Raw genomic sequence first — 115,343 nt, 5'->3', positions numbered from 1 at the left:
GTTAAAACGCGCAGAGAAACTTTCTTCTCCTTTTCCACTGAGGATATAGATATCCGTTTGAAAAGGATCCTTGTCATCCGTAGGACGATAGTGCATGTCGATGTTGGACATATCACCCGTGCCATCCGGTTTCAATAGTTCTGTATGTTTCAGCCGGAGTACGGTACCAGCTTCTCCCCGTACTTTTATTTTACTTACGCCGGCAATGTTCCTGCCCAAGTCAAATACATAAGTAGTATCGTTGATCTTATTCAGTTTAGCAGCGGGGATCTCTTCTACCTGTTCAATGGGACGCATTACCTGTGCTACGATGTTCTTAGAAGGTGCAGAACGGAGCGTTACATCCTTCCATTTCTTATCATCAAATCCTGTCTTATTCCAGCCCTCCAGTTCCAGCCTTGCATCATAATGCTCCGCGGTATAAATACTATTGAAAATAACCGGTCCCAGCGCCGTTTTCCAGTCTTTTTTAGAGCTGATGGTTTCTATGGAACCATCTTCATAGGTAATGCGGAGGTCCAGGCAAAAAGCCGGTCTTCCCCTCCAGGGTGCTTTATCAAAAAACCATACGGCGGTGGATTGGTGATTATACCATCCATTACCCAGCATCACACCGATGGCGTTCTCACCTGCCTGCAACTGAGCTGTTACATCATGCGTCACATACAATGTTCTGCGGTCAAAGCGGGTATACATGGGATCCAGCCTTTGTTTGCCGATCCGTTCCCCATTGATGTAGAGTTCATATAATCCGGCCACGGCAATATAGGCCCTGGCGGACCTTATCTTCTTCTTTGCTTCAAACTCTTTGCGGAACTGTGCAGCAGGCTTCACCTTTACGTCTGTACCATCGCTGATCCAGGCGCCCTGCCAGTTCTGCATATTCATCATACCGGTTTCAAATGTGGCGGTAGCAGAAACAGTAGCTTTATTGCCCAGCTGGTCATATACCTGCACTTTCCAGTAATACTTTGTAAAAGGCTGCAAGGCTTTTCCTGCATATACGGCAAGGTTAGCAGATGAATTCACTTTGGCAGAGGTCCATACATTTCCGTTACCTGATGGGTCTGTAGATACAAATACCTGGTAGCTTTTCTGGGCAGCACCTTTCCGGCTGTCTTCCAGCCGCCAGGTGAAACGGGGTTGTTTTGTATCAATACCTATAGGATCTTCCATGTATTCACATTGCAGATACTTCGCTGTAAACGGTTCATTGGCCTGCGCAGATGAAAGCAGGAAAAAAGCTAAAAGGATACTGATCAATTTCATGGTAACTCCAGTCTTTGTTTATCTTTTAATAATTGTGATTTAAGTGTTTCATATTTCACATCCTGCACCGCTATTTTACCATTAATCGCCAGTACGGCAGCAGTGGCAGCACTTTGCCCCAGGATCATAAATACAGGTTCCATGCGGATAGAACCATAAGCGATGTGTGAGCTGGACATGCAAACAGGTACCAGCAGGTTTTCACATTCTTTCTTCTTTGGAACGATGGAACCATAACCAATGCGGTAAGGTTTGGGGGCTTCCACACCAATATCTCCTTCATTCTGTACAAAACCATCCGGCTTCACGTACCGCTGCGCATTATGTGCATCCAGTGTGTAAGAACCCATGCCAATAGAGTTAGGCACGTTCTTTTTACTCAGGGTTTCATGTTCCGTCATCACTTCCACCCCTATCATGCGGCGGGCTTCACGGATATAGAGCTGGTGCGGCCAGCCGCCATTGTCTTTAAATTCGTCTTTTGCCAGTCCCCATTTGCTCACTGCCGTGCGCACATCTTCCGGCATGCGCGGGTCATTGGCCATAAAATACATGAGCCCTTTCTGGTATTGTTCATGTTCTTTGATGATCTCCTTCCGGCGCTCGTAGCTGGCATCCGGATAATCGTAGTTCATGCCAATGTTATCTGTGCTGAAAGGCCCATGATTATTGGTATCCGTTTTACGGTTGGGAATTGGATCATACTTAGAAAAAGTTTCTCTCCAGCCTGATTTGAACACCCGCAGCAACAGTTCATACTGCATGGGATCATACCCTTCCGGTTTAGGGAAAGGGATTCGGTTTTCCGGCAGATTGGTCAGGCACATCCGGAAACAATATGCCTGGATCTTATTATCGCCTTCTCCCCTTTTGCCGGGATCTTTATCGGAAACGCGGGGAAGCAAACCGCTGCTCTTATCTCCTTCTATCTTATACGGACTGATATTCGTCAGAAAATGATGCCGGTGATGCAGGATGCCTGTTTGCGCGCCATTCCACTCTTCTCCGTATACACTGTTAGCTTCCCTGCCTACATGATATTTTACACCGGCAGCAGCCATCAGGTCACCTTCGTAAGTAGCGTCTATGAACATTTTACCAGTGAAGGTTTTCTTTTGCAGGGTGGTGATGGACACAATGCGGCCGCCTTTCTTCACCACGCCTTTATTCCTGTCCAGCCACTCATCCCGGTACACCTTAATCCGGTGTTCTTTGATGAAGTCCTCCATGATCTGTTCTGCCACATGTGGTTCAAAGATCCACATGGTACGTTCCGCTCCGTCCATGGCAGGTGTGCCCTGCCCTTTGTTGCCGTAGGCTTCTTTAGTCTGCCATATCCATGCACCGGGTTGCTGGTAGTGCATGTATACACGATGATAGAATTCACGGGCCAGGCCGCCGATCACGGATTTGTTACCTGTATCAGTGAAGCCCAGTCCACCGGCGGACAATCCGCCGAGGTGTATGTCCGGTGAAACGATGATCACGGATCTGCCCATTTGTTGTACCTGTACTGCCGCTGTAACTGCTGCTGCGGTTCCGCCATACACGATCACATCTGCCTGCAGTTTTTCCTGTGCCATTAACCGGCCTGAAAAAAGTAAAATAAGTAAGGATATCCTCATCGTTAATCTGGATAAAGGCCAATGGATAAATATACCGAATTTAGCATCTTGGGACCATCCTGCTCTGTCATGCTGAGCATGTACAGCCCTTTGAGGGCTAAGGGGTGCAAGCAGCGCCTGTAATAGTTTTCTGTTTATTATCATATTGTACAAAATAGTTTTCTATAAGACACTTATAAGGGTAAATTATACGTAGCCGGTTTGCTAAATTTTTCCGGTTGGCACCTTATTTGGATACAGTATAAGGAACTTAAACTCTTTTTTATGAAAAAGATCGCTTTGGGAATTTGTTTTATCCTTGCAGGTTTTGCGTATAACGCATCCGCACAGGTTAGAATAAATGTGAATATTGGCAGCCAGCCTACCTGGGGGCCTGTAGGATATGATTATGCCGAGTATTATTACTTGCCGGATGTAGATGCCTACTACCATATTCCGGACCGCCGGTTCATCTATTTAAGCGGCAATAAATGGGTATTTGCACCTGCCCTGCCCCCTTCTTATCATTATGACCTCTACAGGGGCTATAAAGTGATTGTTAATGAACCAAGGCCTTATTTAAAAGCCGACATCTATCGTGAAAAATATGGAAAATACAAGGGATGGTACGGCAAACAGCCTATCATAAGGGATAGCCGTGATGAGAAGTATTATGTAGTGAAAGGACATCCGATGAACGGTAAGGGAAATGTTAATAAGAATAAAGGGAATAAAGGAGGCAAACAGGGTAAAGGCCATAAAAAAAATTAGGCAGCGTTAAACTTTTCTATAAACAGTTCGTCTAAACGGCAATCATATCTTTAAATCCGTTAGAATGAAAAAACAAATCCTTAGCGCTGCACTGATTGCACTGTCGCTTATTACTGGTGTTACCGCATGTCAGAAAGATGCATCTGAAAACAATGAAGGGAAGGCCCGCCTGCAGGTAAGACTTACAGATGCTCCTGCGGCTTATGATGCTGTGAATATTGACATTCAGAAAGTGATGATCAATACATCTGAAGATACCTCAACAACACAGGGCTGGGTAGAATTACCTTTACTGCATCCGGGTGTTTACAATCTGCTCGATTTTAGAAATGGGATCGATACTGTATTAGCAGATATGGAAGTACCTGCAGGCCGTATCAACCAGATCAGGCTGGTACTTGGCCCCAACAATTCAGTGGTGATCGCTGGTGTGCAACATGAGCTGAAAACACCTTCGGCCCAGCAGTCCGGCTTAAAACTCAAATTAAAGGCAGACCTCACACCGGGGATCCTTTACCGTTTGTACATCGACTTTGATGCCAACCGTTCTGTAGTAACTGCTGGTAACAGCGGGCAATACATCCTGAAGCCGGTGATCCGTACTTATGCAGAAGCTACAGGTGGCAGCCTGAAAGGTTTTGTGCTGCCTAAGGAAGCATTGGCAAAGGTATGGGCAATTCAAAATACCGATACTTTACTGGCGTTGCCAGATGCTGTTACAGGTTATTATTTCTTCGGCGGCCTTAATGCAGGCAGCTGGAAAGTAAACTTTGACGCGCAGGATTCTACTTTCAGGGATTCAACGATCAATGTAAACATCACTTCCGGTGTAGTAACCGATGCAAGTACCATCACATTGAAAAAATAATATCATTCATGGCTGTGAACGGGTTTGTTCACAGCCATTTTTTATCTGCAAATACCTGTTTGTTTTTAGCCCGGTTTCCCTTATTTTCAGTAAATGTTAACGCTAAACTTTGATCCTTACCCCGTTCTGACCACAGAACGCCTTGTGCTCCGAAAGCTAAGGGAAAGCGATGCAGATGAAGTACTTTACCTCCGCTCCAACAGGGAACTGATGCAATACATCCCACGCCCCTTGCAAAAAAACAGGGAAGATGCCCAAACATTGATACAAAGCAACCTGGAACTCATCCAGCGGAACGAAGCTATTAACTGGGCCATTACCATTAAGGGAGAAGACAAACTGATAGGGATGATAGGGCTTTTTAATGTTGAAAAAGAAAATTTCCGTTGTGAAGTAGGTTATCTGCTGCACCACAACTGGCATGGAAAAGGTATTATGGCAGAGGCTTTGGCTGCCGTACTGGACTATGGCTTCCGTGTACTGAAGTTTCACTCCGTTTCCGCATTGGTCGATCCGGCCAATATTGCTTCAGCCAAACTGCTGGAAAAGAATAATTTTACAAAAGACGCTTATTTTAAAGAGAATTTGTTTTATGAAGGCAGGTTTCTGGATACCATTATCTATTCCCTGCTCACACCATTCCGGTAAATGTATATATGGCAAGAACGTTTGTGATCGGTGATATTCATGGCGCGTTAAAAGCGCTGGACCAACTCATACAAAAGATCAAACCAAAGGCAGAGGACAAACTGATCTTTCTCGGAGATTACGTAGATGGCTGGTCTCAATCCGCCCAGGTGATCTCCCGCCTCATGGAACTGGATGCACAGTACAGCTGCATCTTTATGAAAGGCAATCATGATGAATGGTGTGAATCCTGGCTCATGGGCAACCCGGCAGACCCGGTGTGGTTATTCCATGGCGGAAGGTCTACCGTGGCAAGTTATGAAGGTATCAGCGCTGAAGAGAAAAATGCGCATATCAGATTCTACAATCGGTTGCGGCCTTTCTATATTGATGAAAAGAACCGTTTGTTCATTCATGCAGGATTTGCTTCCATGCATGGGCCCGAGCATGAACGTTATGAAACCAGCTTCCTTTGGGACAGAACTTTATGGGAAACAGCCCGCAGTATGAATAAACGTTTATCCAGGAACTCATTGCTCTATCCCCGGCGCCTACAGCTGTTCCACGAGATCTACATTGGTCATACGCCTACCATCAATTATAATAAGTTCACGCCCATGAAAGCAGCTAACCTCTGGAATGTAGATACCGGCGCTGCTTTTTACGGAAAGTTATCTGCCCTGGATATTGATTCCAAAAAAGTGATACAAAGTGATCCGCCGCAAGAACTTTATCCAGGCGAGAAAGGCAGGAATCCTTAAGTGTTATAACAGCTAACCCGTTAACCGATCAAACCAACCAGCTATCGGTTAAATCATACCATATACGAAGTCCCGTTTTTTCCCCGCTCCTATTCTGGGTAGCTTGCCAACCGATTTTAATGTTAACACCAAATTACTGATTATGAAATGCGTATTCCTCGCCATGGCGACCCTTCTTGTTTGTTTGCATGCTGATGCACAGCAAATTCCCCAGGAAGAAGAGAATGCTTCCGAAATTCTTTACCAGAAAGTGAAAAGGCCTGCTGTAGCTCTTCCCGAAGGTCCGGATGGAGATGAAAGTCCGGCAAGGATGAAAGTAGGGCCACTTAAACCGTTCACGGCTACACGTAGTATCAAGCCCATCACACAACTGATCTTTATTGAAGCAGATGCACCGGGCATTGCTAAAATGGAACGCGCCGGCGTTTGTGCACAACCGGTAGTAGAAGCTGCACTGGAACCTGTTTACAGTTCCGTGAAAGCACACATGCCGTTGTACCTGCCTTTCAAGAACAGCTCTACCGGCCTCTGGCAAGGCTTTTACTACAGCTGGGATAATGATGGTGATGGCAAGAAAGATGCCCATCGTGCCATCGATTATGGCAAAACATCTGTAGCTGAAAATGAAGATCCCACCTTTGGCGTATACGCCATTGCACCGGGGAAAGTGATTGATGTGAAATGGTCTAACGGTGGTGGTAACTATATCACCATTGAGCATACTGCACCGGACGGTTACAAATACCGCAGCACACACCTGCATTTGCGCAATGGCCATGATAACGACAGGGCTAAAGCCCAGGGCACATCCGGCAAATACAAAACATTTGCCACCAACGGTACCAACAGCAATCTGTGCTGGGGCACCAATGCCCAGAAGATCGCCGTTAAGGAAGGTGATAATGTAGGCGCCGGCCAATTCCTGGCGTATGCAGGTAATACCGGTTCCGGTGGTATTGGCGTGATCCTGAAAGATGATGGTACACTTAAAGATGCCAATACCCGTTCCTACAATGTACACCTGCATTTTGAAGTACGTGTGCAGGATACGCGCGCAGGGCACAGCGGAGAATGGGTACTGGTAGATCCTTACGGCTCTTATAATCACGGCGGCGTGGATTGTTATGACCTGGATGCCACTACGCCATATGCACGTTTATTTGCACCTTTTTATCCCAGCTTCCACAATGTTCCGCTGGACCTCGTGAATAAATACTGGGGCTATTATACCGGCATGGGTATGGGCCTCCAAACCGTGAGTGTGGACAAGAGCGGCAGCACCCTCTATGCTGCAGGTTCTTTCCAGTGGGGCATTCCCGGCTCATGGTATGCACGTTTCTATATGACCGGTGCTACTTACCAAAACTACTTTAACACTTACGATGGACAGGGTTACCGTCCGCGCCAGATCTCTGTTACAAAAGACGGTAGCGGTAATCCCCGCTTCTCTGCCATCTGGGAAAAGAAACCGGCCGGCCAGTCCGCTGCATCTGTCCATAATCAGGATGATGCATTGTTTGGTGCTACCTGGAAGAACTATGTAGAAACCAAGAAATGGCATGTGCAGGAACATGTGGATTATACTGTTGGCGGTAAACGTTATCATGCGGCTGTTTTTGTGAACAAGCCAAACGACAATGGTTTCTACCTGTACTATGGCATGTCCGGCACTGACTTCGACAAAAAATTCGATGAACTGTACAAAAACTGGGAGCTGAAAAGCATCAATGTAAATGGTAATACTGTTGGTGGTGTATGGCGTCCTAAAAAGAACAATTATGCTGCCTATTACGGTATGACTTCTGCTTCTTACCAGACCAAGTTCAACCAGGCCAGCTCAGAAGGCCTGCGCCTGATCAAAGTACAGAACTACAATGATAATGGACGCTTCAGTGCCATCTGGGGCAAGTAAAGTTCTCCTGATATCACCTACTCATTGCCGCAGGGCCGTATCAAAAGCATACGGCCCTGTTTTTTTTCGTACTTTTGTGCCCGCAAATGGTAAAGATCGATCATATCACCCTTCCGGATTTCCCCTTATTGCTGGCGCCTATGGAGGATGTCAGCGATCCTCCATTCCGTGTGGTCTGCAAGCATAACGGGGCAGATCTCATGTTCACGGAATTCATTTCCAGTGAAGGGCTGATACGCGATGCCATCAAATGCCGCCGCAAACTGGAGATCTTTGACGAAGAAAGGCCGGTAGGCATACAGCTGTTTGGCGGGGATGAAGAAAGGCTGGCCATGGCGGCGAAGATTGTGGATGTAACCAATCCTGAACTGCTGGACATCAATTTTGGCTGCCCGGTGAAAGGTATCGTGGCCCAGGGCGCAGGTTCCGGGGTATTAAAGGATATCGGTCTGATGGTACGGCTTACGGAAAGATGCGTGCGCTCCACTACCCTGCCGGTAACGGTTAAAACAAGGCTGGGATGGGACGATAACACCAAAAACATTGAAGAAGTAGCGGAAAGGCTGCAGGATGCCGGGATCAAAGCCCTTACCATCCATGGCCGCACCCGCTGCCAGATGTATAAAGGCGAGGCTGACTGGAGCCTGATTGCCAAAGTGAAGAATAACCCCCGCATTCACATCCCCATTTTCGGGAACGGGGATATAGACAGCCCGCAGAAAGCGCTGGAATATAAGAACCGTTACGGTGTGGATGGTATTATGATAGGGCGTGCCGCCATCGGTTACCCCTGGATCTTCCGCGAGATCAGGCATTACCTGAACACCGGGGAAGAAATGGCGCCGCCTACCGTGGCAGAACGCGTGGAGGTCTGCAAACAGCATTTACGCAAATCCCTGCAGTGGAAAGGTGATGGAGCCGGCGTATATGCCATGCGCCGTCATTACCTCAACTATCTGAAAGGTTTACCCAATATCAAAGAATTCCGTACCCGCCTGGTAACGCTGAACACCGTGCCGGAGATAGAAGCAGTGCTGGATGAAGTGCTCCGCACCTACGATGGTTTTGAGATGGAGAGAACACCCATCCAGCTGGTGAATTACCATGAGAACTGCCCGGTTTAAATGCAGCAAAACCTCCGTTAATAAATGCACGCAAGGCTGAATAGCTTTGAAACGCAGTCCACTCCTTTAATAAACATATTCCGGTGGCTGGATCCCCTTTGTACGCAGGTACACGATCAATTGCCCGCGATGATGCGTAATATGGTCCAGCGTAGCATTAAAGCCGCCTTCTTTGCCATTGCTTTCCTCATACGTTTTCTTTAACGTTTCATACGCCTTTTCCAGCGCAGTTATGATCTTTTTCTTTCCGGTTACAGGTTTCGGAGGTGCCCATTCTGTTTCCACGCCACGGATGAACATTTCAGACCACCAGTGAATACCATAAGCAATATGGTTCAGTTGCTCGCCAAAGCTCCATATGCCCGCTACCGGTTTCAGATCATAGGCCTCTTCAGGCATTAGCTCCGCTACGCCTAAAGTGTAGGCCCGGGAGCTTTCCAGGTGTTTTAATAGTTGTGCTTTCATGTTCCAAAACTAACATGCGGGCAAAAGAAAGGATTAAGATATCCTGCTCATTTTCTCATGGCGGTATTTGGCCGGCGGCAGTTCAAATTTCTTACGGAAAGCTGCATTGAAATATTCCATGCTCATAAATCCGGAAGTATAGGCTACATCAGACAAAGGCGTGGGGGTGTTTTCCAGTAAAAGTGCGGCATGCTGCAGACGGATGTCCTGCAGGAACTGGTAGGGAGAATAGCTGGTGAAGGTTTTGAAGATCCGGGAGAAGTGGAAAGGGCTTACATAACTGTATTCCGCTATTTCCTTCAGCGAAATATCTTCCATAAAATGTTGGGTAAGGTATTCCTTTGCACGTTCTATGGTAGTGAGATGGTTCTTTTTCAGTTTAGCATGAATACGTTCATCCGGCTCATAGTCCGTAATGCTGTTCAGTACTTTCCGGATCATATCAAAGATCAGCTGGTCTATATGCAGCTTACTGCCCGTGCGGGTGAGTACCAGCTGGGTGATATAGAAATGCAGGAACTCCGTTTCAGGATTGGTGCGGATCAGCGTGGAATGAAGGTCCGGATCACGGAAGAATTTGGTATGGGCATACTGTTCTTTCAGCTGCCTTAACAGTTCCGGAGATATTTCGAAGATGGTGCATTCATCCGGCACAGCATGCGTATGGGTGACCGTACGTTCATATTCTGGTTTGGTGATCAGGATGCAACCGCTGTAAGAATCCAGCGAGTTCCGGAAAACGTTGAAAAGGAAATTCCCCTTCCTTACAAAACTGATACAGAAGCGATCGCTCTGTTCCGGCTTGGAAGTGCGGCAATCTGTACACCGGCACCGGAAGTCCATGATCCGGTAGTAGTCAGAAGTATAAAGCGTATGAATATCTGCATCCATTGCTTACTCACAAGGGATTTTCTTAAAGGGTGATGGTTCAAACTTCAACAGGGCGGCATCCCCGTTGAAAACGGGCAGGCCATCTGAAGTAAGACTGTCTGCCTGCGCCTCATATGCCTGATCTCCCATGATCTTGAACACTACATTCCGGGTGCTCTTCACTCCTTCACTCTGGAATTCATAAGTAGCCCTGAGGATGTTATCCTGCAGGGTACCCGCTATTACACCGGTATTCTTATCCTTTTCATAAATGTTGTATTCCAGGGTGCCGTTCACCTTGTCTTCATCCACCACCAGGGATAATTTAATGGTATCCCGGCCGGTGATCTTATTATAACAGGAAGCAACCGCACCCTGCGGCGTGGTGTTTTCTGTGGCAGTGGAATCATTTTTATTACCGGTACCAGCCTGGTTGCAGGCGGAGAGCAGGATTACAAAGGCTATAGCAGTTCTCATATACGCATGTTTCAGTTATTTTATAAAAGTACGGAATACTGCTGACATAGGGTTGTCACACCCCCATGGTTCCTTTGTATCACAAACAAAAACGCAATTATATGTCAATCATTTCAAGCTTCCTCAAAGAAATGGAGAAGGAATCCATTACTACCCGTAAAATGCTGTCTATAGTACCGGAAGATAAATTCGACTGGCAGCCACATCCCAAAAGCATGACCGTTCGCCAGCTCACAACGCATATTGCAGAAATGCCCACCTTTGCCACACTGGCGGTAACCACGGATGAGCTGGATTTTAACACGCAGCCCTACCAACCGGTACAGATCAATAACAAAGAGGAACTGTTGCAGTACTTTGAAACAACCCTGGCAGACAGTAAAGCACACTTGGCCGCCGCGAATGAGAACATTTTACCTGAAACATGGACCATGCGTGCAGGAGATGCTATTTATGCACAACTCAGCAAAGAAGAAGCTGTACGTATGAGCTTCAGCCAGATTGTACATCACCGTGCACAGCTGGGGGTATTCCTGCGTTTGCTGGATGTGCCTATTCCGGGCAGTTACGGACCGAGTGCGGATGGGATGTAGGGAGAGCTTAAGATTTTACATAGCCAGCTGTTCAATGTTGTTGAGCGGCTGGTTATATCATGTTCATGCAAAGCCGATCCTATATATTTTTTTAACCCAAATGATTATTCTAATTTTACTCATCTCCAATTTCAGGGTTAACCCAATACTTCAGCTATAGCTATACATCCCATGATTTTATTCACGCCGTAAGGTGCACGAATTGTATTTATAATTATTAATTACAGATCATGGCTAAAAAAAGAGAAATTAACGTACAAAACATTCCTATTGCTGTTGTTGACCATAATAATAGCGATTACATATCTATTACAGATATGCTCAAAGCTAAGGAGGGAGATTATTTTGTAGAACACTGGTTAAGAAACAGGAATACGGTAGAATTCCTTGGAATATGGGAAAGTATTAACAATGCAGGATTTAATTACGTCGAATTCGACGTAATTAAATCCCATACCGGCCTTAACTCATTTAAAATCAGCGTGAAAGAATGGGCAGCGAGAACCAATGCAATTGGATTAATAGCAAAAGCAGGCAGGTATGGCGGTACGTATGCTCATAAAGATATCGCTTTTGAATTTGGCTCATGGATAAGCCCGGCATTCAAGTTATACCTGATTAAAGAGTTCCAGAGACTGAAGGAAATTGAGAGTAATACACATCACCTTGAATGGAACTTCAGAAGGAGTCTGGCGGCTACTAACTACAGAATTCAAACGGATGCAATTAAGGAAAAACTGATCCCCTGGAGCGACACACTGCAAAAAAGTGATGTATATATTTACGCGGAAGAAGCTGACCTGGTAAATCTGGCTTTATTCGGCCTTACTGCGAAACAATGGAAAGAGCAATATCCGGAAGCTGCAACCGGAACAATAAGAGATTGCGCAGATACCCATAGTCTCATTGTTCTTTCAAATCTTGAAAATCTCAATGCCGTTTGGATCAGACAGGGGATCGGTAAGAAAGAACGGTATGAGATGATGAGAGAAGCTGCTATTAACCAGTTGACCTCTCTTCAAAAATATTTAGCCGACCCTTCAACTATTGAAAGTCCCAATAAGACGAAAATATTACCAGATAATAAAACACTAACATTAAGGCCGCCTTACTGAGGCGGCCTTAATGTTTTAACAAGCTGCATAAATAATTTAATTCATCAGCGCAGACAAAGAAACCGGTTCCTGTGGTTTGTTGATATCAAAGAAACGCACACCATTCTTCACATATGCGATCAGTACGCCATGGTATGGGATCACGTCATAATAAGTATCTCCGTCCTCTATATACTTCAGTAATTTGGGTTGTTCCGGGTTTTTAATATTGAACACAGCCAGTCCTTTTTCAGCATCGCAAACATACAGTGCACTATCCTGTATACCCAGCCCATAAGGGCGTGTCAGCGGCAATTGTGTTTTAAGTACGGGATTTTTTGTATCCTTTACATCATAGACCATTAATGCATTCGCAGCACCTCCGCAGGTGCTCCCTCCTCTCAATGTTACAAAAGCAATAGTACCCTGTGTAACCACGGGATCACAACTTCTAAAGTGTTGTACACGACTTTCCTGTTTAGGGCTGGCGGGATCTGTTATATCAAAAATAAACATAGCAGAAGATGAGCCAATGAACAGTTTCTGATCGTAGGCAAAGATGGTTTCAATATCCCAGCCCAAAGATTTTGTTGCTTTATTAATGGGCTTGTCTGCATCCGTTATATCATACACCTGCAGGTTGCTATGATTCACTACATAAAGATAATTGCCTGCAATTGCAAATCTTGCAAGGGAGCCCCCTTTGCCGCCACCGGAACTATAGTCAGAAGAAGTTTTGGCGCCGTCTTTCGTACAAGAGATGGTGATCAGCAGCACCAATAATAAGTAGTAATATTTTTTCATCAGAAGCGGCATTTAGGGTTATTAACTTTTTTCACTTCCCATCTCACAATTCTTCCTTTACTGTAATCCGGGCATTCCAGATAGAAAACATTTGATGGCCTGTTATGGCTATAATATACAGAGGAATACCTCAGTTCCGGAAATACATTGGCGACACGGCTTTTTACTTTTACTTCGGGAGAAGCACTGAGGTCCAGAATGATCATATCTTCGAAGTTATTGGTGTATATATTGTCCCCTTTCAGTGCAACCTCTTTGCAACCGGGTACATTTAAAAAGCCAATTTTAACCGGCTTAGCCTTATCTGAATAATCAATGATGTGAATGCCTGAATCTTCTTCTACCTGGTACAGCCTGGTGCCCAATACGAAGATCTTACCTGCCTTTGCCGTAGGCCGGGCAGCCAGCGTGGTAATCTTCAGTTCTTCGGCATCCTCCGAAGCATATATGGGTACATAGGTATCTACAATACCAACGGGTGGAGGTTCGGGAGGCATCCGGTCCCTTTCACGTAATTCAAAAAGCCGGAAATCGCAACCGCAGAATGCAATTGCTACCAGGAGGAGTGTAACAGTTCTTAGCATAAGGATCGTTTTTGGGTTGATACATATGCTAAACGGCCCGGATATTGGGAAAGTTACTTCCGGGCTATAAATTTATCATTGATATAAAAAGTGCCGAAGGGGATCACGGAAGCACCCAATGCTATCAGCATCTTTTTGATGGACCAGTCCATGGCCAGTTTTACTTCTATGACGAGGATCACATAAAGCACAAATAACACCCCATGCGCCATCCCCACCTGCCTGGTTAACCAGGGTTCGTCTGCAAAGTATTTCAGGGGCATAGCTATGAAAAGCAATACCAGGAAGGAAATACCTTCCAGCAGGCCTATTACCCGGAGCCTTTTTACCGATTTCAGCGGCTTATTTTCCATGTGGCAAAAGTACTATGTAAAGAGCTGATGGAAAATGATCCTCGTCAGCCTCCTGAATATTCGTATTTTTGCCCCATGGAAGCGGTTAAATTACCTAAGCAGATATTGGCCCGCCAGCACGAGATAGTGGCTGAATTTATCCGGGAAGTGAATAAACATGTAGAGGATATTGCAGCCGGGCGCGCAACAGAAATGATTGAGATCAGGGATTTTGCGCAACTGATGCACATCCACCCTACCCATTTAAGCAACACCATCAAATTAACCACCGGGCAGGCCCCTTGTTTCTTTTTTGAGGAAAAGATCATGGAAGTGTCCCGCCGCCTGCTGAGTGAAACAAATGACCCCATTGCAAACATCGCTATGCAACTCACCTACGACCCTTCTAATTTCACTAAATTCTTCAAACGCTTCCAGGGGCTTACACCCAAACAATACCGGGAACAGGTTTACCGGGAGAAAATGGAAGCCATAGCCGTGTAAATCCTCAAAAAACGGAAATAGTCACCATTTAAACTGTAGCTGTCACCATAATGTAAGGAGCCGGATAGCTCAACTTTGTGTTATGAAAACACAACAAAACATTGCATTAGTAACAGGCGGTAGCCGGGGCCTTGGCAGAAATATGGTGCTTCACCTTGCCCAAAATGGCGCAGACGTTGTATTGACGTATCACTCCCGTAAAAATGAAGCGGCGGAAGTAGTAGCAGCCGTGGCGCAAATGGGACGTAAAGCAATAGCGCTTCAACTGGACACCGGCAAAACAGCTACTTTTGATGCATTCACCGCTATCCTTACCGCAGAACTCAAAGCAGTATGGAATACCACACAGGTGAATTTCCTGATCAATAACGCGGGTATTGACGCGTTTTCCTACTTCCCTGACACTACTGAAGAGGTATTCGATAACCTTTTCAACGTACATTTTAAGGGTGTTTATTTCCTGACGCAAAAGATGTTGCCGCTGTTAGCAGATAACGGGCGGGTGGTTAACCTATCCACCGGGCTGGCACGTTTTGTAACACCGGGATACGCCGCTTATTCCTCCATGAAAGGGGCCATTGAGAACTTTACCCGGTACCTGGCAAAAGAACTGGGCGGCAGGGGAATTACAGCTAACACAGTAGCCCCGGGGCCTATTGAAACAGACTTTACAAAGGGTGCCTTTGATGCACATCCCGGAACAAGGGAATACCTGGCTTCACAGACCGCTTTGGGCCGTCTGGGCCAACCGGAGGATATCGGGGGCATTGTGGCCTTCCTTTGCAGCGATGCCGCCCGTTGGGTGACTGCGCAACGGATAGAGGCTTCAGGAGGGACTTTCCTGTAAGCGTAGATAGCTCGCCTCAGGCGGGCCATCTTTTTTATAGAACCAGTGGGTTCAGTTCCGAAGCAGCCGGCCCGCCGATGGGTAAACCTAACAGCCAGGTGGCATGATCGTTCTCCTGAAACTTGTGCTTCGGCGCTGTGATCTTTGCATCATCAGCGATGTAGATAATCGTCATTACTTCCCGCATATTGGGCGAGTTATTACCAGGTGCACTGTGAATGGTATAGCCATAATGCCAGGTAGCATCACCGGCATTCATAGTGGATGCGCGGGTAACGGGAAATTGATGCTCATCCACATACTGATTAAATGCATCTTCGGATTCATCAGATATTTCATAATCGAACACAACGCCGTTTTTGTGGGAGCCGGAAGCAAAGGTGAGCATGCCCATCTCCACATCAATATCTACCAGCGGCATCCACATTGTAATGGTATTGGGTGTATCAATGGGCCAGTAATACTGGTCCTGATGCCAGGGTGTGGGGCCGCCGCCGGGTTCCTTGAACAGCGCCTGGTCGTGATAGATCCGTACATTCGCTACGCCCATCAGGTCCGCGGCCATTTTAGCGAATCGTTTGGCCAGTACAAATTTTTTCACCCGCTCATCCACACGCCATAAATTCATGATCTGTAAAAATGCTTTTCCATAAGTATCCCTTTCTTCCATCTTCCGCTTCTCCGTATTATACTTATTAGCAGCATCTACAATTACTTCGCGGTAAGCAGCTGCTTCATCGGTATTAAGCACATTGCTGATGAGTATATGCCCGTTTTTACGGAAGGCTTCCGCCTGAGCAGGGGAAATTTCCCGCACATCGTTTAATCCGGGCAGGGAGTGTGTGGTGGTATTCATAACTGGCAAGTTTTACTATTACGAAGTAAGGCATCTGCAGGCGTGGAAACAATGGTGGAATTGGTTATTTATTGGGGGATTTTATCCCATTACGCCAGAAATGTTAGCTTTATAATAAAAAAGGCCATGTTAAAAGCCTCCTACGAAGTACTGCAGCCGCCGGGTAATCATTCTTTCCTGGTAAGAACATTCGGGAAAACAGGTTTCGCGGCTCCCTATCATTTTCACCCGGAATATGAACTGACGTGGATCGTTAAAGGCAGCGGCAAACGGTATGCAGGGAGCAATATGGCCGATTTTTCGGATGGGGACCTGGTGTTATTGGGCCCTCATGTACCACATTGCTGGAAACTACAGGCAGACGAAAAGAAATCCGTTGCACGTTCTGTGGTGATCCAGTTCACCCCTGATTTTCTCGGAAATGATTTCTTCTCCAAAGCTGAACTGGCCAATATTCATCAATTGTTCCGGAGAAGCAGCAGCGGCATACAGTTTATAAAAAGAACACCCGCACTGGTGCAGGCACAAATTAAAGAACTCACGGAAGAGAAGAATAATTTTAAACAACTGATAAAGTTACTGGAGATTTTACAGCAACTGGCTGTTTCCAAAGAGTATGTATTGCTTGATCAGCATCCGCTGATAGCAGAGCTTTCACCCGCTAACCAAGCCAGGATCCATCCCATCTTTGCTTACCTGGTGGAGAATTTCAGGCGGGAGGTTTCATTGAACAAAGCCGCAGCCATTGCCAATATGACGCCCAATGCATTCTGTAAATACTTCAAACGGATCACCCGCAAAACATTTATGGAAACGGTGATTGAATACCGGATCAATTACGCCACACAGCAACTCATTCAATCAGATAAAACCATTTCGGACATCTGTTTCGATAGCGGATTCGGGGATATATCCCATTTCTATAAAATGTTCAAAGCCAAAATGCAGGTAAGCCCCCTGCATTACCGGCAACAATTCGGGGCTTTCTGATCAGTAAAAGGCAGAGACAAAAAAGAATTACACGAAAGATAACAAATTGTTAATCCTGGGATAACATGCGATTTTTTTCTTTGCGGCCGGAAACGCATAGAACAGTTATCTATGATAAAGATGATCTATTAATGATTGCCTGTGCCTAAACTTCAGACATTATGCAGCAGACAAATGAGCCGGTTTCTTTGTGGCAGAAAATAAGAAAAGGAGATAAAGAAGCATTGTTTGTACTGTATGACGATATGTATTTTCACCTCGTACGTTATGGCCTATCCGTATATGCTGATAGCGATCTGGTAAAGGATTGCATCGGGCACCTGTTTTTAAAACTATGGGATAGCCACACAACGCTGAACAATGTGGAGAACGTACGGTCTTACCTTTTCACCTCCCTGAGAAGAACGATCGTTGATTACCTGAACGCAGCGGGCCGTACGGCTTCTGCAATGCTTGAGATACACGAAGAAGAAGGCACGGAGGCCTCTTATGAGGAAATTATTATTGCAAGGGAAAGAGATGAAGAAATAAACAGGGACCTGAGAAATGCACTGAATACTTTATCCCCTAAACAAATAGAGCTGATACGCATGAGATTTTTCGAGAACCTTTCCTATAAAGAGATCGCCCATCTCAATTCACAAAGCGTTAAAACATCCTACAATACTATCTACGATGCTATTAAGATGCTTCGCCTGAAGCTCAAAATGTAGATTTTAAAAAAAACTTCTTTTTTCTCTAGGAAAACGATCCGATTTTACCGTCAATAGGAAACAAGCCGAAAAGTAAAACATGGATCTGCAACGTCCCGAGCCTGAAGACTTTCTTTGCGATGAATCTTTCCTGCGTTTCTGCGGGGGCGAATATCCTGACACGTTATTCTGGAACAACTGGGTAAAAGAGAACCCGGAGTATACCGCTGTGGTAGACAAAGCCCTGCGTTTATACGACATGCTGAATGCAGGCCAGGGTAACAGTAAAGAACAGCTGGCGGCGATGAAGGATGCCATTGCACGGAGAGAAGACTTTCAAAACATGGTCTCCCGTAGCAGACAGGCAAAGATGGTGCAGGTAAAAAGACCCTGGATACGTTACGCTGCGGCCGCAGCTGCCATATTACTGATTACCGGCGGATCACTGGCTTACCTCTGGAAAAAGGGGGCTGCAACCGGTTTACAGACCTATGAACACTATACGGCTGCTCAAAGCCGAAAAACCGTTGTGCTGCCGGACAGTAGCGTGATCATGCTGAATGCGAACAGCCATCTTTCCATCAGTAAGCATTTCGATAACGAACATCGCGAGGTAACCATCACCGGGGAGGCTTTTTTTGATATCAAACACGATCAGGAACATCCTTTTATTGTACATACCAGTGAATACAGGATCCGCGTGCTGGGTACATCCTTCAACGTAAAGTCGTATCCCGGCAGCCATGGTACGGAAACAGACCTCATCTCCGGTAAAGTAGAGATTGTGACAAATGGCAGTAATGTAAAAGAGAGGATAATATTAAGACCTAACGAAAAATTTGTGCTGGAACGCGAACACCAGCCAGCCATCAATAAAACGCACAGCGCAACGGTGGCGGTATCAAAGGGAACAGTAGAAAAAATAAATCTGGATACACTTACGCGGCAAGCCCCTGAAACGTCCTGGGCACGGCAGAAAATGGAGATCAAAGATGAAACTTTTGAACAGATAGCCTTAAAACTGCAGGCCTGGTACGGTATCAGGGTGATCTTTGCCAGCGAAGATGTTAAACAATACAGGTATACCGCTACTTTCAACGATGAAACAATATTCAAGGCACTACAGTATTTGAAACAATCCTATCCATTTAATTACCGGATAGAGCAGGATGCAATTGTAATCTCTCGGAGCTAATCATTTATTAAAGTATAAAATCTATGAAGGGGTATTTGCCGCTTCCTGGGCGTAGCATGCGCGCAGGTATGAGTATCTTTTTGTCCTTACTTGTCTCCCTGTTGCTGAGCCTCCACGGCTCTGCACAGAACAAGCCGGCACAAACCACCATTACGCTGGATGCGGATAATGAATCTGTATCTTCTGTACTGCACAGGGTGCAGCAGCAAGGTTACTATCGTTTTGTATACAACAATGGCCTGCTGGACGATAAACGTCTTATTTCCCTGCACTTAAAAAAAGGCACGCTCAAACAATTGATGGATGTAGTGCTGCGGAACAGTGAACTGATCTATGAATTGAAAGAGAACGGCATTGTGGTATTGAAGCGGCCGGATGTTTCGCCAACCATCATTGAAAGCAAACGCAAGATCAGTGGTCTTGTGCAGGACAGTAGCGGCATGCCGCTGCCGGGTGTAACCGTTGCGCTGAAAAGCAAATCCGGGGTGGGCACTACTACAGATCTCAATGGTGGCTTTTTCCTGGAATTGCCGGCCACAACAGAGGCAGTATTGGTATTTACCATGCTGGGGTTTAATACCCGCGAGATCACACTCACCGATCAGACCTCTCTGAACGTCAGGCTCTCCATAGCGCCGCGTGCACTGGGCGAGGCTGTGGTAGTGGCTTTCGGAAAACAAAAGAAAACGGACGTAGTTGGTTCCGTTACTTCCATCGATCCAAAAGAACTGAAAGTTCCATCCAGCAATCTTACCACAGCACTGGCCGGCCGCGTGGCCGGGCTTATAGCTTATCAGCGTTCCGGTGAGCCGGGTGCAGATAATGCAAGTTTCTTCATCCGTGGTGTGACCACTTTCGGTTATAAGAGAGATCCACTCATCCTCATCGATGGTGTGGAAGTGACTACTACCGACCTGGCTAACCTGCGTGTAGACGATATCGCCAACTTCTCTATCCTGAAAGACGCTACCGCTACTGCATTGTACGGTGCACGCGGTGCGAACGGCGTTATCCTCATTGCTACCAAACAAGGTAAAGAAGGCCGCCCTGAGTATTTTGTAAGGCTGGAGAATACAATGTCCTCCCCTACTAAGAACATAGAGCTGGCAGACCCGGTAACCTATATGAAACTTGCCAACGAAGCTGTGCTCACACGCGATCCGCTGGGACGCCCGCTATACAACCAGGAAAAAATAGACAGTACGGGCGTTAGTGCAAACCACTACCTGTATCCGGCTACAGACTGGCGTAAAATGCTGTTCAAGGATCATACCATGAACCAGCGTGCAGACGTGAACGTGAGCGGAGGTGCCTCTGTTGCACGCTACTATGTATCAGGTGGCTTCTCCCAGGATAATGGTGTATTGAACGTTCCGGTTGTCAGCAATTTCAATAACAACATCAAACTGAAAACATATTCCATCCGCTCTAACGTGGATATTAATCTGACAAAGAGCACCCTGCTCATTACCAGGTTATCCGGTACATTCCAGGATTATAATGGGCCGATCAATGGGGGCGCCGCTGTATATAATGATGTAATGCATGCTAATCCTGTATTATTCCCGGCTTATTACGAACCGGATGCGGCTTTTGCTATGACAAAACACATCCTGTTCGGCAACTCCGCCAACGGACTTGTTACTAACCCTTATGCGAACATGGTAAGAGGTTATAAGGATTATAACACTTCCAGGATCAATGCACAGGCGGAAATACGCCAGCAGCTGGATTTTATTACCCAGGGCCTGTCCGTTAACATAATGGCTAATACCAGCCGCTATGCTTATTACGCCATCAGCAGAGCTTATAAGCCATTCTACTACAACATTTCCGGGTATAACCGCCGCACAGGTGAATATGTGCTGAATGAAATAAATCCCAACGATGGAACCGAGTACCTGGATTTTCCCACCAATGGCGGAGACAGAACCGTAACCACTTCTGTCTATTTCCAGGCGATCATGAACTATTCGAAAACTTTTGGCAGGCATGGTGTAAGCGGCAGCCTGGTGTACCAGGCCCAAAATGCCGTATCCGGTGATCTGTCTTCACTACAGGCTTCACTGCCGGCCAGGAACCTGGGCATTTCCGGCAGAGGTACCTATAGCTACGATCAACGCTATTTCGCAGAGATCAACTTCGGCTATAATGGTTCCGAGCGCTTCGACAAAAATCACCGTTTCGGTTTCTTCCCCTCAGCAGGTGTTGCCTGGAACGTGTCCAACGAAGATTTCTGGCGCAAAAAACTGATCAGCACAATCAGCAACCTGAAGCTGAGAGCTACTTATGGCCTGGTGGGTAATGATGCGATCGGTGACGCAGATACCAGGTATTTCTACTTGTCCCAGGTGCTGATGAATGATCCGTCAAAAGCTGCACAGTTTGGTAATATACCGGGAGGCATCATCAGGAAGAACGGCATCAGCGTTCAACGTTATGCCAACCCTAACATTCAATGGGAAGTGGCGTACCAGACCAACCTTGGCATTGACATGAGCTTCTGGAACAAGATGAATGTGACGATGGACTTTTACAAGACCTATCGCTCCAACATCCTGCAGGAAAGGTCCTATATCCCTTCTACCGCAGGTTTTGCCTCAACACCCTACGCCAACATCGGCGCAGCTACTTCCAAAGGTATGGACGGTTCTATCGATTACAACCAGAAACTCAGCAGGAACTGGTGGATCCAGGGCCGTGCCAACTTTACACTGGCCATGAGCAAATACAGAAAGATAGAAGAGCCCGCCTATGAAAATGCACCCTGGCTGTCTAAAGTTGGCTATTCATTGTCCCAACGCTGGGGATATATAGCTGAAAGGTTATTCATCGATGATAAAGATGTGATGAACGCTCCTTCACAGATCGCCTTCGGGGAATATGGCGCCGGCGATATCAAATACAGAGATATGAACGGCGATGGCAACATCACTACGCTGGATAAAGTGCCCATAGGTTATCCTACAGATCCGGAGATCGTATATGGCTTCGGTTTGTCCGCCGGTTACAGATCTTTCGACATTTCCTGTTTCTTCCAGGGTGCGGGCAATTCTTCTTTCATCCTGAACTCTACCTCTACAGCACCCTTTGCTAACAACAACGCATTGCTGAAAGCGTATGCGGATGATCACTGGTCTGAAGACAACAGGAACATCTATGCACTCTGGCCGCGCCTCAGCCCTGATGTGAGCCAGAACAATGCACAGCCCAGCACCTGGTGGATCCGTAACGGTAAATTCCTGCGCCTGAAGCAGCTGGAGGTCGGTTACTCTCTGCCCAAGTCTACCCTCAACCGGCTCAAATTAAAGAGCTTCCGCATCTATGCAAACGGCAGCAATCTTTTCTCCCTCACAACTTTCAAACTATGGGATATTGAAATGGCCGGTAATGGATTGGGCTATCCGGTACAAAGGGTGATCAACATGGGCCTGCAGACAAGCTTCTAAAATCAGACTTATTTAAAACTTTTATATGCGCTTAAAAAGATCAGTGGTATTCGGATTATTATGCTGCCTGGCTGTCAGTTCCTGCAAGAAATATCTTGATGTTGTGCCAGACGGCGTAGCCACTTTCGATTATGTGTTCAGGCAAAGATCAACAGCGGAACAGTATTTATACACCTGCTATTCTTACATGCCCAAACACGGAGACATCTCCACCAACCCGGCTTTTATGGCAGCCGGCGAGCTGTGGTTCCAGTATCCTTATAACCTGCCAGGCTTTACCGTGAACCTCAATTCCTGGGAGATTGCAAGAGGTACACAGAGCGTAGCCACCCCGCTTGTGAGTTACTGGAACGGCACCAATGGCGCCAGCAATCTGTTCAGAGCTATCAGGGATTGCAACATCCTTATAGAGAATGTGAACAAGGTACCTAATATGGATCAGTATGAGAAAGATCAATGGGCTGCCGAAGCTACTTTTCTCAAAGCCTATTATCACTGGTGGCTGCTCCGCATGTACGGGCCTATACCTGTTGTGGACAAGAACCTCCCTGTTAATGTTTCTCCTGAAGATGTACAGGTGCCCCGCCAGCCGGTGGACTCCTGCTTCAATTATGTAGTAGCAACACTGGACAGCTCCATCACCAATCTGCCTGAACGCATCAACAACATGGCGAGTGAGGCTGGCAGAATTACCAAAGCCATTGCAATGGCGGTAAAGGCTGAAGTACTGATAACCGCTGCCAGTCCGCTATTCAACGGTAATACTACTTACGCCAACTTCAAAAGTAAAACAGGGCAGATCTATTTTTCCCAAACGTACGATCCGCAGAAATGGATAAGAGCGAAAGATGCGATAAAAGAAGCCATTGATATCTGTATTGCGCAAGGCTACCGTCTCAACCGCTTTTCTCCTTCTGTATCCGCCAACCTGCCCGCAGATCTGCAAAAAGTGATGGACATCAGAACGAGCCTTACCGATAACTTCAATTCCGAAGCAGTATGGTCCAACACCAACAGCCAGGCTGCTATGATCCAGGAAATGGCGCAGCCAAGAGCAACCGCTGCCCAGGCTAACAACATTTCTTTCTGGTGCCTCTCTTCCGTTCCCATGAGCATCGTAAACCAATTTTATACAAAGAACGGTGTGCCTGTTATGGAAGACAGAACGCTGGATTTTGTAACGCGTGGTAACCAAACACGCAAAGCCGTTGCTGCGGAGAAGAACCTCATCTTCCAGGATTATATTACTGCCGCCATCAATTTTGACAGGGAGCCGCGTTTTTATGCTAACCTGGGTTTTGATGGTGCTATACTCTATGGAAACGGTAATACCACTGTAGGCTCGCTGAACCACCTGGAAGCCAGGCAAGGCCAGTATTCCGGCTTCTCAGGCCAGGTGACCCGCTTCAATGTTACCGGCTATTTTCCCGTGAAAGTGGTGAACTACCTGAACGTATTTGGGCCTAACAATACAACCTACATCATTTCCCAATATGCCTGGCCGGTCATGCGCATGGCTAACCTCTACCTGATGTATGCAGAAGCGTTGAATGAAGTGAGTGGCCCGGGATCTGAAACAGAACGCTGGATCGATTCCGTGCGCCTGAGAGCAGGTATCCCCACGGTAAGAGAGGCATGGACCAACTTCTCTACCAATCCAGCACAGATAGATTCTAAGGAAGGCATGCGCCAGGTCATTCACCGCGAACGCCTCATTGAACTGGCATTTGAAGGCCAGCGCTTCTGGGACCAGAGAAGATGGAAAGAAGCAGAGAAAGCATGGCAAGGCCCCGTTCAGGGCTGGACCATTGGCCAGCAGGACGTTGTAGGCTACTACCAGTTCGCCACCCTCTTTAACCAAACGTTCCGCCAGCGGGATTACTTCTGGCCCATTGCAGAGGACGATCTGATCGAAAACAAAAATCTTGTACAAAATCCCGGATGGTAATCACTCTTAAATTTCTATACTATGTTGCATCATAAATTAACACTGCTCCTGACGCTGGGCCTGGTCATTGCCGGATGTAAGGAAGAATGTGTAGGCCCTTTACCGGCAAACGATGCCGCTCCCGCAAAGATCACCGATCTGAAAGTAGTGAATACGCCCGGTGGCGCAAAGATCGCCTATGTAGTACCTGCAGATCCAAACCTGCTGTATGTACAGGCAGAATGGGAATATAAGGGTTTCAAACGTAACACCAAATCATCTTACTACGGCGATACACTGGTGTTGCAAGGTTTTGGCGATACCGATGAATACAAGGTAAGTGTGTTTTCCGTAAGTAAAGCGGAGAAACGTTCCGAATCTGTGAACGTAACGGTAAAACCCCTGAATCCCCCTGTGTATGAGGTATACACCAGCCTGAAGGTGAAACCGGACTTTGGTGGTGTGAATATTGATTTTGTGAACGAAACACGCGGAGATGTGGTGATCACCGTGCTCACGAAAAACGCAGAGGGTAAAATGACTCCCGTAGACGCTTTTTATACCGGCCTGCCCAAAGGCAACTTCACCACCCGCGGCCTTGAACCTAAACCCACTTTATTCGGTGTGTTTGTAAAAGACAGATGGGGTAACATATCCGATACCCTGCTCACAGAAGAAACACCTTTCTTCGAAAAGGAACTGAATAAAAAGCTCTTCAGGGAACTGAATCCATACCCCGGCGATGTGAACGGCAATATCTACTCTGCTGCTTATCCCATGAAGAACCTGTGGGATGGCGGTAGCACCATCTTTGTAACTGCACAGGCATACGGTGTGCCGGTAAGTTTCTCCATCGACCTTGGTGTAAAAGCCAACCTGAGCCGCATGAAATACTTCCAGCGCCAGAGCACCGCATTCTACTTCAACTCCGCCACTCCCCTGGAATGGGATGTATACGGTTCCAACAGCCCTGCTCCGGATGGTAACTATAACAGCTGGACGCTGCTGATGCACTGCACTTCCCGCAAACCTTCCGGGCTGCCGCTTGGCCAGGCTTCCAACGATGATATTAACTATGCGCTCGCCGGGGAAGATTTCAACTTCCCGCTGAGCTCAGAAGGATATCGTTACCTGCGCTTCAATGTAACCAAAACATATGGTAGCGCCACTAACATTACGTTCGCCGAGCTTACCTTCTGGGGAGCTTTCTAATTCAATTATTCATGAAACGATTGATATACCTGGGAACCATCATTGGCATGATTGCACTGGTTTCCTGCAGTAAACAGGACAGATCTTATTACGATCACATCAAAAATGGTGCGATCGTATACACCGGCAAAGCTGAATCCTTAAAAGCTTTCAGCGGTAATGAAAGAGTGGTGCTCAATTGGGTGCTGACAAGCGACCAGAATATTACCGGTTGCAAAATATACTGGAATTTCGGAGCAGATTCCCTGGTGATGGCGGTGAAGAAAAGCCTCAAACCGGATACCATCAAAGTATCTGTCAATAACCTGCCCGAGGGTTCTTATAACTTTGAAGTGTTCACTTTTGATAAAGAAGGGCATACCTCCATAGCTACCGAAGTCATTGGCAACAGCTATGGCCTCAACTTCCAGTCAACACTGTCTAACAGGCCCATCCGCACTTCCACAAAGGTAACAGCTACCAATAGCATCAACATCACCTGGGTAGGCAGGGATGATAAATGCCTGGGCACCGAATGGAGCTACACCGGTAAAGACCAGCAACAGAAACGTTATTTCTCCGCGCAGGGAGATACAACGCTGATCTCTTCCTGCGACCTGGCCAAACCGGTTACATACCGCACGCTGTTCATCCCTGAAATGCAGGCTGCAGATACTTTTTATACGGCTTTTAAGGCGCTGTAAATATTATAACACATCATATCATGAAACGAATTTTTTACGCACTGAGCCTGCTGGCCATGAGCCCCGCAGCTGTGCTGGCACAGAAAGCCGCTACCGGTTACGTTTATAACGATGACAATGGTAACGGCAAAAGAGAAGCAAAAGAAAAAGGTGTTGCCAACGTAACGGTGAGCAACGGAAAAGAAGTGGTACTAACCGATGCGAAGGGCAAATACACATTGCCTGTAGGAGATGACAATATTATTTTTGTGATCAAACCTGCAGGCTATAAAGTGCCTTTAAACGCCAAAAACCAGCCGCAATATTACTATATCCATAAACCGGCCGGATCACCTGCTGAATATGAATACAAAGGCGTGGCGCCTACGGGCGCCCTGCCTGCTTCGGTTGACTTTGCAGTGATGAAGTACAACGAGCCTGATAATTACCGCGCACTTGTACTCGGCGACCCGCAGGTGCTGGAGCCACAGGATGTAGGGTTCTTCGACAAAGGCATTATGTCTGAACTCATAGATGTAAAGAACGTAGCGTTTGGCCTCACACTGGGCGACCTTGTGGGCAAGGTGCTCACCATGCACAAAGATTACATCAACGTAGTAGCTAAAGCCAATGTGCCCTGGTACAATGTGATCGGCAACCACGATACCAACCATGAAGCAAAATCCATTGAAAAAAACGATGAAAGTTTTGAAGCCAGCTTCGGTCCTTCTACCTATTCCTACAACTACGGCCAGGCACACTACATTGTACTGAACGACAACCTGTACCCTGACCCGCGCGATGGGAAAGGTCTCTGGGGAGGCTTTCTGCCGGATCAGCTCTCTTTCATAGAGAACGATCTGAAATATGTAGATACAGGCAAACTGGTAGTGCTGGCCTTTCATATTCCATTGTACCAGGCGGAAGGTGCTTTCCGCACGGAAGACCGCGTACGTTTATTCTCCCTTTTAGCTAAATATCCGCATGTGCTCGCACTGTCTGCCCACACCCATAATCAGTGGCAGCGATTTTATGACAAAGAATGGGGGTGGACAGGTGCGAAGCCTTTTCATGAATTTAACGTAGGCGCAACTTGCGGTAACTGGTATTCAGGCAGAATGAATGAGCAGGGTGTTTTAGAATCTGTAATGAGTGATGGCACGCCACGCGGATATGCTTACCTGAACATCACGGGCAACACTTATACGGCAGATTACAAAGTGGCCAATAAACCTGCGGATTACCAGATCGGCCTGTGGCATCGTAAAGTGATGTCTACCATCTGGTGGGATGGCCGTGGTTTTGTATATGCTAACTTTTACATGGGGTATAAGGACAGTAAAGTGCGATATCGCATAGACGATGGTAAATGGAAACCCATGAAATATACACTGGAACCGGATCCTGCATTTGTAGACGAATTGTATAAATGGGATGGTACGGAAGAGATGTTCCGTGGCCGCCGCCCCACAGAACCTGCTAACTGTACCCACTTATGGAAAGCCCCGTTGCCGGAAAGCATTGGCATTGGTACCCACCGGATAGAAGTAGAGGCTACAGATCCGTTCGGGAGAACGTTCACACAGAAAAGCACATACAGGATAGAAGAAGCGAAATTTTAAAAGCCGTTAGCATAACAAATGAAGGCGTTCTCCATTTCTGAGACGCCTTCATTTTGCAAGGCCTACAACACCTCAAACCGGTAGATCCCGGGTTGAAACGCCAGCTGATATTTACCATTTACCCCGGCTCCTAAAATCTCCTTACCTGAATCATTCCTGATCCGCTGCTTACCTGGTGGTAATATATAAGTTGCAGATGTATTTTCCGGTACTTCAATTAATATCCGGAGTTTACCATCAGTTGTTCTTTCCCATTCTGAACGTACTTTCCCAAAAGAACTGTTATAAGATGATTTGCAAAAACTTAAATCTCCTATGGTTTTCGGTTCAACTATGAAATGCTTCATACCAGCACTTTCCGGATCAGCTTTTATCCCGCCGATACTGGAATAAAACCATTCCACCACACTTCCAAACATAGGATGGCATCTGGAACCTTTGCCGTTCCATGTTTCCCATAACGTGCTGTTTTTGTCATCGAGCAGGTAACCAAAACCCGGAAAATCCTTTTGGTTCATGATCCGGTAGGCAATATCATCCTTGTCATTTTGAGAAAGCACCTTTAATAACAGGGGTGTACCTAATATACCTGTATCAAAATGATAATTAAGGCCCTTCAACTGGTCTAATAAAGAATTAAAAACAAGGTTATAATCTTCCTCTGACACTAAACCAAATGCCAGCGCGAAGACATTAGCACCCTGCCTGCCTTCCCAGTAGCGCTTTTCAGCGGCATTATAATAAGCCTTATTAAAATTTACTTTTATTCCTTCCGCAAGGTTTGCAAACCTTACATGATCTTCATTTTTACCCAGCACCCTGGCTACCTTACTCATGATACTAGTTACATAATAGAAGTATGCTGTATTTACAAATGGTTCCGGAATATCCACCTTTGCAGGCGTACACCAGTCTCCCAAACACCAACCGTTTGGTTCTTCCCTGGTTACCAGCCCAGCCTTGTCCGTTCTTGTTTCCAGGTAGTCTACCCAATGTTTCATCCCCGCATAATGCCGGGCCAGTATTGTACTATCACCATAATAAGAAAAATACGCCCATGGCATGATCACGTATGCCGATCCCCATGCGGGACCGCCCCCACCACCTCCAAAAGGTGCTGTGTGCGTAACAAAGCCGGTCCGCCTATTCCGGGCATCTTCCATATCATCCAGCCACTTACGGTAAAACTGCCGCATATCATAGGTATAGATCGAACTTTCCACAATCACCTGCCCGTCCCCGGTATAGCCAAGTCTTTCTCTATGCGGACAATCGCTGCTCACACTCCCGTGAAAGTTTGCATTCTGCGTTTTTATATACGCTTCATTTATCTTATTCAGGAAGGGGTTAGAGCATTCAAAATTTCCATTTGATGGTACAACCGTATGTACCACCTTTATTTTTAAACTATTCTTATCCAGATCCACATCGTCAGAGATCACTTCAACCCGCCTGAATGCATGCCAGGTAAATTTTGGCTCCCAGGTCTCCAGCCCTCCCCCTTTAAGAATATAGCTATCAAACTGGTCATAGTCTTCCCCTTCCTCACTGACATACCTTATCTTCAGGCGGCTCCCTGCATTGCCCTTAACGCTTACAGATGCCCAGCCTGCCACCGTTTCATCCAGATGATAAGAATGTACGGTGTCCTTTGTTTTACCATCAAAAGACGGTATAAGTGTACGTGCAATTTTATCAAATGGGGCAGTTTGGGGATGCAAAGCACCTGTAGGCGGCCTTACCAACACAGCTTGTTTCCACTTAGCGTCAGCATAACCTACTTTATTCCATTCTCCCAATTCCAATCGGGCATCATATATTTCACCTGTAAAAATGCCATCCTTTAACAGGGGCCCGCTTGTTGTTTTCCAGGAATTATCAGAACCGATTATTTTACTGCTTCCATCAGTATATGTTATTTCAAGCTGGAAGATCAGCCTCGGAACATCATACCACATATCCCCTTCTACCCTCCTGTCCCGTTGATTATACCATCCGTTACCAAGTTGTATACCAATGGCATTTTTTTGGGAGGCGATATCTCCTGTGACATCAAAAGTATTGTACAGCACACGTTGAGCAGACTGATCATCATATGGGTAAAGCAAATTCTTAAGCGGTCTTTTATCATAATTGGTGACCGCCGGAGCCAACACCTGATCGCCAATCTTCTTTCCATTCAGGAACAGTTCATAAAACCCCAGTCCACTAACGTAAACTATTGCCTGCTTTATCTTTTTACCGACAGTAAACTCCTTGCGAAAAAAAGGGGCCGGATAGGTTATTGCGGAATCAGGATATGGATCCTCCGTAGCCCCGATCCACTTGCCCTGCCAGTCGGAAGGATGTAATAAGCCCATTGACCAAGAGGCCACCCCGCTCCATGCAGAGGGAGAATTTTTCTCGTCCCATACCATCACTTTCCAATACAGCTTCTTTCGCGATGTTAGTGGTTTGCCGAGGTACTTAACCTGATCAGAGGTATTCGAAATTACTTTATCACTATCCCAATAATCCGCTTTGCTTTGTTGCAGTAAAAAAATACTGCTTGCTACCATAATCCGGTAAGCAGTTTGCTTTTTTGCTTTATACTCAGACACCAGTTGCCAGCTAAGTTTTGGTTGCATATTCTCAATCGCTATAGGATTCGAAAGATATTCGCATGTAAGTCTTTCGACCTTCACTTCAATCTGCTTAGCCCAAATAGCAACTGGGAAAAAGAAACATAGAATGATACAGGGGGAAATTATTTTCACTTTATATTTTTTATTACCTATATCCTTTCGCCTGCAAATGGAACAGCTCCGCATACCTCCCATTCTGAGCCAGTAATTCCTCGTGGCTCCCTATTTCTATCAGCTGCCCTTTTTCCAGCACAAGTATCCGGTCTGCCATCCTTACAGTAGAGAAACGGTGAGAGATTAGCACCGCAGATTTTCCGCGCGTAAGATCAGCAAAGCGCAGGAACACTTCATACTCCGCGCGTGCATCTAATGCTGCAGTAGGTTCATCGAGGATCAGTAATTGTGCATCCTTCATATAAGCTCTGGCCAATGCTATCTTCTGCCATTCCCCGCCTGAGAGCTCCACGCCCTTATTGAACCGGCGTCCCAGCATCTGATCATATTTATCAGGCAGGCGTTCCATCAGTTCATCCGCCATGCTTTTATGTGCGGCGTTTTCAATCATATCCTGGTTATGCAGTTCACTGATATTGCCGATTGCGATATTCTGCGAAACCGTCATCTGGTAACGCTGGAAATCCTGGAAGATCACGCCTACCTGCCTGCGCAATTCCTGCAGGTCATATTCTTTGAGATCATGGCCATCCAGCAATATGCGGCCTTCCACAGGATCGTAGAGGCGAGCCAGTAGTTTTACCAGTGTGGTTTTCCCGGCCCCGTTCTCTCCTACCAGCGCCAGCTTTTCTCCGGCATGCAGTGTGAAGTTCAGGTGGCGGTTGGCCCATCTCTCTGAATTCAGATATTTGAAACCTACATTCTCAAACGTAAAACCTTCCAGGATGGGTTTAGGAAAAGGCCTGGCATTTTTTCGCTGGGTGATGCGCGGTTCTATTTCAAAAAACTCAAACAGGTCTCTCAGGTAAATAGCCCCCTGGGTAATGCTGGTGAAACGGATCAGCACTCCTTCCAGCAAACCTCTCAACTGCCGGAACGAACCGCCGAGGAAAGCCAGGTCTCCTATGCTCAGATGGCCTTTTACGGTTTGCAGGATAATGAACACATAGGCACCATAGTAACCAGCGCTGCCTACAATGGCAAATACCACCGCCCAGCTTTGGTAACGTAAGGTGAGTTGTTTTTTATCGTTATAGAATTTATCAGATAATATTTTGAAGCGATTCACCAGGTAGTCGCTCAGGTTGAAGATCTTCACCTCTTTCACCGATTCATCGCTGGCGCCGAGGTAACGGATATAATCCAGCTCCCGGCGGTCTGAGGTTTGCCCCCACGCCAGCGCATAGAACTTATCATTGAAATACGTTTCGGAAAAGAATGCAGGTAATACGGCAACAAACAGTAATAAAATGAGCCAGGGGCTGAAGGTCATTAAACCTGCTGCGAGGAAGATCATGGTAATGATGTCCTGCACCTGGCTGAGTACCTGTGAGAGCAGTATGGTGCGGCCGGCGGTTTGCTGGCGGGCGCGTTCCAGTTTATCGTAAAATGTGGAATCTTCAAACTGATCCAGGTCCAGCGTAGCAGCATGCTGCATGATCTTCACGGAAGTATGGTTGCCCACCTTCTCTCCCAGCAATCCATCCAACAGGCCAATTAAACGGCCCAGCACACCGGTGATGATCACCAGTACAAACTCCACCGCTACAAGCTCCCAGAGGTATTGATAAGAAGGCTCACCGGGTGTATTCGTCATCTTCACCACTTCATCAATGATCAGTTTGCCCACATACAACAATGCAAGCGGTGTGGCAGATTGGGCGGTACGCAGAATTGCATTGCCCAGCGCCATCCAGGGGCTGGTTTGCCATACGAGCCTGAAAAATGAAGGCAGGTTACGCAAAGCGGCCATCCTTTCCTTAAAACTAACATCGGGTTCTCCTGGTTTTCTGTTGGGCCTTTTCATATTGTGGTTGAAGATAAGCAATATAGGAAAAAAAGGCTGCCTCCAGTATTAGAGGCAGCCCGGGTTTCTTAGGAAGCATTCACTTGTTTATACTTATACTACTTTTTCCTGCAGGTGACTCATATACCGCGGCGTGTCCTCAAGGCTCCACCAGAAGAATCCTGAAACCATTGTTTCAAGTCCATCCAGGTAGGCTTTCACATCCTTGTTCAGCTGAGGGCCGAAGTCCGGCAGTTTACGCCTTAACTGTTCGATCTGGTGCATTTCGTAATCATGAATGCGGGCAGCTTCATTCAGTGCCTTTTCCATCGTCAGGTCTTCGTTGTACTTCAACACCATTACGAGGTTGTGATTGTCGCCATGCGCAATCTCCTTGGCCAGTGAAAAGATATCATTGGCCCAGCAAACCACGCGGCGGCAGAGGTCTACGATCCTTACAAAATCCTGGTCCTGCAATACGTATACCGGCAGGCTGGTAGCTGTTGCCAGTTCATTAATATCCGTACCCAGGTTGGCACCTGAAAAATAAGGGCGCATCCGCATGTACTGCTTCACAGTGGGTGGCGTTTCACTGTTGGCATTGGCGGCTTCCCAGATCGCCGCTTCAAAAGTGGCTTTCAAAGAGATGGTAAATTGGCATTGCCAGCTTGCCCTGCTGGCCGGGATCAGGTTTTGCCAGATATCGCTGAATGCGGCGAGTACGTTGCCACCTTCAGCAATGCTCACAAAATGATCATTACGCAGGATCTTCACAAAACCGCTGATAAAGTTCTGCAGGAAATTCTTGTCCCGGATCGCGGCAGTTTCCGGGCTGATGTGATCCAATTGTTCATCCAGCACAAAAAGCCAGGAGTAAAAATTGTTGATCGTGATAAGTAGCGGAAGATCTCCATCGGGAATGGTCCTGCATGTCATCCAGGCCATTTTGTAATTGGAGAATTCGTTGAATGCCTGTTCATTCGGGAACAGCGCAAATCGTTTCATCCAGGTATCCGTAGCTGCTGCCACCTCTTCCACATATGGACTCATACGGGAGGGGTACGGGCAATACAGATCCGGGATGGAAGTGATTGTTTCCATCTGCGGGTACTTTTAATGGTTAAGAAAAATTGTGTCTTACGCTAACTAATTTACACTATTATATTTGTGCATAAGATAAATTAACATAATATAAAGCGGTGAGGAACGGGTATTAACAAAAAACTATAAAGCCCTGACAGGCCTCATTCACATGGGATCTTTTCTTATTATTTTACGCTTACAAGTTCGGCTAACAGCAGTTCCTGTATGGCTCTGTGCAGTACGGAGAAACTAAATGGTTTGGGCACACATTTGCTCAGCGGATCCAGTTCAAGATTAAGATCTAACCCGCTTTCTCCCGTACAAAAAATGATGGGGGTATCTTTAATTACAGCATCTGCTCTTACATGCTGCAGCAGTTCTTTTCCGTTCATAATAGGCATGCGCACATCCGTAACAATAATATCAGGATGATATTGTTTTGCCAGGGCCAATCCTTTTTCTCCATCCACAGCTTCGTGAATGGCAAAGCCAAGGTCTTCAAGATAACGTTTCTGTAAGGCCCTGTTCATCCTGTCGTCTTCCACCAGCAATGCCGTGAGGCCGTTGAATTTCACGGTGGCTATCGGGTAATTCTTAATAGTGGATGGCTGGGCCCCATCATTGAATTTGATCACAGGCAGCGATACGGTGAACGCCGTTTCGCCTGAAGTTTCGCCGGGCGCATTTACGGTACTTCTCACTTCTATATCTCCGCCCAGTAAAAGCGCATAGCTCTTTGAATTAGCCAGTCCCACACCGGTACCTTCCACTGCATTCTGGCCCACGCGGGCATATTCTTCAAATATCACGTGCTGCTTTTCAGGAGGAATGCCAGGACCGTTATCGATCACTTCTACCATCCATTTATCCCCGGCCGGAGCCAGACTAAAATGCAATTTTACAGTTGTTCCCGGTGTGGTGTACTTGATAGCATTCCCTAAAAGGTTACTGATGATCTGCCGGATATAGGGTTCAATTTCATAGACCGTGCGGGGCATGTTCTCTGCAACATACAATTCAAGTTCTACTTCCGCAGAAACAGCAATGTAATGGAATGCCTGCAGCATTTCCTTACCAAATTCGTTGATATTGATCCATTGGCGGGCAATGGCAGGTTTCTTGTTATTGTCGAGCAGAAAACGGTCCAGCGTGTTGTTGACGATCTGCAGGGTATTGTAACAGGCGGCATACAGGTTAACAGAATCCGTCCGGTCTTCTACATAATCCGGCTTGATCTTAAACTGGGCAATGGAGAGGATGGTATTGAGAGGCGTTCTGAGTTCATGGGTTAATTCCCTGATGAAAATGCTTTTGGCATCCACTACTTTCCGCAGGTCTTCCGTTTTGATATCCACTTCATCTTCCAGGTGTTCTTTTTGTTCATTCAGCTCCTTCAGTAATTTATTGTTATTATTCACATAGTACCCGATAGCGAAGAGCGTGAGTATGATCACAACAGTTACGGAAGAATATTTTATAAAACTGAACTCCTGTTCAGTGAAGGTGAAGGATTCGATCAATGCATAGTATTTGTTGAGCTCTATAGCAGTGATCACCATTGCGCCCACACCGAGGAAAATATAACGGGCAGGCGAAGCCTTCATAAATGCAAGTGTTCCGCCACACAGGAAAACAGCTAATACATATACCTCAATGGCCTTGCCGAATACAACACCAAAATAGATCACGGCACCGGTGACAATACCCTGCAGCACAACACCTGCCCAAAGTGGGTGACCACGATGGTTCAGATAGATAATAAAAGCAAAGAAAACCGCTTCAATGTTAGTGGCGATGATAAACTCGATACGACCAGCGACCAGGTAATATATGACACCGAAAGCCAGTGATATAATTGCCAGGATCAGGGAAATGTTGTTGGTCAGTTTGATGCGCGCTTTTTCAGCCAGGTCTTCGGTTTTGTCTATGCCTCCTTGTACCAGCCATGTATATTTTTTACCTATATCCACTTGTGTAAGGTTATAAGGGTCCCTCAAAAATTATAGGTTTTTGACCCTATAATTTGTTATTCACTGGTTAATTGCAAAGATAAGAGTATTTATGTGGGTTGATAGGGTGAACGGAATAAAAAAAGGGCCTTCCGGATGGAATGCCCTCTTAGGTATTTATAATCAGTTATTTCTTATTCTGCGATGATCACTTTTACGCCTCTGTCCGTTAACATGCGAACGGTATCCGGGGCTACCAGGTTGTCTGTAATAATGTAATCCACCTGTTCCAGGCTGCAGATCCGGCCGATGCCCCGGCGGTCGAACTTAGAACTGTCCGCCATTACCACCACCGTCTGCGCCAGGTTGATCATTTTCATGTTCAGGCTGGCTTCCGCCAGGTTAGTGATGGAGAGGCCGAATTCCGGATCAATTCCATCCACCCCTACAAACAATACCCCGCAGGAAATATCGTCCAGCAGGCGCTCTGCAAATGAGCCGGCTGCAGAGGAAGAACTCTGGTGAATAAGGCCACCTATTTGCAGCACGTCCACAAATGGCTTGTTACAAAGCTCCATGGCCACCTTCAATGCAGGGGTGATCACAGTGAGATGTTTGGAGGGATGCAGTACCCGGGTCAATTCAAACACCGTAGTACCGGAACCGATAATGATGGAATCATTCATACCTATCAGGGCAACCGCTGCTTTCGCTATCTTCTTTTTCTCCTCGGTTTTAATGAATTCCTTTTCATTAATGGGCCTCTCTATCGTATAGGGGTTCTGGGTAGAACCGCCTCCTTTGGTGCGGAACAACAACTTCTTTTCTTCCAGCAATTTCAGGTCCTTGCGGATAGTGACACCTGAAACCTGGAGGGAATCACTTAATTCCTGTATATCAACCCTGCCATTCTCCTGCAATTTCTGGAGAATGAGCTGATGCCTGTCTGTAATGTTCATCTGGAAACCGTTAGGGTGGTAATCTTATTTATATTTAAATAGCTTTCGTCAAATGTAATGTTTTTCCGCAAAATCCTATCAAGAATTAACCTAAAGTTATTATCAGGCAAGGGATTGCGGATATTTGTCCTACATATGGCTGTTTCATAATCGAATAATTGCCATTTCATTAGGTTTAATATAGCTTTATTTGAAAGCCTCATTTGTTTAACTTTAATTTAATTTTGTTTAATTAAGTTTAATTTCTACTTTAGCACATACAGTAATTCCACCGTTTTACAATTAAGCCACTATTTATTATACGTTTATTCCATACTTCTACTTATTCCTGATCACATTTCAACTGGTACAAAATGTCCACTAACAACGTAACAATTTTTGACAAAGCAGGCATCCCCCGGCAATTACTCTGGGGTTACATCGGCATCATGATCTTTATGATGGGTGATGGTATTGAACAAGGATGGCTGAGCCCTTACCTCGTAGATCATGGTATGAGCGTTCAGCAATCAGCTTCCCTGTTCACCGTATATGGTATCACCATTGCCATTTCAGCCTGGTTCTCCGGCGTACTGGCGGAAGGATTTGGCGTGCGGCGCACCATGTTGCTGGGCCTGGTCCTTTACATGCTGGGCACTGTTGGTTTCGTGGGCTTTGGTATGCCGGAATTAAATTTCCCGGTGATGCTGCTGACGTATGCGTTACGTGGTTTCGGATATCCGCTTTTTGCCTATTCCTTCCTGGTATGGATCGCGTATAGCAGCCCGCAACAACAGCTGGGCCGCGCAGTGGGCTGGTTCTGGTTTGTGTTCACCGGCGGGTTAAATGTACTGGGTGCATATTATTCCAGCTGGGCTATCCTGAAATTCGGTCACCTCAATACTTTATGGACCTCTTTATTCTGGGCATTGCTGGGTGCTTTCTTTGCACTGGTGCTGAATAAGCCTGCTGCACAAAAACAAACGGCTAAGGGTTCTCAGATGCAGGAACTACTGAAAGGGCTCACCATCGTTAAAGAAGAACCAAAAGTACTCTTAGGCGGCATTGTACGGGTGATCAACACTACGGCACAATTTGCTTTCCCGGTTTTTCTGCCCATGTATATGGCCCGTCACGGTTTTGACACTACACAATGGCTGCAGATCTGGGGTACCATCTTCACCGCCAACATCATCTTCAACCTCATCTTCGGATTTGTGGGAGACCGTTTTGGCTGGCGGAACACCATTATGTGGTTCGGGGGCGTGGGCTGTGCAGTAACTACCCTCCTGTTTTACTATGCACCACAGATCTGGGAAGGCAGCTTCTTTATGGTATTAACCTGCGGCGTGCTCTGGGGCGCATTCCTGGCCGGCTATGTTCCCTTAACGGCTTTAGTACCCTCCCTTGTGAAAAAGGATAAAGGAGCTGCGATGGCCATCCTTAACCTCGGCGCAGGCCTGCCCGTGTTTGTAGGCCCTGCCATTGTTGGTCTGTTTATCGGCGGCGCAGGTGAAGAAGGTGTAATATGGATCCTGGCGGTACTGTATGTGATCAGTGCCATCCTTACCCGTTTCATCACTTTGCCGGATAATGCAAAGACCCTCCACCATCATACGTTACAAACTGAAATAGCATGAGAATTTTAATTACGGCGCCTTATCATGAGAAAGGCCTGAAAGAACTGGAAACACAGTTCGGCGAAGTTGTTTACAAATCATGGAAACCTAACGGACGTGCTTACAACGAAACAGAATTACTGGAACTGCTGGCTGACAGTAAAGCAGATGCACTGATCACAGAACATGATCATGTAACGGCTACGGTTATTGCCGCGAATCCGCAACTGCAATTCATTGGTGTATGCAGGGGAACACCCTCCAACGTAGCAGTAGCCACTGCTACAGAAATGGGCATCCCCGTATTTTTCACACCCGCCCGCAACGCACAGGCGGTAGTGGAAATGTTCATCTCCAATGTGATCATGCTGCTGCGCAACACCATTCCCGGCATCGATTGGCTGAAAGGCCGCAACTGGCAGGAAGGCGCACACGATTCCTACCTTGCCTTCAAAGGCAATGAACTCGCAGGAAGAACCATCGGACTGGTGGGCTTTGGCGCTATCGGCCAGCTCATCGCCAAACTGGTGAAGGATTACCCCTGCAAGATCCAGTTCTTTGACCCTTATGTAACGGAACACGACAAAGCTTTCCGCAAAACAAACATCGAAGAGGTATTTTCAACCAGCGACATCGTATCCATTCACCTGCCGGTAACCAATGAAACAAAAGGTATGATCAACGGCAGCCTGATAAAACTGATGAAAAAAGATGCCATTTTTGTGAATACAGCCAGGGCAGCAGTAGTAAAAAGAGAAGACCTCCTGGATGCATTGGAAAAGAATGCCATCAGGGGCGCTATCCTGGATGTGTTTGACAATGAACCGCCGGATGCACTGGATTACCGCATCATTGATATGCCACATGTGATCGCAACACCGCACATTGCGGGTGCAACACATGAAGTGGAAGACCATCATGTGGAGATCCTCAATAAAGCATTGATGCAGTGGTATGCAAAAGGAAACAAAAAGATAGCCGAACTGGCGAATAAAGAAATACTTACAATCCATATTTAATGAGCTATATCATTGTAGACATTGGCACAGGGAATGTTCGCGTAGCCGCAGCTGCTGAAGACGGAAAGGTATTAGGCGTTGCACGGGAGGATATACAATACATCAAAGATGCGCTGTACCCGGATAGTATTTACTTTGATCCCACCCAGCTGTGGGAACAGGTATTGCGTCTGGCTAAACAGGTACTGCAAAAAGTACCCGGCGCTGAAGTCAGGGCTATCACAGCTACCAGCCAGCGGGAAGGTATTGTACTCATTTCCAAAGATGGCAGATCGCTGATAGGTTTACCTAACATTGATCACCGCGGAAGGGAATGGGAAAATATAATAGAAGATAAAAGCAGGGTTTACCAGCTCACCGGCCGCTACCCTACTTCTCTCTTCTCAGCCATGAAACTGGTAGGCATCCGGGAAAGAAGACCGGAGATCTGGCAGGACACGGCTACTTTTTTAAGTATCAGCAACTGGATAGAATACAAACTAAGCGGAATTGCGCGTTACGAACACTCACAGGCTTCTGAAACGCTACTGTATGATGTAGCCCGCAAGGAATGGTCTGCCGAGCTTTGTGCGGTATTCGGGCTAAGCGGTGATCTGCTGAGCAGCATCGCTTCTTCTGCCACCGTACTGGGAAAGATCAGGCAGGATGTAGCTACTACCTTATCACTAAACGATACTGTGCAGATCATTGTGGGCGGCGGCGATACACAGCTGGCCATCAAGAGCACCCGCCCTGCCGTGAATGATATGGTGATCGTATCCGGTACCACCACCCCTATTGTAAAACTCACCGGCATGTACACGCTGGATGAACAGGAACGCACCTGGACAAGCAGGGATATTGAAGCAGACCGTTTTGTATTTGAAGCGAATGCCGGTGTAACAGGATTGAACTACCAGCGGCTGAAAGAGATCTTCTATCCCAATGAAGGATATGATGTGATTGAGCAAGAACTGGCAGAGAACAAACATACTTTCTGTATGGCTTCCCTTGGTTCTTTACTCGCCGATGAAGAAGTATCGCTTACACGCGGTGGCTTTATCTTCCCCGCACCTGTATCTCATCTGCTCACCCGCAGTTCTTTTGTATGGGCTACTATACTGGACATTGCCTGTTCTATTGCCAAGAACTACAGGATCCTGGCAGAAGTAGCAGGCCATACCCCTGATTACATCTGGGGTTGTGGCGGCGGCTTACAGAGTAAAGTATTACGCCAGCTGATCGCCAACCTCACCGGCAAAAAAGTACATGTGCGTAAAGAGTACCAGCAATCTTCTGCTGTAGGTGGCGCACTGATCTGCAATGAAGCACTACAGATCAGGGTGCAGATGGATGAAAGCATTGAAGTAGTGGCCCCACAGGAAGAAGCCTATTACGCCACGCTGTATGCTGAGTGGGAAAAAACAAGGGGTTATTTCAGGAACATGAATTAGATAGTATGGATAGTTTTATAGGGATAGATATCGGCACACAGGGTGCCAGGGTAGTGCTGATGGATGCGGCAGGTAATTTACTGGCCAGCGAGGAAGAGCAATTTCCCTTAAGCGCCGGATCAAGAGAAGAACAATCTCCCGCTGAATGGTGGGATGCGTGTTTGCGCTCGCTGCAACTCCTGCTGTCCGGCAAAGATAAAAGTAACATCAGGGCTATTGCCGTTACCTCCACTTCCGGTACGGTGATCCCTGTTGATAAGCAATACACACCTTTGCACAATGCCATCATGTACAGCGATGGCAGGCAAACTGCGGAAGGCACACTTTGCAAAGAGAAGGCCCTGCAATACCACCCACAAGGCTATACGGCATTTAATACCACCAGCGGACTTCCCAAAATGCTGTGGTTTATCAATCATTACCCGGAAAAAGCAGCGCAGTTACACAAATTCATTCACGCAGCAGATTTTATTACGGGAAAACTTTGCGGCAATTATGACGTGACCGACTTTACCAATGTGTTAAAATCCGGTTACGATGTAGCGGCGCAACGCTGGCCTGAATATATTTGGGAAACATTGCCCATCCGGGAAGAATGGTTACAGGATGTAGTGGCTTCCGGAACACCGGTTGGCCGGCTGGGTAAGGACCTGCAGCAAATGCTGGGGCTTTCTGACAATGTGGTGGTAGTAGCGGGCATGACGGACGGTTGTGCTTCGCAGATCGCCTCCGGTGCTGTGAACCCGGGAGACTGGAACACCACCATTGGTACTACGCTGGTGGTGAAAGGTGTAACCACCTCGGAGATCCGCGATCCGGAAGGCAGGCTGTACTGCCACCGTCACCCGGAAGGTTTCTGGATGCCCGGCGGTGCCAGCAATACAGGAGCAGACTGGGTAAGCAAAAACTTTCCCGGCAACCTGGATGCGCTGAATGAAGCCGCAGCCAAACTGATCCCTACCGGCCATCTCATTTACCCGCTGCTGCAACAGGGAGAACGTTTCCCTTTCGTAGCGCCGCAGGCAAAAGGATTTGAAACAGCAGGCCTGCCTGATGCAGCCCGCTTCGCCGCCAGCATGGAAGGCGTGGCTTACATTGAGCGGTATGCATACGAAGTGATTGAACAGTTATCCGGCGAAAAGGTGAAAGCCGTATTTACTGCAGGAGGTGCCAGTAATAGTGAAACCTGGCTCACTATCCGCAGTAATGTGCTGAACCTGCCCATTTATAAAATGAAATATGTTACCGGCGCTTCCGGCGCCGCTATACTGGCAGCATCTAAAACAAATTTCTCCTCTATCATGGAAGCGGCAGCCGCTATGACGCAAACGGAGAAACAGGTTAACCCGGATGCCGCGTTAGCCCGGGCTTACAACAGCAGCTACCAGGCATTTATTTCAACATTACAGGAAAAAGGATACATACCCGATCATACATATGCTTAACGTTTATTTACTGAGACACGGACAAACCGCCTGGAATGCGGATAACAACCGCTATTGCGGCAGAACGGACATCTCCCTGACAGCCACAGGCATCCGGCAGGCAGAAGCCGTAAAAGAGCAGTTAAAGGGCATTACGTTCGATGGCGTTTATTCCTCCCCCTTGGAAAGAGCTTTTATGACTGCCAACATTGCTACCGGCGGCACCCATGTAACAAAGGACGCCCGCCTTATTGAAGCGGACTTTGGCAGCTGGGAAAAAAAGACGAAGGAAGAATTCATTGCTGAGAATGCCTCGCTCTGGAACAATTGGATGGCAGACCCTGCAAAATATAAAGCAGGCGGTACCGGCGAATCAGGGATGGAGATAGTTACCCGGGTGGACGATTTCTTCCGGGAACTGCGTTTACGTTATACTTCCGGCAACATCCTCGTGGCTGCGCACAATGGTGTGAACCGTTTATACCTTGCCCACAAATTAGGCATGCCATTGAAGAACTACCGGATGCTGGTGCAGGAAAATGCCTCCATCACCATGTTCACGCTTTCTGCGGAAGGTGATTTCACTTTACAACATCTTAATTCAAAACTATGAAAAGAATATTCGTTATAGGGATGGCCCTCTCACTATCCATGCATGTACAGGCACAAAAGATGCATGTACTGAAGATCAAAAACGCACAGGAGCTGCGGGCCTTCTTTAAATACACCGGTAAAGATGTTCCTTTTATCAGCGGCCACCGTGGCGGCATCAACAAAGGTTACCCGGAAAACAGCATAGAAGCATTTGCCAATACGCTGCGCCATACACCTGCGATGTTTGAAATAGATCCGCGCCTTTCAAAAGACGGCGTACCCGTATTAATGCATGATGCCACACTGGAGCGCACTACTACCGGCAAAGGCAAAGTAGGTGATTACACGCTGGCAGAACTCAAACAACTTTACCTGAAAGATGTGGATGGCAATGTTACCAAAGCCCGCATTCCTACTTTGGAAGAAGCGATCAGGTGGGCAAAAGGGAAAACAGTATTGAGCCTGGATAAAAAAGATGTGCCTTTCGACACCACACTGGCCATTATCAGAAGGAATAACGCGGAAGGGTACGTGATGGTAACAGTACATTCTGCCAAAGAAGCCGTTTATTATCATGAACGCAACAAGGATATCTTTTTCGAAGCTTTTGTGAAAACACAGAAAGCATTGGAAGAATATGAAGCAGCCAGGGTACCCTTTACACATATGATGGCTTATGTAGGCCCGGATAACAAACCGGAGCTGAAACCATTATATGCTGAGCTGAATAAACGCGGGGTAATGTGCTTTATTTCCACTGCCTCCAGTTCAGACAAACTGCCTGATGCAGCACAGCGTAAAAAGATCTTCCAGGATATTATTAAGGATGGCGCCAGTTTTATAGAAGCAGACCTTTCCATTGAAGCGGCGGAGGCTATTAAACCTTTATTGCCGGCTAAGAGTGAGAAACAGAAGTTCTTCGGTAAAAAATAATACTCCAACCCGCAGGCGAAACCTGCGGGTTATTTTTTATTCTGCGCGCAAACTTTTTACAGGATTAGCAATAGCAGCATTCACAGCCTTATACCCTACTGTTATCCACGCAATGCCAATGGATAAAGCGATGGCGCATGCAAACACTCCCCAGCCCAAATCAATGTGGTAATGAAAATCTTCCAGCCATCCATGCATAAAATAATAACCCAATGGTGCGGAGATCAAAAAAGCGATACCTATTAGAACGGTGAACTCTTTTGAGAAGAGATAGACAATACTTTGTACAGAGGCCCCCAGTACTTTCCGCACCCCCACTTCTTTTGTTTTCTGTACTGCCATAAAGGAAACCAGGCCGTACAAGCCCAGGCAGGAGATAAATACAGCCAGAAAGGCAAAGACCTGGAACAACAGGCCTGTTATAGCTTCTGCTTTATAATAAGCCCCAACCCTTTCATCCATGTAAGTAAGATCATACATATAGGTGGGATATACTTCTGTAAATACCTTTTGAACTTCGGGCAATGTGGCCGGCATTTGTTCCGGGCGGATCTGCAGCGCCACAAATTCATAATAATTGCCTGAAAGCAGGATCATAGGTTTGATCTCATCCCGCAGCGATCTGTTATTGAAATCCCTGAACACGCCTACTACCGGCATTTTACCGGAATTATTGAACGAAACTGTTTTTCCCAATATAGCTTCCGGCGATGACAATCCTAATTTCCTCACCATGGTTTCATTCACCATCACTTCTTCCGTAGTATCACTTCGGAATGGTTTTCTGCCTGCCTGCATTGCAATCCCGAAAGTTTCAAGATAACTGCTGTCCCCAAACATCCGGGAGGCCAGGAAGGGTTGCTTTTCAGCTGAATTTTCGAAATAGAAGTCGGACTGCCAGCCCCACCTGTTAGAAGGCCCATCCATGCAAAGCGATACGTTTTCTACGCCACGGATAGATGCGAGGCGGGTTTTAAGGTAATTGTAACGGGTGGCTAAAGTACTGTCGCTCGGCAGATTAACCAGTACCGTAGATTCTTTATCAAAACCCATGGGCTTTTCACGGAAGTATTTCATTTGCTGCACTACTACCAGTGTTCCTATCACCAGTAGTTGTGCAATCACAAATTGCACTACTACTAATCCCCTGCGCAAAGAAATGCCTCCAATGGCGCGGGTGCTGATCCTGCTTTTGATAGCTGCAATGGGGTTAAAACCAGAGAGTACTACTGCCGGATAAAATCCGGCAAGCAATGTTACCACCACGCCAATGGTAAGCAGGAACAATATTACAGAAGGATGATTAAAGCTAAGCTCCCGGTCTATTAACCGGCCCAGAGGCTGTAAAGCAGCCATAGCGATCATTACACCCAGGATCAGGGAAAAGAAAGTGATCACCGCGGTTTCATTCAGGAACTGGTGCAACAATTGTGCACGGTTGCTTCCAAGTACTTTACGGACACCTATCTCTTTGGCCCTGCTGATAGATTGCGCAGTGGCCAGGTTGATGAAATTGATGCAGGCCACCAGGAGTAAAAATACACCGATCAATCCAATGGACCATAGTTCCCGGGTAGAAATAGCACTCCCTGTTGGTACCCTGAAATTTTTATCCAGGTGTATATTCTTTAAGGACTGCAGGCCCAGCGTACTATAGTTATGCGGATCACGCTGCTCTTCGTTGTAATACTTCTTTACAAAGGCGGGCAACTGCTTTACCATTGTTTCCGGCTTAACTCCTTCTTTCAGGAGCACGTATAAGGCATGATCATTTAAACCATTCCAATCGCGAAACATATCCGGCTGTTCTTTCCTTAGAGTTGCCACAGAAGGGCAGATCCTGAGCCGGAGATCTGTATTCCCCGGCAGGTCTTTAAATACCCCTGCTACTTTCAGGGGGATACGAAAAGAATATAACTGGATAATTTTGCCAATAGCTTGCTCATTCCCACCGAAAAATAATTTTGCAACGCTTTCTGTGATCACCGCTGTATTAGGGTCTTTCAGTTCCCGTGCATTACCTGCCAGCCAGGTAAAATCCAACATCTCAAACAAAGCGGGATCCGCCCAGGCAAGTCCCTCACCCTCTTTAAATCTTTTCTCTTCTTTACCCGGAATATAAAATTGGGCCTGCCCTATGAACCATAAGGAAGCCACCTGCTCAAATTGCGGAAAATCGTTCCGGAGGGCTTCGGGCAAAGCATTAGGCACATTGGGCTCCCAGGCTACTACTTCTCCGTTACTCCTGCTTTTAATGGTAGTGGTCACCCTGAAGACCCTGTCTTTTTTTGCGTGATAGTCATCATAGCTCATTTCATTCCGGATCACGGAAAAGATCAACAGGCTGGCGGCTACACCAATAGCCAGGCCAAGAATGTTCAGCAGGGAAAATGATTTCTTCCGCCAAAGGGAACGGAAAGCGATCTTCAGGTTATTGTACAGCATGAGGTTAAGGATTGTATTGCTTTGCACTACAAAAAGCGGGTCAAATTATAATCAATTAATTGCCAAACAATTAACATTCCCACCATGTCCGCTTATGATACATAAAGTGTCCGGTTCCGAACATTGATTATATTCGCTGGCAAAAGAACCATATGCACATCATTGTTATGATCCTCATTGGCCTGGTGGCTTTCATTCACCTGTACATCCTCTGGCTGGAAATGTTTGCCTGGACCACCAAAGGCCCTAAGTCCTTCTCCTCTATTCCCAAACATCTCTTTGAACCTACCAAAGTACTGGCTGCCAACCAGGGATTATATAACGGTTTCCTCGCCGCAGGTTTGATCTGGAGCCTCTGCATACAGGATCATCACTGGGCATTCAACGTAGCGGTATTCTTCCTTTCCTGTGTGATTGTTGCGGGGATCTATGGTGCAGCCACCGCCAGTAAAAAGATCTTCTATGTGCAGGCCTTACCGGCGCTGATCACTTTGATACTGATGCATTTTGCGCATAAAATATAACATGGAGGCAATGGTTCCCACCACACCTGTTATCCCTGTGACCATCACTAATTTCATATAGAAATGCAGCCAGTTAGTCTGTATGTGTAACACAGTTTTAGCGAGCATAACACCTACACTTCCCAGGTATCCGAAAGAGTCCGCGATATAGATCAGAAAACCTACATTCCCTGCAAACCGGAATGCAGCAATGAACCTGTCGAACAGGATGCTGTTAAAGGGGATGTAGACCATGTACAGGCCTAAACCAACAAAGAGCATCCAGTGATACATCGGCAGCTGCTGCTGTGCGTATAACCAGGTAGTAATAAGTGAGATGATAAAACCCGCAAGCATAATGCACTGGGCCAGCATGAATGCGGTAAAGCTGTTCCTTAACCAGATCATCACGGCAATCAATACCAGGATGATGATAGAGATAGAGGTTTCTGTTTTGGCAAACACACCCGCCTGGAACACTTCACCGGATTCCCGCCACATATCCGCCATGAAATTATCCCTTACTTCCCTTAAGATGGTTACAAGGATGTAGATGATCACGAGTACAACAATGCCAGGTAAAAAATCTTTCAGCAAAGCCTTCCTGTCCTCCTTCAACATCGGCTGCCGGTGCATCCTTTGCGCCACATCTTCTTCGTCCGGCGCAGGAATCTTTTCCAGCAGGAATACAAACAGGAACAGTGCCGGCATAAAGATGCAACCCACTACAAAAGGCATCCAGTATTCTGTTACATGAAAACTGTTCATCACCCATTGCGCCGTGCTTTTAGCAAGCCCTGATGCAAAGATGAAACTCACTGCCAGTGCTGCACTGATAAGGTCTGTTGTTCTGCGGCCTTCCACATAAGAGAACACCACACCCCATAATAAACCCAGTGGAAAACCATTCAGGAAGAGGCACCAGAAATTATAGGGAGCAGGTAACAGCGCGAATAAAAGCCAGGCCAGCCAGGAGATCCCCACTAATCCAATGATCAGCCAGTGGCGGCGGACCCGTTTGAGTTCGGATATAAAACGGATACCATAGAACTTACTGGCCATATAACCCAGTACCTGTGTTACCACCAGCACGGTTTTGAAATCCATGCCGAATAATGTATGCCCGCTGTAAGACGCCACATTGAAGGCTTTGCGGAAAGCAAAGATGGCAGTGTAGGCAGCAAAGCTGGTGATGGCGGCCATAATGGCTACCCAGATCTGGCGTTTTGAAAAGTGAACAGCTGGCATATGTTTGGAAGATACTGTTTTCCTTTTAAAAAAAAGGCTGCCCGGATGTACAGGCAGCCTTTACTGTAAGAAAGATCTGTTAGTTACCTAACTTGAGGAGTTTCAATATCTGACGTTTAGTACCCTGCGTGATCTCTGCATAGTAGATACCACCGTGATAATTGGCACCGATCCTAACAAGACTGTTCGGCGCAATATTACTGCGGGTTTCCACCAGCTGACCATTATTATTGTACACCCTGATAGTCAGCGGCTGCGGATCTTTGCTGGCCATCAGCAATACAAACTGGTGAAGGGTTGGATTAGGCATGGCAACCACTGCCAGGCCATCTCCATGCGTCCATGGTTTATTGGATGGTACCAGTACATCTGTTGATTGCGTACTTACATTACCCGCAGCATCTGTAGCAGTAACTTTGATGGTATAGATCCGTCCGTTACCCAGTATGTTACGTTCCGCACGCAGCCTGATGTGATGATCATCTATCACTTCCCAGTCAGGTGCACCATTCACCGCTTCGTTGCTGGTAATGGTGATTACATTTGTAACAGCACCACATTCAGCTACGGTATAATTCAGCGTTACCGCCTTCATCTGGTTGTTGGCATTGGCGATGATGAAAGGATCTGCAGCCAGGCCGGTGATCTGTGGCGGGATGGTATCTTTCACGATCACGGCAAAAGAACAGGTATCCGCTTTGCCACCTGCATTGGTAGCAATCAGGCGAATGATATCATGATGTTGTACAGCACTCCCCGGTGCGGGCAACTGCGTAAGCGTCACACCTCTGGGATCATTCACTACAGCCAGTGAGCGGTAATCCGGCAAAGCAGCGGTGCAGGATGCATCTGCCGTTAACTCCTGGTCACCAGGACAAAGAATATCCGGGGCCTGGTTAGCAGAGAGATTAGATAATCCGCTTTCATTGTGAAACCTGTCCACCGCCGTTACGGCATAATAATAAGTGGTATTAGGCACAATGCTCTTATCTGTAAAGGTAGTCTGGTCCCTTGTAGTGATAAAGAGGATGTTATCTGCAGAAGTAGTATCGATCACCGGATCTTGTGAACGGTAGATCACAAACTGACGGGCTTTATCCATTTCATCAGTAATACTGGCAGTATTGGTCCAGGTTAAGGCAACGGAATCCAGGCCGTAAGGTGTAGCATTCAAAGCTACAGGTGCTGATGGCGCAACATTATCGCGCCACAACATCACCGGCTGTAATGCCGGCTTTTTATAGAAATCCAGCCGCAGGGAATCCCTGAAACCTAAACGTGTAGTGGAACGCAGGCTGGAGGTATTGTAAATAGACTGCCCGAAGATATTCGTGTACTGGCTGTCCCGGTTCATTCTTACTTCGTTGGGGATCTGTTTAGGGTCCATCCATGGTGCTGCCTGTGCAGCATCGTTCACCTTATACCCTGCCATGCCGATATAGATATGGCGGCCGTAAGCATTGTTATTCCACCAGGGCACAATGGCGGCATAGTTTGCACCCGGCTGGCCGATGTACCAGTACACCTGCGGCATGATATAATCCACCCAGCCTTCCTGTAACCATTTGCGGGTATCTGCAAAAAGTGTGGTGTAATGCTCAAGGCCCGAAGTAGGCGTACCAATAGCAGGGTTGGTACTATTCCTGTAAATACCGGAAGGAGACACGCCGAACTTTACCCATGGTTTAATAGCGCGAATGCTGTCGTAGATCCTTTTGATCAGCAGGCTTACATTATCCCTGCGCCAGTCAGCCTTCACCGTGAAACCCCGCGGGTCTGCGGCAAAGGAAGCAGAATCGTTATAAGGTGTTGTACCGGCCGGTGCGGAAGGCGGATAGAAATAATCATCAAAGTGAATACCATCTACATCATAACGGGTAACAATATCATTTACCACGGTGGTGATATAATCCCTTACCTGTGGCAGACCGGGATCGAGTACCCTTAAAGTACCCTGGCTCAGCAGCCATTCCGGGTGTTGTTTAGCTACGTGGGTAGCAGCAAAAACCGGCAGGTTGGCGGAATTACCTACTGCGCGGTAAGGGTTCAGCCAGGCATGGAATTCCATGCCGCGTTTGTGGCATTCTTCAATGGCAAATTCCATGGGGTCCCAGGGAGTACTGGGTGCAACACCCTGTGTGCCGGTAAGGTCGGCAGACCAGGGTTCTATAGGACTGTTATACATAGCATCGCACTGGCTGCGTACCTGTACATATAACACATTGAGCCCGGTAGCTTTGTGGTGATCTGCGATAGTGATGAATGCGGCCCTTTGCTGCGCAGGTGTTTGCGTACGGTTAGGCCAGTCTATACCTAAGTAGGTAGCTATCCATGCGCCGCGTAGTTCCCTTTTGGGAGCCTGCTGGGCATGGCCCAGGAACGGCATTAAGCAACACAGGAGGATAACGTGTAGAATTCTAGGCATGTGTGGGGAGATTTTGGTTTATACTTATATAAGATCATCTCACCACCTTACACCGTTACTCCTTTTCAAAATAAAAACGCCCCGGTATCTGTGCGATCGTTCTGTGTTGCGCAGCAGTGAGCGCAAAACCTTTGGTAATATCCCAGAGAGCTTTCTGTGCCGTGGCCTGGTGATGTTCATCCTTCAGGTCCTTATCCTGTAACAGTTCCATTAGTTCTTTTATATCCACGTCTTCTGAAACAGGGCCCATCTTATACTTATCTTTTGCTTTGGTTACCGCTCTGTCTTCATTCAGGCAAAACAGCGCCAGGTTAAAAATGAAGGTCTCCCCTGCTGCCAGTACAAATGTTTCGTCCCTGATCAGCAGGCCGTTCTGGATCTTTTCATCCTGAGAAACGAAAATAAGGCCGGCAGGAAGGGCCACCGTAACAGACTCCTCCGTTTTGTTACGCAATGTAAGGCAGAGCTTTACAAGGCTGCCTGCACCCAGTTGACAACGTTTATTATCTGTTCCGGAGATATGCAGCACAATACCCTTTGGTAATTTATAGGCAGTGCCGGTGGGATACGCAATGGAGTTACCCATTCCTTTTTTAGTATCCAGGTTCAATTTCAATACGGGGGCTTTGGGGGTTGGCCGGGTCTTTACACTGTGCCTGGCGGCGGCTATAATAACCGTAAGCGAGCAGGCGAGCCAAACAAACAACTGAATTAACTTTTTCATTTTATTTTTATCCTTTTGACGCCGCAAAGATAGTACGGCGGCCAATGCCGGGTACTACGCCAAACGGATCAAAACCTACGCAGAACGGATCAATCCTTTGGGGTCTGCAATCTTACATCACTACTCTTTTTCTCCTGCAGACCGGTGAATTGTTCTAAGGCCTTTTCCCAATCCTGCCCATAAGGAATATTGAATACCGTGCCGGATGGACTGATCAGGAACTTGGCGGGATAACCCGGTACCTCATACTTTTTCTGCACCTGGTTATCTGACATGGAAGCAGGCATATCATAATTATGAGCGGTAAGATAGCTGATCACCTTATCCGGCTGATCACGACAGGCAATGGAAAGGAAAGCCAGGTCGGTACGGCCTTTAATCTTTTGCGCAAAAGCATTGATCTTTGGCATTTCTTCCCGGCAGGGCGGGCACCAGGTGCCCCAGAAATCCAGCAGCAGCCATTTCCCGCGATAGTCAGCTAACTTATATGTTATTTTATCATCCGGGCTTTTCAGGGTAAAATCGGGCGCCGTTTTCCAGGACTTTATAATATAATTATGAAAGAAGTTGTAAAAATCCAATTGGGGAAAGTTCTTTGAAAAGGAAGCTTTTAATTCTTCAAAGATAGAAGGGTCAGCATTCAGTTGTTCACTTAATACTTTCATGGCTTCTTTGTTGTTCCCCTGTGCAATCAGTGCTTCCGCAAAATCAGCACGGTAACTCTCTTTTGATTCCAGGAACACACGGTCGTAAAAACTGGAATATGCGCGTTCCTTTGCACTCTTAGGCGAATACTTTGCCGCTTTAGACAAATACGCCATCGCCGCCTTTTTATCAGTGGCTGCCAGTTCATCGCTTTTTAATTTATAGGCGTATGCCAGCATATTCTGTTCTGTATAACGATCCGCATCCAAACTGTCCAGCCTGTTCTTTTCCATAGCTGCGATCTCCCGGCTGAGTAACATACCGGCCTCCTTAGTATGCCCCGATGCCAGTAATTGCCGGTACACCAGCAAGGCATAGCGATGATGGTTATTATACCTTTTACTTCCATTCATGCTTTCCAGCTCATGGGCGATCTTTAGCAGGGAATCTTTACTGGATGTATGTTTCGTGGCCTGTACCCAGAGGTACATGGGGTATACTTCATTACGGATCAGCGTATCTTCATCATTGGCCAGCTTCTCCATCAGCGGGTAAGCAATGCGCCTGCCATTGGCTACATTCTTTGATAACTTACTTATCTCCTTTTCGGGAACGCCATGTTTCCTCCAGGCTTCCTGCAGTGCTTCAATGGATTCCTGGTGAAGGAAATCCTGCGCGAAGGTATGCTGGACCCAATCCCCGTAACCGCGCTTCATACGGCTGAGGTAACGAATGGTATTGTAAGCACTGTCTACACTGATATACTTAACTTCCTGGAGCTTATTATGCAAATGATGGGGATAGGCTACCAAAGCAGCATCGTCAATCTGCGTTAATACTTCATTATATCTTGAATACCTATCCTTCATATTGGAACTTTGCAGCATGCCCGCCTTTGCAATCCTGTAGAAAGTGATATTTCCCATAAGCGGCTCGTATTGTGCAAAGTATTGCTCCAGCTTCAGGGAATCATATCCATCTTCGTTCTTTAACGCTTCACTGAAGTCGGACATTTTAGCGATAGCTGCCTTTGCATCCTCACTGAGCGGAGAAGCCACTGCTTCAGAAGGAGCTACCCGGGTGAAGGACCTTTCAAAATGAATATCATCGCCGATATTATTCTCTATGGTAGCAGCGCTTATCATTCCGGTAGAAAGGTCTAAAGAAAGCTTGCCTGTAGCTTTCGTTTTATGCTCCTTCTCTTCCCGTGTCAAACCATATTGCAAAGAAGCGGCATCCCGGCTGAGAAGTGTAAATACGGACAGGCTATCGGAGGACAACCAGCTGCCCGGGAGTTTATCAGGTGTAGCTGGCAGGAATGGTACGATCCAATACAGTTCATTTACCAGGTACATTTTTTCATTCACCTTCATGTTCGCTGCCACATTCTTATCCAGTTGCCAGTCTTTCATGCGCCCTGAAAAGATGGCCCTGATACCCGGCTGCTCACTTATTTTTTCATGCTTATAGTGATACAGGAAGGGCTTGTTCAGTAAGGCCAGTACCTCCAGGTCCCTGGTATTCCCCACTCTGCTTTGATCGGTCTGTGCCGTATTAAATACCTGCCCATTCGCTTCCCCATCATAATTAAGCAGGGTACAATTGAGGAGCAGGCTGTCTTTGGTCACTTCCAGCACCTTAAAATACCAGGTAGCGGTATTTTTCTCATTCACCGTACGGTGCTTCACCCGGGTAGTGATCCTGTAATACCCTTCACTTCCTTTTTTAGGCGTGAATTGCTGTGCTTTGCCGGTATTGCAGATCAAAAGGAACAATACTGCGAATGTGAGAAGCTTTTTCATGCGGGTTAAATAGTTAGGGATTGTGGCGCTAAATATAAGAATTCTCTTTTATTTATCATGCTGACATATTATCATTATCTTTACCTAACACCTATATTAAAAATAAAGCATAATTAACTTGTATTTTCACGAATTTGATTTTGACGATGACTTACTGGACGGAATAGATGCAATGGGCTATACCACGGCTACACCAGTACAGGAAGAAGTAATTCCCATCATATTATCCGGTAGAGACCTCATCGCCTCTGCACAGACCGGCACCGGCAAAACTGCTGCTTTCCTGCTTCCCACCATACAAAATCTCCTCACTCATACCCACGATGCACAGCAGATCAATTCCATGATCATTGTGCCTACACGGGAACTGGCTGTTCAGATAGCACAAACACTGGAAGGAATGTCCTACTTCACCAATATCAGCTCTATTGCTGTTTATGGTGGCGGAGACGGGGCTTCTTTTGCATTGGAGAAGAAAGCGCTTTCATCCGGGGCAGACATTGTGATCTGCACGCCCGGGCGTATGATTGCCCACCTCAACATGGGATATGTGAAACTGGAAGGGCTGAAATACCTGATCCTGGATGAAGCAGACCGCATGCTGGACATGGGTTTCTACGATGATATTGAAAAGATCATCTCTTTCCTGCCCAAGAACCGCCAGACGCTTCTTTTCTCAGCTACCATGCCGGTGAAGATGCGGAACCTAGCCTTAAAGATCCTGCAGAACCCTGCGCAGATCAATATTGCTATTTCCAAACCACCTGAAAAGATCATCCAGGAGGCTTTTGTAGTGAATGAAGAGCAGAAGGTGCCCCTGATCAAAATGATCCTGGAAAAACGGAAAACGGAAACGGTGATCATTTTCTGTTCCCGCAAGCAAAGTGTAAAACAACTTACACAAGTGCTTAAACGGGCCAGATTTTCCGTGGAAGAGATCCACTCAGACCTTGAACAGGAAAAAAGGGAACAGGCGCTCCTTGACTTTAAAAACCGTAAACTGAAAATACTGGTGGCTACAGACATCCTGAGCCGCGGCATTGATGTGGAAGATATTGACCTGGTGATCAACTATGATGTACCAAACGACGGAGAGGATTATATCCACCGTATCGGCCGTACGGCCAGAGCAGCTACAGATGGTACCGCTTATACGTTCATTGGCCCTAAAGAGCAGAACCGCTTTGTAAGGATCGAAGAACTGCTGGGCCACCCCGTAGTAAAAGCACCCGTACCGGAAGAGCTGGGACCTGCTCCGCAGTATACGCCTAAGATGAGAAGACCCGGCGGCGGCGGTGGCAAACCCCGGCATGGTCATCACAGCGGCGGAGGCGGCGGAAAACGCAAATTCCATCATCAGCCAGGTGCAAAAAAGAACAGACCGTAATCACTTACGGTTTTTTTTATTCCCAGCCTATAAACAGGCTTACCATCACCCATACCAGCAGCAGATTGAAAGTATAATAGATCACGCTGATCAGGAATTCGTATAGTACCACCTTCCACCTGGGCATATCAGGAAAGAGGCCCCACATCACCCATACCGGATACAAAAAGGAGATTGCGAAATTAAAGTACCCCAGTACCCTTCCATCAACATGGAAGACCAGCGAAGCTATTATATAGAGGATAGCGAACAGGAAGGAGATCATGCCCGCATTAAAGATGTTCAGCACAAAATGCTCTGCATAGTTGTAACGCCGGTAAAACAACCAGGTAAGCAAAGATATCAGGGGCAGCAGGAAAACGAATAACAACTTCAGATTATGATGAATAAACTCCGTTATCCTTATTGCCTTTAATGCATCCGCATCCGGTTTTACCGGCTGTTTGGTAAGAAGGCTTAGTACCAGTAATTGAAAACCGATCATCAGTATGAATGCCGTGAAGGGATTGAAGTAACGCTTACGCTGCCCTTCCAGGTAGTTTTTAACAGTCTTTCCCGGATAGGTAAGCATGGCCTTTATAAAACCGAAGATGCTTTTATCTGCGTGCGTCACTGCATGGATCAATTCATGCACAAGATGATGTGTGGTAAATCGATGGGTATCTGCCTTCTGGCCGCAATGCGGACAGAAATTACCTGTGAAGGCTGTTTGGCAGTTCTTGCAGTTGGTCATAGCAGGAATAGGATAGTACTATATTAAATATAGGCTATTAAGTGAATAACTTAAAAGCATTCTTATAATTCTTTCCCACCAGTAATGTTTTCCCGTTCTTCAGCACTACCATATTCCCTTCCAGGTAATGTACGTGCAGTTTATTGACGATAAAGGATTTATGGATGCGGATAAAATCTGCCGCCGGTAATTGTTCTTCAAAACTGCTGAGTGTACGGGGTGTAAGCAGGAACTCATCCTTCAGCCAGAGTTTCACATAGTTCCCGGCGCTTTCCAGGTAGAGGACCTCTTTCATATCCAGCTGCACAAAACGTTTATCCGTTTTAATGAACAACTGGTCCGGCGCCGTACTTTTTTCCACGGCTGCTTCTGCGGGCTGCTGCAGGCGGTATTGTTCCATGGCTTTGGTCACCGCTTTAAGAAAACGTTCAAAGGCAAAGGGCTTTAAGAGGTAATCACATACATCCAGTTCAAAACTCTCCAGTGCAAATTCTCCGTATGCGGAGGTGATGATCACCAGGGGTTTCTTCTTCAGGATCTTTAAGAGATCAAGGCCTTTGATACGGGGCATTTGTATGTCCAGGAAGAGAAGGTCTACATGGTTCTTACTGAGGTATTCCAGGGCCTCTGTGGCCTGGTAGCAATGACCGGCTATCTGCAGAAAAGGGATGTCTTTAGCATACAGGCTGATCACCTCGTGGGCCAGTGGTTCGTCATCAATGATGAGGGCTTGCAGCGGCATGCAGTTGTAATTTTAAGGAAGCGAAAAATGTATGGCCATCTGTTTCAGTATGCAGCGTATGATTGCCGGGATATAATAATTGCAACCTGCGGCGCAGGTTTTCCAACCCTATCCCTTTTGCCGTTCCTTTCATTGCTGGTTCAACAGAATTCCTGCAACTGAAATATACTTCATCTTTTTCAGTTTGCAGTTTAATGTGCAGGAAGGAAGCACCTTCTGCAGGTTCCACACCATGTTTAAAAGCATTTTCAATTAAGATGATCAGCAAGAGCGGGGAGATCTGCAGGGAAGGATCATACCCTTCATGGTCCAGCTGCACATCCACAAATTTATGCATACGGATCTTTTGCAGGTGCAGGTAATCTTCCATATACTTTACTTCCGCGCTGAGTGTTACCTGCTCTTTCTGCCCTTCGTAGATCACATACCGCATCAATGCAGAGAGCTGCAGGATCACCTCAGGTGTTTTAGCGGAACGAGTAAGACTGAGGGCGTAGAGATTATTTAATGTATTGAAGAAGAAGTGGGGATTGATCTGTTGCTTCAGCACATCCAGCTCTGCCTGTACCTGTTGTTTTTCCAAGGCCGCTATCCTGCTGTGCTGGCGGAACCAGTGGATGGCTACGATCACAGGCAGGGTACCGATCAGCACCGCAAATACGCCCCATGCATTTTCCGCATCGAAGGGTTGGGAACTGATGATCTGAAAACGTTCATTAAAGGGCAGCCAGATAATGAGTTGTGCCAGTATGGGATATAATACTACAACCGTTCCCGCGACCCCTGCAGCATAATATACAATGCCCCGTTCTTTCAGCAAACGCGGCACCAGGAAGTAATGATTGATGTAGTAAATGATAAATCCGGCCAGCCAAAGCAGGAAGAACTGTAACCAGAAGCCCAGGAACAGGCCAAAGTTATCCATGATCTTCCCTGCATCAAACACACCACCTATCAGTAAGATGCCATCGTGATCAAAGCGGGGATCTCCTATGCCGGATACTGCCATCGCGGAACCCAGCCCTGTGAGTAATGCAATCCCCAGCAGAATGGCCAGATCCAGGCTGATCTTACGGAAGCTCTTGAAATGATGGATATAGCTGTTGGCTTCCAGCACAAGGTCCAGCCAGAAGCAGGTGATGAATACAGCGCCCAGTTCCGCATTGCCTCCTTTTATGGTGACGATCAACATAGCGTAACCCACAAATACGGTGAGCCATGCTGCGATGTATTGCCACCAAACCAGTTTTGTTTTCAGCCCCCGCCTGAACCATGCAAATACCATCAGCGGCAGCAGGAGCAGCGCATAATAGGCCAGTGAAGAAAAGTACTGCTGCCAGGAGGTTGCAAACCAGATGGCTGCCCAGATCGTCACTACAAGGTATATCCAGGTGTCCCGTTTCATAAACATTGAAAATAAACCCTGCGGATGGGTTGAGCAAAAATAAATGCCAAAGGTGACCCTGCCGGAGATGAAGGGAACATTTTTCCGGATGAACGTTTCATCGTCCCCATTACTACCTTGATCATTTTTACTTTCCGGTGGAGCAATACGCCTGTAGCTTGCTATTAAAAAAATGCTGGAGATACAACACCTGACCAAGATCTATTCCAACGGGGTGAAAGCGATGGACAACATCACCCTCAGCATCCCAAAGGGCATGTTTGGCCTGCTGGGGCCCAATGGTGCGGGAAAGAGCACGCTCATGCGTACAATTGCCACCCTCCAATTGCCGGACAGCGGCACCGTTACCTTTAACGGCAGCGCCGTTGATAAAAAACAACTGGGTTTTCTGCCGCAGGAATTCGGGGTTTACCCCGGCATATCTGCATATGACCTATTGCAGCATATTGCCATCCTGAAAGGTATGCACAACAAAGGGGAACGCAGGGCACAGATCCTATCTCTGCTGGAACTGACCAATTTATACGCCGTAAGGCGTAAAGCTGTGAGCACTTATTCAGGCGGTATGAAACAACGTTTTGGTATTGCGCAGGCCTTGCTGGGCAATCCGCAGCTGATCATTGCAGATGAACCTACCGCGGGATTAGATCCTGAAGAACGCAACCGCTTTCACAACCTGCTGGGTGATATCGGTGAACAGGTAGTGGTGATCCTTTCCACACATATTGTGGAAGATGTAAAAGAGCTTTGTCCGCGTATGGCCATACTGGGCCATGGTAAAGTGATACAGGAAGGTGTACCCGAAGAGCTGATCACGGCGCTGGCCGGCAAAGTATGGAAGAAAACCATCGCCAAAGCAGAACTGCCTGTTTATGAAAAGGCATACCCTGTTATTACAGCACGGATGGTATCCGGCAGAACGCTGCTGCACGTATATGCGGAGGAAGATCCGGGAGAAGGGTTCTTTCCTGCCGAAGCATCTCTTGAAGATGTATATTTCTCTGAACGTTATGGTTACGCCAAAACTCCTATCCCATGCTGATCTTATTTGAATGGACGTATCAATATAAAAAGAAGTTATTCCTGTTTGCGGTACTGTTCTTCGCCGCGCTGGGCTTTGCGGCAACACAGGGTAATATTGGCGGGCCGGACGTATGGAGCAACGGCCCTTATCCAATTCACTTCATCTTATGCCTGGTAAGCATCACCGCATTGTTCGCCATGACCATACTCTGTGCCAGTGCTGTACTGCGCGATAGTGAATGCTGCATGCAGGAGATCATATATGCTACCGGAATAACAAAGCAGGCATACCTGGCCGCGCGCTTTTCCGGGTTGATCATAGCCGGACTCTGTATCTTACTGGCCAGTATTATTGGTATGATCACAGGTGGCATGATGGAACCTGGCGGATCGGTACATCTGATCTATTACTTCCAGGCCCTGTGCCTGATAGGCATACCTAACCTGCTTTTCTGCGCAGCCTGCCTGTTCATGATCGCTATCCTGTTCCGCAGTACGGCAGCCGTGTATATCGGCGGCGTGTTACTGTACATTCTGTATTTTGTGGCTTCGCTGGCAGGTAATTCACCCCTGATGGCGGGCTCCTCTCCTACAGGCACTGAACATGCGCTACTATATGCCCTGGCGGACCCTTTTGGTTTTGTGCCCTTATTAGCGCAGACAAAAGGTTGGACGGAGCATGAAATGAATACACTGAGCATTGTGCCGGACTTTCATTTCACGGCGAACAGGATATGCTGGGTGCTGGTTTCCCTGCTGCTGCTCACCATCACTTATTTTCGGTTTTCCTTTGCTTCCTTTACTGCATCCGGCAAAGTGAAGAAACAGATAGCAGGCACTGCGCCGGGTATACCGTATGCGCCGGTGATTTTATCTGCCTATAACCAGAAGTCTGTGCTGCTGGAATCCTGGCGGCTGGGCACCAGAAGCGTACTAAAAAGCCTGCCGTTCCTGATCATGGTATTACTATGGTTATTTATGATGGGCATGGAGTTTTACCAGACCATCCTGAAGGGCATGTTTGGGATGCGGTTCATTCCTTTTTCAGGAGAAATTGCGGCACAATTGCGTGATACACATCTGCTGGAATTATTCCTGCTCTATTATGCCGCAGAGATCATCTGGCGGGAAAAGCAGGCTGGTATGCACGACCTGATTGATGCCACTGCCGCACCAAAGCGTGTATTATTCCTCTCCAAATGCCTGACCATGATCACCATTGTGGTAGTGCTGGTTACGGTGAATATTGCAGCGGCTGTTATTATGCAAACCACAGTGGGATATACAGATTATGAGCCGTTCACCTATCTCTCCCTTTATTATTACAGTGGTGTGCCTATGATCATATTCGGCATATTATTCCTCGTCATACAACGGCATGCTCCCAACAAATACATCGGCATGGTATTATCTGCCTTTGTGTTGTACCTCTTGCTGGAAGGAGATAACTTCGGTCTTAAACATCCGCTCTGGCGTTTTGCATCCCCATTTAAAATGAAGTATGATGCATTGAACGGATGGGGGCATTACAAAACTGCTTTCCATTGGTATATGCTGCTGGGTGTTTGCATCGCGTTGCTGGCTGCTGGTGTATGGCGTTATGTAACAGGTGCTGCAGCGCTGCTTGTTACCGGTTACATCTTTTATCAGACGCCATCTTCTGATGATAACCGGGGCAATGTGTACCGGGAAAAATACATGCACTATTCCACCCTGCAGCAGCCGGTGATCACTTCAGTTAAAACTTCTGTTGAGTTATATCCTGCAGAGAAAAAGTATACGGTAAAAGGTACCTACCACCTGCTCAACAACACTGCAGTACCTATCCCTGATATACTCGCAGGTATTACACCTGGTGTAAGCAGTATCAACATTTCCATCCCCGGCGCAACATTACTTGAAAACGATGATCGTTATAAATTCCAACGCTTCAGGTTACAACGCGCTTTGCAACCGGGAGACTCCATCCTGTTATCCTTTTCTCTCGCCGTTTCTACCTCTGCCTTTACGCCTTACAACCCGGAGAATTCCGTGCAGGAGAACAGTGCTTATATAGAACTGGAAAAGAACATTCCTTACATCGGTTACGCCCCTTCCCTGGGTTTAACCAAAGAGTATGATACAGAACCGGATGATAGTACGCTGCATTATAGCTGGGTACGTTACGAAACCACTATTGGTACCTCCATCGATCAAACAGCGCTTACCGTAGGTACACTGGAAAAACAATGGGAACAGAACGGGCGGAAGTATTTTCACTATAAGACGGAAGAGCCCATTGCTTTCATGTTCGCACTAGCTTCCGGGAAGTACCAGCAACAAAAAGTGAATGGTGTTGAGATCTATTATTACCATGAGAAAAATGTTCCGGTGATACTTACCTCCGCCCAACAATCCCTTGCTACCTATAGCCGTATCTTTAGTCCTTACCAGTATAAAACACTGCGGCTGGTGGAAATCCCGCATTACCCCGGAGCCGGTACAGCTTACCCGGGTATTGTATTCCTTAAAGAGAACTTCATTTTTGGCACCGATCTGAAAAAGATGGATTATGCCACTTCCGTTACAGCACATGAAATAGCGCATCAATGGTGGGCTTACCAGGTGGAACCGGTAGGTATAGCCGGTAGCAAGGTGCTTACCGAAACACTGGCCAATTATTCAGAGGCTATTATGACGGAACAGTTGCAGGGCAAGGACTGGCTCACAAAGTATCACCTGATCGAACATAACATTTACATCTCTTCCCGGGCAAATAAGGAAACTACATTGAAAGACAGCCGGACGGAAAGTTATGTGCACTATCAGAAAGGCAGCATCGTGATGCAGGCTATGATGGCTGAAATGGGAACGGATACGATCAATACCGCCTTACGCAGCCTGCTGAGGGTACATAGCTGGCCGGGAACAAGACCTACCACTGCAGATCTGCTCAATAACTTCTATGCAGTTGCCACACCTGCACAACAACGATTGATACATCGCTGGTGGGAAACAAAGTTCCTGTACGACTTTAGCTTAGCCGAAGCGAATATGAAAAAACTGCCTTCCGGGGAATATGAGGTGAAGCTGCGGGTAAAGAGTAACGCGCCGGAGGAAAAGTTAGGTATTGCTTTGTATGATGATGCAGGTAAAGTGATGTATGAAGGTTATCAAACACGCATTTTGCTAAAAGAGAAGCCGGCACTTGCAGTGGTTGACCCGGAGATATTGCGGCTGGAAAAGAATAGGGAGGATAATGCAAAAAAGATAGAATGAATGCCAAAAAGATCCCAACAATTATAAAACAGATGATCCAAATGATCATTTCATCCACAAAAATATAAAACACTCAAACAGATAACCCGCATGATCATTACATCCAGGCCATTCTAAAACAACAGAAGAGCGCTAACTGCGCTCTTCTGTTTTATCCTTAATCGTATCCATTACAAGATCCCATTGTTTCTCATTGTTCTGATAAACCGTTTCAGTAGGGAAATTGCTATGTTTTACTTTCAGTCTTGTACCTTCTTCTATTGGTTCCAGTTCCATGCGCACCAAAGAATAATTCTCCGCCTGATCCGGTACACCGCTGGAGCTGCTGTAGTAAGTATATTCAAATACCTTCTCTTTATCGAACACTTCAATAGTACCTTTATCCTCATATGGCTTGCCTTCATACTCTCCCGTAAAACGGATCAGGCTGCCCACTTTCCATTCACTGGTAGCATTCGTGCCAAAAAGATATTCTTTAATACCCTCCGGAGTGGTGAGAAATTTCCACACTTTGGAAACAGGCGCTTTAATGTCCAGTGCCTTTGTGACTACGAAATCCTGCAACATGGTATTGAATTTTAGTGAGGTATTACGTAGTGCAAAAATCACACCTAAGACATAAATTCCGGAGCATACTCCACCATGCCCGAAACACCATCCAATGCGCCCGGGAACAACTCCATTCCCATAAAAAAATTATCCGGTACATCAAAAGGCGATGTGATCCCCCATTTGGATGCAGGCACAAATCCGAACTTCGGATAATAATGCTCATGCCCCAGAACGATCACGGAGCCATAACCGGCTTCCGTTGCTTTAGACAATCCTTCCCTGATCAACATCCCGCCGATGCCCTGTTGCTGAAACTCCGGCAATACGGAAACGGGCGCCAATGCCAGGGCTTTCACATTCCTTCCACCGATCTTAATCTCGGTAAAAAGTATATGACCTGCGATGCGCTGACCGGTAATGGCGATGAGTGAAAGTGATGGAACATACATGGGGCTTGTGCGCAAACGGTCTACAAGGATGGCTTCCTCTTCCCGTTTAAATGCCTGCTTATGTATTTCAAAAACGAATTTATGATCAACTTTAGTTTCCTGTTGAATGATAATTGAATTAGGTTGCATGTTTAAATAATTGCCAATGATAAATTTTATATGTACTCAATACAGGGGTCACCCTCTCCATGTTTGCATGTAAGGCAGGCCGTTAGAGACTGGCAGAGAGGGTATGTTAGGCAATATCCATGAAATGCAAATATAATAACAAATCTGTCTATTTTTGCGCCATGCAAAATTCCTTTCAGCATAAAACTGTTGTGATCACCGGCGCTACATCAGGTATTGGGAAAGCACTGGCTGTTGCATTCCTGCAGACCGGCGCCAATGTATCTGTATGCGGCCGCAAACAAAATACCCTCGATGCCCTGCAGCAGGAACTGAACCATCCTGCTTTACATACCTTCCCCGCCGATGTGAGCAAAGAAGCTGATTGCAAAGCCTTCATAGAAAGTGCGCTGGCCCGGTTCGGGAAGATAGATGTGCTGATCAATAACGCTGGCATCAGTATGCGGGCTTTGTTCCATGATGCGGATGTGGAGGTCCTCAAAACACTGGTGGACATTAATTTCTGGGGAATGGTATACTGCACCAAATATGCTTTCCCGTCTATCCTGGCCAACAAGGGTACCGTAGTGGGCATCTCTTCCATAGCCGGCTACAGGGGCTTACCGGGAAGGACCGGCTATTCCGCTTCCAAGTTCGCCATGCAGGGATTCCTGGAAGCTTTGCGCACGGAGAATTTGCATACAGGCGTTAATGTGATGTGGATCTGCCCGGGCTTCACGGCTTCCAATATCCGTAATACAGCGCTGGATAAAAGTGGGCAATCTCAGCAGGAAACACCTTTGAATGAGGACAAACTGATGAGTGCAGCCACTGTTGCGCAACATACGTTAAAGGCTATATTAAAACGCAAACGCAGCCTGGTGCTTACTTCACAAGGCAAGATCACCGTACTGCTAAGTAAGCTTTTACCCGGCCTGGCAGATAAGCTGGTGTTCAATCACTTTAAAAAGGAACCGGGCTCACCTTTAAAAAGTGAATAATTTTTAATTTCCACATTCTCTTACTCTCATTGAAAATGACTTTCTTTGCACAGGATTTGCAATACCCTTGTGGGTTTTAGCGCCCAAACTATAACATGCCCATTATCACACTAACATCCGATATCGGTTTGCAGGATTACCTCGCAGGCGCCATTAAGGGCCTGCTGCTGCAACACTGCGCGGATGCTCAGGTGGTGGACATCTCTCATCACATCTCTCCTTTCAACCTTCCGCAGGCTACTTACATCTGCCGCAGTGCTTTTAAATACTTTCCGGAAGAGACCTTTCACCTCGTGCTGAATAACCTGTTCGACCGTAAAGCAGATTACCTGTTGATGGCGCGGCACAATAACCAGTTCATCTGCTGTGCGGACAATGGTATTGTAACCATGATCGCCGGGGAAAAGCCAACACAGGTAGTGCGCCTGCCCCTGGTACCGGGTGAGAACAAACACACGCTGAACATGGTGAAAGTGATGGCCCTGGCAATTGCTGCAATGATGAAAGGCGCATCCATGGAACAGGTAGGTACACCGGTTACGGAACTGACGGTGAAGAACAACCTCCAGCCGCTGACCGGGGAAGACTATATTGAAGGGCAGATCATTCACATCGATAACTTTGAGAACGTAGTAGTGAACATCACCCGGGAACAATTCATTGCCCAGCAGCAGGGACGCAAATTCGCCATCTTCTTCCGCAGGGATGAAATGATCACCCAGGTCAGTGAAACCTATGCAGATGTGCCGGAAGGACAGAAACTGGCGCTCTTTAACGCCGCCGGGTATCTTGAAATAGCTGTGAACAAAGGGAATGCTGCCGGGCTGTTTGGCCTGCAGGGCTTCCGGAGAGATCAGTTGCAACAGGCTGCTTATCAGCAACTGTCCTTTTACCAAACCGTGAAAATCATCTTTGAATAATGATCCGGATCGTGAAACTGACCTTCGACCCTGCGCAAACTGCTGCTTTTGAACAGCTTTTTGCGGAACGCCAGGCGGACATCCGCCATTTCCCGGGATGTACCCACCTGGAACTCTGGAAGGACAAAGCCCATATCGGGGTCTATTTCACCTACAGCCACTGGGAAAATATAGAGTCACTGGATGTTTACCGCCATTCAGAGATGTTTGCGGACATCTGGACGGCCATTAAAGGCTGGTTCACCGGAAAACCCGAAGCCTGGAGCCTGGAAAACAGAACCCCATAACCGCCTGATTTACCGTACTTCTTTCCGATTGCCCCGATCCATCCAATTGTTAAAATATTTATAAAAAGTTAAAACTGTTGTTCACATTAGCTTAATTGGTTACTTTTTCTATTTTTGTCGGAATTATATAAAACAACCTTATGAATTTTAACCGGATTAATAACATTACAGGCTGGATCGTGTGTATAATTGCCTGTAGTGTGTATTTAATGACCATGGAAGCCACGGGAAGCCTGTGGGATTGCGGCGAGTTCATTTCCGCGGCCTATAGGGTACAGGTACCTCACCCTCCGGGAGCTCCTTTGTTTGTATTGCTGGGCAGGCTCTTTACCCTTCCCTTCTCTCCTTCTGAAGCAGCCCTGGGTGTAAATATCATGAGCGCCCTGGCCAGTGGTTTTACCATCCTGTTCTTATTCTGGACTATCACCCACTTTGCACGCCGCATGTTCACCACTACCGGTGAAGAACTTTCCAGCCAGCAATTACTGGCCGTAATGGGCGCAGGCGTTGTAGGTGCTTTGGCATATACTTTCTCTGATTCTTTCTGGTTCTCCGCCGTGGAAGGTGAGGTATACGCATTTTCCTCCCTCTTCACCGCCCTGGTGTTCTGGGCTATGCTCAAATGGGAGCATGAAGCGGATACCAAGTACGGCGACCGCTGGATCGTTTTCATTGCTTACATGATGGGCTTGTCTATCGGGGTGCACTTGCTGAACCTCCTGACTATCCCCGCCATTGTAATGATCTATTATTACAAGCGCACCAAAACCCCTACCACTGCAGGGGCTATCTGGGCCTTTATTATAGGTTGTGCGCTTACCGGTATGGTACAGAAGTTCATTATCCAGGATACCATCAAGGCTTCCGGTATGATGGACGTGTTCTTTGTGAACAGCCTGAGCCTGCCTTTCTTCTCCGGTTTCGCATTCTATTTCATAGCCGTCATCGCTTTACTGATCTATGGTTACTACAAACCTAAATTCGGTTTGTATGTTCCCCTGATCATTGTAGCTTCTGTAGTACTGATCCCGGCCTTCACGGGTGGTGATAGCGCAGCTGTCCTCATTTTCCGCTTTGTAGTGGGCATCGGTGTACTGCTGATCCCTTACTTCATCAAATTATTCGGCATAGAGCTGAATGCCCAGAAACTGCGGCATGTGGTGCAACTGACGAATTCCTGCATCCTGTTCCTGCTGATGGGTTATTCTACCTACGTAACCACTATGGTGCGCTCTTCCGCGAACCCTTCCGTGGATATGTATAATGTGGACAATCCGGTATCCCTGGTAGGTTACCTGGGCCGTGAGCAGTATGGCGACTTCCCGCTGATCTACGGTCAGGTGTTCACTGCCCGCCCTGAATCTTACGAAGAACAAGGCAACCTGTATGCCCGTGGTAATAAAGAATATGTGGTGGTGGGTAAAAAACAGGTGCCGGTATATGCTGCCAAGGATAAAATGCTGTTCCCCCGCGTATGGGATGCCAGCAACGATCAAGGCCATGCTGATTACTACAAGGCCTTCCTGGGATTAAAAGATGGTGAAGCACCTTCTTTTGGCGATAATATTTACTTCTTCTTCAAATACCAGGTAAGCTTCATGTACCTGCGTTACTTCGGCTGGAACTTCATCGGTAAACAAAATGATGTGCAAGGGTTTGGGAATCCCCGCGATGGTAATACCATTTCCGGTATAGCGCCCCTGGACAATCTATTGTATGGCGATCAGTCTGAAATGCCGGACAGCCTGAAGGTGAATAAAGCACGTAATACTTTCTATTTCCTCCCGCTGATATTGGGCCTCATTGGATTCTTCTTCCATTACAACCGCCACAGAAAAGATGCGATCATTGTAGCATTGCTCTTCCTGTTTACCGGTTTGGCCATTGTGGTATACCTGAACCAGGCCGGTAACCAGCCGCGTGAACGGGATTATGCCTTTGTGGGTTCCTTCTACGCATTTGCCATCTGGATAGGTTTGGGTGTATTGAGCATCTATAACTTCATTGTGAAAAAACAAAAGACTATTGCAGCACCTGTTGCGATAGGCCTGGGCCTTCTCGCAGCACCCATACTGATGGGTGCACAGGGATGGGATGATCACGATCGTTCCAAAAAAGTGATCGCCCGCGATGTTGCCCGCGACTATCTGGAATCCTGCGATAAAAATGCCATCCTCTTCACCGTGGGTGATAACGATACTTACCCGCTCTGGTATGCGCAGGAGGTAGAAGGCATTCGTCCGGATGTACGGGTGATCAACCTCAGCTTGCTGGGTGTTGACTGGTACATTGATCAGCAGCGTAAAGCCGTAAACCAAAGCCCGGCCATTGAAATGATCCTGGGCCCTGAAAAATACCGTGGTGAAAACCGTAACTATGTGATGCACTACGATAACGGTAAGATCCCGCAGAACAGCTTCTTTAACCTGAAAGAAGTGATCCAGTTCGTGGGAGAAGACAGTGATGGCGCCAAGGTACCTTTACAGAACGGTGAAAAAGTGAACTTCCTGCCTACGCAGAAATTCTTCATTCCCGTAGATGTAAATGAAGTGGTGAAAAATGGTACGGTAGATATCCAGGATAGCGGCCGCATTATGCCACAGGTGCCCATCGTACTGCCTGAGAAGAAAAACGTGATCTATAAGAACGACCTGGCAGTATATGATATCATTGCAGCCAACGCCTTTAAACGCCCGATCTATTTCACCAGCCCGGTTGACCTCGGATTCAACGAGTTCCTGCAGGTGGAAGGATTAACTTACCGCCTGGTGCCAACACGCAGGCTGCCTTCCAACGAAATGCTACCCGGCCTGAACGACCAGGTGCAAACCCGCAAAATGTACAACAACCTCATGGATAAGTTCGTGTATGGTAGTGTGGACATTGCAGGTGTATACTTTGATGAGCCTAACCGCCGGATGCTGCAAAGCGTGCGGAATGCTTATACCAAACTGGGTGTTGCACTCGTAAAAGAAGGTAAAAAAGATAAAGCACTGCAGGTGCTGGACAGGCAGGATTCTGTATTCCTGCCCGGCAATATGCCTTATGCCATGACCTCTCCGGGTAACATGCATAACCTCTGGAGCATGGAAATAGTATATGCTTATTATATAGCCGGCAATGCGAAGAAAGCGGATGCTATCTCTGCAGAGATCACCAAAGACCTCGAGCAACAGCTGCGTTACTACCGCAGCCTGCCTGCAAGACTCTTTACCAACGATCTGCAGGATGATGCACAACGTGCAGAGCAATTCCTCGGCATGCTGAAACAACTCAAGGTTGATTTCAGTAATAAGGATACACTGAAGCAACAGGAAACCGGGCAGCAGTTCAGCACGGTACCTGATACCACTAAGAAATAAAAACAGAAGGCCGTCTCAATAAAGAGACGGCCTTTTTTTATGGCTAAAACCAAAGCCCCCGCTAAGCGGAGGCCTTATTGCTATCGAACATTTCCTACCTGTTACTTCAATACCGAATAACTCTCCGGTACCAACATAAATTGTATCACATTCCTCTCCGTTAAATAGAGATTGGCGGTTTCCTTTAACGCAGCAGGTGTTACTCCCTTCAATGTTTCAGCTGTTCTGGTCACCTCCAGCATATCTTCTCCATTCTCTGCCTGGCCGCAGAGGTATCCCAGCCAGAAACTATTATCCAGCAATGCCGTTTCTACGTTTTTAGCATAAGCCGCCCTGAACTTTTGTATGTCGTCCACAGTAACGCCCTCTGTTCTTAATTTGGCCATTTCTTCTTTCACGATCGTTACCAGGTGATCAATGTTCCTGGGTGCGCAGCCAAAGGCCACTACATACGCATACCTGTTCTTTGGCAGCTTATTGTACATAAACTGTACAGAAGGGCTGTATACTTCTCCTTCTGCCTCTCTCATGCGTTCCAGCAGTTTGATCTGCAGGATCTGGCCCAGGGCATTCATGCAGGTGTTATTCACCGGGCTGTAAGGATAATCTCCGCTGAACACCAAACGCAGGAGGGCTTTATCTTCTGAACCACCTCTCACTACTTTTACTAACTGGCCGGCAGGAATGTGTGTACCCAGGTCACGGGCGCTTTCTTTCCTGTTGAGAGAAGGTAAAGCGCCAAGGTATTGTTCCAGCAAAGGCTCAATAGTAGCCAGATCAAAGTTGCCGGTAAAAACGAAGGTGAAACCGGATGCGTCCGCAAAACGTTGTTTGTAGAGTTCATACGAACGGTCCAGTGTGATCATGCTCAGCTTGATGAGCGTAGGCGGACTGTTCCTGTAATGATAATCTCCCATCACATATGCCATGGTATCATTGAACGCATTATTAGGATCTGCATACCTGTTACGGATCGCTTCCTTTGAATTATTGATCACGGAAGTATACAGCGCACTGTCCTTCCGGGGCTGGGTGAACCGCAGGTACACCATTTGCAGCGCTGTTTCCAGGTCTTCTGTGGAAGTAGCGCCATTGACACTTTGTGAGCGGGCAGAGATGAATGTGTTCACGCCTACCTGTTTTCCATTGAGTGCTTTGGAAAGCTGCACAGGGTCCAGGTGAGCCAGGCCAAAGCTTTCCACGAGCCTGTCTACACCAGAGATCGCATCAAACTCATCATCTTCCAATACGGAGCTTCCACCTGCACTGAAACCACGGAACTTTATCTCATCGTTCTTAAACGTTGTGGGTTTAAGGATCACGGTGAGGCCATTGCTGAGCAGCAGTTTTGTGGTACCGATAGCCGGTTCGGTAGTTCTGGATACAATCTTTCCGGGTGTGGGCTTTACGGGCATGAGTGCCAGGTCTTCCGTCACATCCTGGTAGGCAACCAGTTCCGCTTTGTGTGCTTTGTTGATCCAGGTAATTACGGCAGCGCTGTCCGGGAGTGTTGCCTTTGCTTTTTCAGGTGCTATCACCAGGATGTCGCGGTTGGTATCTGAAATGTATTTCTCTGCTACTGCTTTTATATCTGCCAGTGTGATATGGTTAAGATGCTGCAGGGCAAATTGGTGTTCCCATTCAATACCGGGCGCAGCTTCTCCGGTCAGGAAATTACGCTGATACTCTTCTACCATGCTTACAGAAGAAGTTTTGTTCTTTTCCTTCAGCGAACTTTCCATGGTACGCAGGTATTGCTGCTTTGCGCGATCCAGTTCTGTTTGCGTAAAGCCGAAGCGTTTCACTTTCTCCAATACCTCCCAGGTTTGTGCGAATGCATATTGTAACTCTCCTTCTTTGGCCGTTACTTCAAACACCAACGCTTCCAGGCCTCCCTGTAAGTTTTGGAGGCCGGTGGAAGCATTGCTGAAACTTGCATTGGTTTTACGTGTTAGCTCTGCATACCGCCTGGAGCCCAGCATTTGCAGGAAAAGGTTCCGCCTGATGCTTTCCAGGTAGTCTGCTTCTGTACGCAGGGAAAGCGATCTGTGTTTTAAAAACACCTGCATAGAAGTGGCAGCAACTTCAGGGTCTGTTACTACCAGGAACTGGTTCTTTCCGGTCAATGGAATAGTATAGTCAGGGCGTTCCCTCGGCCCTGCAGGGTTCCTGAGATCGGCAAAATGTTTCTTTACCATTTTCTCTGTTTCCTTCACATCTATATCCCCTACTATGATCAGCGCCTGCAGATCAGGCCGGTACCAATCCTGGTGAAAGCGTTTGATAGTGGCCTGGTTGAAATTTTTTAAGATCTCTTCCAGGCCAATGGGCAAACGCGCTGCATAACGGGAATTATTAAATAACATGGGCAGGTATTTGCGCATCATGCGGTCTTTCCCTCCTTTGATCAACCTTCCTTCTTCCAGTATGATACCCCGCTCCTTTTCAATCTCTGCAGCGTCCAGCGTGGCTTCCTGTGCCCAGTCCCGCATGATCTGCACGGCGCTTTTCACCATGACGGGATCTGCTGTCGGGATGGGCAGTTTGTACACTGTTTCATCAAAGAAGGTATATGCATTCAGGTCTGCACCAAAACTCACCCCTGCTTTCTGCAGGTAATCCACCAGTTTGTTCCTGGGGAAATGTTTGGTGCCGTTGAAGTTCATATGTTCCAGGAAATGCGCCAGACCACGCTGGTCTTCATCTTCCAGAATGGAACCTGCTTTATTTACAAGATAAAAACTGGCGCGGCCTTTCGGCTCTTCGTTGTGGCGGATGTAATAAGTGAATCCATTCGCCAGTTTTCCCTGCTTCACAGCCGGGTCCAGGGGAATGTTCTGGGCAGCAGCCGTATGCCATAGCAATACGGTTGCGCCTAAACCTATCCATTGTTTGATATTGCTCAAGTTTGCATGTTTTAATTTGGAAAAATCTCACTGAGCTTTTGCTCTAATGCTGCACCTCTCAAACTCCTGGCAATGATCCTGCCCTGCGGATCTATGAGGAAATTAAGTGGTATCCCCTGGATGCCGTATAATTTCACCACTTCACTTTTCCAGTATTTGAGATCAGAGATCTGTGGCCAGGTAAGGCCATCGTCCTTGATCGCTTTCATCCATTTCTCCTTAGCGCCTTCCGCATCCAGCGATACGCCCAGGATCTCAAAATTTTTACCATGATACTTTTCGTAGGCTTTCACCAATGTAGGGTTCTCTGCACGGCAGGGACCACACCAGCTGGCCCAGAAATCTATCAGTACATATTTACCGCGGAAGGAAGAGAGGCTGATGGGATTATCGTTAGGGTCTTTCAGTGTAAAATCAGGTGCTATTTTATCAACGGCTACAGCAGTCTCAAAGGTTTCTGCATTTTTGATCCGTGCCTGCAGGTCTTTCACACCGGGCATTACTTTGAAAGAGTCCGGCAACAAGGCAATGACAGGGTTAAGTTTGGCGCCATCCAGTTTCCCCATGTTCTGCACGTAGGAATTAAATGCATAGCCCAGGATACGTGAGGAAGGATTATTACGGATATAATCGCCATACACCGCATCATTCCAGTTTTTGGTGAGGGTGGTTATCTCTTCATCTACAGCAGGATCTGTTTTGCCATTCCCCAGCATGTCCAGCTCCTGCTGCTTTTTCCTTAGCGCATTTATTTTTGCGTTGTAGGCTGTATTGATGGCCAGCAGTTTTTGATATTCAAGGTTTTCAGGAGAGCCGGAGAAAGTAGCATTCGCAAAAGTGTTCTTGTGCCTGATGGCAACATTCTCCGTGCCACCCAGGTAAATAGCCAGCAGGTTATGGGCATCAGGCATACCATTCAGGTTGCCGGCCCTTAATATTACGTCCCAGCCTGATGTGGCAGCAAACGATAACTTATAGGTGTTCCCTGTTACATCCACTATATCTGTTTTATAACCTTTACTGCCCCAGTAAGAGACCTGTACGGAAGTAGCTTTTACATTCTCCAGGTGGCCCGTGATGGTAAAGTTGCCATCCTGCGCATGGAGTGTGCAAGCCGTAGTGACCATGAGTAAGGTCAGCATCACTTTATTCATATTCCTGTTTTTATCCGGTTAATTAAATATTGACGTCATCATATCAGAGAGCGCTGTACCATTGAGGTTTTTGGCCACGATCCTTCCATTCGGTGCAATCAGTACATTCTGTAAAGGATAGGCGGAAGCGGTGACGCCGAATAGCTGCGCCACTTCATTTGCAGGGCCTTTACCGTCTGACAGGTGTGCACCGGGTATCCCCGCTTGTTCCAGTGTCTGTAACCAGGCATCCTTATTTTCATCCAGTGATATGGTGATCAGGGCTAAGCCTTTATCTTTATAATCGCTATAGGCTTTTTTCACATAAGGGAGATATCCTGAGTAAAAACCCTGATCGGAAGTTTTCCAGAAGGCGATCATCACATATTTTCCTTTGAAAGAAGAGAGGCTAACAGGATGGCCGTTATTGTCATTCTGTGTGAAGTCCGGCACCTTATGACCCAATGCAGATTTCAATTCCTTCTCCAATATTCCGGCTGCTGTAATACCGGCAGGACTGGCTTTAATATGTTCCGGCAGGCGGTCATAGATCGTGGCCAGGCTATCCACATACCCCGCAGGATTGGTGCCCATTTTCAGGTTCTTACAAAGCAGGTAAGCCGTTACAGGAGATCCAGGATGTTTTTTCATGAAATCCCAGTGTGCACCCCTTACACCGCTTTCCATTTGCTTGCCGCTCAGCATGAGCATATCGAAATAAGCTTTGTTCTTTGATTCCGTGTAAAGCTTAGCGATGCCCAGTACCGTATCCTTCCACATCAGGTTATCATGTTTCACGGCAACCAGGTAATCTTTGTGAACAGCAGAGCCGGTGACGGTAACATTATCCATGGTTTTATCAGAGGAGGCTGTCAGTTTTCCTTTATCCAGGAAGATCTTTGCCACATGTTCACTGGTGCCCAGCAAACCGGCATCCTTGATATCCCTGTTGTTCAGCAGCTTTGGAGAGATGTAAGCCAGTGCCGCATCATTGATCTTTCCTTTAAAAGTATACCGGCCATTTTTCACGATAGCACTATCAGCAGGGCGTGCATTGATGGAATCATAGATGAGGTAAACCTTTTCCGGCATAATGGGCAAACCTTTCAGTGTTCCTTCCAGCACAAAAGTATTGCTGCTTTGGATCAGCTGCGGGCCTTCAAGTTTGTTCTGTGCCGTTGCAGATACTGCCAGGAATAACAGGCAGCATAAGAGCGATTTGTTTTGCATAGATGACATGAATGAATGATTTAATTAAAGATCTTTTCCAGTTGTTTTTCCAGTGCGTCTCCCCGCAGGTCTGTAGCGATTATTTTACCATCAGGCCCCAGCAGGAAACACTTTGGCACAAACACTACCATATAGTTCCTCGCTGCTTCACCCTGGTATTCTTTCAGATCACTGACCTGCGGCCAGGTATATCCATCTTCCTTTGCAGCGGCCTTCCAGGCAGCAGCATCTCTATCCAGTGAAAAGCTCACGATCTCAAAGTTTTTATCTTTAAAGCGTGCGTATGCTTTCACCAGGTTAGGGCTTTCTTTACGACAGGGGCCGCACCAGCTGGCCCAGAAATCGATGAACACATATTTGCCTTTCAGGTCTGAGAGTTTGAAGGGCTGGCCTTCTGCAGTGGTGGCAATGATCTCCGGCGCCATTTGACCAGGCAGGATATGTTGCCGTATTTTGATCAGCTCCGCCACTTTTTTACCCAGCACACTATGCCGCAGTTGCGGTGCAAAAGCTTCAAAGCGCCGTTCTGCACGGTCCACTGATTCATTGGATACCATTTCGAAAAACTTCACCAGGCTGAGATAGTAATCAGGGTGCAGCGCTACAAAACTTCGCACCAGCGAGGCTTTCATGGCACTATCCTTCTCATCGCCGATATGTTCATTTAATTCAGCTACCTGCCGGGCATATACTGCCGGATCAATTTTATCTGCCTGCAAGGTTTTGGGCTGGGCAAATAAGGTCCCTGCTGCGAAACTTAAGATCGCAGCCAATAAGCTAAAGCGCATATGATTGGTGTTTATTGGTACCCTGGTGTCTGGATCAGATTTGGATTAGCAAATACATCTGCTGTTGGAATAGGCCACCACTGTTTGAAGGTTTGCCATGCTCCGCCTTTTTGCGGTGCAACGGTGAGCATCAGTGCATCCAGTTTATTCCTTCTTCTGAGGTCCAGCATGCGGTGCCCTCCTTCCGTAAAGAGTTCCACACGCCGCTCCTTGTCAATAGCTATAAGCATATCTTCTTTCGTAGCAGCAGTTGTGCCGGTGAGTGCTGCTCTTGTTCTTACAGCATCCAGATCAGCCTTCGCACCTGTGACCTTGTTCAACTGCGCACGTGCTTCCGCACGTATGAGCAATTGCTCTGCCAGCCGGAACACAGAAAGGTATTCTGCTCCTGTGGTGTTTACTTTGTATTTATTTGGAAAACGATACGTAATAGGTGTACCACTTGTAGAAGAAACAGCTCTTGTCCAGGAAGTAAAACGTGCATCGCCGGCTTCAAAAGTATTCAGCAGGTCTGCAGAGATCACCGTATTCACACCATTAGCCGGAAAGAGTGTTACCGTGGCGGGCATACCGTTATTATATGTGGCAAAATCCTTTGCAAACTGAAAACCTGGTGTGCTGGGCATGAGCCCGAATATTGTTTCTTTACTGGCTGCCAGGAAAGCAAGGTCTGGCTGTGGCAATACGTAAGCAGGATCAGCAATGATGGTGGTGGATTGCAATTCTGCATTCTCCCATTCCCCCAGGTAAAGGTATACACGGGCCAGCAAAGCAGTGGCAGCCGCTTTATTCGGCCTTCCCCTGTTGGTGGTAACCAGGCCATCGCCCCCTTTATATTCTGCAGTTAAAAGTGTTTGTGCCTGCAACAGGTCTTTCACCACCTGTTTGTACACATCATTCACCGGGCTGCGGGAAAGGGCATTATTTGTTGTATAGGACGAACTAAGCGAAATAGGCGCATCTCCATACAGGCTCGCTACATAGAAATGCAGTAACCCCCTTAAGAAATAAGCTTCGCCTAACCATTGATTTTTATAGTTCAGCGTCTGTGAACCGGAGATCCCTTCAAGGGCCAGGTTACAGGCATAGATCTGTTTGTACAGGGTAGACCACATAGGGCCGGTATTATTAGCCTGTACATTGTTGGAATAAAAAAGATTTTCGGTCTGCGCGGTGGGATCAATACACTTTAATTCATCCGTATATAAAGCAGTTTGAAAAGCAATCCCTCTTCCATCGAGCACGCTGCCATTTGCCAAAGCAGCAAACTGGTCATTCAATACGGCAGAACTCGATCTGTCTGTTGTATAAGCCCCGCTACCAGCAATGGCAGTTGTTGGAAGTGGTATTTCCAGGAATTTCTGGCATCCGCTGAGCCAACCTGTACCGATAACAATACCAACTATTATTAAACGTTTCATGTTTCTTTTTTTACAAGTTCATTGAAATACCTCCGGTAAATACCCGCAGCGGCGCCATGCCTGCTCCCAGGTTCTCAGGATCAAGATCTCCATATTTAGAAATGGTGAGCAGGTTCTGCCCCTGCAGGAAAATGCTGGCCCCTTTAATATGTGCTCTCTTCAGGAGTGCCGCAGGAAAGGCATAAGTGAGGTTCACGTTATTCAGGCGGATGTAATTGGCCTTTGTGTATGCCCCGGTGCTGAAGTGATAATTAGCCTGGCCCAGGTAGGACAAGAAGCTGCTGCTCAGTCTGGGGATATCTGTTACATCTCCTGGTTTCTGCCAGCGCCTCAGGATGTCTTTGGTTGTATTTCCCATATAAAGGCCGAAAGGAAATGTTTGCATGCCCAGGTAATTAGGCCCTATCCTGTTGGTTAATGCCAGGAAGAAATCCAGCGTGATATTTTTATACTTCAGGGTATTCTGCATACCACCGTAGAACTTCGGCGCCAGGTCCACAAATTCCGTTCTGTCTTTTATCTGATCTAAAGGCCCTCCTGAAAGAAAGGTCCACTCCCCTTTCACACCATTCTTATAAAAAGTATGCTGCCCCGTTTGCGGATCTACGCCGGCATATTTAAACAGCGGCATACCATAGGTGGATTGTCCTTCTTTGATCGCATAATCAAAAAGCTTTTCACTCTGCGGATAGGAAACCAGTATATTCTTTGGAACAGAGAAATTGATCGTAGTTGTCCAGGAAAAATGCTTGTTCTTAATATTGGTGGTGTTCAGTACCATTTCCAGGCCGGTTGATCTGATCAGCGCAGGAGAATTCCGGGTAATAGTGCTATACCCTGTAATGGAAGAAAGCGGTTGCGGAATTAACTGGTTTTTGGTGAGGTTACTGTAATAAGAAACATCCAGTGCTATCCTGCCTCCCTTTAAGAATTCAAGGTTCAGGCCTATATCTCTTTTCAGGTTCTGTTCCCATTGCAGCTCAGGATTGGCCAGCACTCCCGGGCGCAAGCCTGGCCTGCCTCCGTAAGCAGTTCCCTGGAAGTAAGTGTTCATGAACTGGTAGTTATCAATCAGGTCTCCGCCGGATGTACCATAACTTCCGCTTATTTTAGCAAAACTCACTACAGGCAGTAAGCCTTTAAAGAAAGGTTCATCACTCATGATCCAACCGGCTCCTACAGAACCGAAAGTACCGAACTGTTTATCAGGTCCGAACTTGGTAGATCCATCGTAACGAAGGCTCAGGTTAATAAAATATTTATTAGCCCAGTCGTATCTTAAAAGACCAAAGTAACCCAGGTATCTTGAAGGGATCTGGTTATAGCTGGTACTGATATTTGCCGGAGAAGCGAATGTTGGATTATTTAACATCGCATCACTGATGAAATCAGATCCGGTAGTGGCCTGCGCATAGTTGATCTTGTCCATCAGCGTGGCGCCGGCCCTGGCAGTGAGTGTACCCTGGTTTCCCAGTTTGGTCACGTAATTGATATTAGGGTCCAGCGTCCAGGTGCGGATGTTGAAAATGTTCAGGGTGCTGGAGGTGATATAAGCACTCTGTGGATTGTAATAGGTAGAAGGATATCCATACAGCTGCCTCCCGTATAATGAGTTGTATCCAACCAGCGCACGGATGCTTAATCCTTTCGCTAATTCGTATTTAAACTCCATATTAGTGGTAATGTTATTTGTGGTGTGTTTGGAGATCATCTTAAAAGGGGAAACAATACTTGTTCCTGCGTTTCCCAGTGGGTTTGATAAGGCATCAGGCGCCCAGTTGATCTCACCATTTGGCAGGAACAAAGGAGCGGCATTGGGGGCCAGTGTACCTAAAACACCATTGGTAGTGAAATCAACTTGCAACATGTCATTCTGGGTAATTGAATAAAGACCGCTCAGGTTAATAGAGAACCGCCTGTTGTTGGTAACTGTATTGATATTAAAATTCAAACCACCTTGCCTGGAAGCACCCGCTCCTCTTTGTATGCTTTCCTGTACATTATAATTTCCCCCTACCAGGAAATTGATATTGCCTGTACCGCCTGAGTAACTCACATTGGCTAAAGTGGTTTGTGCCTTGCCGCCCTGCAGTTCGTTCAGCCAGTTTGTGTACCGGGTTTCCGGCCAGGTGCCGTTCAGGTCAAAGTCAGCAGCCGTTGGCTGGGCATTATTATTATTTTTCAATGCTTCCCTGCGGAGCATCAGGTATTCGGCTGTATTTAACAGTTCCGGAGATTTTCCCCTTAATGTAATACCTGACCGTACACTTAAGGACAGCTGCGGATTACCCGGTTTCCCTTTTTTAGTAGTGATCAGTATTACGCCGTAAGCACCACGGGAACCATAGATAGAAGTGGCATCCGCATCTTTCAATACTTCCACACGTTCTACCAGGTCAGGATTGATGTAATCAAAAATATTACCGCCCCGGAGGATATTAGGCTGGCCACTCACAAAAATAAAGGGCAACCTTTCACTCGGGTAAGCCACGCCATCAACAATGAACAAAGGTGCACTGTTACCGTTTAAGGTGCTTCTGCCCCTCACCTGCACACTGATGGGCGTACCGGGCTGACCACTCTGCTGTTGTATGAACAAACCGGGAACACGGCCCTGCAGCGCCTGTAAAACGTTGGGTGTGGGGTTCCTGGCAATATCCTCTCCTTTAACGGTATAGATATTACCAATGCTCATTCTCTTGGTAGTTTGACCGTACGCCGTGATCTGCACTTCATCCAGTTTGGATTCGGATGGCTTTAATATGATGTAAGTGGTGAGATTATTATTACCGATGGTCACTTCCTTGTCCTCGTAACCGATGTAGGAAACCACCAGCACATCACCGGTGTTGGCATTAATGGAAAACCGGCCTCTCAGGTCCGTCTGCGTACCTTCTTTGCTCTTCTTCAACCGTACACTGGCACCGGATAACGGCGTAAAATCAGCAGTTACCACTACACCGGTGATCACCTGGTAAGCGGGTACCACTACCGGCGCTTCTTCCAGCTGGCGGCCTGTTGGTCCGTCTACCGGCAGCGGGGCCTTTTTACTGATCACAATTGTTTTGCCACGGACAGTGTATTCCAGCGGAAGTTTTTTAAATACTTCTTTCAGGAAAAGGTCCAGCGGCATATCTATGGCTTTCACCGTTACCGGTTCAATGTTGCGCAGTATTGCCTCATTGTAAAAGAACCAGTAACCGGTTTGTTTTTCAGCAGCGGCAATTACTTTTTCCAAAGCCACTTTATTGCCGGTGAAGGTAACTGACTGAGCCGTGCTATTGGCGCTCAGTTGCAGGAAAGCAGCAGTGAGGAAGATGATAGTTAGTTTCATCGCTTTCAAAATTAATCTCCTGTTGACGGGATGAGAACCTCCCATGATCAATCTTAAGACTAACAGGATCTTGGTTGATGGCCAGCCCTTATGATACGGCACATGATGCTCCGTAACCAGCTGGTTGCAATACACATTTTTTTGCATAACTTGCAGTAGTTTGGTTGATTAAATAATTGACGTTTACAAGCGTAACTTCATTTGGTCCAGCCAGGCATCCAGTCGCTACGGGGCCTAATCCGCAGCGACTTTCTTTTACCTGTTTTGGGTACCGACTATGATCTATGTATTCCTCTAATGTTGGTTGGTTGTTTCTTCTGGCTAAGCAATATTTATATTAAGGCATTACAGTCAATGTTCTTCCTTCCATCTTAAAATTCACACCTGCTTTTTTCAATACTTCCAGTGCATCTGTTAAATTCAGATCACGGCCTATCTTTCCTTTAAATTTAGTGGTGTAAACAGCCTGTTCATAATTGATCTCGATATTATACCAGCGCCCTATCTGGCGCATTACGGTACGCACATCTGCATTGTTAAAAGAGAAGATGCCGTTCTTCCATGCTACCGTTTCTGATACATCCACATCGTTGACGAGTTTTATGGCACCTGCAGTATTTACCTGCGCCTGTTGCCCGGGAGTTAAGGTTTGTGCGTTGATCCTTACTGCCCCCTCTAATAAAGTAGTATTGATAGTTGGTTCATCTGTATAAGCATTCACATTAAATGCTGTTCCTAATACGAGAATTGCAGTGCGTTCGTTTACTTTCACCATAAAAGGTTTTGCCGCGTCAGGTGCTACCTCAAAGTAAGCTTCTCCGGTGATTTCCACTGTTCTCGTATTGTTAATGAAAGCAGTGGGATAACGGAGGGAGGATGCGGCATTCAGCCATACTTTCGAGCCATCCGGCAGGGTGATCCTGAACTGTCCGCCTCTTGGTGTAACCAGCATATTATAACTTAAAGAGGCTGGCTCGCCCTTTACATCATATTCCAGCTGGCCGCCCTGCTGGCGTATAGCGGTGCCCCCCTGGCTGATCACCCGGTTGCCGGTACTATCCAATGCCACAGTAGATCCGTCCGCCAATGTAAGAATGGCTTTTGTACTGCCTGGTGCTATGTTACCCGCTAAATCAGGGATCGGCTGCAGGGAGCGTTGTGACCAGAAGTAAACACCCGTGGCCACTGCCATAAGAACCGCTGCCGCAGCTACCCAACGGTAGCTTATGCGGCGTACCCGTGTATGATCTTTATTTTGTAGCAGGATTCCCGCCTGCGCAAGTTTTTCTGTTGATCGCTTTTGTGCTGTTTCCAGCTCCTTCAGGCCATTCGCCACATAAGCCTCCTTCAGTATACCCGCTATCAGGGCTGCATTGGCAGGGGAAGCCTGCTTCCAGCTTTCCAGTTCTGCTATCTCCTCTTCACTCGCTTCCTGCTTCAGCAGCCTGACGATCAATTCCGGAATTCTTTCTGTAGCATCGCTCATACTATATATACTGTGGGATGAAATAATTGTTACGGAAAAAAGAGAGAAAAATTTATTGAGGAGGATAAATTATCAATTTCATTATGATAATCAATTCAATACGGTAGAGGGAAGATCGTAGTATCTTCAGGGCTTCTGCCTTCCGGACCCTTACGGCGGCATCTTTCATCTGTAACAGGCTGGCAATTTCCCCGTTCTTCAGCCCATCTATATAGGCCAGTTTAAACACTTCCCGCATATGCGGCGGCAGTTCTTCTATTTCGTTACGGATAAGGGTAAATACCCTCGATTCAATAATCTCATGAAAATGCCGGTCCTCATGCTCCTGGTCGCTGATATGCAATAGTTCCTGTAACTGCTGCACATCCCGGTGTTGTTTCTTCAGGTGATCAAAACAGGCATTCCGGGTCATTACACGCAAATAGGCCAGCAGGTGGGCCCTGCTTTCGAACAATTTTCTTTGCGTCCACAATCTGATGAAAACATCTGCTACTACATCGGGGGCATCATCTCCTATCAGGTGTTTGGACAGGAAATACAATTCGGGGTAATAATCATTATAAATAGTAGTAAAAGCGGATGACTCACCATCTGCTAACTGCTGTAATAACACATCATTCATATAATAGTAGGTCTGCCCTGCTGTAAATTTATAACAAAAAAGCCGCATTGGTATTTGCGGCTTTTTGGAGAGAGAGCAGGTATCCTGATCAAATAACAGGTGCTTTCATTACATCCCCGTCCATTTCAAGTACAATCACATAGTTCAGCGGAGCAGGTGTAAGGGTCAAATTAATCTTCCCTTCCTGCTGGCTATATGTAACCGGCTGCTGTGTACCCAGCACAAAAGCTTTATTTATTTTCCTGCCTTCTATGACGGGTAGAGAAAGTTGCGTGGTTTCTGTTTTCAGGATATGGATAAATACTTTATTTCCTCTCCGGGTAGCAGCGTACTGATCAGTAGGCGAAAACGGCCCGCCCCAGGTGCTGTATATAGCTGTTCCATTCTTTTGCAGCCAATCCCCCATTTCTTTCAAGCGGGTTATCTGCCGCGCCTCTATGCGGCCATCGGGCATAGGGCCTACATTGAACAACAGGTTGCCGTTACCACCGGCTGTTTTTTCGAGGATGAACAGGCATTCTTTTAACGACTTCATCTTATCATTCGGCTTCCAGGCCCATTGACGACAGATAGTGAAGCAGCTTTCCCAGGGCATGTTCATATTCATTCTGCCCACCACCTGCTCCGGCGTATCATAATCACCGATCATGGCAGCAGCGTCTATCTTTTTATTTTCCACCGCGGCAATCTCTTTACCCAGGCGGTTATTGATAATCACATCCGGCTTTATTGATTTCAGGTAAGCATACATATCCTTCCCCATTTCATTCGTCCAGGGTTTTTCCCAGCCACCATCGAACCACAACATATAGGGATCATAATTGGTGAGCAGTTCTTTCAGCTGCGCTTTCATGAAAACGATGTACTTGCTGATATCGGATCCGGGATCCGGCGTTTGATCATGTGCAGAATGGATCGGGTATTCAGGGTGATACCAGTCCAGCACGGAATAATAAATGCAGAATTTGATGCCTGCTTTTTTACAGGCTTTGGCCAGTGCGCCTACAATGTCTTTCTTATAAGGTGTGGCGGTGATATCATATTCCGTATAGGCAGAGGGCCACAAACAAAAACCATCGTGATGGCGGGCAGTGATGGTGAGGTATTTCATCCCTGCATCCTTAGCTGCTTTCACCCATTCATCTGCATTGAACAATACCGGGTTGAATTCTTTATACAACTGATCATAATCTGCTTTGGATATTTGTTTATCGCGGGACCAGCCTATTTCCTCTCCCCGGAGCGCAACAGGGCCCCAGTGTATAAACATTCCAAAACGTTTGTCCATGAAGCCATCCATAACGGCTTTGGAAGTTTGCTGGGCAAGGGCGCTGCAACTCATGCAGGCAATAAAGAGTAACATGGTGATCCTTTTCATCATCCGATAAAGTTAGCATGCCACGTTACCCGATCCAATAGATTATCATTTTAGTTTGATGGACTATCCGATTACCTATAAATTAACATAACATTATGATCATCTTAGAGAAGTACATTTACGTTTTCTACTTATTTTTAATCGTGGTCTCACAATTGAGATTTAACCTAAGAAAGCTGCCTTTCTTTAGATGCCTAAATCCTTAGCCTCCATGCAGAAGCACTGCCTTTTGAAAACAGAAAGCGCAAAACGCCTGCATTACACATCAGCGGGACTGCTGGCTATATTCCTCCTTCTGGCTGCCCTTCCCAAAGCATATTCACAAAAGCATACCCTCACCATCAGCGTGATGGACAGTACGCAATCGCCTGTACGAAATGCTACCCTGAAAATAAACGGAAATGGCATAGCTGCTGACTCCATGGGTAAAGCATCCATGCTCTTAACCCGGGGTAACTACAAGATAATTATCAGCGCTATCGGTTTTGAAGATGCCTTCCACAATATCACTATCAGCAAGGATTATACGTTAAATGCCACATTGCGACAGCGCCTGACAACGTTAAAGACTGTAGAGGTCACTGCCAGCCAGGAGATCTATAAAAACCAGATGAGCATACATAAACTGGATATAGCGTTGATGAGCAAACTGCCTGTTATCCTGGGAGAGATTGATCCGCTGAAAACGATCACGCTGCTACCAGGGATTAAAAACGGAGGAGAAGCCGGTGCGGGTATTTACGTCAGAGGCGGAGGGCCGGATCAGAACCTCGTGCTGCTGGATGGCATACCAGTGTACAACCCCAATCACCTGCTGGGCTTCTTCAGTATTTTTAACGGCGATGCATTAAAAAACATCGAAGTGATAAAAGGCGGCATGCCCGCCGAATACGGTGGCCGCCTGAGCAGCGTGATTGCCGTTAACACCCGCGATGGCAACAAAGATTCCTTAAAAGTAACCGGCGGCATCGGTCTTATTTCATCCCGGATTGCTGTAGAAGGCCCGCTGGTGAAAGGGAGATCTTCCTTTATCATCAGCGGGCGGAGAACCTACATCGACCAGGTGGCGAAACTGGTAGCTGCAGATACCCTTGGCAACAGCGGCTATTTCTTTTACGATGTCAATGGCAAACTGGATTACCAGATCAACAGCAGGAACACATTGTATTTTACTTTTTATGCGGGCAGGGATAATTTCAGGTTCGCCAGCAACGATACCAGCGGATGGAACCGGGAGTTTAAGACCATTTGGGGTAACACGATACTGGGACTTACCTGGAAGCAACAACTGAATGAAAAGCTGAAACAGGAACTCTCCCTGGTGCGAAATGATTTTAATCTCAGCAGCGAAATTACATATGGTACAGCACAGTTACTGTTTTCATCCGGTCTTACCGATTACCAGGTTAAAAACGACTGGACTTTTGTATCCGGCAGTAAGATAAAATGGAAAGCCGGACTCCAGTATACCTGGCACTCCTTCCGGCCGGGTGCGGGAAGTTCAACACAAGGCATCCAGGAATTCAGATCAAATATACGGGACCAGTATGCGCAGGAGGCAGCAGCCTATCTCAGTGCCGACATAGATCTAAGCCCGCAACTCAATGTGGTGGCAGGCATGCGGTATAGTTATTTTAACCAGGTTGGCCCTACTGAGCGTGTGATCTATGGAAATGACGGAGCGCCAACCGGTACAACAGAATCTTATAAGAAAGGAGAAAGTATTGCCCGTTACAGCTATCCGGAACCCAGGCTCAACATATTGTACAGGCTGCCTTCGTCCGCAAGTATAAAGTTATCGTACACCCGTACCATCCAATACCTTCATCTTGCCACCACCAGCGCAGCAACCTTCCCCAGCGACCTGTGGGTACCATCAGGGCAGCTTATTAAACCTGGTATTGCCGTGCAGGTGGCCGCTGGTTATTTCAAAGAACTGAGCAACGGGAAATATGAAATGAGCGTGGAAACGTACTACAAAACAATGAACAATCAAATTGAATTCAAACCCGGCGCGCAGTTATTGTTAAACCAGAATATGGAGGGTGAAATGATCTTCGGCAGCGGGAAGGCATACGGCATCGAATTGTTTTTACAGAAAAAAACGGGGCGCCTGAATGGATGGATAGGTTATACATTAAGCCGGTCCGAACGCACTTTCCCTGCCATGAACGAGGGCAAGGCTTTCCCTTACAGGTACGACCGCACGCATGATCTAAGCGTGGTAGCGAATTACAAACTGAACAGGAAATGGGATGCTTCCGCCGTGTTTGTATATGGCACCGGGAATGCGCTTACATTACCCACCGGTAGGTTTGTTTATAACCTGGGATTCAATCTGCGGGAAGGGCAACCCATTTTTACGAATATTGATCTTTATAGCAAGATCAATGACTACCGCATGCCGGCCTATCACCGGTTTGACATCGCATTTACTTATACGCCAAAACCCCAAAGCACAAAACGTTTTAAAAGCAGCTGGGTGTTTAGTCTTTATAATGTATATAACAGGGCCAATCCCTTTTTTATCTACCTGGATGTGGATGAAGACAGCCAGCAGATCAAAGGAAAAAAGGTGTTCCTGTTCCCGGTTTTACCCGGCATTACCTGGAATTTTAAATTCTGAAAGATGAAAGTGCTGAGATTAATACTGATAACAAGTATAACGATGGTTTCCTGCGAACGGGACTTCGATATTAATATCAAGGCCTCGCCGCCGCAACTGGTGGTGGAGGCATATATCAACAATGAAATACCATTGTATAATTATGTGATCCTTGGGCGCAGCCAGGATTATTATGCGCCAAATTTCGAAAACACGCCGGTAACCGGCGCTACGGTGAGTATAACAGAAGGTACACTGCTGGCGGATAACACGTATCAATGGGATGCCCGCACCAGGAAGTTGCTGAAAGAAGCCGCTATACCCGGTATCACGGAAACATTGCTGCCGGGTATCTATTTCGACACCACACTTGTTACCAATCCCGCCGGTGCATTGCGCGGCCGGCCAGGTAAACACTACCTGCTTGAGATTGAAGCGGAAGGGAAAAAATACACTGCAATTACCGCATTGTTACAACCCGTACAGATAGATACCCTCACTGTTGGCGACTACTTTACCGATGTGGATGAAGATACAGTTACGCAGAGAGCACGCATCACCGTACATTACCAGGAACCGGATACTATTGGCAATACCCAAATGTACTATTGGCAGGGGCGTAATGAGCGCTTTAACCTGGGTTGGGGAGGAATGGAAAACAGCCGCTTCGTAACGGGTACGGACGATCTGGTGAACGGCCAATATATGGGCTTAACTATGCAACGCAGTTTTGAAGTGGGAGATACCGTTCTATTCCACATGATCAGTTTGGAAAGAAAGGTTTACAATTTCTGGGACAGCTTTAATAAAGCAAGATCCAACGGCGGGCCATTTGCAACACCGGTAAAGCTGCTGGGTACCGTTAGTGGCGAGAATGTGATCGGCTGTTTTAGCGGATTTAGTTTGAGTAGCAGGGTGGTTATAATCAGGTAAAAGCTATCCGCTTACTCATTCATCAAATGCCGAAGGTATAATGCCGGATTATCTAAAAAAGATTTAGTGAGATTAAAATGCTCCGTATCCTCGTAGCTGGTTTCACGGATACCGCTTTCATCAAACTGGTAAATAGCGGCGCCGGGGTAGCAAATAAGCATCGGCGAATGAGTGGCTATCAGGAACTGCGCCCGGCCGCTTCGTTCGAGTTCATGTATGACAGACATAAAAGCCAGGATCCTTGCCGGCGACAACGCTGCTTCAGGTTCATCGAGGATATAGATGCCTGACTCGAATTGATTATTAAATAAAGAGAGGAACGATTCTCCGTGTGATTGCTCATGCAGCGACCGACCGCCATAAGCCTGTAGAACACGGCGGTCTTCACGGGCTATTTCATCAATATAGGAAGCAAAATTAAAAAAGCTTTCTGCCCTCATGAAAAAGCCATCGTTGATCTTCCGTGGTTTCCAGGACAGCGTCAGGTGAGACGCCAGTGCCGATTCGTATCCTTCAAACCGGTGACCGGTATTAAAATTGTGATTCCGGTTGCCGCCCCTGAGCGCAAACCCGCACTTTTCTGCAATGCCTTCCAGCAAGGTAGACTTCCCTGATCCATTTTCGCCAACAAAGAACGTTACGTTATTTTTCAGCTCAAGTTCCAATCCCTTGCCCAGGCTTGGAATATGATGAAGGTAACTGCCATATGGCAAGGGCGGTAGTGATATGTGAGATAGGAATGGCATACTCACAACAAACATACTAAAGCTTATTCATTCCGCAAGCTGTTCACCGGATTGGCTAATGCAGCTTTAAAGCTCTGCCAGCCGATGGTAAGCAAAGAGATCAGCAGCAGCAATAAAGGAGGCCCCGCAAAAATGAACCAGCTCAGGTTGATATGGAAAGCAAAATTGCTGAGCCATTCATTGGCTCCCATGTAGATGATCGGGAAAGCCACAATCGCTGCAATACCTACCAGCTGAATGAAGTCTTTGGAAAAAAGATACACGATAGCATAAGTAGTAGAGCCCAGTACTTTTCTGATACCGATCTCTTTGGTACGGAGTTTAATAGCGTAGGTAGACAGGCCAATAAGTCCCAGGCAGGCAACAATGATAGCCAGTATGGTGAAGAGGCCGAATATATTGCCAAACTGCTGGTCTGTGCGGTATTGCTTATCGAAATGTTCATCCAGGAAAAAACTTTCGTACGCAGCGTGAGGGAAAGTTTTCTTAAATAATGCTTCTATATAAGCGAGGTTTTTTGACAGGTCTTTTGTACCCACATTCATGGAAAAATAATTCGGTATTGCCTGGTTGAAATAGTAAAAGAGCGTAGGTTCATATTTATCCTTCAATGACCTTTGGTGATAATTCTTCACCACCCCCACTATCTCACAATTAATATCACCGAACCAGGATGTGAAGATCACTCTTTCATTAAGGGCCGCCTCATTGTTTGGATAACCCAGTTTTGTCACCAGTGTTTCGTTGATCAAAACTTTGGCCTGCTTTGTCTCAAATACATTCACAGATTCATCTTGCGGGATATTAGTACCTGCCGCCAGTTGCATCTGGTATACCGGTATAAAATGCTTATCAATTTCCGTTAACCCGATCATAAAATCCTTTGTTTTATCCTCATCAGCTTTTCTTACGCCATTACGTCCATAGATGCGGCTGCCGGGTATGTCCTTGGAGGAGGTCATACTGCCAATGGCCGGATTTCTTTCGATCTCTGATCGAAAGAAACTTAGTTGTGAATGATAGGTGGAATCCCTTGGTGGTGGTACTTTAATAACAAACAACTGATCCTGCTTATAGCCCAGCTCCTGGTTGCGCATATAGGATAGCTGGCTGTACATAGTAATAGTACCTGCAATCAATATGATAGAGAGAACGAACTGAAATGCCACTAATGCTTTGCGAAGAGAGATGCCTCCTTTTGCCGGCAGGAGTTTCCCTTTCAATACGATGATCGGTTTGAAAGATGATAAGATGAATGCAGGATAAGCACCTACCTGTAATGCCCCCGCAATGAAAACCGCGAAGAAGATGCCCCAGAAATACCAGCGTTTCCACAGGCCGGAGTTGATAAAAGCTTCGCCGATATGTTTGCCGATAAACTGCTCAAAATAAGGTGTGAAGGCAATCACCATCATCGTTGCCATCAGCAGTGCAATGCAATTGATGATCAGGGATTCAAAAATAAACTGTGTGCTGAGTTGCATACGCGTGGCACCAACTACTTTCCGCAATCCTACTTCCCTGGCCCGTTCCATGGACTTGGCAGTAGAAAGGTTGATATAGTTGATCCAGGCGATAACGATGATAAAAACACCCAGGATGCTCAGGAAATAAATAGCACTCTGGCTGCCGTTCACTTCCAGTTCTCCTGAATAATTGGATTTGAGATGTATATCTCCCAGGGGCTGCAAACTGTATATAACCTTAAAATTCAGTTCTTTCATTTTGGCGCCCAGGTGATTATTCACGAAGGCAGGGAATTTTGCCTCTACCTTTTTAGGATCGGTACCAGGCTTTAATTGAACATAATTGTAAAACTCCGGCCAGCCCCACTCTGTTAACCCGAAATTCGACCCTCCAATATTGATATTGGCCAGCAGATCAAATTTGATATGCGAGTTTTCCGGTATATCCCTGAAAATACCTGTTACCTTAAGGGGTCCTCCATTGAAGTCAAGCGTTTGATTGAGGGCGCTGCTATTACCGAAATATTTCCTGGCGGTGGTTTCCGAGATCACAATATTCCCGGGCTCGTTCAACGCAGTGGCTGGGTCTCCTTCCACGAAAGGAAAAGAGAACATGGTGAGAAAAGAAGGGTCGGCAACGAAGATCCTGCTTTCATTAAACCTGGTTACATTTCCTTTTCCGTCATCGTGGGATACGGTGATGTTTTTTTCAAAAACACCGGCGGGTGCGATCCTTGCCTGCGCAATTACTTCAGGAAATTCCGCTTTCATGGCAGGGCCTACGGCCGGGTGGTTGAGTATATTGGCGCCCTGTGAAAAACCGCGGACATGAGTGATGGGAACACGGTAAATGTTTTCACCGTTCACATGGAACTTATCGTAGCTTAATTCAAAACGTATATATTGAAAAATGAAAAAACAGGCTGCCATACCTATGGCCAACCCAAAAATGTTGATCAAAGAATAAACCTTGTTCTTTAACAGGTTCCGGAAAGCGATCTTTAAGTAGTTTTTAAACATCTGGGCGGATTTTGGTGATGGATAAACAACAACAAGACTGCCACAATTGAAGCCATTCGGAGTAACGAACTTAAACAATAACAAATTTATATATTTGTCCGAATACGAACAGTTACTGTCCGGTTTACATTTCATCTTATCCTGATATATCCCGGGAGTTCATGGAACGCTTCCAATGAAAAAAGCCACCCCTAAGGATGGCTTTTAAAAGCTTTTAAGAAGATTATAATTTCTCGATCACCGCCCTGATATTCTTCACGCTTTGCGTGATATCCGGTACGCTGTTCTGCCAGTTATGCTCATACTCCGCAGAGAAAAGGCCCTGGAACTTCTGTTTTTTCAGCTCTTTCAACACACCTTCCATATTGGAAACACCGGTGGTCCAGATCACATCATGCGCTTCACGCGATTTTTCGTTCAGGTCTTTGAAGTGCAGGCTGAACACTTTGCCGTTCAGTTTCTGGATGCACTCTACAGGATCCAGGCCTGAGCGTACCCAGTGACCAATATCCGCGCAGGCGCCCATGTATTTGCTACGGCCGTTGATGGCTGCCAGCACACTGTCAGGATGCCAGTAACGGGTTGGTTTCGGGTGATCGTGGATGGCCAGTCTGATCTTGTACTCATCGCAGAGCTTGGACACAATATCCAGGTCCTTACGGGCAGGTTCTGAAGTGATGCTCTTAATGCCCATTGCTTTGGCAAATTCAAAGATCTGCCTCCACTCTGTTTCATTATTGCCGTTCACCACACCAAAAGCCAGCATGGTTTTCTTTTTGCTTTTCAGGAGGTCCAGCACCTGGGCACGCTTGGCGGCGTCCATCTTGTAGTCCATTTTCCCTTCAATACCACCACCGATGGTTTGGCCGGGGTAACATTCCACATACTGCAGTCCGCAGGAATCCATTTTATCCAGGGCCTCTGCCAGGGTAAAAAGTCTGAATGAATAAGCCTGGGCTCCAAATTTCCAACCCAGTTTAGCTTCTTTTTGCTGTGCAGCGGCAGGCATGGCATACATAACAGCCATCAAACCCATTGCCAGCAAGCCTTTTTTCAGTGAAATCATAGACGTGATCAATTTTTCCGTAATGAAAGATGCTGGAAAATTAAGCGCCTTTTTTCAGTAATGCAAGGATAACAGCAGAAAAGGTGTGGTAACTCATTTTATCGTAATTTAGTCCTGATATGAAAGGCTTTATTTTCTCCAGGTACGATCCGTCCGAAAATAGCCAGTCGCCGTTTGAGAAGCTGCTGGACATTTTTACCCAGTTACTCACTTACACCAGCGGTGACGTAGCGGAAGCACTACAGTGGCTCACTGAGTTAGATAAAGAATACCAGTTGAGCAACAACGAGTATGGCATAGGGGACTTTATACAGGATCTGAAAGACAAGGGTTTTATTCGTGAAAACGAGGAGAACGGCAATTTTGCAATAACATCCAAAACAGAACAAACCATCCGAAAGCGCGCGTTGGACGAAATATTCGGGAAACTGAAGAAATCTTCCATCGGCGACCATAACATCCGTAAATCCGGCATGGGAGATGAAATGAATGCGGAAACACGCCCCTACGAGTTCGGGGATCCGCTGGAGCAGATAGACATGACAGCCTCCATCCGCAATGCCCAGATCAATCACGGCATAGACGCCTTCTCCATGCAGCAGGACGACCTGGAGATCAGGGAAACAGACTTCAAAACCCAGACTTCCACGGCCCTGATGATAGACATCTCCCATTCCATGATCCTTTATGGGGAAGACCGGATCACGCCCGCTAAAAAAGTGGCCATGGCCCTCAGCGAGCTGATCACCACCCGTTACCCCAAGGACACCCTGGATATCATTGTGTTCGGCAATGATGCCTGGCAGATAGAGATCAAAGACCTCCCTTATTTACAGGTAGGCCCTTACCACACCAATACTGTAGCCGGCCTGGAACTGGCCATGGACATCCTGCGGAGGCGGCGCAATCCCAACAAGCAGATCTTTATGATCACAGACGGGAAGCCCACCTGCCTTAAACAGGGCAAATCCTATTACAAAAACAGCTTCGGGCTGGACCGCAAGATCCTGAACCGTACGCTGAACCTGGCAGCGCAGTGCAAAAAACTGAAGATCCCCATCACTACTTTTATGGTGGCTACCGATCCCTGGCTGCAGCAGTTTGTGAATGAATTCACGGAAACCAATAATGGTAAAGCTTTCTTCTCCGGCACAGATCAGCTAGGGCAGTTCCTGTTCTATGATTTTGAAAGCGGGAAAAGGAAAAAAGTATAATCACAAGAAACACGAGACATGGAAAAGATCAAAACACTCGGCGATCTCAAAAAGAGCGGTTACGTATACAGAACTGTAAAGGAAGAGATCCGCCAGAACCTCATAGAAAAATTAAAAGGAAAAGAAAGCACCTTCCCCGGCATCATCGGTTACGATGATACGGTGATCCCCGATACGGAAAGAGCCATCCTTAGCCGGCACAACATCCTGTTCCTGGGTTTACGGGGGCAGGCCAAAACGCGTATGGCCAGGCAAATGACGGAATTACTGGATGAATTCATCCCCATCATTGCCGGTTCCGAAATAAACGACAATCCTTTTGCGCCCCTCTCCCATTACGGGCGGGATATGGTGGCCAATATGGGCGATAAAACACCGATCGACTGGCTGCCCCGTGCAGCACGTTACGGTGAGAAACTGGCCACACCGGATGTGTCCGTAGCAGACCTGATCGGCGATGTGGACCCTATCAAAGCAGCCAATGAGAAACTGACCTACGCGGATGAAAGGGTGATCCACTTCGGCATCATCCCCCGCTCCAACCGCGGCATTTTTGTGATCAACGAACTGCCCGATCTGCAGGCCCGCATACAGGTGGCGCTCTTTAACATACTGCAGGAAGGAGATATCCAGATCCGCGGGTTCAAAGTAAGGATGCCGCTGGATATCCTCTTTGTGTTCACCGCTAACCCGGAGGACTACACGAACCGTGGTGCTATTGTTACGCCGCTGAAAGACCGGATAGAAAGCCAGATCATCACCCACTATCCCAAAACGCTGGAAAACTCCCTGCTGATCACAGAACAGGAAGCCAATATACATGCGGAACAGCAGGGCCTGGTGCAAATGCCGGACATCATTAAAAGACTGATAGAGCAGGTTGCTTTTGAAGCGCGTAGCAGTGAATGGGTGGATAAAAAGAGCGGTGTTTCCGCAAGGCTTACCATTGCCGCCTTTGAAAATGCCATCAGTGCGGCGGAACGCAGGGCCATTATCAATAAAGAGAAAAACACCTTTGTGCGGATCAACGATCTGCAGGGCATTATACCAGCCATCACCGGTAAAATAGAGCTGGTGTACGAAGGGGAACAGGAAGGCCCCCTGCAGGTAGCTTTAAACCTGCTGGAAAAGAGTGTACGCACCCTTTTTGCCCAATACTTCCCCAACCCGGATGCTTTCAAGAAACGCAAAGCAGGAGCAGCGGATGTGAACCCATACCGCAGCATCATTCAGTGGTTTGACAAAGGGAACAGCGTTCAGCTGCTCCAGGATACTACGGACAAACAGTACGAAGCCGCTTTGCAGAACGTGGCCGGCCTGCCGGACCTGGTAAAACAGCTTTTCCCGAAAGCCAATAAGCAGGAGTCGCTGCTGATGATGGAAATGGTCTTACACGGCCTTTCTGCCTATTCCCTGCTGAGCAAAAAGACCATTGAGAATTCCACCCGCTTCTCCGATCTGCTGGGTACCATGATGAACTTCAGCACAACGGAAGAAGATACCGAGGAAGAATTATAATTGTCTGATTGAATTTTATATCTTGGTTAGGATTTTTTCCACGTCTTAACCAAATGAAAACTTTATGCACAGAAGGAATTTCCTGCTCAATACCTCCGCTTTCCTGGCAGGTTCAGCCCTCTTACCCTCTTCACTGCGCGCTATAGCACCCAGTGACCGTATCCGTTTTGCCGCTATTGGCATCAACGGTATGGGATGGAGCGATCTGAACGCCCTGCTCAATCACCCGGAGGCAGAATGCGTAGCGCTTTGTGATGTTGACAAAAACGTACTGGAGAAACGCGCGGCAGAACTGGCCAAAAAGAACATCAAGGTAAAACTCTATGCAGATTACCGTAAACTGCTGGAAGATAAAGACATTGATGCTGTTGTAATAGGCACGCCGGACCACTGGCACTGCCTGCAAATGACGGATGCCTGCTCCGCAGGAAAAGATGTGTATGTGGAAAAGCCGATCGGTAATTCCATCCTGGAATGCCGCGCTATGATGGCTGCCCAGCAACGCCATAACCGGGTTGTACAGGTGGGCCAGTGGCAACGCAGCATGCAGCACTTCCAGGATGCGATAGACTTTGTGCATTCCGGCAAACTGGGAAATGTAAGGCTGGTAAAGGCCTGGGCTTATATGGGCTGGATGAAGTCCATTCCCAAACAGGCCATCACCCAGCCACCGGCAGGCGTAGACTATACCGCCTGGCTCGGCCCCGCTCAGCAACGCCCCTTTGATCCGAACCGTTTCCATTTCAATTTCCGCTGGTACTGGGATTATGCAGGCGGTTTAATGACAGACTGGGGTGTACATCTCATCGATTATGCGCTGTATGGCATGAAAGCCTCCAATCCCAAATCTGTAGTAGCGGCCGGCGGCAAATTCGCTTACCCGGATGATGCAGCTGAAACTCCTGATACACTTACCGCTATTTACGAATTCGAAGGTTTCAATATGCAGTGGGAACACGCAACCGGTATTGACGGAGGCCCTTATGGCCGTACGCACGGGATTGCCTTCATTGGCAATAACGGTACGCTGGTGCTGGACCGTGGCGGATGGGAAGTGATCCCGGAGAAAGGCAAAATGGAAGCCATCCCTTATACAAAAGCTTCTGACAATGGCCTGGTGAAACATACCAAAAACTTCCTGGAAGTGATCAAATCCCGCAAGCTCAGTGATCTGCGCTGCGATATTCAAACCGGCGCCAATGTAGCGGTGAATGCGCAGATGGGAAATATTGCCTTTAAAACCGGCAAAAAGGTGTTCTGGGATAAAGGGAAACAGGCATTCACGGATGCAGCTGCCAATAAGCTGATGGCGGCAGCATATCACAATGGTTATAAGTTACCTAAAGCATAAAATCAATAACAGATGTATTCTATCAAATCTCTCATTGTATGCTCCGCAGTTATGCTGCCTTTATTTGCCAGCGCACAGCAGGGCGACCCGAAAGCTACTGAAGTATGGGAACCCGTACCGGTTAAAGTAACGCCCGGAACAGGTACCTCCGCTCCTTCAGATGCAATTGTATTATTCGATGGCAAAAACCTGAACAGCTGGGAAAGCGACAAAGGCGGCGCAGCTCCGTTCACACTCAAAAATGGCGCTATGACCGTTGCCCCTAAAAAAGGCGGTATTAAAACCAAAGAAGCTTTTGAAGATTTTCAACTGCATATTGAATGGCGCGCACCCTCTGTTGTAAAAGGAGAAGGACAAGGCCGCGGTAACAGCGGTATCTTCCTGCAATCTTACTATGAGCTGCAGGTGCTGGACAGTTATGAAAGCAAAACATATTCTAACGGCCAGGCCGGTAGTTTATACAAACAAACTATTCCGCTGGTGAATGCCTGCAAAAAACCCGGAGAATGGCAGACCTACGATGTGATCTGGACCGCACCGCGCTTTAATGAAGACGGCAGTGTGAAATCTCCTGCACGCATCACCGTACTGCACAACAACATCCTGGTGCAAAACAATACAGAACTGAAAGGAAAAACGGAGTACATCGGCCAGCCGAAGTATGTGAAGCATGGTGCTATGCCACTGGCTTTGCAGGATCACGGGGACCTGGTGAGCTACCGGAATATCTGGATCAGGAAGTTATAACCGGCAACGGTACGCAAAAGAAAAGGCTGTTCTTCTCAGAGCAGCCTTTTCTTATGTTGACTGGCCATTTTGGCCGGATTGTCCGGAATTGACCGGTTTTTTGATTCATGTATGGCTCATCCATGGGCCAACCATGGGCCAAGCCCGGGGCATCCCCGGGCCAACACCCGTTTTACGATGCCTTTGCGTGGGCTTTGTTTAACCTCCTCTTCACCAATTTCTCTATCTCCACCGCCACAAATACAACTCCTGAAACACCTGTAACAATCAGCAATTCCTGCCAGGAGAGCGGTGCTGTATGAAACAGCTCATTAAAGTAAGGCACATAGATCACCATTAACTGCAGCAGAACAGTAACGCCTACCGCCAGCAGCAATGGCCTGTTACTCCATAATCCCATGCTGAACAATGACCTGGTTTCACTGCGGATAGCCATTACATGATAGAGCTGGCAAAAACAAAGTGTTGTAAATACCATTGTTTGCCAATGATTGCCATCGTGATGAATGGAATACCATTGCATGCCCACCGTTAACAGGCCAATGAAAATACCCACCCAAAGCACATGAATTCCCAGCCCCTGGGCAAAGATGCTTTCATCCGTTCTGCGTGGCGGGCGTTGCATGATATTCTTCTCCGGTATCTCAGTGGATAAAGCCAGTGCCGGCAAACCATCTGTAACCAGGTTCACCCATAAAATATGTACAGGTAATAGAGGAATAGGCAGCCCAAGAAGCGGCGCCAGGAACAGGCACCATATTTCCGCTGAATTACCGGTGAGGATGTACCGGATAAACTTCCTGATATTATCATAGATCCGCCGGCCTTCTTCCACGGCATCTACGATGGTGGCAAAATTATCGTCCACCAGTATCATGTGTGCGGCTTCCTTGGTAACATCCGTACCGGTGATACCCATGGCCACACCAATATTGGCTTTCTTCAGGGAAGGCGCATCGTTCACGCCATCTCCTGTCATGGAAACAAACTGGTCCTTTTCCTGGAGTACTGTTACAATATCCAATTTCTGCTGGGGTGATACACGGGCATACACGCGCAACTGTTCTACCTTCTCCCTGAATTGCCCTTCCGGCAAAGCCTCCAGTTCCTTTCCGGTGATGATCTTTCCTTCCTCTTCACCAATGATCTCCAGCTGCCGGGCAATGGAACCTGCCGTCAGCGGATGATCTCCGGTGATCATTACAACCGCAATACCGGCCTCTTTACATTGGAGGATCGCATCTTTTGCTTCCTGCCTTGGGGGATCTATCAAACCCACCAGGCCGATGAACTGCAGGTCTTTCTCTATCTGTTCAGGCGTTATCTCTGCAGGAAGTTCATTGAGTTCTTTAGTTGCAAAACCTATTACCCGCATGCCTTTCTTCGCCATTTCTTCTTCACGGGTTTTTAGTTCTTCTTTTTCCGTATCCGCCATCATAGCTGCAATGGCTTCTGTAGCACCTTTTGTGATCACCCAATATTTTCCCTCTTTTTCAAAGATGGTGGTCATCGCTTTACGGTCTGCATCAAAGGGGATTTCTTTTACCCGTTCGAAACGCTCCTGTTCTTTAGCATATTCCACCATGGCTATTTCTGTTGGGTCGCCTATGAGTTCACCTTCCTTTTCTTTCACATCATGGTTCAGGCTCATGGCAAGCAATAATGGCCCGTTTTCCCATACTTCCTGCACCGTCATTTTATTTCGCGTGAGGGTACCTGTTTTATCTGTGCAGATATAGGTAACTGAGCCCAGTGTTTCCACGGCATACAATTTACGGATCAGTACATTTTTCTTCAGGAGGCGTTTAGCGCCCAGCGCCAGTGAAACCGTTACTACGGCAGGTAATGCTTCCGGTATAGCGGCCACTGCCAGAGAGATAACAGTGAGCAGCATCCTTTGCAGATCTTCTCCACGCAGAAAACCTATAAAGAATAATACGGCGCATAAACCCAATATGATAAATGTGAGTTTCCTGCTAAAATCCTCCATCCTTTTCTGCAGGGGCGAACTGCTTTTGGCATCTTCCAGCATCCCTGCGATCTTGCCCAGTTCCGTTCGCATGGCGGTAGCTATTACTACGCCCTTTCCCCTTCCGTTAGTGACCAGTGTGCCATTAAAGGCCATATTGCTCCTGTCCCCCAAAGGCAGGGAAGCATCCTGCAGGGGATCGGTGGTTTTATCAATAGCATTGGATTCTCCTGTTAAACTGGCTTCATTGATCTTGAGGGAATGGCTTTCCAGCAGGCGGATATCTGCAGGCACCATATTACCCGCTTCCAGCAGTACGATATCTCCCGGCAGTAATTCTATGGAAGGCAACTGAATGGTGCTGCCGTTACGGATCAGTGTACTTACCGGGGCTGCCATCTTACGCAGCGCATCCATGGCTTTTTCCGCGCGGTATTCCTGGATAAAACCTACCACGGCATTTAAGATGATGATCACAATGATCACGAAGGTATCTGATACCTCGCCAATAAAGGCTGATATAACAGCTGCTACCACCAGCACCAGGATCATCACTTCAAAGAACTGCCTGAAAAATAAAAGCACCGGGTGTACTTTCTTTTTTGTCTCTAATTCATTTTTCCCGAATTCCTCCAGTTTTTGCTGAACGGCGTTATCGTTCAGACCCTGCATGCTACTGCCGGTTTGTTGGAGTGTTTCTTCTGCGGTGATGGTATGCCAGATTATTTCCATATACTTGTTTAAGACAAATTCTACAGTTATAATGTTTTAACAAGGATGGTACCAGAGTGAAGGGGATTTCTCATGGAGGGGAAATAAAAAAGGGCCATCTTAAGAAAGATAGCCCCTTTTGGGAGGTATCGAGCGGATTCGAACCGCTGTAGGAGGTTTTGCAGACCTCTGCCTAGCCACTCGGCCACGATACCAGAATTTTGTGGACTGCAAAAGTAGTAAATTTTCGATATTTGCCAAATCTGATTCAAAGATATTCATTTACGGATTATAAAAAATGAAAGACAATATGACCAGAATAGCCGAATCTGAACTGATACTCAATGCCCGCGGTGCCGTTTACCACCTGGATGTTCGCCCGGAAGAATTAGCACATACCGTTATCACCGTAGGTGACCCGGAACGCGTAAAAGCTGTCAGCAAACACTTCGACAAAGTGGAAGGTACTTACCAGCACCGCGAATTTGTGACACATACCGGCTTTATCGGGCAAAAAAGGATCTCGGTAGTATCTACCGGCATCGGTACAGATAATATCGATATTGTATTGAATGAACTGGATGCATTGGTGAATATAGATTTTGCCTCCCGTACAATAAAGGAAGAACTAACCTCCTTACGTATCATCCGCCTCGGCACTTCCGGCTCTTTACAGGAAGCTATTCCGGTGGATAGCTTTGTGGTTTCCTCTCATGGCCTTGGGCTTGATAACCTTCTCCCCTTCTATACTTATCAGAATACACCTGAAGAACTTTCTTTGCTGGAAGCTTTCAGGGGGCAGATCAGGATGCAGCCAAGCGCAGCAAGACCTTACCTGATTGAAGCCTCCAAAGAACTGAAGGAAAGGTTCACAGAAGGTTTTCATACAGGCATCACTGTTACCTGCCCCGGCTTCTATGCGCCGCAGGGCCGTGTATTACGTGGCGGGCTTTCCCATCCTGAACTGATAGATCAGCTGACAGGTTTCAGTTATGAGAACCAGCACATCACCAACTTTGAGATGGAAACAGCAGGCATCTATGGCCTGGGACGTGTTTTAGGGCATGAATGCCTTTCTATCAGCGCCATCGTTGCCAACAGGATCAAAAAGGAATTCAGTGCAGATGGCGGGGCTGCTGTGGAAAGATTGATTGCACAGGCATTGGAGCGGATTGCACAGTAGCATTACTACAGATCCAGTGAGTGACACAACGGCGGCCGGATAGCGTACCAAAAGCCGGCGCCACAAATTCCTCAGAAAACTATTTTACCTTTGCAGGGAAATGAACATACACTTCTATAAATACCAGGGCACAGGCAACGATTTTGTGATCGTAGACAACAGGAACGGCGAATACAGCTCCCTCACCACGCAACAGATCGCACATCTGTGCGACCGCCGCTTTGGCATTGGGGCAGATGGATTAATGATGCTGGAAAACCATGCTGATTACGACTTCCAGATGAAATATTACAATGCAGACGGCCGCGAAGGCAGTATGTGCGGTAATGGTGGCCGCTGCCTGAGCGCTTTTGCCCGCCAGATGGGGATTGAAAAACCTGCTGTAAAGTTCATTGCGGTAGATGGCCCTCATGAAGCGAGTTTCAGGGAAAATGGCTGGGTGAACCTTAAAATGCAGGATGTGGACTGGGTAGAAGTAGGCAATATGTATTTTTATCTCAACACCGGCTCCCCCCATTTCGTGAAATTTGTAACGGATGTACAGGAAGTGGATGTATACGAAGAAGGGCGTGCCATACGTTATAATGAACGCTTTGCTGCAGAAGGTACCAATGTGAATTTTGTACAGGAAATGGACAAAGGAATATTTGTACGTACTTACGAACGGGGCGTGGAAGATGAAACCTATTCCTGCGGTACCGGTGTAACTGCCGCCGCATTAACCGCTGCTCCCGCAGAAACAGGGGAATACACTATTCCGGTAGAAACTATCGGCGGACACCTGGAGATCCAATTTGCCAGGAACGGGGAACGCAGTTTCTCCAACATCTGGCTCTGTGGTCCGGCTACGCTCGTATTTGAAGGAAATATTAATATTTAGCCCGTAAGCTATTGGTAAATTAATTCCCCTACCTTTGCGCCCGGATGATCCAATACTTCAAAAATATCGATGCCCGCACTGTTGCAATTGAGGAGCCTGAAAACGGCGCCTGGGTGAATATTACGCCCCCGCTCAAGCAGACGGAATTTGAACAGTTGGCAGAAGAACTGGACATTCCCCTAGACTTCTTAACGGACTCCCTGGACATTGACGAAAAGAGCCGCTTTGAGCTGGAAGACAATGTTAAACTCATTGTATTAAAAACCCCTACAGAAAACAATTCCATCAACGAAAGCGATGCCTTTTACATTACGATCCCTATCGTGATCATCCTCACGCACAACCAGATCGTAACGGTGAATTCTTTCGATAATGCAGCCATCAAAAAGTTCCTGAACACCTTCCATAACCGCCATCCTGAAAAGCGGAATATGATGGTGCTCAAGGTATTTGAAAAAGTGGTCATGAACTTCCTGGATTACCTGAAGGAGATCAATCACCGCCGTAACCTTTCTGAACAAAGACTGTACGATTCCAATAAGAACGAGGAACTGCTTTACCTGATGCGGATCCAGAAAAGCCTGGTGTATTTTGTAACAGCCCTGCGCAGTAATGAACTGTTACTGATGAAGCTGGAACGTACCAACTTCCTGGGCTTGAATGAAGATGAAAAGGAATTCCTGCATGACCTGATCGTAGATACTTCCCAGGCGCTTGAAATGGCGAATATCTATACCAACATCCTCAGCAGCACCATGGATGCCTTTGCCAGCATCATTTCCAACAACCTCAACTTTGTGATGAAGCGGCTCACGTCCATCACCATCGTGCTCACCCTGCCTGTATTGGTGGCCAGCATCTATGGCATGAACGTGGAAATTCCATATGCCCACTCTACTTACGCCTTCTATATACCCATCACCATTGCCATTGTTACGGCAGTGATCATGAGCTGGTATTTTATGAAGAAGAAATGGTTCTAAAACCTAGAACCTTTCCTTCACTATTTTAGTCACTCTTTTATCTGTAGGAAGCGTTATAGCATCCTCTGTAAAGTCCTCCCAGTCTATCCAGCGTACCCCTTCTATCTGCACCATCGGATCATCCGGCAATTCAAAATCAAATGGTTTGCTGCCTGTATGAATATTAAAAGGTGAGATGCCTTTTACGAGGTAATAGATAGCAATGATCTGCTGTTTGTTGTTAAATGCATTCATCTGGAAGAAGTCCGTGGTATAAAGATGTTCCACTACTTCAATATCCTGGTTGATCTCTTCTTTCCATTCCCTTACCATACATTCCAGGGTGCCTTCTCCAAACTCAAGGCCACCGCCGGGGAACTTGGTGTATAATCCCCCACGAATGTGTTCGTCACTCACCAGTACCTGTTTTTTCTCATTGATCATGATCCCGTATACACGGACTGTAAATAAATTGGACATGGTATGCTGTATGCTTTGTTTGGTTTATAGTTTAGTTATTCATGGCCATTTGTTTCATCTCTGCGGCTTTATTATGGCCCAGGTAACGTTCTATGATCCCGTGGATCCAGTAGATCACCGGCGTTAGCAGGATGGCTACTGCAAATTTATAAATGTAATTGATCACGCAAACACTTAACACCAAACCAAAAGACCAAACGGCTTCATTATTGGGATTATACAACCGGGGGCCAATATAAAATGCGATGAACAATACCACAAAACTGTCTACCAGCTGGGAAACGAGCGTAGAACCCGTTGCACGCAACCAGATCTTTTTTTCCCCGGTCACTTTTTTGATCTTATGAAAGGCAAATACATCCACCAGCTGCCCTACCAGGAAAGCGGTCAGTGAGCCGATAATGATCAGGGAGCTTTGCCCCAGGATCTGCTGATAGGCTTTATCCATATCCGGCACACCTGAGTTTACTTTCATGGTTATAAAAAAGCCGGCCGGTGTGAGGCTGGTAGCAAAATAAAAAATAAGAAAGGCAAAGATGATGAGCCCCGCCGCCATGAAAGAAAGGAATTTCACCCCCTTTACACCATAGTATTCATTAATAATATCCGTCATGATGAACACTACGGGCCACAGCAATACGCCGGCCGTCATGTTAAAACTATAGGGATCTCCAAGGATCATCAGGTTAGCCGGGGATAATCCCAGTGTAGCTTCCAGGGAAAAGATCTTCACCCCTATTATTTCCGCGATCAGTGCATTGGCTACAAAGATGCCGCTCAGTATCACGAACAGTTTCGTTGGTTTATCCTTTAAAATATTGATTATCATATGAACAATTCCAATTGGATCAGCAATATAATTACATTCAGAACAAATATATAGGGATGGATGTTCGTCCATTGCACTTTCCTGGTCAATAATAATATAGTAGTTAAGAGACAGGTGATGATATTAAGGGGTGCGGCTACCAGCCCGCCCAATACCATGATGTGTTTCACCACATGCTGATAAGAATCTGTGTACTCCACCATCCTGATGATAAACCCTATTAAATAACAGCAATTACAGATAAAGCTGAACTTTAACAGGAAACGTAGCCAACTCATATTGAAATTTCCGATAAAATACAGTTATTTTGGATTCTTTAAAATTAAACCTGAAATACCCGATGAAGCAAAACTGGCAAAAAGCTGTTCTTCCGCATGTGTATGCCATCCTTATTTTCCTGGCATTGTCTTTCGTATTTTGCTTTCCGGTATTGAATGGACTGGAGATCAAACAGCACGATACCGTTCAATGGCAGGCCATGAGCCAGGAGGCGCGTGCTTATAAAGATAGTACCGGTATCAATCCTATCTGGACCAACGCCATGTTCGGCGGGATGCCTACTTACCAGATCTTCATGGCACAGGATAACTATACCTATCACCTGCATACCCTGCTCACCCTGGGTTTGCCTAAGCCGGTGAATTTCTTTTTCCTGGCCATGGTAGGGTTCTATATCCTCTTACAGGTAATGCGTTTCCGCCAATGGGTGACCATTCTGGGCGCTATTGCCTTTGCTTTTGCTTCTTACACGCCTATTATTATATCTGCCGGGCACGATACCAAGATGTTCACGATCGCTTATATGGCGCCCTTACTAGCGGGGATCCTCCTCACCTACCGGGGCCGGTACCTGATCGGGGGCATCATTACCTGTATCACCCTCTGCCTCATGATCACCTCGGGGCACTACCAGATGGTGTATTATATGCTGCTGCTTTGCCTGTTCATTGGTATTGCGCATCTTATCAACGCCATCCGCCAGAAACAGGTGCCGCAATATGTTAAAGCCACTGCTGTGCTGCTTTTCTTTGGTGCTTTGTCCGTATTACCTTCTACCGTAAGCCTCTGGACTACCACTGAATTCAGCAAATACACCATGCGTGGCGGCCATTCTGAATTAACACCTCCTCCCGGCCAGGAAAGCGATAAATCTGCCGGCGGCCTGGATAAAGGATATGCCTTTGATTGGAGCCAGGGACCTTTTGAAACACTTACCATCCTGTCTCCCAACTTATATGGCGGTCCCAGCCAGGGGCCATTGAGCACTTCCAGTAAAACCTATGCAACTATCACTCAGTTAGGGGTTCCTCCTGTACAGGCAGAACAGATCATAGAAGGCATGCCGCGTTACTGGGGCCCGCAACCCATGGTGGATGGCGGTATCTACTGGGGTGCTGTGATCATTTTCCTGTTTGTACTGGCGCTGTTTGTTGTGAAGAGCTTCCATAAATGGTGGATCCTCGCAGGCTGTATACTGGGTGTATTCCTGGCCTGGGGCGACCATTTCGCCATCTTCAACTATTTCATTTTTGATCACCTTCCTTTGTATAACAAGTTCCGTGCACCTTCCCAGGCTTTGGTATTGCCACAATTGCTGGTACCTTTCCTCGCCTGCTGGGCATTGAACGACGTGGTGAACGGCGCCATCAATAAAGAGCTGCTGCTGAAGCAACTCAAAAAAACGGTGTATATCGTTGGCGGCCTTTGCCTGCTGTTGCTGGTTGCCTCTTTTGGCATGCTGGACTTCAGTTCCGCTACAGACCCTGCAAAAGGTTTCTACCAACAGTTCACCGGTGGTAACCCACAGGCCATGGATCAGTTGCTGAACGCCATAATAGAAGACCGTGCCTCCCTCATGCGGATAGATACTTTCCGCACCCTGGCGATCATACTGATCGCAGCAGGTTTGATCTGGGCCTTTATTAAACAGAAGATCCAGATGGGCCAGTTTCTTGCGGCACTCACTATCATTGTGGCACTGGACCAGATGCTGATAGACAGCCGCTACCTGGGCAAAAGGTTCTATGTAACACCCACCGATTATAAAAATGCATTTGCACCCAGCCCTGTAGATCAGGCGATCAAGCAGGACCCTGACCCATATTACCGTGTATTCAATACCGTTAATTTCATGGATGCCATGAGCTCTTATCATCACCGGTCAGTAGGTGGCTACAGCCCTGTGAAACTCGCGCGCTTCCAGGACCTGATAGATCATCAGATCGGTAAAGGCAATCCTCGTGTGATCAATATGCTGAACGCCAAATACATCATCTTTGCAGATAATAATCCGCAGGGGCAACAGCAGCTGGCTTACCAGATAAACCCCGGCGCACTGGGCAATGCATGGTTTGTAGACAGCCTGGTATGGGCAAAAAATGCAGACGATGAAATGAAAGCGCTGGATAGCCTGCCTGTAGATCACGCTGCTGTGATAGATCAGCGGTTCAAACCAGAACTGAACGGCTTCACGCCCGCTAAAGATTCTGCCAGCCGTATTAAACTCACGAAATACGGTTTAAATCAGCTGGATTATACAAGCTCCAACAGCAAACCGGGTTTTGCCGTGTTCTCTGATATTTACTACCCTGCCGGCTGGAATGTGTATATAGATGGTAAGAAAGATGAGATCGTTCGGGTGAATTACCTGTTGCGTGGTGTGAAAATACCCGCTGGCGATCATAAGATAGAAATGAAATTTGAGCCGCGCTCTTATTACCTGGGTAATGCCATCACACGCTGGTCTTCCATACTCATGCTGATAATACTGGCAGGAGCTATTACGTTTGAAATAAGGAAGAGTGTAAAATCACAACAAGCTTAATACCACAAACGGGCTTTTACAGCCTTCAGATATTTCCGGGCGGCAGCATGTAATGGCTGCCGCTTTTCTTTGCCCGGTATCCGGATGATCTCTATCCAGCCCTTAAACCACTCCGTCCAGTTCCAGGCACTCTTTTGCAGGAATTCAAAAGACCACATGGCGGCCGTGCTGATGAAATAAACAAAGGGCAGATAACGATAAGCCACTTTACTTTTATTGATCCACAACATCTTCATCTTGATCATCTGCGGTGTACGCCCCAGTGGCGATTCGTTATGCAGCACCACAATGTTTGCCGTATAGGCTATGGAATAACCCAGGTTGATGACCCGGTAGGTAAGATCATATTCTTCCATGCCATAAAAGAAATCTACAGGATATAAACCTGCTTTATCATACACTTCTTTCCGGATGGCATGCCCGCAGCCAATGTAATAAGGCGCCAGGAACTGTGTTTTATTTTTATACGCTTCAAACTGTTTGTGCGGAAAAGCATTCACCTGCATCTGCCCGGTACTGGCATACAGTACTTTGAAACAAAGGATACCGGTGTTATTAGAAGTAAGGTAAGCAGAATCAAAAGCAGCTACGATCTGCACCAGGGCATCTTTATCCCTGAACCAGGCATCATCATCTATGGTTACCAGCAAAGGTGCTTTAGCCTGTGCAATCCCTGCATTACGCCCCCTGGCCACACCCAGGTTTTCCTCTGAATACTGGTAACGGAAAGGGATTTCCGGATGTGCGGCAATGAACTGTTCTACCGTGCCATAGTCTGCCGTAGAAGCATTATTGATGATGATCACTTCTTCCAGTAATTCCGCAGCCTGTTGCTGCTCTGTGATATTACGCAGCAATATCCCCAGGTCTTCCGGGCGGTTATACGTGATGATGATGATGGATAATTGCTTCATAATAACAGCTTACGATAGGCCTCTGCAAAGGCATTCATGCCAAAATGTTCCTGTGCATAGGCGATATTGTTCCGGGCAATGGTTTCCAGCAGTGAGGGATCTGATTGCCAGATATCCAGCAGGTCTGCCGCCAGGCTTACCAGTTCTTTTTCTGTTTTGGTATGGTCCAGCAGAAAGCCATTCTCCCCGTTCTTCACATGATACGGAATATCTCCCACATCTGTTGCCAGCACGGCCAGTCCGCGTGCCATGGCTTCCATGATCACCATGGGGAAACCTTCCCGGGAAGAGGTGATCACAATCACCTGGTGTTCCCGGTAAATGTGGTCTATGGCAGCGGCATCTGTTTGTTCTCCATAAAAATGGCAATACGTGCGCAATTCAGCAGGGATGGCTTCTTCCACTGCTCCCATAAAACCGGCAATTGTATTTGCCTGCTGTGCAATGCGCGCTACGAGGTAGGGGCGTTTTTCCGCGGTGCCGCGGCCAACGTAGAGCATCAGGTTTGAAGGTAATGCCGGTTGCACAGCCGGTAAGGGAATTCCGTTCATGACCAGCTGTATCTTATCCGCATAAAGCTTAGGGATCTTATACGCTTTATACAAGGTAATATGCTCCCGGATACTATCCCGGCTGATCATCACCGTGGCAGTATAAAAAGGAATAAAAGGAATACGGATGTAAGAGAAGCTGCAGAAAGAATGGATCAGCTCCACCTGCCGGATACGGGCAGGCACATGCGGACTGAGCTTATAAGCGAAATTACATTGCCCGTTAAACACCACAGGAACCTTCGCCTGCCTGCTGATATAAGCAGCAATGATGCCACGGTAGACCAGGTTATTGAAGTACAGGTACTTGTTATCCGTATAACGGGAAATATTCCGGATGGTAATATTACTGCCTTCAAACTTTGGCAGCATGGCATCGTTCACAGACTTCTTGGTGAAGAAGATGATCACCTTTTTCTCCGGGAATAACTGTGCTATTTCACTATGTACTTTTTCTGCACCGCCTACATGGTAAAAGGGGAAGAATAAAAAAAGGTCGTATTCTTCCGGTAAAGGTCTGAAACGTGCTATCAGCCTGCCCAGCAAAGCAAACGGGAAAATAAAGATCCCTTCTATCTGTCTTTTTAAAATGAGCCACTGATACATTACATCCTTTGTTTGATCCATTTAACGATGCCGGTGATACCATCTTTACACATTCCTGCCACTACCCTCGCATCAAAACCATTGAAACTTCCCTTCGCCAGCCTGGCTGCCAGGTAACGTCTTTTGCAATGGAACTGCTTAAAGAAAAGGTTCTGCCGTTTGATATTCACGGTGGTAACAGATGCACTGTGCACGCGGTAGAGCAACAATGCTTCCGGTACTTTCTCCATCACCTCTCCCTTTGCCTGCATGCGCAGCCAGAGATCATAATCTTCTATATGCTGCTGTACAGGATTATAAAGATACTGTCTCAGCACCACTGTTCGCACCATAACGCCGGGATGCGCTATGCAATTCACATAAGGTAGTTGCCGGCGCACCTGTGTTGCGGTATAATTCTGCCGGTCTGCCGGCCAGGTACCCGTTTCTACGCCTTCTTCATTAATAAAAGTGATAAAGCAGCCAACCAGCGCCGTTTGCGGATAGGCTTCCAGCCAGGCAGCCTGTTTGGCAAAACGTTCCGGCAGGCAGATATCATCCGCATCTATCCGGGCAATATAGGTACCCTTTGCTTCCGCGATCCCGCGGTTAAGTGTACCCACCAGTCCCATATTGGGATGATGGAAATAACGTATCCGGCTATCCGAAAAAGACCGGATCACCTGTTCACTTTCATCCGTTGAACCATCGTTGAGCACCAGCAATTCAAAGTTCCCTTCCGTTTGCGAAAGGATGCTTTGCAGCGTAGCTGCAACAAACGCGGCACTGTTATAGACCGGTAATAAAACTGATATGAGTGGTGATCCGGACATATGTTATATTCTGTGCCAGCTGGCGGGAACAAGGTCTTTTGCACTCAGGTTGTCAACAGCAAACCATTTGGCCGGCGCCACAACCTGTTTCTCTTTATACCTGTTCAACCAGGCTGCCCACCAGCTGAAACTACTGTTGGCAATGATCTGATGCCTGCAATGGCTCATCAGGAAGAGGTCTTCATACTGCGTACGGCTCAGCTCCCCGCTCACGATCTCGTGGGAAATGCCTGCCGGGAGATTATCTTTTACCCAGGCAGGATCGTTTGTGAAAATATAGAACTTCGCCTGTGGATGATGTGTAAGCATGTATGCCGCAGCAGCATCGTAATAGGCTGGTTCACAGATCCCATGATAAGCCGCGGTGGTGGCATCTGTATAATCCCCCCGGCGGAAATGCATGGCAATACTTTCCGTAGCCTGTAATTCAGTGGCTTTGTTCAGTATCTGCTGGGAAAAAGGAAGAGCGAAAGTGAAATCCTTCAGTATAGTATCCTGCACCGGTTCAAAATAGCGCCAGCTTTGCCAGTACCCCCTGAGGTATACAGGAGGGCGCGCCTGCAGGAATTGCGGATCGTATTCATAATGAGGCTCTTTATAGACCCTGCGGAATTGCACCGGCAATACCCGGTTAAGTACCTTGCCGATCGTTCCCGGCCGGAAGGCTGCAAGGTCCGCAGGCCCGGCTACGGCAGCATCTATGTTCAACCCGTTCAACGCATACATACCTGCCTGCCGGGGTTCGTAACTGGCCGGGTCCAGCAACAGGGGCACGCGGTATTTTAAAGCCAGGGAGCGGCCCGCTGCATATTGAAACATCTGGTTGCCCAGGCCGCCTTTCAGTTGAACAAGGATCAAAGCTTTCTCATTTTGGCCGTAAAAATATCTATTTTCGCGTTCATTATTGTTGATTACGCTTCCGGAGCCAAATATTATGGGAATAATCAGAAATCAAAGTATCCGCTCTTCCTTCATTACCTATATAGGTTTTGCCATTGGTGCTTTGAACGCTTACCTTTTCAGTAAATACGTACCTCCTGAGATATATGGTCTTACCAGGATCTTCTTCAGTACCTCCATGATCTTTTATGCCTTTGCCTCTTTTGGCACGGCTACACTGCTCAATAAATTCTATCCTTATTACCGGGATTATCTGCCCATCAAAAAAAGAGACCTCTTTGGCATTGTGCTGATCGTTAGCATGACGGGTTTTTTGCTGGTAACAGCCGGCACTATTGTATTCCATGATCTTATTGAACGTAAATACCAGAAGGCGTCTTTATTCCTGCAATATTTCTATCTCATTTATCCTTTTTCTTTTTTCCTGTTACTGTTCACACTCTTTGAGAACTTCAGCTATAACCATTATAAGTCTGTTTTCCCGATCTTTCTAAAGGAAGTATTACTGCGTGCTCTCACTTCCATCCTGATCGTTATACTGGTCTTCCAGCTGTTCACCACAGTACAGTTCATCTGGGCTTTTGCTTTTTTATATGCGGTGCTCTTTTTTGTGCTGTTATTGTACCTGAAATCACAGGACACACTTCACTTCTCTTTTAAAACAAGCAGTGTCACCAGGCGGCTGGCCAATAAGATGATGACGTTCAACCTCTGGATCTTTGGCGGCAGCATCTTCAACGCTGTGCAACAGAACATAGACGCGATGCTGATCACGAGTACCAAAGGGCTCTCTTATACTGCCGTACTGGAATTCAATACATATGTGAGCAATGTGATACAGGTGCCGCAGCGGAGTGTAGTGGCCATTGCCGTACCCGTACTCGCCAAAGCCTGGAAAGACAGGGATATGCATGCCATTCAGCGCATCTATAAACGCTCTTCCATGACCATGCTTATCTTTTCGCTCCTGATATTCATGATGATCTGGCTCAACCTTGAATCTGCTTACAAGATCCTCCACTTAAACCCATTGTATTGGGAAGGCCGTTATATCATTCTTTTCTACGGCATCAGCAGGATCGTAGAATTAGGGGCAGGTGTGAACGGGCAGATCATCGGTACTTCCAATATGTGGCGTTTTGATTTTGTGTCCAACCTGATACTGATCGCATTAAGCGTTCCCCTCACTTACCTGTTCATTACACACCTGGGCATCACAGGCCCCGGCATTTCGCAACTGATCACCATATTCCTTTTCACCCTTATACGCTACAGCTTCCTTGCACGCATGTATCAGTTACAGCCCTTCACCATGAAAACGCTGTATGTAGTGCTGCTGGCCCTGCTGGGCTGGGTGGTAGCCTATTACCTGATTGTTCCGGAAAATCATTACCTCCGGGTGATACTGCGTACTGCCTGGTTCATGGCTGTGTTCCTGGGGCCTATTGTCTTCTTTGAATGGTCGCAGGATGTTACAGAAACATGGCACAAAGGTTTGGCTATGGTGCGTAAATACTTAAGAAAATAAACGTTTGATCTTACGGATAATGAGTTGAAGCGTATTCAGCGGAGCGTCCGGTGGGGCCTGGCGCATAAAAGCGCTGCCGCCGAAACGACCTTTGTCCCGCATGAGGATGGCTTTCTCAAAAGGCAGCTCCCAGCCTTCAGGGTAAGCGTAGCCGGGTGTGAGTACTTTAGGGTGTTTATTCGCCACATATTTATTGAGCTGTGACTCATCATGCCAGATGGCGATGATGCCATTATCCAGGTCTTTCTGTGTGTTCTCCGTGAGTTGCCTGATCAGTTGCAGGTAAGCCTTGCCGGTTCCGCCATTCAGGCATCCCTGGAAATACTGGTGGCGCTCGTTTGAAGGCATATAGGCAGTAGACTTCTTCTGTGTTTTTTCATAAGGGAATGCTTTCAGCGGCTTATTATAATAACCCGGATGTAATACCACGGTTAAGCCATCTTCTGCATCGGTGGGTAATATTTCTGCTGCTGTGATAGGTTTGATGAATTCCGTATTGGCATTGAAGAAAAAGATATAATCAAATGCCGTCAGTTCTTTTTCAACACGGGAAAAGATGCTGAAACGCATCAATGTATCATAGGGCCAGCCCAGCTTTTCCTGGTGATGTACATGTACATTCTCAGCATCTTTGAATGGCAGGTCTGTATCATCTGTAAATACAAAATATTCCTTGTCTGCGTCCGGCACAAAATACTGTTCCGCGCTTGTATAAAAATCCTTCCAGAAAATACTGTACTTCCCGGTACAGATGAACAGTAACGCTATCTTCATGCTTGACGCTTTTGAGCCAGGATGCCGCAATAGGGAGATTGAAACGCAGCATCGGGCAATTGCTTTAACAGCGGAGTAAGTTTAAGTACCACTTTATTACCCAGCTTTTGCAGGGAGCTGCGCTCCTGGGCATCGTACCAGTAATCGAAGCGGCCAAAGTATCCTGCAAACTGTACATCATATCCCAGCTGCTCCAGCTGCGCTTTCCAGAGATGCGGTTTCATGGAAGGCAGGTAATGGCGGTCCAGGTTCTCTTTATCCAGGTTGCGGTGCAGGAACTGTTGCAGCCCGCCACGGAAATTAGGTGTAGTGATCATCAGTTCTCCGCCGGGTTTCAGCAGCTTATCATGCAGTGCTATGATCTCTGAAAAATTCTGAAAGTGTTCAATGAATCCAAAAGAGCAGACCACATCATACCTGTCCCCGGAGTTAGCAGCATAGGCCAGTACATCCCCTCTTTCCAGTTTGCCGGTTTGAACCCCCTGCTTTTGCAGCCAGGCGGTGAAACCTTCATCCATATTGGGTGCAAGGTCCATCCCGTTCACAACAAGGCCCATTTTACCCAGGTGCGCCATATATCTTCCGGGAAAACATCCCAGTTCAAATAACTGTCCTCCTTTTTTCAGGTAAGCGGCATGTTTATCCATCCATTGCGTAACGATATCGTCCGCTACGAAATAGCTGAAGTTATTGTAGGCATCATCCCAGTATTGTTGCTGTACCAGATCCATAACTTAGTTATTTACTTTCCTGAAAAAATCTTTTAGCCCGTTGCCGTAATCTTTGGTGATCACCTGCAACCTTTTATCCCTGACAGCCTTCCGCCATTGCCGTATTTTATCCTTCCATGTTTCGGGCAGCATAGCTGCGAGAGATTGAATGGCACCTTTGCTTTTAGCCTCCTGTGTACCCTCCTGCTGCCAGAGAATGAATTCATAGTCACTCTGCTGCGGTGTGGTGGTGAATAAAGGCTGATGCGCCGTTTTCTTTGCCAGCACCAGCAGGTAGGATTGCCTTGCATTTTCCAGCAGGATCCTGCTCTTCACTACTTTAGGATCAGGCACTTCATACCAGGGCGCAAAGGGGCGCGTGGTGGTGAAATACACTTGTTCCATTGCATATCCATTCTCCGGTGATAATACGCGGTAGAACAGCTCCGGGCTGAACTGGTAAAACCCATGTCCGAAGAAGTTATTAGCAATGTTGATGCTCAGGAAGTGACCGCCTGGTTTTACCATTTGCATGGCATTGCTGATGGCCTGCGGGAAATTAAATACATGTTCCAGCGTACCGGCATCTATCACCAGGTCATATTGCTGCTGCAGTTCTTCCGGTATTGGTTTATTCAGATCATGCACGAGGGTGGCATTCTCGTAATGTGAAGCATCCATACTATGCACGGTTACAGCACCCAGGGAATGGAGGAAAGGTTCCACATATTCCCGGTCTTCTTTGAGTAAAGCCGCAGCTTCTCCGGCCGGCCGGCCATTCTTTACCAGGCATTTCTGCAGATCGGTGGCGCTCAGCTGGTAGCTATGACGCCCCAGCATGAGTGTTTTCGTAAAGTTGACGTTCTTCTTTTTGGCAAAGAACAGGAAATTAACCGCAGCAATATCAAAGCCCATAATTAACAGATTGCTTTAAAACGGGGCAAAAATACAAAAGTCAACCTGCATTTAATGATAATATGAAAAACAAGCGTTAATTGATCCTGCCGGCATAGTACCCTTACCTGGTAGATGAGTATTATTGATCCTGCCGGCATAGTACCCTTACCTGGTAGATGAGTATTATTGATCCTGCCGGCATAGTACTCTTACCCGGTAAATGAGTACTTAATTGATCCTGCCGGCACCGGCATAGTACCTTACCCAGTAAGATTCCCGCAGGTCGCTGATCATAACACCCGCGCTGGAAGAGGCATGTACAAAACGGTCGTTCTCCAGGTAGATGCCTACATGGGAAATGCGCTTTTTGCGGTTGATGGCAAAGAATACCAGGTCGCCTAACTGGAGCTCGCCACGTTTATGGAGTTTTTTGACCTGGCTATAGAGTTGAACGGAATTGCCCACCAGGTTGATCTGGAAAACGGCAGCCATGAGTGTATTTACAAAATTGGAGCAGTCGATACCGCTTTTGGAACTTCCTCCCATCTGGTAAGGAGTGCCCCACCAGTCTTCAATAAAACCAAATAGTTTTTCATTCACCACATCTTCTACCGGCAGGTCCAGCAGCTGGGCATATTTAAATTGCCAGGGCCTGGCTTCTTCAATACTGTTTACACCGGTAGGTACGGAGTAAATAGAAGTATTGCGGTTTTTTGTACGATGTTCAGAAGTTTTACCTTCACGGGGAGTAGCAATGCCGTCAATAAACACTAATTTTTCTTTTGCAGGTTTTGCCGTTGTTTCTTTTGCCGTTTCCTGCCGAGGCTTCAGCAGTGCGCAACTTCCCAGCAGGAGTGCGCATATTGGCAATATCAGATACATTTTCCCCGTTCTTCTAATCATGAACACCAGTTTTAAAAGTCTGCAATATAAAAAAAATGTCGATTTTTGCCGTTTAGTCTGCTTCCATACAATCTGAAAAAATGAAATTTTCTCACCTGCACGTGCATACGCAGTTCTCACTGCTGGACGGAGCTGCCGATATTAAGTCGCTCTACAAGAAATCAATGGCGGATAACATGCCCGCTCTTGCCATCACTGACCATGGTAACATGTTCGGTGCATTTCAATTTGTTGCAGAAGCATACAATAACAAGTTAAATCCGGAAGATCCAAAGGATAAACGCCTGAAAGTGAAGCCTATTGTGGGCTGCGAATTTTATGTGGTGGAGAACCGCCACAAGCGCCAGTTTACAAGGGAAGAAAAAGATGCACGTTACCACCAGGTGATGCTTGCAAAAAATGATGAAGGTTACCGCAACCTCATCAAACTCTGTTCCATGGGATTCACGGAAGGGCTGTATGGTAAATATCCCCGTATCGATAAAGAACTGATCCTTCAATATCATAAGGGGCTGATCGCTACCACCTGCTGCCTCGGTGCTTCCGTTCCAAGAACTATCCTGCGTTATGGAGAAGAAGCCGGGGAAAAAGAATTCAAATGGTGGCTGGATATATTCGGAGAAGACTTCTACGTAGAGCTGCAACGCCACGGCATTCCTGAACAGATCACCGTGAATGAAGTACTGGTAAGATTTGCACATAAATACAACGTGAAGATCATTGCCTCCAATGACTCTCACTACGTTGATAAAAAAGACGCCAACGCACACGACATCCTGCTTTGTATCAACACCGGCGAAAAGAAAAGTACGCCTACTATGAAGGACTTTTCTGACGATGATGTGATGACAAAGAATAAACGTTTCGCATTTTATAACGATGAGTTCTTTTTCAAGACCACGGATGAAATGACAAAACTGTTCTCTGATCTTCCGCAGGCGATAGACAATACAAATGAGATCGTTGATAAGATAGAACTGCTGGACCTCAAGCGGGACATTCTGCTGCCCAACTTCCCTATCCCTGCCAACTTTTTCACACAGGACCAATACCTCCGCCATATTACCATGGAAGGTGCGCATAAGCGTTATGCAGAAATGACGGCGGAAATTGAAGAGCGTATCAACTTTGAGCTGGATGTTATTGAGAAGATGGGATTTGCCGGCTACTTCCTCATTGTATCCGACTTTATCAAAGCCGGTCGTGATCTGGGTGTATTCATCGGCCCGGGCCGTGGTTC

The 115,343-nt window shown here is 46.9% G+C and carries 92 protein-coding genes and 1 tRNA gene (2 of these 93 only partly in view); 44 read left to right on the top strand and 49 right to left on the bottom strand.

The annotated features are described in order from the left end of the window. Positions 1-1,269, bottom strand: the 5' portion of a protein-coding gene (locus AAHN97_RS09170) for an alpha-L-rhamnosidase (protein ID WP_343307281.1). It extends 1,359 nt beyond the left edge of the window; 1,269 of the gene's 2,628 nt are visible here — the first part of the coding sequence; it begins with the start codon at positions 1,267-1,269; its stop codon lies beyond the left edge, outside the window. Next, on the bottom strand, positions 1,266-2,894 hold the full coding sequence (locus tag AAHN97_RS09165) for an FAD-dependent oxidoreductase (protein ID WP_343307280.1): 1,629 nt from the start codon (positions 2,892-2,894) through the stop codon (positions 1,266-1,268). The genes AAHN97_RS09170 and AAHN97_RS09165 overlap by 4 nt, the downstream gene beginning before the upstream one ends. Before the next feature lie 264 nt (positions 2,895-3,158). Between AAHN97_RS09165 and AAHN97_RS09160 the strand changes: the two genes are divergently transcribed. The 6 genes from AAHN97_RS09160 (at position 3,159) to dusB (ending at position 8,936) form a co-directional block, all read left to right on the top strand. Then, positions 3,159-3,644 carry a hypothetical protein gene (locus AAHN97_RS09160; RefSeq protein ID WP_343307279.1) on the top strand — a complete coding sequence of 162 codons (486 nt, stop codon included), beginning with the start codon at positions 3,159-3,161 and terminating at the stop codon, positions 3,642-3,644. Positions 3,645-3,708: 64 nt separating this feature from the next. Beyond that, on the top strand, positions 3,709-4,512 hold the full coding sequence (locus AAHN97_RS09155; RefSeq protein WP_343307278.1) for a DUF4382 domain-containing protein: 804 nt from the start codon (positions 3,709-3,711) through the stop codon (positions 4,510-4,512). A 93-nt stretch (positions 4,513-4,605) separates the two neighbouring features. After that, positions 4,606-5,160 (top strand): GNAT family N-acetyltransferase, encoded by a 555-nt coding sequence (locus tag AAHN97_RS09150; RefSeq protein ID WP_343307277.1) that lies wholly within the window; start codon positions 4,606-4,608, stop codon positions 5,158-5,160. An 8-nt stretch (positions 5,161-5,168) separates the two neighbouring features. Continuing rightward, on the top strand, positions 5,169-5,900 hold the full coding sequence (locus tag AAHN97_RS09145) for a metallophosphoesterase family protein (RefSeq protein WP_343307276.1): 732 nt from the start codon (positions 5,169-5,171) through the stop codon (positions 5,898-5,900). 142 nt (positions 5,901-6,042) lie between these two features. Beyond that, positions 6,043-7,812 (top strand): hypothetical protein, encoded by a 1,770-nt coding sequence (locus AAHN97_RS09140; RefSeq protein ID WP_343307275.1) that lies wholly within the window; start codon positions 6,043-6,045, stop codon positions 7,810-7,812. Between the two features lie 86 nt (positions 7,813-7,898). Beyond that, complete coding sequence (dusB, locus tag AAHN97_RS09135) at positions 7,899-8,936, top strand: tRNA dihydrouridine synthase DusB (RefSeq protein WP_343307274.1); 1,038 nt, start codon at positions 7,899-7,901, stop codon at positions 8,934-8,936. Between the two features lie 66 nt (positions 8,937-9,002). Here dusB and AAHN97_RS09130 read toward each other — a convergent pair whose 3' ends face one another. Genes AAHN97_RS09130 through AAHN97_RS09120 form a run of 3 tightly spaced genes read right to left on the bottom strand, consistent with a single transcriptional unit; the run spans position 9,003 to position 10,748 of the window. Then, positions 9,003-9,401: a DinB family protein gene (locus AAHN97_RS09130; RefSeq protein WP_343307273.1), complete on the bottom strand. Its 399-nt coding sequence runs from the start codon at positions 9,399-9,401 to the stop codon at positions 9,003-9,005. Positions 9,402-9,434: 33 nt separating this feature from the next. Then, the gene (locus AAHN97_RS09125) at positions 9,435-10,292 is read right to left on the bottom strand and encodes a helix-turn-helix transcriptional regulator (RefSeq protein WP_343307272.1); all 858 of its coding nucleotides are present in this window, start codon (positions 10,290-10,292) and stop codon (positions 9,435-9,437) included. A 3-nt stretch (positions 10,293-10,295) separates the two neighbouring features. Further along, a complete protein-coding gene (locus tag AAHN97_RS09120) occupies positions 10,296-10,748 on the bottom strand; it encodes a hypothetical protein (RefSeq protein WP_343307271.1) in 453 nt (150 codons plus the stop codon). 101 nt (positions 10,749-10,849) lie between these two features. Here AAHN97_RS09120 and AAHN97_RS09115 point away from each other — a divergent pair, with 101 nt between their 5' ends. Both AAHN97_RS09115 and AAHN97_RS09110 read left to right on the top strand, forming a co-directional pair. Then, positions 10,850-11,341, top strand: a complete 492-nt coding sequence (locus AAHN97_RS09115; protein ID WP_343307270.1) for a DinB family protein — start codon at positions 10,850-10,852, stop codon at positions 11,339-11,341. Between the two features lie 230 nt (positions 11,342-11,571). After that, positions 11,572-12,456 (top strand): KilA-N domain-containing protein, encoded by an 885-nt coding sequence (locus tag AAHN97_RS09110; RefSeq protein WP_343307269.1) that lies wholly within the window; start codon positions 11,572-11,574, stop codon positions 12,454-12,456. Between the two features lie 36 nt (positions 12,457-12,492). On the opposite strand, the gene AAHN97_RS09105 is transcribed toward AAHN97_RS09110, so the two are convergent. The 3 genes from AAHN97_RS09105 to AAHN97_RS09095 are packed head-to-tail and all read right to left on the bottom strand — an operon-like array spanning position 12,493 to position 14,176. Continuing rightward, positions 12,493-13,239 (bottom strand): LVIVD repeat-containing protein, encoded by a 747-nt coding sequence (locus AAHN97_RS09105; RefSeq protein WP_343307268.1) that lies wholly within the window; start codon positions 13,237-13,239, stop codon positions 12,493-12,495. Beyond that, a complete protein-coding gene (locus AAHN97_RS09100; RefSeq protein WP_343307267.1) occupies positions 13,239-13,823 on the bottom strand; it encodes a hypothetical protein in 585 nt (194 codons plus the stop codon). The genes AAHN97_RS09105 and AAHN97_RS09100 overlap by 1 nt, the downstream gene beginning before the upstream one ends. Before the next feature lie 53 nt (positions 13,824-13,876). Next, on the bottom strand, positions 13,877-14,176 hold the full coding sequence (locus AAHN97_RS09095; protein WP_343307266.1) for a DUF3817 domain-containing protein: 300 nt from the start codon (positions 14,174-14,176) through the stop codon (positions 13,877-13,879). On the opposite strand from AAHN97_RS09095, the gene AAHN97_RS09090 reads away from it, so the two are divergent. Beyond that, a complete protein-coding gene (locus AAHN97_RS09090; RefSeq protein ID WP_343307265.1) occupies positions 14,177-14,659 on the top strand; it encodes a helix-turn-helix domain-containing protein in 483 nt (160 codons plus the stop codon). A gap of 82 nt (positions 14,660-14,741) precedes the next feature. Next, the gene (locus tag AAHN97_RS09085) at positions 14,742-15,506 is read left to right on the top strand and encodes an SDR family oxidoreductase (protein ID WP_343307264.1); all 765 of its coding nucleotides are present in this window, start codon (positions 14,742-14,744) and stop codon (positions 15,504-15,506) included. 34 nt (positions 15,507-15,540) lie between these two features. Here the strand turns inward: AAHN97_RS09085 and AAHN97_RS09080 are convergent, their stop codons facing one another. Next, a complete protein-coding gene (locus AAHN97_RS09080) occupies positions 15,541-16,362 on the bottom strand; it encodes a phytanoyl-CoA dioxygenase family protein (RefSeq protein WP_343307263.1) in 822 nt (273 codons plus the stop codon). 126 nt (positions 16,363-16,488) lie between these two features. On the opposite strand from AAHN97_RS09080, the gene AAHN97_RS09075 reads away from it, so the two are divergent. From AAHN97_RS09075 to AAHN97_RS09040, 8 genes are all read left to right on the top strand, one after another. After that, entirely contained in the window at positions 16,489-17,352 is an 864-nt protein-coding gene (locus AAHN97_RS09075) for an AraC family transcriptional regulator (RefSeq protein ID WP_343307262.1), read from the top strand. 161 nt (positions 17,353-17,513) lie between these two features. Beyond that, positions 17,514-18,065 (top strand): RNA polymerase sigma factor, encoded by a 552-nt coding sequence (locus tag AAHN97_RS09070; RefSeq protein WP_343307261.1) that lies wholly within the window; start codon positions 17,514-17,516, stop codon positions 18,063-18,065. A 79-nt stretch (positions 18,066-18,144) separates the two neighbouring features. Next, positions 18,145-19,239, top strand: coding sequence for a FecR family protein (locus tag AAHN97_RS09065; RefSeq protein WP_343307260.1), 1,095 nt, complete (start codon positions 18,145-18,147; stop codon positions 19,237-19,239). Positions 19,240-19,307: 68 nt separating this feature from the next. Continuing rightward, positions 19,308-22,688 (top strand): TonB-dependent receptor, encoded by a 3,381-nt coding sequence (locus AAHN97_RS09060; protein ID WP_343307259.1) that lies wholly within the window; start codon positions 19,308-19,310, stop codon positions 22,686-22,688. Positions 22,689-22,713: 25 nt separating this feature from the next. Then, positions 22,714-24,636, top strand: a complete 1,923-nt coding sequence (locus AAHN97_RS09055) for a RagB/SusD family nutrient uptake outer membrane protein (protein WP_343307258.1) — start codon at positions 22,714-22,716, stop codon at positions 24,634-24,636. Between the two features lie 21 nt (positions 24,637-24,657). Next, positions 24,658-25,827 carry a DUF5000 domain-containing lipoprotein gene (locus tag AAHN97_RS09050; RefSeq protein WP_343307257.1) on the top strand — a complete coding sequence of 390 codons (1,170 nt, stop codon included), beginning with the start codon at positions 24,658-24,660 and terminating at the stop codon, positions 25,825-25,827. Positions 25,828-25,838: 11 nt separating this feature from the next. After that, positions 25,839-26,510, top strand: a complete 672-nt coding sequence (locus AAHN97_RS09045; RefSeq protein ID WP_343307256.1) for a DUF4998 domain-containing protein — start codon at positions 25,839-25,841, stop codon at positions 26,508-26,510. A 20-nt stretch (positions 26,511-26,530) separates the two neighbouring features. Further along, positions 26,531-28,111 carry a calcineurin-like phosphoesterase C-terminal domain-containing protein gene (locus AAHN97_RS09040; RefSeq protein ID WP_343307255.1) on the top strand — a complete coding sequence of 527 codons (1,581 nt, stop codon included), beginning with the start codon at positions 26,531-26,533 and terminating at the stop codon, positions 28,109-28,111. Between the two features lie 62 nt (positions 28,112-28,173). Here AAHN97_RS09040 and AAHN97_RS09035 read toward each other — a convergent pair whose 3' ends face one another. The 5 genes from AAHN97_RS09035 to AAHN97_RS09015 form a co-directional block, all read right to left on the bottom strand. Next, complete coding sequence (locus AAHN97_RS09035) at positions 28,174-30,738, bottom strand: family 78 glycoside hydrolase catalytic domain (protein WP_343307254.1); 2,565 nt, start codon at positions 30,736-30,738, stop codon at positions 28,174-28,176. Positions 30,739-30,880: 142 nt separating this feature from the next. After that, positions 30,881-32,716: an ABC transporter ATP-binding protein gene (locus AAHN97_RS09030; RefSeq protein WP_343307253.1), complete on the bottom strand. Its 1,836-nt coding sequence runs from the start codon at positions 32,714-32,716 to the stop codon at positions 30,881-30,883. A gap of 93 nt (positions 32,717-32,809) precedes the next feature. After that, complete coding sequence (locus tag AAHN97_RS09025) at positions 32,810-33,796, bottom strand: terpene synthase family protein (RefSeq protein ID WP_343307252.1); 987 nt, start codon at positions 33,794-33,796, stop codon at positions 32,810-32,812. Between the two features lie 167 nt (positions 33,797-33,963). After that, a complete protein-coding gene (locus AAHN97_RS09020) occupies positions 33,964-35,775 on the bottom strand; it encodes a hybrid sensor histidine kinase/response regulator (RefSeq protein WP_343307251.1) in 1,812 nt (603 codons plus the stop codon). Between the two features lie 146 nt (positions 35,776-35,921). Beyond that, positions 35,922-36,686, bottom strand: coding sequence for a DeoR/GlpR family DNA-binding transcription regulator (locus AAHN97_RS09015; protein ID WP_074238204.1), 765 nt, complete (start codon positions 36,684-36,686; stop codon positions 35,922-35,924). Positions 36,687-37,039: 353 nt separating this feature from the next. Between AAHN97_RS09015 and AAHN97_RS09010 the strand changes: the two genes are divergently transcribed. The 6 genes from AAHN97_RS09010 to AAHN97_RS08985 are packed head-to-tail and all read left to right on the top strand — an operon-like array spanning position 37,040 to position 43,687. After that, positions 37,040-38,305: an MFS transporter gene (locus AAHN97_RS09010; RefSeq protein ID WP_343307250.1), complete on the top strand. Its 1,266-nt coding sequence runs from the start codon at positions 37,040-37,042 to the stop codon at positions 38,303-38,305. After that, positions 38,302-39,303: a 2-hydroxyacid dehydrogenase gene (locus AAHN97_RS09005; RefSeq protein ID WP_343307249.1), complete on the top strand. Its 1,002-nt coding sequence runs from the start codon at positions 38,302-38,304 to the stop codon at positions 39,301-39,303. Before AAHN97_RS09010 ends, AAHN97_RS09005 begins: the two co-directional genes overlap by 4 nt. Continuing rightward, complete coding sequence (locus tag AAHN97_RS09000) at positions 39,303-40,736, top strand: FGGY-family carbohydrate kinase (RefSeq protein ID WP_343307248.1); 1,434 nt, start codon at positions 39,303-39,305, stop codon at positions 40,734-40,736. The genes AAHN97_RS09005 and AAHN97_RS09000 overlap by 1 nt, the downstream gene beginning before the upstream one ends. Before the next feature lie 5 nt (positions 40,737-40,741). Continuing rightward, positions 40,742-42,181, top strand: coding sequence for an FGGY-family carbohydrate kinase (locus AAHN97_RS08995; protein WP_343307247.1), 1,440 nt, complete (start codon positions 40,742-40,744; stop codon positions 42,179-42,181). Continuing rightward, on the top strand, positions 42,174-42,773 hold the full coding sequence (locus AAHN97_RS08990; protein ID WP_343307246.1) for a histidine phosphatase family protein: 600 nt from the start codon (positions 42,174-42,176) through the stop codon (positions 42,771-42,773). Before AAHN97_RS08995 ends, AAHN97_RS08990 begins: the two co-directional genes overlap by 8 nt. Continuing rightward, positions 42,770-43,687 (top strand): glycerophosphodiester phosphodiesterase family protein, encoded by a 918-nt coding sequence (locus AAHN97_RS08985; protein ID WP_343307244.1) that lies wholly within the window; start codon positions 42,770-42,772, stop codon positions 43,685-43,687. The genes AAHN97_RS08990 and AAHN97_RS08985 overlap by 4 nt, the downstream gene beginning before the upstream one ends. A 36-nt stretch (positions 43,688-43,723) precedes the next feature. Here AAHN97_RS08985 and AAHN97_RS08980 read toward each other — a convergent pair whose 3' ends face one another. Continuing rightward, entirely contained in the window at positions 43,724-46,132 is a 2,409-nt protein-coding gene (locus AAHN97_RS08980) for an ABC transporter permease (RefSeq protein ID WP_343307243.1), read from the bottom strand. Positions 46,133-46,284: 152 nt separating this feature from the next. On the opposite strand from AAHN97_RS08980, the gene AAHN97_RS08975 reads away from it, so the two are divergent. Then, a complete protein-coding gene (locus AAHN97_RS08975; protein WP_343307242.1) occupies positions 46,285-46,656 on the top strand; it encodes a DUF1304 domain-containing protein in 372 nt (123 codons plus the stop codon). Here the strand turns inward: AAHN97_RS08975 and AAHN97_RS08970 are convergent. The 4 genes from AAHN97_RS08970 to AAHN97_RS08955 all read right to left on the bottom strand — a co-directional run bounded on the left by AAHN97_RS08970 (position 46,606) and on the right by AAHN97_RS08955 (position 53,479). After that, a complete protein-coding gene (locus AAHN97_RS08970; protein ID WP_343307241.1) occupies positions 46,606-47,883 on the bottom strand; it encodes a DUF5690 family protein in 1,278 nt (425 codons plus the stop codon). The genes AAHN97_RS08975 and AAHN97_RS08970 overlap by 51 nt on opposite strands. Positions 47,884-47,962: 79 nt before the next feature. Then, complete coding sequence (locus AAHN97_RS08965; RefSeq protein WP_343307239.1) at positions 47,963-50,308, bottom strand: family 10 glycosylhydrolase; 2,346 nt, start codon at positions 50,306-50,308, stop codon at positions 47,963-47,965. A gap of 55 nt (positions 50,309-50,363) precedes the next feature. Continuing rightward, complete coding sequence (locus AAHN97_RS08960) at positions 50,364-51,032, bottom strand: hypothetical protein (RefSeq protein ID WP_343307238.1); 669 nt, start codon at positions 51,030-51,032, stop codon at positions 50,364-50,366. 89 nt (positions 51,033-51,121) lie between these two features. Further along, a complete protein-coding gene (locus tag AAHN97_RS08955) occupies positions 51,122-53,479 on the bottom strand; it encodes a TlpA family protein disulfide reductase (protein ID WP_343307237.1) in 2,358 nt (785 codons plus the stop codon). A gap of 118 nt (positions 53,480-53,597) precedes the next feature. Between AAHN97_RS08955 and AAHN97_RS08950 the strand changes: the two genes are divergently transcribed. Further along, positions 53,598-54,866: a DEAD/DEAH box helicase gene (locus AAHN97_RS08950; RefSeq protein ID WP_343307236.1), complete on the top strand. Its 1,269-nt coding sequence runs from the start codon at positions 53,598-53,600 to the stop codon at positions 54,864-54,866. Between the two features lie 16 nt (positions 54,867-54,882). On the opposite strand, the gene AAHN97_RS08945 is transcribed toward AAHN97_RS08950, so the two are convergent. Genes AAHN97_RS08945 through AAHN97_RS08935 form a run of 3 tightly spaced genes read right to left on the bottom strand, consistent with a single transcriptional unit; the run spans position 54,883 to position 57,746 of the window. Next, positions 54,883-55,599: a DUF3667 domain-containing protein gene (locus tag AAHN97_RS08945; protein ID WP_343307235.1), complete on the bottom strand. Its 717-nt coding sequence runs from the start codon at positions 55,597-55,599 to the stop codon at positions 54,883-54,885. A 37-nt stretch (positions 55,600-55,636) separates the two neighbouring features. Next, entirely contained in the window at positions 55,637-56,341 is a 705-nt protein-coding gene (locus AAHN97_RS08940; RefSeq protein ID WP_343307234.1) for a LytR/AlgR family response regulator transcription factor, read from the bottom strand. Beyond that, positions 56,316-57,746 (bottom strand): sensor histidine kinase, encoded by a 1,431-nt coding sequence (locus AAHN97_RS08935; RefSeq protein ID WP_343307233.1) that lies wholly within the window; start codon positions 57,744-57,746, stop codon positions 56,316-56,318. Before AAHN97_RS08935 ends, AAHN97_RS08940 begins: the two co-directional genes overlap by 26 nt. A 172-nt stretch (positions 57,747-57,918) precedes the next feature. Between AAHN97_RS08935 and AAHN97_RS08930 the strand changes: the two genes are divergently transcribed. Both AAHN97_RS08930 and AAHN97_RS08925 read left to right on the top strand, forming a co-directional pair. After that, positions 57,919-58,788, top strand: coding sequence for an ABC transporter ATP-binding protein (locus AAHN97_RS08930; RefSeq protein WP_343307232.1), 870 nt, complete (start codon positions 57,919-57,921; stop codon positions 58,786-58,788). Then, positions 58,782-62,027, top strand: coding sequence for an ABC transporter permease/M1 family aminopeptidase (locus tag AAHN97_RS08925; RefSeq protein WP_343307231.1), 3,246 nt, complete (start codon positions 58,782-58,784; stop codon positions 62,025-62,027). Before AAHN97_RS08930 ends, AAHN97_RS08925 begins: the two co-directional genes overlap by 7 nt. Before the next feature lie 132 nt (positions 62,028-62,159). Here AAHN97_RS08925 and AAHN97_RS08920 read toward each other — a convergent pair whose 3' ends face one another. Continuing rightward, the gene (locus tag AAHN97_RS08920) at positions 62,160-62,594 is read right to left on the bottom strand and encodes an SRPBCC family protein (RefSeq protein WP_343307230.1); all 435 of its coding nucleotides are present in this window, start codon (positions 62,592-62,594) and stop codon (positions 62,160-62,162) included. Between the two features lie 44 nt (positions 62,595-62,638). Next, positions 62,639-63,157 carry a GNAT family N-acetyltransferase gene (locus tag AAHN97_RS08915; protein ID WP_343307229.1) on the bottom strand — a complete coding sequence of 173 codons (519 nt, stop codon included), beginning with the start codon at positions 63,155-63,157 and terminating at the stop codon, positions 62,639-62,641. Between the two features lie 161 nt (positions 63,158-63,318). On the opposite strand from AAHN97_RS08915, the gene AAHN97_RS08910 reads away from it, so the two are divergent. The 4 genes from AAHN97_RS08910 to AAHN97_RS08895 all read left to right on the top strand — a co-directional run bounded on the left by AAHN97_RS08910 (position 63,319) and on the right by AAHN97_RS08895 (position 68,706). Continuing rightward, positions 63,319-64,137 (top strand): SDR family oxidoreductase, encoded by an 819-nt coding sequence (locus tag AAHN97_RS08910; protein ID WP_343307228.1) that lies wholly within the window; start codon positions 63,319-63,321, stop codon positions 64,135-64,137. Between the two features lie 95 nt (positions 64,138-64,232). Continuing rightward, on the top strand, positions 64,233-65,057 hold the full coding sequence (locus AAHN97_RS08905; protein ID WP_343307227.1) for an SAM hydrolase/SAM-dependent halogenase family protein: 825 nt from the start codon (positions 64,233-64,235) through the stop codon (positions 65,055-65,057). Further along, positions 65,057-65,344, top strand: coding sequence for a putative quinol monooxygenase (locus tag AAHN97_RS08900; protein WP_343307226.1), 288 nt, complete (start codon positions 65,057-65,059; stop codon positions 65,342-65,344). The genes AAHN97_RS08905 and AAHN97_RS08900 overlap by 1 nt, the downstream gene beginning before the upstream one ends. Before the next feature lie 140 nt (positions 65,345-65,484). Then, positions 65,485-68,706: a glycosyltransferase family 117 protein gene (locus AAHN97_RS08895; protein WP_343307225.1), complete on the top strand. Its 3,222-nt coding sequence runs from the start codon at positions 65,485-65,487 to the stop codon at positions 68,704-68,706. A gap of 101 nt (positions 68,707-68,807) precedes the next feature. Here AAHN97_RS08895 and AAHN97_RS08890 read toward each other — a convergent pair whose 3' ends face one another. The 9 genes from AAHN97_RS08890 to AAHN97_RS08850 all read right to left on the bottom strand — a co-directional run bounded on the left by AAHN97_RS08890 (position 68,808) and on the right by AAHN97_RS08850 (position 83,007). Further along, positions 68,808-71,612 (bottom strand): M16 family metallopeptidase, encoded by a 2,805-nt coding sequence (locus tag AAHN97_RS08890; RefSeq protein ID WP_343307224.1) that lies wholly within the window; start codon positions 71,610-71,612, stop codon positions 68,808-68,810. 11 nt (positions 71,613-71,623) lie between these two features. After that, a complete protein-coding gene (locus AAHN97_RS08885; protein ID WP_343307223.1) occupies positions 71,624-72,766 on the bottom strand; it encodes a peroxiredoxin family protein in 1,143 nt (380 codons plus the stop codon). 18 nt (positions 72,767-72,784) lie between these two features. Then, the gene (locus tag AAHN97_RS08880) at positions 72,785-73,984 is read right to left on the bottom strand and encodes a TlpA disulfide reductase family protein (RefSeq protein ID WP_343307222.1); all 1,200 of its coding nucleotides are present in this window, start codon (positions 73,982-73,984) and stop codon (positions 72,785-72,787) included. Between the two features lie 11 nt (positions 73,985-73,995). Continuing rightward, the gene (locus AAHN97_RS08875; protein ID WP_343307221.1) at positions 73,996-74,763 is read right to left on the bottom strand and encodes a TlpA family protein disulfide reductase; all 768 of its coding nucleotides are present in this window, start codon (positions 74,761-74,763) and stop codon (positions 73,996-73,998) included. Between the two features lie 11 nt (positions 74,764-74,774). Then, on the bottom strand, positions 74,775-76,184 hold the full coding sequence (locus tag AAHN97_RS08870; protein WP_343307220.1) for a RagB/SusD family nutrient uptake outer membrane protein: 1,410 nt from the start codon (positions 76,182-76,184) through the stop codon (positions 74,775-74,777). 10 nt (positions 76,185-76,194) lie between these two features. After that, positions 76,195-79,518 (bottom strand): SusC/RagA family TonB-linked outer membrane protein, encoded by a 3,324-nt coding sequence (locus tag AAHN97_RS08865; RefSeq protein ID WP_343307219.1) that lies wholly within the window; start codon positions 79,516-79,518, stop codon positions 76,195-76,197. Between the two features lie 337 nt (positions 79,519-79,855). Beyond that, positions 79,856-81,004, bottom strand: a complete 1,149-nt coding sequence (locus AAHN97_RS08860; RefSeq protein ID WP_343307218.1) for a FecR family protein — start codon at positions 81,002-81,004, stop codon at positions 79,856-79,858. Between the two features lie 52 nt (positions 81,005-81,056). Further along, the gene (locus AAHN97_RS08855; protein WP_343307217.1) at positions 81,057-81,626 is read right to left on the bottom strand and encodes an RNA polymerase sigma factor; all 570 of its coding nucleotides are present in this window, start codon (positions 81,624-81,626) and stop codon (positions 81,057-81,059) included. 88 nt (positions 81,627-81,714) lie between these two features. After that, a complete protein-coding gene (locus AAHN97_RS08850; RefSeq protein WP_343307216.1) occupies positions 81,715-83,007 on the bottom strand; it encodes an alpha-L-fucosidase in 1,293 nt (430 codons plus the stop codon). Between the two features lie 208 nt (positions 83,008-83,215). Between AAHN97_RS08850 and AAHN97_RS08845 the strand changes: the two genes are divergently transcribed. Beyond that, a complete protein-coding gene (locus AAHN97_RS08845; RefSeq protein ID WP_343307215.1) occupies positions 83,216-85,630 on the top strand; it encodes a TonB-dependent receptor in 2,415 nt (804 codons plus the stop codon). A gap of 3 nt (positions 85,631-85,633) precedes the next feature. Then, the gene (locus AAHN97_RS08840) at positions 85,634-86,542 is read left to right on the top strand and encodes a DUF4249 domain-containing protein (protein ID WP_343307214.1); all 909 of its coding nucleotides are present in this window, start codon (positions 85,634-85,636) and stop codon (positions 86,540-86,542) included. Positions 86,543-86,553: 11 nt separating this feature from the next. Here AAHN97_RS08840 and AAHN97_RS08835 read toward each other — a convergent pair whose 3' ends face one another. The 3 genes from AAHN97_RS08835 to AAHN97_RS08825 all read right to left on the bottom strand — a co-directional run bounded on the left by AAHN97_RS08835 (position 86,554) and on the right by AAHN97_RS08825 (position 90,840). Then, the gene (locus AAHN97_RS08835) at positions 86,554-87,288 is read right to left on the bottom strand and encodes an AAA family ATPase (protein WP_343307213.1); all 735 of its coding nucleotides are present in this window, start codon (positions 87,286-87,288) and stop codon (positions 86,554-86,556) included. Between the two features lie 23 nt (positions 87,289-87,311). Then, positions 87,312-89,774: an ABC transporter permease gene (locus tag AAHN97_RS08830; RefSeq protein WP_343307212.1), complete on the bottom strand. Its 2,463-nt coding sequence runs from the start codon at positions 89,772-89,774 to the stop codon at positions 87,312-87,314. A 223-nt stretch (positions 89,775-89,997) separates the two neighbouring features. After that, the gene (locus AAHN97_RS08825) at positions 89,998-90,840 is read right to left on the bottom strand and encodes a sugar phosphate isomerase/epimerase family protein (protein WP_343307211.1); all 843 of its coding nucleotides are present in this window, start codon (positions 90,838-90,840) and stop codon (positions 89,998-90,000) included. A 119-nt stretch (positions 90,841-90,959) separates the two neighbouring features. On the opposite strand from AAHN97_RS08825, the gene AAHN97_RS08820 reads away from it, so the two are divergent. The 4 genes from AAHN97_RS08820 to AAHN97_RS08805 all read left to right on the top strand — a co-directional run bounded on the left by AAHN97_RS08820 (position 90,960) and on the right by AAHN97_RS08805 (position 95,670). After that, positions 90,960-92,054: a vWA domain-containing protein gene (locus tag AAHN97_RS08820; protein ID WP_074238174.1), complete on the top strand. Its 1,095-nt coding sequence runs from the start codon at positions 90,960-90,962 to the stop codon at positions 92,052-92,054. 18 nt (positions 92,055-92,072) lie between these two features. Further along, entirely contained in the window at positions 92,073-93,572 is a 1,500-nt protein-coding gene (locus AAHN97_RS08815; RefSeq protein WP_343307210.1) for a magnesium chelatase, read from the top strand. A 64-nt stretch (positions 93,573-93,636) separates the two neighbouring features. Then, positions 93,637-94,923 carry a Gfo/Idh/MocA family protein gene (locus tag AAHN97_RS08810; RefSeq protein WP_343307209.1) on the top strand — a complete coding sequence of 429 codons (1,287 nt, stop codon included), beginning with the start codon at positions 93,637-93,639 and terminating at the stop codon, positions 94,921-94,923. Positions 94,924-94,935: 12 nt separating this feature from the next. Further along, positions 94,936-95,670 (top strand): 3-keto-disaccharide hydrolase, encoded by a 735-nt coding sequence (locus tag AAHN97_RS08805; RefSeq protein WP_343307208.1) that lies wholly within the window; start codon positions 94,936-94,938, stop codon positions 95,668-95,670. Between the two features lie 172 nt (positions 95,671-95,842). Here the strand turns inward: AAHN97_RS08805 and AAHN97_RS08800 are convergent, their stop codons facing one another. After that, positions 95,843-98,371, bottom strand: coding sequence for a cation-translocating P-type ATPase (locus AAHN97_RS08800; RefSeq protein ID WP_343307207.1), 2,529 nt, complete (start codon positions 98,369-98,371; stop codon positions 95,843-95,845). 123 nt (positions 98,372-98,494) lie between these two features. Beyond that, positions 98,495-98,565: transfer RNA gene (locus tag AAHN97_RS08795), tRNA-Cys, on the bottom strand. Positions 98,566-98,660: 95 nt separating this feature from the next. Here AAHN97_RS08795 and AAHN97_RS08790 point away from each other — a divergent pair. The 3 genes from AAHN97_RS08790 to AAHN97_RS08780 all read left to right on the top strand — a co-directional run bounded on the left by AAHN97_RS08790 (position 98,661) and on the right by AAHN97_RS08780 (position 101,396). Next, on the top strand, positions 98,661-99,533 hold the full coding sequence (locus tag AAHN97_RS08790; protein ID WP_343307206.1) for a nucleoside phosphorylase: 873 nt from the start codon (positions 98,661-98,663) through the stop codon (positions 99,531-99,533). Positions 99,534-99,633: 100 nt separating this feature from the next. After that, a complete protein-coding gene (gene dapF, locus AAHN97_RS08785) occupies positions 99,634-100,413 on the top strand; it encodes a diaminopimelate epimerase (protein ID WP_343307205.1) in 780 nt (259 codons plus the stop codon). A gap of 44 nt (positions 100,414-100,457) precedes the next feature. Next, positions 100,458-101,396: a magnesium transporter CorA family protein gene (locus AAHN97_RS08780; RefSeq protein WP_074238168.1), complete on the top strand. Its 939-nt coding sequence runs from the start codon at positions 100,458-100,460 to the stop codon at positions 101,394-101,396. Positions 101,397-101,399: 3 nt separating this feature from the next. Here AAHN97_RS08780 and AAHN97_RS08775 read toward each other — a convergent pair whose 3' ends face one another. From AAHN97_RS08775 to AAHN97_RS08765, 3 genes are read right to left on the bottom strand one after another with little or no spacing between them, the layout of a single operon-like run. Further along, positions 101,400-101,855 (bottom strand): NUDIX hydrolase, encoded by a 456-nt coding sequence (locus AAHN97_RS08775; RefSeq protein ID WP_343307204.1) that lies wholly within the window; start codon positions 101,853-101,855, stop codon positions 101,400-101,402. A 31-nt stretch (positions 101,856-101,886) separates the two neighbouring features. Beyond that, the gene (locus AAHN97_RS08770; protein ID WP_343307203.1) at positions 101,887-102,684 is read right to left on the bottom strand and encodes a queuosine precursor transporter; all 798 of its coding nucleotides are present in this window, start codon (positions 102,682-102,684) and stop codon (positions 101,887-101,889) included. Continuing rightward, positions 102,681-102,962 carry a hypothetical protein gene (locus AAHN97_RS08765; RefSeq protein ID WP_343307202.1) on the bottom strand — a complete coding sequence of 94 codons (282 nt, stop codon included), beginning with the start codon at positions 102,960-102,962 and terminating at the stop codon, positions 102,681-102,683. Before AAHN97_RS08765 ends, AAHN97_RS08770 begins: the two co-directional genes overlap by 4 nt. Positions 102,963-103,024: 62 nt before the next feature. Here AAHN97_RS08765 and AAHN97_RS08760 point away from each other — a divergent pair, with 62 nt between their 5' ends. Further along, positions 103,025-105,508, top strand: a complete 2,484-nt coding sequence (locus AAHN97_RS08760; RefSeq protein ID WP_343307201.1) for a YfhO family protein — start codon at positions 103,025-103,027, stop codon at positions 105,506-105,508. Here AAHN97_RS08760 and AAHN97_RS08755 read toward each other — a convergent pair. From AAHN97_RS08755 to AAHN97_RS08740, 4 genes are read right to left on the bottom strand one after another with little or no spacing between them, the layout of a single operon-like run. Continuing rightward, a complete protein-coding gene (locus tag AAHN97_RS08755; protein WP_343307200.1) occupies positions 105,505-106,422 on the bottom strand; it encodes a glycosyltransferase family 2 protein in 918 nt (305 codons plus the stop codon). The two genes, AAHN97_RS08760 and AAHN97_RS08755, sit on opposite strands and share 4 nt — an antisense overlap. Beyond that, positions 106,419-107,579, bottom strand: a complete 1,161-nt coding sequence (locus AAHN97_RS08750; RefSeq protein WP_343307199.1) for a glycosyltransferase family 4 protein — start codon at positions 107,577-107,579, stop codon at positions 106,419-106,421. Before AAHN97_RS08750 ends, AAHN97_RS08755 begins: the two co-directional genes overlap by 4 nt. Continuing rightward, entirely contained in the window at positions 107,579-108,391 is an 813-nt protein-coding gene (locus AAHN97_RS08745; protein WP_343307197.1) for a glycosyltransferase family 2 protein, read from the bottom strand. The genes AAHN97_RS08750 and AAHN97_RS08745 overlap by 1 nt, the downstream gene beginning before the upstream one ends. Positions 108,392-108,394: 3 nt before the next feature. After that, positions 108,395-109,249 (bottom strand): alpha-1,2-fucosyltransferase, encoded by an 855-nt coding sequence (locus AAHN97_RS08740; RefSeq protein WP_343307196.1) that lies wholly within the window; start codon positions 109,247-109,249, stop codon positions 108,395-108,397. Positions 109,250-109,325: 76 nt separating this feature from the next. Between AAHN97_RS08740 and AAHN97_RS08735 the strand changes: the two genes are divergently transcribed. Further along, the gene (locus AAHN97_RS08735; protein WP_343307195.1) at positions 109,326-110,819 is read left to right on the top strand and encodes a polysaccharide biosynthesis C-terminal domain-containing protein; all 1,494 of its coding nucleotides are present in this window, start codon (positions 109,326-109,328) and stop codon (positions 110,817-110,819) included. Here the strand turns inward: AAHN97_RS08735 and AAHN97_RS08730 are convergent. The 4 genes from AAHN97_RS08730 to AAHN97_RS08715 form a co-directional block, all read right to left on the bottom strand. After that, positions 110,808-111,593 (bottom strand): family 6 glucosyltransferase, encoded by a 786-nt coding sequence (locus AAHN97_RS08730; protein WP_343307194.1) that lies wholly within the window; start codon positions 111,591-111,593, stop codon positions 110,808-110,810. The two genes, AAHN97_RS08735 and AAHN97_RS08730, sit on opposite strands and share 12 nt — an antisense overlap. Beyond that, positions 111,590-112,324 carry a class I SAM-dependent methyltransferase gene (locus tag AAHN97_RS08725; RefSeq protein ID WP_343307193.1) on the bottom strand — a complete coding sequence of 245 codons (735 nt, stop codon included), beginning with the start codon at positions 112,322-112,324 and terminating at the stop codon, positions 111,590-111,592. The genes AAHN97_RS08730 and AAHN97_RS08725 overlap by 4 nt, the downstream gene beginning before the upstream one ends. Positions 112,325-112,327: 3 nt before the next feature. Next, positions 112,328-113,218 carry a class I SAM-dependent methyltransferase gene (locus tag AAHN97_RS08720; protein WP_343307191.1) on the bottom strand — a complete coding sequence of 297 codons (891 nt, stop codon included), beginning with the start codon at positions 113,216-113,218 and terminating at the stop codon, positions 112,328-112,330. A gap of 210 nt (positions 113,219-113,428) precedes the next feature. After that, a complete protein-coding gene (locus AAHN97_RS08715) occupies positions 113,429-114,103 on the bottom strand; it encodes a C40 family peptidase (RefSeq protein WP_343307190.1) in 675 nt (224 codons plus the stop codon). Positions 114,104-114,183: 80 nt separating this feature from the next. Here AAHN97_RS08715 and dnaE point away from each other — a divergent pair, with 80 nt between their 5' ends. Beyond that, a protein-coding gene (dnaE, locus tag AAHN97_RS08710) for a DNA polymerase III subunit alpha (protein ID WP_343307188.1) crosses the window boundary here: on the top strand, positions 114,184-115,343 show its beginning. 2,479 nt of this gene lie beyond the right edge of the window; only the first 1,160 of its 3,639 coding nucleotides appear in the window; its start codon is at positions 114,184-114,186; its stop codon lies beyond the right edge, outside the window.

The sequence above is a fragment of the Chitinophaga niabensis genome, from assembly GCF_039545795.1.
Taxonomy (GTDB): Bacteria; Bacteroidota; Bacteroidia; order Chitinophagales; family Chitinophagaceae; genus Chitinophaga; species Chitinophaga niabensis_B.
This window is presented reverse-complemented; position numbering and strand designations above follow the sequence as displayed.

Bases quoted from the DNA above. Each gene is read 5' to 3' on its own strand.
- AAHN97_RS09165 (WP_343307280.1), bottom strand. From the start codon at position 2,894: ATGAGGATATCCTTACTTATTTTACTTTTTTCAGGCCGGTTAATGGCA.
- AAHN97_RS09160 (WP_343307279.1), top strand. From the start codon at position 3,159: ATGAAAAAGATCGCTTTGGGAATTTGTTTTATCCTTGCAGGTTTTGCG.
- AAHN97_RS09155 (WP_343307278.1), top strand. From the start codon at position 3,709: ATGAAAAAACAAATCCTTAGCGCTGCACTGATTGCACTGTCGCTTATT.
- AAHN97_RS09150 (WP_343307277.1), top strand. From the start codon at position 4,606: ATGTTAACGCTAAACTTTGATCCTTACCCCGTTCTGACCACAGAACGC.
- AAHN97_RS09145 (WP_343307276.1), top strand. From the start codon at position 5,169: ATGGCAAGAACGTTTGTGATCGGTGATATTCATGGCGCGTTAAAAGCG.
- AAHN97_RS09140 (WP_343307275.1), top strand. From the start codon at position 6,043: ATGAAATGCGTATTCCTCGCCATGGCGACCCTTCTTGTTTGTTTGCAT.
- dusB (WP_343307274.1), top strand. From the start codon at position 7,899: ATGGTAAAGATCGATCATATCACCCTTCCGGATTTCCCCTTATTGCTG.
- AAHN97_RS09130 (WP_343307273.1), bottom strand. From the start codon at position 9,401: ATGAAAGCACAACTATTAAAACACCTGGAAAGCTCCCGGGCCTACACT.
- AAHN97_RS09125 (WP_343307272.1), bottom strand. From the start codon at position 10,292: ATGGATGCAGATATTCATACGCTTTATACTTCTGACTACTACCGGATC.
- AAHN97_RS09120 (WP_343307271.1), bottom strand. From the start codon at position 10,748: ATGAGAACTGCTATAGCCTTTGTAATCCTGCTCTCCGCCTGCAACCAG.
- AAHN97_RS09115 (WP_343307270.1), top strand. From the start codon at position 10,850: ATGTCAATCATTTCAAGCTTCCTCAAAGAAATGGAGAAGGAATCCATT.
- AAHN97_RS09110 (WP_343307269.1), top strand. From the start codon at position 11,572: ATGGCTAAAAAAAGAGAAATTAACGTACAAAACATTCCTATTGCTGTT.
- AAHN97_RS09105 (WP_343307268.1), bottom strand. From the start codon at position 13,239: ATGAAAAAATATTACTACTTATTATTGGTGCTGCTGATCACCATCTCT.
- AAHN97_RS09100 (WP_343307267.1), bottom strand. From the start codon at position 13,823: ATGCTAAGAACTGTTACACTCCTCCTGGTAGCAATTGCATTCTGCGGT.
- AAHN97_RS09095 (WP_343307266.1), bottom strand. From the start codon at position 14,176: ATGGAAAATAAGCCGCTGAAATCGGTAAAAAGGCTCCGGGTAATAGGC.
- AAHN97_RS09085 (WP_343307264.1), top strand. From the start codon at position 14,742: ATGAAAACACAACAAAACATTGCATTAGTAACAGGCGGTAGCCGGGGC.
- AAHN97_RS09080 (WP_343307263.1), bottom strand. From the start codon at position 16,362: ATGAATACCACCACACACTCCCTGCCCGGATTAAACGATGTGCGGGAA.
- AAHN97_RS09075 (WP_343307262.1), top strand. From the start codon at position 16,489: ATGTTAAAAGCCTCCTACGAAGTACTGCAGCCGCCGGGTAATCATTCT.
- AAHN97_RS09070 (WP_343307261.1), top strand. From the start codon at position 17,514: ATGCAGCAGACAAATGAGCCGGTTTCTTTGTGGCAGAAAATAAGAAAA.
- AAHN97_RS09065 (WP_343307260.1), top strand. From the start codon at position 18,145: ATGGATCTGCAACGTCCCGAGCCTGAAGACTTTCTTTGCGATGAATCT.
- AAHN97_RS09060 (WP_343307259.1), top strand. From the start codon at position 19,308: ATGAGTATCTTTTTGTCCTTACTTGTCTCCCTGTTGCTGAGCCTCCAC.
- AAHN97_RS09055 (WP_343307258.1), top strand. From the start codon at position 22,714: ATGCGCTTAAAAAGATCAGTGGTATTCGGATTATTATGCTGCCTGGCT.
- AAHN97_RS09050 (WP_343307257.1), top strand. From the start codon at position 24,658: ATGTTGCATCATAAATTAACACTGCTCCTGACGCTGGGCCTGGTCATT.
- AAHN97_RS09045 (WP_343307256.1), top strand. From the start codon at position 25,839: ATGAAACGATTGATATACCTGGGAACCATCATTGGCATGATTGCACTG.
- AAHN97_RS09040 (WP_343307255.1), top strand. From the start codon at position 26,531: ATGAAACGAATTTTTTACGCACTGAGCCTGCTGGCCATGAGCCCCGCA.
- AAHN97_RS09035 (WP_343307254.1), bottom strand. From the start codon at position 30,738: ATGCAACCAAAACTTAGCTGGCAACTGGTGTCTGAGTATAAAGCAAAA.
- AAHN97_RS09030 (WP_343307253.1), bottom strand. From the start codon at position 32,716: ATGAAAAGGCCCAACAGAAAACCAGGAGAACCCGATGTTAGTTTTAAG.
- AAHN97_RS09025 (WP_343307252.1), bottom strand. From the start codon at position 33,796: ATGGAAACAATCACTTCCATCCCGGATCTGTATTGCCCGTACCCCTCC.
- AAHN97_RS09015 (WP_074238204.1), bottom strand. From the start codon at position 36,686: ATGAACATTACAGACAGGCATCAGCTCATTCTCCAGAAATTGCAGGAG.
- AAHN97_RS09010 (WP_343307250.1), top strand. From the start codon at position 37,040: ATGTCCACTAACAACGTAACAATTTTTGACAAAGCAGGCATCCCCCGG.
- AAHN97_RS09005 (WP_343307249.1), top strand. From the start codon at position 38,302: ATGAGAATTTTAATTACGGCGCCTTATCATGAGAAAGGCCTGAAAGAA.
- AAHN97_RS09000 (WP_343307248.1), top strand. From the start codon at position 39,303: ATGAGCTATATCATTGTAGACATTGGCACAGGGAATGTTCGCGTAGCC.
- AAHN97_RS08995 (WP_343307247.1), top strand. From the start codon at position 40,742: ATGGATAGTTTTATAGGGATAGATATCGGCACACAGGGTGCCAGGGTA.
- AAHN97_RS08990 (WP_343307246.1), top strand. From the start codon at position 42,174: ATGCTTAACGTTTATTTACTGAGACACGGACAAACCGCCTGGAATGCG.
- AAHN97_RS08985 (WP_343307244.1), top strand. From the start codon at position 42,770: ATGAAAAGAATATTCGTTATAGGGATGGCCCTCTCACTATCCATGCAT.
- AAHN97_RS08980 (WP_343307243.1), bottom strand. From the start codon at position 46,132: ATGCTGTACAATAACCTGAAGATCGCTTTCCGTTCCCTTTGGCGGAAG.
- AAHN97_RS08975 (WP_343307242.1), top strand. From the start codon at position 46,285: ATGCACATCATTGTTATGATCCTCATTGGCCTGGTGGCTTTCATTCAC.
- AAHN97_RS08970 (WP_343307241.1), bottom strand. From the start codon at position 47,883: ATGCCAGCTGTTCACTTTTCAAAACGCCAGATCTGGGTAGCCATTATG.
- AAHN97_RS08965 (WP_343307239.1), bottom strand. From the start codon at position 50,308: ATGCCTAGAATTCTACACGTTATCCTCCTGTGTTGCTTAATGCCGTTC.
- AAHN97_RS08960 (WP_343307238.1), bottom strand. From the start codon at position 51,032: ATGAAAAAGTTAATTCAGTTGTTTGTTTGGCTCGCCTGCTCGCTTACG.
- AAHN97_RS08955 (WP_343307237.1), bottom strand. From the start codon at position 53,479: ATGAAAAAGCTTCTCACATTCGCAGTATTGTTCCTTTTGATCTGCAAT.
- AAHN97_RS08945 (WP_343307235.1), bottom strand. From the start codon at position 55,599: ATGACCAACTGCAAGAACTGCCAAACAGCCTTCACAGGTAATTTCTGT.
- AAHN97_RS08940 (WP_343307234.1), bottom strand. From the start codon at position 56,341: ATGCCGCTGCAAGCCCTCATCATTGATGACGAACCACTGGCCCACGAG.
- AAHN97_RS08935 (WP_343307233.1), bottom strand. From the start codon at position 57,746: ATGAAACGGGACACCTGGATATACCTTGTAGTGACGATCTGGGCAGCC.
- AAHN97_RS08930 (WP_343307232.1), top strand. From the start codon at position 57,919: ATGCTGGAGATACAACACCTGACCAAGATCTATTCCAACGGGGTGAAA.
- AAHN97_RS08925 (WP_343307231.1), top strand. From the start codon at position 58,782: ATGCTGATCTTATTTGAATGGACGTATCAATATAAAAAGAAGTTATTC.
- AAHN97_RS08920 (WP_343307230.1), bottom strand. From the start codon at position 62,594: ATGTTGCAGGATTTCGTAGTCACAAAGGCACTGGACATTAAAGCGCCT.
- AAHN97_RS08915 (WP_343307229.1), bottom strand. From the start codon at position 63,157: ATGCAACCTAATTCAATTATCATTCAACAGGAAACTAAAGTTGATCAT.
- AAHN97_RS08910 (WP_343307228.1), top strand. From the start codon at position 63,319: ATGCAAAATTCCTTTCAGCATAAAACTGTTGTGATCACCGGCGCTACA.
- AAHN97_RS08905 (WP_343307227.1), top strand. From the start codon at position 64,233: ATGCCCATTATCACACTAACATCCGATATCGGTTTGCAGGATTACCTC.
- AAHN97_RS08900 (WP_343307226.1), top strand. From the start codon at position 65,057: ATGATCCGGATCGTGAAACTGACCTTCGACCCTGCGCAAACTGCTGCT.
- AAHN97_RS08895 (WP_343307225.1), top strand. From the start codon at position 65,485: ATGAATTTTAACCGGATTAATAACATTACAGGCTGGATCGTGTGTATA.
- AAHN97_RS08885 (WP_343307223.1), bottom strand. From the start codon at position 72,766: ATGAATAAAGTGATGCTGACCTTACTCATGGTCACTACGGCTTGCACA.
- AAHN97_RS08880 (WP_343307222.1), bottom strand. From the start codon at position 73,984: ATGTCATCTATGCAAAACAAATCGCTCTTATGCTGCCTGTTATTCCTG.
- AAHN97_RS08875 (WP_343307221.1), bottom strand. From the start codon at position 74,763: ATGCGCTTTAGCTTATTGGCTGCGATCTTAAGTTTCGCAGCAGGGACC.
- AAHN97_RS08870 (WP_343307220.1), bottom strand. From the start codon at position 76,184: ATGAAACGTTTAATAATAGTTGGTATTGTTATCGGTACAGGTTGGCTC.
- AAHN97_RS08865 (WP_343307219.1), bottom strand. From the start codon at position 79,518: ATGAAACTAACTATCATCTTCCTCACTGCTGCTTTCCTGCAACTGAGC.
- AAHN97_RS08860 (WP_343307218.1), bottom strand. From the start codon at position 81,004: ATGAGCGATGCTACAGAAAGAATTCCGGAATTGATCGTCAGGCTGCTG.
- AAHN97_RS08855 (WP_343307217.1), bottom strand. From the start codon at position 81,626: ATGAATGATGTGTTATTACAGCAGTTAGCAGATGGTGAGTCATCCGCT.
- AAHN97_RS08850 (WP_343307216.1), bottom strand. From the start codon at position 83,007: ATGATGAAAAGGATCACCATGTTACTCTTTATTGCCTGCATGAGTTGC.
- AAHN97_RS08845 (WP_343307215.1), top strand. From the start codon at position 83,216: ATGCAGAAGCACTGCCTTTTGAAAACAGAAAGCGCAAAACGCCTGCAT.
- AAHN97_RS08840 (WP_343307214.1), top strand. From the start codon at position 85,634: ATGAAAGTGCTGAGATTAATACTGATAACAAGTATAACGATGGTTTCC.
- AAHN97_RS08835 (WP_343307213.1), bottom strand. From the start codon at position 87,288: ATGCCATTCCTATCTCACATATCACTACCGCCCTTGCCATATGGCAGT.
- AAHN97_RS08830 (WP_343307212.1), bottom strand. From the start codon at position 89,774: ATGTTTAAAAACTACTTAAAGATCGCTTTCCGGAACCTGTTAAAGAAC.
- AAHN97_RS08825 (WP_343307211.1), bottom strand. From the start codon at position 90,840: ATGATTTCACTGAAAAAAGGCTTGCTGGCAATGGGTTTGATGGCTGTT.
- AAHN97_RS08820 (WP_074238174.1), top strand. From the start codon at position 90,960: ATGAAAGGCTTTATTTTCTCCAGGTACGATCCGTCCGAAAATAGCCAG.
- AAHN97_RS08815 (WP_343307210.1), top strand. From the start codon at position 92,073: ATGGAAAAGATCAAAACACTCGGCGATCTCAAAAAGAGCGGTTACGTA.
- AAHN97_RS08810 (WP_343307209.1), top strand. From the start codon at position 93,637: ATGCACAGAAGGAATTTCCTGCTCAATACCTCCGCTTTCCTGGCAGGT.
- AAHN97_RS08805 (WP_343307208.1), top strand. From the start codon at position 94,936: ATGTATTCTATCAAATCTCTCATTGTATGCTCCGCAGTTATGCTGCCT.
- AAHN97_RS08800 (WP_343307207.1), bottom strand. From the start codon at position 98,371: ATGGAAATAATCTGGCATACCATCACCGCAGAAGAAACACTCCAACAA.
- AAHN97_RS08790 (WP_343307206.1), top strand. From the start codon at position 98,661: ATGACCAGAATAGCCGAATCTGAACTGATACTCAATGCCCGCGGTGCC.
- dapF (WP_343307205.1), top strand. From the start codon at position 99,634: ATGAACATACACTTCTATAAATACCAGGGCACAGGCAACGATTTTGTG.
- AAHN97_RS08780 (WP_074238168.1), top strand. From the start codon at position 100,458: ATGATCCAATACTTCAAAAATATCGATGCCCGCACTGTTGCAATTGAG.
- AAHN97_RS08775 (WP_343307204.1), bottom strand. From the start codon at position 101,855: ATGTCCAATTTATTTACAGTCCGTGTATACGGGATCATGATCAATGAG.
- AAHN97_RS08770 (WP_343307203.1), bottom strand. From the start codon at position 102,684: ATGATAATCAATATTTTAAAGGATAAACCAACGAAACTGTTCGTGATA.
- AAHN97_RS08765 (WP_343307202.1), bottom strand. From the start codon at position 102,962: ATGAGTTGGCTACGTTTCCTGTTAAAGTTCAGCTTTATCTGTAATTGC.
- AAHN97_RS08760 (WP_343307201.1), top strand. From the start codon at position 103,025: ATGAAGCAAAACTGGCAAAAAGCTGTTCTTCCGCATGTGTATGCCATC.
- AAHN97_RS08755 (WP_343307200.1), bottom strand. From the start codon at position 106,422: ATGAAGCAATTATCCATCATCATCATCACGTATAACCGCCCGGAAGAC.
- AAHN97_RS08750 (WP_343307199.1), bottom strand. From the start codon at position 107,579: ATGTATCAGTGGCTCATTTTAAAAAGACAGATAGAAGGGATCTTTATT.
- AAHN97_RS08745 (WP_343307197.1), bottom strand. From the start codon at position 108,391: ATGTCCGGATCACCACTCATATCAGTTTTATTACCGGTCTATAACAGT.
- AAHN97_RS08735 (WP_343307195.1), top strand. From the start codon at position 109,326: ATGGGAATAATCAGAAATCAAAGTATCCGCTCTTCCTTCATTACCTAT.
- AAHN97_RS08730 (WP_343307194.1), bottom strand. From the start codon at position 111,593: ATGAAGATAGCGTTACTGTTCATCTGTACCGGGAAGTACAGTATTTTC.
- AAHN97_RS08725 (WP_343307193.1), bottom strand. From the start codon at position 112,324: ATGGATCTGGTACAGCAACAATACTGGGATGATGCCTACAATAACTTC.
- AAHN97_RS08720 (WP_343307191.1), bottom strand. From the start codon at position 113,218: ATGGGCTTTGATATTGCTGCGGTTAATTTCCTGTTCTTTGCCAAAAAG.
- AAHN97_RS08715 (WP_343307190.1), bottom strand. From the start codon at position 114,103: ATGATTAGAAGAACGGGGAAAATGTATCTGATATTGCCAATATGCGCA.